Source organism: Streptomyces sp. NPDC059875 (assembly GCF_042731085.1).
Classification (GTDB): domain Bacteria; phylum Actinomycetota; class Actinomycetes; order Streptomycetales; family Streptomycetaceae; genus Streptomyces.
In genome coordinates this window covers 1-91,395 of record NZ_JBHWJZ010000006.1, presented here as the reverse complement: position 1 = coordinate 91,395, position 91,395 = coordinate 1, and the positions used below count along the sequence as shown (strand labels likewise).

At 70.0% G+C, this 91,395-nt stretch carries 84 protein-coding genes and 3 tRNA genes; 51 read left to right on the top strand and 36 right to left on the bottom strand.

The window, feature by feature from the left end; all coding sequences use genetic code 11:
• Window positions 1-127: 127 nt before the first annotated feature.
• From rplI to rpsF, 4 genes are all read right to left on the bottom strand, one after another.
• Window positions 128-574: a 50S ribosomal protein L9 gene (rplI, locus tag ACFV9D_RS09495; protein WP_315894947.1), complete on the bottom strand. Its 447-nt coding sequence runs from the start codon at window positions 572-574 to the stop codon at window positions 128-130.
• Window positions 575-592: 18 nt separating this feature from the next.
• Window positions 593-829 carry a 30S ribosomal protein S18 gene (gene rpsR / locus ACFV9D_RS09490; RefSeq protein WP_005315025.1) on the bottom strand — a complete coding sequence of 79 codons (237 nt, stop codon included), beginning with the start codon at window positions 827-829 and terminating at the stop codon, window positions 593-595.
• A gap of 58 nt (window positions 830-887) precedes the next feature.
• The gene (locus ACFV9D_RS09485) at window positions 888-1,478 is read right to left on the bottom strand and encodes a single-stranded DNA-binding protein (protein WP_385143418.1); all 591 of its coding nucleotides are present in this window, start codon (window positions 1,476-1,478) and stop codon (window positions 888-890) included.
• 74 nt (window positions 1,479-1,552) lie between these two features.
• Window positions 1,553-1,843 carry a 30S ribosomal protein S6 gene (gene rpsF / locus ACFV9D_RS09480; RefSeq protein WP_004950685.1) on the bottom strand — a complete coding sequence of 97 codons (291 nt, stop codon included), beginning with the start codon at window positions 1,841-1,843 and terminating at the stop codon, window positions 1,553-1,555.
• Between the two features lie 285 nt (window positions 1,844-2,128).
• On the opposite strand from rpsF, the gene ACFV9D_RS09475 reads away from it, so the two are divergent.
• The 3 genes from ACFV9D_RS09475 (at window position 2,129) to ACFV9D_RS09465 (ending at window position 4,793) form a co-directional block, all read left to right on the top strand.
• Window positions 2,129-2,428, top strand: coding sequence for a hypothetical protein (locus tag ACFV9D_RS09475; protein WP_385143415.1), 300 nt, complete (start codon window positions 2,129-2,131; stop codon window positions 2,426-2,428).
• Between the two features lie 129 nt (window positions 2,429-2,557).
• A complete protein-coding gene (locus ACFV9D_RS09470) occupies window positions 2,558-3,676 on the top strand; it encodes a lipid II:glycine glycyltransferase FemX (RefSeq protein WP_385143412.1) in 1,119 nt (372 codons plus the stop codon).
• 85 nt (window positions 3,677-3,761) lie between these two features.
• Complete coding sequence (locus tag ACFV9D_RS09465; protein ID WP_385143409.1) at window positions 3,762-4,793, top strand: alanine racemase; 1,032 nt, start codon at window positions 3,762-3,764, stop codon at window positions 4,791-4,793.
• An 18-nt stretch (window positions 4,794-4,811) separates the two neighbouring features.
• Here the strand turns inward: ACFV9D_RS09465 and ACFV9D_RS09460 are convergent, their stop codons facing one another.
• The gene (locus ACFV9D_RS09460; RefSeq protein ID WP_385143407.1) at window positions 4,812-6,305 is read right to left on the bottom strand and encodes a glycosyltransferase family 87 protein; all 1,494 of its coding nucleotides are present in this window, start codon (window positions 6,303-6,305) and stop codon (window positions 4,812-4,814) included.
• Window positions 6,306-6,430: 125 nt separating this feature from the next.
• Window positions 6,431-9,145 (bottom strand): transglycosylase domain-containing protein, encoded by a 2,715-nt coding sequence (locus ACFV9D_RS09455; protein WP_385143403.1) that lies wholly within the window; start codon window positions 9,143-9,145, stop codon window positions 6,431-6,433.
• A 368-nt stretch (window positions 9,146-9,513) separates the two neighbouring features.
• On the opposite strand from ACFV9D_RS09455, the gene ACFV9D_RS09450 reads away from it, so the two are divergent.
• The 3 genes from ACFV9D_RS09450 to ACFV9D_RS09440 all read left to right on the top strand — a co-directional run bounded on the left by ACFV9D_RS09450 (window position 9,514) and on the right by ACFV9D_RS09440 (window position 12,672).
• The gene (locus ACFV9D_RS09450) at window positions 9,514-10,203 is read left to right on the top strand and encodes a helix-turn-helix transcriptional regulator (RefSeq protein ID WP_385143401.1); all 690 of its coding nucleotides are present in this window, start codon (window positions 9,514-9,516) and stop codon (window positions 10,201-10,203) included.
• Between the two features lie 49 nt (window positions 10,204-10,252).
• The gene (locus ACFV9D_RS09445; RefSeq protein ID WP_385143398.1) at window positions 10,253-11,335 is read left to right on the top strand and encodes an inositol-3-phosphate synthase; all 1,083 of its coding nucleotides are present in this window, start codon (window positions 10,253-10,255) and stop codon (window positions 11,333-11,335) included.
• Window positions 11,336-11,412: 77 nt separating this feature from the next.
• Window positions 11,413-12,672, top strand: coding sequence for an MFS transporter (locus ACFV9D_RS09440; protein ID WP_385143395.1), 1,260 nt, complete (start codon window positions 11,413-11,415; stop codon window positions 12,670-12,672).
• 74 nt (window positions 12,673-12,746) lie between these two features.
• Here ACFV9D_RS09440 and ACFV9D_RS09435 read toward each other — a convergent pair whose 3' ends face one another.
• Complete coding sequence (locus ACFV9D_RS09435) at window positions 12,747-14,189, bottom strand: CCA tRNA nucleotidyltransferase (RefSeq protein WP_385143392.1); 1,443 nt, start codon at window positions 14,187-14,189, stop codon at window positions 12,747-12,749.
• Between the two features lie 180 nt (window positions 14,190-14,369).
• Here ACFV9D_RS09435 and ACFV9D_RS09430 point away from each other — a divergent pair, with 180 nt between their 5' ends.
• The 7 genes from ACFV9D_RS09430 to trxA all read left to right on the top strand — a co-directional run bounded on the left by ACFV9D_RS09430 (window position 14,370) and on the right by trxA (window position 23,870).
• Window positions 14,370-16,661, top strand: a complete 2,292-nt coding sequence (locus ACFV9D_RS09430) for a DUF6049 family protein (RefSeq protein WP_385143389.1) — start codon at window positions 14,370-14,372, stop codon at window positions 16,659-16,661.
• A gap of 45 nt (window positions 16,662-16,706) precedes the next feature.
• On the top strand, window positions 16,707-18,914 hold the full coding sequence (gene murJ / locus ACFV9D_RS09425; RefSeq protein WP_385143386.1) for a murein biosynthesis integral membrane protein MurJ: 2,208 nt from the start codon (window positions 16,707-16,709) through the stop codon (window positions 18,912-18,914).
• 118 nt (window positions 18,915-19,032) lie between these two features.
• Window positions 19,033-20,742: a protein kinase family protein gene (locus ACFV9D_RS09420; RefSeq protein WP_385143383.1), complete on the top strand. Its 1,710-nt coding sequence runs from the start codon at window positions 19,033-19,035 to the stop codon at window positions 20,740-20,742.
• Window positions 20,743-20,767: 25 nt separating this feature from the next.
• Window positions 20,768-21,472: an RNA polymerase sigma factor SigM gene (sigM, locus tag ACFV9D_RS09415; RefSeq protein ID WP_385143380.1), complete on the top strand. Its 705-nt coding sequence runs from the start codon at window positions 20,768-20,770 to the stop codon at window positions 21,470-21,472.
• On the top strand, window positions 21,469-22,383 hold the full coding sequence (locus ACFV9D_RS09410; RefSeq protein ID WP_385143376.1) for a zf-HC2 domain-containing protein: 915 nt from the start codon (window positions 21,469-21,471) through the stop codon (window positions 22,381-22,383). The genes sigM and ACFV9D_RS09410 overlap by 4 nt, the downstream gene beginning before the upstream one ends.
• A gap of 125 nt (window positions 22,384-22,508) precedes the next feature.
• Window positions 22,509-23,483 (top strand): thioredoxin-disulfide reductase, encoded by a 975-nt coding sequence (trxB, locus tag ACFV9D_RS09405; RefSeq protein WP_385143373.1) that lies wholly within the window; start codon window positions 22,509-22,511, stop codon window positions 23,481-23,483.
• 51 nt (window positions 23,484-23,534) lie between these two features.
• Window positions 23,535-23,870, top strand: coding sequence for a thioredoxin (trxA, locus tag ACFV9D_RS09400; RefSeq protein ID WP_385143370.1), 336 nt, complete (start codon window positions 23,535-23,537; stop codon window positions 23,868-23,870).
• A 64-nt stretch (window positions 23,871-23,934) separates the two neighbouring features.
• On the opposite strand, the gene ACFV9D_RS09395 is transcribed toward trxA, so the two are convergent.
• The 9 genes from ACFV9D_RS09395 to rpmH all read right to left on the bottom strand — a co-directional run bounded on the left by ACFV9D_RS09395 (window position 23,935) and on the right by rpmH (window position 30,725).
• The gene (locus ACFV9D_RS09395) at window positions 23,935-24,552 is read right to left on the bottom strand and encodes a GNAT family N-acetyltransferase (protein ID WP_385143367.1); all 618 of its coding nucleotides are present in this window, start codon (window positions 24,550-24,552) and stop codon (window positions 23,935-23,937) included.
• 166 nt (window positions 24,553-24,718) lie between these two features.
• Window positions 24,719-25,834 carry a ParB/RepB/Spo0J family partition protein gene (locus ACFV9D_RS09390; RefSeq protein ID WP_385143364.1) on the bottom strand — a complete coding sequence of 372 codons (1,116 nt, stop codon included), beginning with the start codon at window positions 25,832-25,834 and terminating at the stop codon, window positions 24,719-24,721.
• Window positions 25,831-26,907 carry a ParA family protein gene (locus tag ACFV9D_RS09385; protein WP_385143850.1) on the bottom strand — a complete coding sequence of 359 codons (1,077 nt, stop codon included), beginning with the start codon at window positions 26,905-26,907 and terminating at the stop codon, window positions 25,831-25,833. Before ACFV9D_RS09385 ends, ACFV9D_RS09390 begins: the two co-directional genes overlap by 4 nt.
• Window positions 26,908-27,196: 289 nt before the next feature.
• Window positions 27,197-27,913 carry a 16S rRNA (guanine(527)-N(7))-methyltransferase RsmG gene (gene rsmG / locus ACFV9D_RS09380; RefSeq protein ID WP_385143361.1) on the bottom strand — a complete coding sequence of 239 codons (717 nt, stop codon included), beginning with the start codon at window positions 27,911-27,913 and terminating at the stop codon, window positions 27,197-27,199.
• 115 nt (window positions 27,914-28,028) lie between these two features.
• Window positions 28,029-28,541 (bottom strand): protein jag, encoded by a 513-nt coding sequence (locus ACFV9D_RS09375; RefSeq protein ID WP_376439044.1) that lies wholly within the window; start codon window positions 28,539-28,541, stop codon window positions 28,029-28,031.
• Between the two features lie 13 nt (window positions 28,542-28,554).
• On the bottom strand, window positions 28,555-29,868 hold the full coding sequence (yidC, locus tag ACFV9D_RS09370) for a membrane protein insertase YidC (RefSeq protein ID WP_385143358.1): 1,314 nt from the start codon (window positions 29,866-29,868) through the stop codon (window positions 28,555-28,557).
• A 3-nt stretch (window positions 29,869-29,871) separates the two neighbouring features.
• Complete coding sequence (yidD, locus tag ACFV9D_RS09365) at window positions 29,872-30,198, bottom strand: membrane protein insertion efficiency factor YidD (protein WP_137994568.1); 327 nt, start codon at window positions 30,196-30,198, stop codon at window positions 29,872-29,874.
• The gene (rnpA, locus tag ACFV9D_RS09360; protein WP_376439037.1) at window positions 30,195-30,566 is read right to left on the bottom strand and encodes a ribonuclease P protein component; all 372 of its coding nucleotides are present in this window, start codon (window positions 30,564-30,566) and stop codon (window positions 30,195-30,197) included. The genes yidD and rnpA overlap by 4 nt, the downstream gene beginning before the upstream one ends.
• Window positions 30,567-30,587: 21 nt before the next feature.
• Window positions 30,588-30,725 (bottom strand): 50S ribosomal protein L34, encoded by a 138-nt coding sequence (gene rpmH, locus ACFV9D_RS09355; protein ID WP_060891143.1) that lies wholly within the window; start codon window positions 30,723-30,725, stop codon window positions 30,588-30,590.
• Between the two features lie 384 nt (window positions 30,726-31,109).
• On the opposite strand from rpmH, the gene dnaA reads away from it, so the two are divergent.
• The 12 genes from dnaA to ACFV9D_RS09295 all read left to right on the top strand — a co-directional run bounded on the left by dnaA (window position 31,110) and on the right by ACFV9D_RS09295 (window position 47,342).
• A complete protein-coding gene (gene dnaA, locus ACFV9D_RS09350) occupies window positions 31,110-32,879 on the top strand; it encodes a chromosomal replication initiator protein DnaA (RefSeq protein WP_385143353.1) in 1,770 nt (589 codons plus the stop codon).
• A gap of 896 nt (window positions 32,880-33,775) precedes the next feature.
• Entirely contained in the window at window positions 33,776-34,906 is a 1,131-nt protein-coding gene (gene dnaN, locus ACFV9D_RS09345) for a DNA polymerase III subunit beta (RefSeq protein WP_015034855.1), read from the top strand.
• Window positions 34,907-35,014: 108 nt separating this feature from the next.
• Window positions 35,015-35,893 carry a phosphogluconate dehydrogenase (NAD(+)-dependent, decarboxylating) gene (gnd, locus tag ACFV9D_RS09340; RefSeq protein WP_385143350.1) on the top strand — a complete coding sequence of 293 codons (879 nt, stop codon included), beginning with the start codon at window positions 35,015-35,017 and terminating at the stop codon, window positions 35,891-35,893.
• A 56-nt stretch (window positions 35,894-35,949) separates the two neighbouring features.
• Complete coding sequence (gene recF / locus ACFV9D_RS09335; protein WP_385143347.1) at window positions 35,950-37,071, top strand: DNA replication/repair protein RecF; 1,122 nt, start codon at window positions 35,950-35,952, stop codon at window positions 37,069-37,071.
• A gap of 13 nt (window positions 37,072-37,084) precedes the next feature.
• Complete coding sequence (locus ACFV9D_RS09330; protein ID WP_385143344.1) at window positions 37,085-37,639, top strand: DUF721 domain-containing protein; 555 nt, start codon at window positions 37,085-37,087, stop codon at window positions 37,637-37,639.
• A gap of 351 nt (window positions 37,640-37,990) precedes the next feature.
• On the top strand, window positions 37,991-40,039 hold the full coding sequence (gyrB, locus tag ACFV9D_RS09325; RefSeq protein WP_385143341.1) for a DNA topoisomerase (ATP-hydrolyzing) subunit B: 2,049 nt from the start codon (window positions 37,991-37,993) through the stop codon (window positions 40,037-40,039).
• Window positions 40,040-40,080: 41 nt separating this feature from the next.
• Window positions 40,081-42,687, top strand: a complete 2,607-nt coding sequence (gyrA, locus tag ACFV9D_RS09320; protein WP_385143338.1) for a DNA gyrase subunit A — start codon at window positions 40,081-40,083, stop codon at window positions 42,685-42,687.
• Window positions 42,688-42,792: 105 nt separating this feature from the next.
• Window positions 42,793-43,374 (top strand): DUF3566 domain-containing protein, encoded by a 582-nt coding sequence (locus ACFV9D_RS09315; protein WP_385143335.1) that lies wholly within the window; start codon window positions 42,793-42,795, stop codon window positions 43,372-43,374.
• Between the two features lie 121 nt (window positions 43,375-43,495).
• Window positions 43,496-43,569 (top strand) — tRNA-Ile (locus ACFV9D_RS09310).
• A gap of 147 nt (window positions 43,570-43,716) precedes the next feature.
• Window positions 43,717-43,851, top strand: a complete 135-nt coding sequence (locus ACFV9D_RS09305) for a DLW-39 family protein (protein ID WP_003958712.1) — start codon at window positions 43,717-43,719, stop codon at window positions 43,849-43,851.
• 204 nt (window positions 43,852-44,055) lie between these two features.
• Entirely contained in the window at window positions 44,056-45,957 is a 1,902-nt protein-coding gene (locus ACFV9D_RS09300; RefSeq protein ID WP_385143332.1) for a VWA domain-containing protein, read from the top strand.
• A gap of 8 nt (window positions 45,958-45,965) precedes the next feature.
• Window positions 45,966-47,342 (top strand): hypothetical protein, encoded by a 1,377-nt coding sequence (locus ACFV9D_RS09295; protein ID WP_385143848.1) that lies wholly within the window; start codon window positions 45,966-45,968, stop codon window positions 47,340-47,342.
• Between the two features lie 43 nt (window positions 47,343-47,385).
• On the opposite strand, the gene ACFV9D_RS09290 is transcribed toward ACFV9D_RS09295, so the two are convergent.
• Complete coding sequence (locus tag ACFV9D_RS09290) at window positions 47,386-48,690, bottom strand: protein kinase (protein WP_385143329.1); 1,305 nt, start codon at window positions 48,688-48,690, stop codon at window positions 47,386-47,388.
• Between the two features lie 58 nt (window positions 48,691-48,748).
• On the bottom strand, window positions 48,749-49,297 hold the full coding sequence (locus ACFV9D_RS09285) for a helix-turn-helix domain-containing protein (protein WP_385143326.1): 549 nt from the start codon (window positions 49,295-49,297) through the stop codon (window positions 48,749-48,751).
• A 129-nt stretch (window positions 49,298-49,426) separates the two neighbouring features.
• On the opposite strand from ACFV9D_RS09285, the gene ACFV9D_RS09280 reads away from it, so the two are divergent.
• The 3 genes from ACFV9D_RS09280 (at window position 49,427) to ACFV9D_RS09270 (ending at window position 51,415) form a co-directional block, all read left to right on the top strand.
• A tRNA-Ala gene (locus tag ACFV9D_RS09280) sits at window positions 49,427-49,499 on the top strand.
• Window positions 49,500-49,641: 142 nt separating this feature from the next.
• Window positions 49,642-50,901, top strand: coding sequence for an MFS transporter (locus tag ACFV9D_RS09275; protein WP_385143323.1), 1,260 nt, complete (start codon window positions 49,642-49,644; stop codon window positions 50,899-50,901).
• 145 nt (window positions 50,902-51,046) lie between these two features.
• Window positions 51,047-51,415 carry a DUF6344 domain-containing protein gene (locus ACFV9D_RS09270; RefSeq protein WP_385143320.1) on the top strand — a complete coding sequence of 123 codons (369 nt, stop codon included), beginning with the start codon at window positions 51,047-51,049 and terminating at the stop codon, window positions 51,413-51,415.
• 72 nt (window positions 51,416-51,487) lie between these two features.
• On the opposite strand, the gene ACFV9D_RS09265 is transcribed toward ACFV9D_RS09270, so the two are convergent.
• Window positions 51,488-52,258 (bottom strand): DUF5324 family protein, encoded by a 771-nt coding sequence (locus tag ACFV9D_RS09265; RefSeq protein ID WP_385143846.1) that lies wholly within the window; start codon window positions 52,256-52,258, stop codon window positions 51,488-51,490.
• Between the two features lie 168 nt (window positions 52,259-52,426).
• Here ACFV9D_RS09265 and ACFV9D_RS09260 point away from each other — a divergent pair, with 168 nt between their 5' ends.
• Window positions 52,427-52,954 (top strand): peptidylprolyl isomerase, encoded by a 528-nt coding sequence (locus ACFV9D_RS09260; protein ID WP_385143317.1) that lies wholly within the window; start codon window positions 52,427-52,429, stop codon window positions 52,952-52,954.
• A gap of 120 nt (window positions 52,955-53,074) precedes the next feature.
• A complete protein-coding gene (locus ACFV9D_RS09255; RefSeq protein ID WP_385143314.1) occupies window positions 53,075-53,941 on the top strand; it encodes a rhomboid family intramembrane serine protease in 867 nt (288 codons plus the stop codon).
• A 283-nt stretch (window positions 53,942-54,224) separates the two neighbouring features.
• Here the strand turns inward: ACFV9D_RS09255 and crgA are convergent, their stop codons facing one another.
• Window positions 54,225-54,479 carry a cell division protein CrgA gene (gene crgA, locus ACFV9D_RS09250; RefSeq protein WP_329118500.1) on the bottom strand — a complete coding sequence of 85 codons (255 nt, stop codon included), beginning with the start codon at window positions 54,477-54,479 and terminating at the stop codon, window positions 54,225-54,227.
• A gap of 150 nt (window positions 54,480-54,629) precedes the next feature.
• Between crgA and ACFV9D_RS09245 the strand changes: the two genes are divergently transcribed.
• From ACFV9D_RS09245 to ACFV9D_RS09220, 6 genes are all read left to right on the top strand, one after another.
• On the top strand, window positions 54,630-55,397 hold the full coding sequence (locus tag ACFV9D_RS09245; protein ID WP_385143311.1) for a DUF881 domain-containing protein: 768 nt from the start codon (window positions 54,630-54,632) through the stop codon (window positions 55,395-55,397).
• Window positions 55,398-55,429: 32 nt separating this feature from the next.
• Window positions 55,430-56,128 (top strand): class E sortase, encoded by a 699-nt coding sequence (locus ACFV9D_RS09240; protein WP_385143308.1) that lies wholly within the window; start codon window positions 55,430-55,432, stop codon window positions 56,126-56,128.
• A gap of 64 nt (window positions 56,129-56,192) precedes the next feature.
• Window positions 56,193-56,354, top strand: a complete 162-nt coding sequence (locus ACFV9D_RS09235) for a hypothetical protein (RefSeq protein WP_385143305.1) — start codon at window positions 56,193-56,195, stop codon at window positions 56,352-56,354.
• Window positions 56,351-56,989 carry an aminodeoxychorismate/anthranilate synthase component II gene (locus ACFV9D_RS09230; RefSeq protein WP_385143302.1) on the top strand — a complete coding sequence of 213 codons (639 nt, stop codon included), beginning with the start codon at window positions 56,351-56,353 and terminating at the stop codon, window positions 56,987-56,989. Before ACFV9D_RS09235 ends, ACFV9D_RS09230 begins: the two co-directional genes overlap by 4 nt.
• Window positions 56,986-58,095 carry a class E sortase gene (locus tag ACFV9D_RS09225; protein ID WP_385143300.1) on the top strand — a complete coding sequence of 370 codons (1,110 nt, stop codon included), beginning with the start codon at window positions 56,986-56,988 and terminating at the stop codon, window positions 58,093-58,095. Before ACFV9D_RS09230 ends, ACFV9D_RS09225 begins: the two co-directional genes overlap by 4 nt.
• Before the next feature lie 43 nt (window positions 58,096-58,138).
• Window positions 58,139-58,816 carry a class E sortase gene (locus ACFV9D_RS09220; RefSeq protein ID WP_385143297.1) on the top strand — a complete coding sequence of 226 codons (678 nt, stop codon included), beginning with the start codon at window positions 58,139-58,141 and terminating at the stop codon, window positions 58,814-58,816.
• 110 nt (window positions 58,817-58,926) lie between these two features.
• Here ACFV9D_RS09220 and ACFV9D_RS09215 read toward each other — a convergent pair whose 3' ends face one another.
• The 7 genes from ACFV9D_RS09215 to ACFV9D_RS09185 form a co-directional block, all read right to left on the bottom strand.
• The gene (locus ACFV9D_RS09215; protein WP_385143294.1) at window positions 58,927-59,061 is read right to left on the bottom strand and encodes a hypothetical protein; all 135 of its coding nucleotides are present in this window, start codon (window positions 59,059-59,061) and stop codon (window positions 58,927-58,929) included.
• Window positions 59,062-59,163: 102 nt separating this feature from the next.
• The gene (gene pknB / locus ACFV9D_RS09210) at window positions 59,164-61,152 is read right to left on the bottom strand and encodes a Stk1 family PASTA domain-containing Ser/Thr kinase (protein ID WP_385143291.1); all 1,989 of its coding nucleotides are present in this window, start codon (window positions 61,150-61,152) and stop codon (window positions 59,164-59,166) included.
• Between the two features lie 153 nt (window positions 61,153-61,305).
• Window positions 61,306-62,772, bottom strand: coding sequence for a peptidoglycan D,D-transpeptidase FtsI family protein (locus tag ACFV9D_RS09205; RefSeq protein ID WP_385143288.1), 1,467 nt, complete (start codon window positions 62,770-62,772; stop codon window positions 61,306-61,308).
• Window positions 62,769-64,199 (bottom strand): FtsW/RodA/SpoVE family cell cycle protein, encoded by a 1,431-nt coding sequence (locus tag ACFV9D_RS09200; RefSeq protein WP_385143285.1) that lies wholly within the window; start codon window positions 64,197-64,199, stop codon window positions 62,769-62,771. The genes ACFV9D_RS09205 and ACFV9D_RS09200 overlap by 4 nt, the downstream gene beginning before the upstream one ends.
• Window positions 64,200-64,225: 26 nt before the next feature.
• On the bottom strand, window positions 64,226-65,716 hold the full coding sequence (locus ACFV9D_RS09195; protein WP_385143282.1) for a Stp1/IreP family PP2C-type Ser/Thr phosphatase: 1,491 nt from the start codon (window positions 65,714-65,716) through the stop codon (window positions 64,226-64,228).
• 168 nt (window positions 65,717-65,884) lie between these two features.
• Window positions 65,885-66,409, bottom strand: a complete 525-nt coding sequence (locus ACFV9D_RS09190) for an FHA domain-containing protein (RefSeq protein ID WP_361849502.1) — start codon at window positions 66,407-66,409, stop codon at window positions 65,885-65,887.
• A 10-nt stretch (window positions 66,410-66,419) separates the two neighbouring features.
• Entirely contained in the window at window positions 66,420-67,298 is an 879-nt protein-coding gene (locus ACFV9D_RS09185) for an FhaA domain-containing protein (RefSeq protein WP_385143279.1), read from the bottom strand.
• A 498-nt stretch (window positions 67,299-67,796) separates the two neighbouring features.
• Here ACFV9D_RS09185 and ACFV9D_RS09180 point away from each other — a divergent pair.
• The 3 genes from ACFV9D_RS09180 to ACFV9D_RS09170 all read left to right on the top strand — a co-directional run bounded on the left by ACFV9D_RS09180 (window position 67,797) and on the right by ACFV9D_RS09170 (window position 70,499).
• Window positions 67,797-67,883, top strand: a tRNA-Leu gene (locus tag ACFV9D_RS09180).
• Between the two features lie 237 nt (window positions 67,884-68,120).
• Window positions 68,121-69,800, top strand: coding sequence for a histidine kinase (locus tag ACFV9D_RS09175; protein ID WP_385143844.1), 1,680 nt, complete (start codon window positions 68,121-68,123; stop codon window positions 69,798-69,800).
• A gap of 39 nt (window positions 69,801-69,839) precedes the next feature.
• Window positions 69,840-70,499, top strand: a complete 660-nt coding sequence (locus ACFV9D_RS09170) for a response regulator (RefSeq protein WP_385143276.1) — start codon at window positions 69,840-69,842, stop codon at window positions 70,497-70,499.
• Here the strand turns inward: ACFV9D_RS09170 and ACFV9D_RS09165 are convergent.
• Complete coding sequence (locus tag ACFV9D_RS09165; RefSeq protein ID WP_385143273.1) at window positions 70,496-71,017, bottom strand: MarR family winged helix-turn-helix transcriptional regulator; 522 nt, start codon at window positions 71,015-71,017, stop codon at window positions 70,496-70,498. The genes ACFV9D_RS09170 and ACFV9D_RS09165 overlap by 4 nt on opposite strands.
• Before the next feature lie 120 nt (window positions 71,018-71,137).
• Here ACFV9D_RS09165 and ACFV9D_RS09160 point away from each other — a divergent pair, with 120 nt between their 5' ends.
• From ACFV9D_RS09160 to ACFV9D_RS09145, 4 genes are all read left to right on the top strand, one after another.
• Entirely contained in the window at window positions 71,138-72,196 is a 1,059-nt protein-coding gene (locus tag ACFV9D_RS09160) for a hypothetical protein (protein ID WP_385143270.1), read from the top strand.
• A gap of 112 nt (window positions 72,197-72,308) precedes the next feature.
• On the top strand, window positions 72,309-73,757 hold the full coding sequence (locus ACFV9D_RS09155) for a DUF2252 domain-containing protein (protein WP_385143268.1): 1,449 nt from the start codon (window positions 72,309-72,311) through the stop codon (window positions 73,755-73,757).
• Between the two features lie 124 nt (window positions 73,758-73,881).
• Window positions 73,882-74,712 carry a hypothetical protein gene (locus tag ACFV9D_RS09150; protein ID WP_385143842.1) on the top strand — a complete coding sequence of 277 codons (831 nt, stop codon included), beginning with the start codon at window positions 73,882-73,884 and terminating at the stop codon, window positions 74,710-74,712.
• A gap of 44 nt (window positions 74,713-74,756) precedes the next feature.
• Window positions 74,757-75,101: a rhodanese-like domain-containing protein gene (locus ACFV9D_RS09145; protein ID WP_385143266.1), complete on the top strand. Its 345-nt coding sequence runs from the start codon at window positions 74,757-74,759 to the stop codon at window positions 75,099-75,101.
• 7 nt (window positions 75,102-75,108) lie between these two features.
• On the opposite strand, the gene ACFV9D_RS09140 is transcribed toward ACFV9D_RS09145, so the two are convergent.
• The 6 genes from ACFV9D_RS09140 to paaA all read right to left on the bottom strand — a co-directional run bounded on the left by ACFV9D_RS09140 (window position 75,109) and on the right by paaA (window position 79,945).
• Window positions 75,109-76,242, bottom strand: a complete 1,134-nt coding sequence (locus ACFV9D_RS09140) for an acyl-CoA dehydrogenase family protein (protein ID WP_385143263.1) — start codon at window positions 76,240-76,242, stop codon at window positions 75,109-75,111.
• Between the two features lie 82 nt (window positions 76,243-76,324).
• Window positions 76,325-77,410 carry a 2Fe-2S iron-sulfur cluster-binding protein gene (locus ACFV9D_RS09135; protein WP_385143261.1) on the bottom strand — a complete coding sequence of 362 codons (1,086 nt, stop codon included), beginning with the start codon at window positions 77,408-77,410 and terminating at the stop codon, window positions 76,325-76,327.
• Entirely contained in the window at window positions 77,411-77,899 is a 489-nt protein-coding gene (gene paaD / locus ACFV9D_RS09130) for a 1,2-phenylacetyl-CoA epoxidase subunit PaaD (RefSeq protein WP_385143840.1), read from the bottom strand.
• 8 nt (window positions 77,900-77,907) lie between these two features.
• Window positions 77,908-78,633 (bottom strand): 1,2-phenylacetyl-CoA epoxidase subunit PaaC, encoded by a 726-nt coding sequence (gene paaC / locus ACFV9D_RS09125; protein WP_385143258.1) that lies wholly within the window; start codon window positions 78,631-78,633, stop codon window positions 77,908-77,910.
• Window positions 78,630-78,917 carry a 1,2-phenylacetyl-CoA epoxidase subunit PaaB gene (gene paaB / locus ACFV9D_RS09120; protein ID WP_331918405.1) on the bottom strand — a complete coding sequence of 96 codons (288 nt, stop codon included), beginning with the start codon at window positions 78,915-78,917 and terminating at the stop codon, window positions 78,630-78,632. The genes paaC and paaB overlap by 4 nt, the downstream gene beginning before the upstream one ends.
• Window positions 78,914-79,945: a 1,2-phenylacetyl-CoA epoxidase subunit PaaA gene (gene paaA / locus ACFV9D_RS09115; protein ID WP_385143254.1), complete on the bottom strand. Its 1,032-nt coding sequence runs from the start codon at window positions 79,943-79,945 to the stop codon at window positions 78,914-78,916. The genes paaB and paaA overlap by 4 nt, the downstream gene beginning before the upstream one ends.
• 112 nt (window positions 79,946-80,057) lie before the next feature.
• Here paaA and ACFV9D_RS09110 point away from each other — a divergent pair, with 112 nt between their 5' ends.
• The 3 genes from ACFV9D_RS09110 (at window position 80,058) to ACFV9D_RS09100 (ending at window position 82,878) form a co-directional block, all read left to right on the top strand.
• Window positions 80,058-80,786: a DUF5819 family protein gene (locus tag ACFV9D_RS09110; protein WP_385143251.1), complete on the top strand. Its 729-nt coding sequence runs from the start codon at window positions 80,058-80,060 to the stop codon at window positions 80,784-80,786.
• 185 nt (window positions 80,787-80,971) lie between these two features.
• Window positions 80,972-82,183: an HTTM domain-containing protein gene (locus ACFV9D_RS09105; RefSeq protein ID WP_385143838.1), complete on the top strand. Its 1,212-nt coding sequence runs from the start codon at window positions 80,972-80,974 to the stop codon at window positions 82,181-82,183.
• Window positions 82,180-82,878 carry a TrmH family RNA methyltransferase gene (locus ACFV9D_RS09100; RefSeq protein WP_385143248.1) on the top strand — a complete coding sequence of 233 codons (699 nt, stop codon included), beginning with the start codon at window positions 82,180-82,182 and terminating at the stop codon, window positions 82,876-82,878. The genes ACFV9D_RS09105 and ACFV9D_RS09100 overlap by 4 nt, the downstream gene beginning before the upstream one ends.
• Before the next feature lie 19 nt (window positions 82,879-82,897).
• On the opposite strand, the gene paaN is transcribed toward ACFV9D_RS09100, so the two are convergent.
• Entirely contained in the window at window positions 82,898-84,595 is a 1,698-nt protein-coding gene (gene paaN, locus ACFV9D_RS09095) for a phenylacetic acid degradation protein PaaN (RefSeq protein ID WP_385143245.1), read from the bottom strand.
• Between the two features lie 124 nt (window positions 84,596-84,719).
• Here paaN and ACFV9D_RS09090 point away from each other — a divergent pair, with 124 nt between their 5' ends.
• Entirely contained in the window at window positions 84,720-86,339 is a 1,620-nt protein-coding gene (locus tag ACFV9D_RS09090; RefSeq protein WP_385143242.1) for a 3-hydroxyacyl-CoA dehydrogenase, read from the top strand.
• Window positions 86,336-86,929, top strand: coding sequence for a TetR/AcrR family transcriptional regulator (locus tag ACFV9D_RS09085; protein ID WP_385143239.1), 594 nt, complete (start codon window positions 86,336-86,338; stop codon window positions 86,927-86,929). The genes ACFV9D_RS09090 and ACFV9D_RS09085 overlap by 4 nt, the downstream gene beginning before the upstream one ends.
• A gap of 81 nt (window positions 86,930-87,010) precedes the next feature.
• On the opposite strand, the gene ACFV9D_RS09080 is transcribed toward ACFV9D_RS09085, so the two are convergent.
• Complete coding sequence (locus tag ACFV9D_RS09080) at window positions 87,011-87,556, bottom strand: Lrp/AsnC family transcriptional regulator (protein ID WP_385143236.1); 546 nt, start codon at window positions 87,554-87,556, stop codon at window positions 87,011-87,013.
• A gap of 177 nt (window positions 87,557-87,733) precedes the next feature.
• Here ACFV9D_RS09080 and pdhA point away from each other — a divergent pair, with 177 nt between their 5' ends.
• Genes pdhA through ACFV9D_RS09065 form a run of 3 tightly spaced genes read left to right on the top strand, consistent with a single transcriptional unit; the run spans window position 87,734 to window position 91,340 of the window.
• Entirely contained in the window at window positions 87,734-88,894 is a 1,161-nt protein-coding gene (gene pdhA, locus ACFV9D_RS09075; RefSeq protein ID WP_385143836.1) for a pyruvate dehydrogenase (acetyl-transferring) E1 component subunit alpha, read from the top strand.
• Window positions 88,894-89,919 carry an alpha-ketoacid dehydrogenase subunit beta gene (locus ACFV9D_RS09070; RefSeq protein WP_385143233.1) on the top strand — a complete coding sequence of 342 codons (1,026 nt, stop codon included), beginning with the start codon at window positions 88,894-88,896 and terminating at the stop codon, window positions 89,917-89,919. The genes pdhA and ACFV9D_RS09070 overlap by 1 nt, the downstream gene beginning before the upstream one ends.
• Window positions 89,919-91,340 (top strand): dihydrolipoamide acetyltransferase family protein, encoded by a 1,422-nt coding sequence (locus ACFV9D_RS09065; protein WP_385143230.1) that lies wholly within the window; start codon window positions 89,919-89,921, stop codon window positions 91,338-91,340. Before ACFV9D_RS09070 ends, ACFV9D_RS09065 begins: the two co-directional genes overlap by 1 nt.
• Window positions 91,341-91,395: the final 55 nt, after the last annotated feature.

Sequence of the window (91,395 nt, the reverse complement as noted above, 5' to 3'; positions counted from 1 at the left end):
CTGTGGGGGGGCCCCCCCGCTCGGGCGGGTTGATCTACACGGCCCCCCCCGTTTTTTTTTTTTCCGTGTACCGGGGGGCCGGCCCGCCCCGGGGGGGGGCGCCCCTTCCGTACTGCTGAGAGCAGCGTTACGCGGCGACGACCTCGACGCCGAGCTTCGCGGCAACCTCGGGGTGCAGACGCACGGACACCTGGTGCGAGCCCAGGGTCTTGATCGGCGAACCGAGCTCGACGCGACGCTTGTCGACGTCGGGGCCACCCGCGGACTTGATCGCCGTGGCGATGTCGGCCGGGGTCACGGAGCCGAAGAGGCGGCCGGCGTCGCCGGAGCGAACGGCCAGACGCACCTTCACGCCCTCGAGCTGGGCCTTGATCTCGTTGGCCTGCTCGATGGTCGCGATCTCGTGGATCTTGCGGGCGCGGCGGATCTGCGCCACGTCCTTCTCGCCACCCTTGGTCCAGCGGATCGCGAAACCACGCGGGACCAGGTAGTTGCGAGCGTATCCGTCCTTGACGTCGACGACATCGCCGGCGGCACCGAGGCCAGAGACCTCGTGGGTCAGGATGATCTTCATTTTTCGGTCACCCTTCCCTTATCGCGCGGTGGACGTGTAGGGCAGCAGCGCCATCTCACGGCTGTTCTTGACGGCCGTGGCGACGTCACGCTGGTGCTGCGTGCAGTTGCCGGTCACGCGGCGGGCACGGATCTTGCCGCGGTCGGAAATGAACTTCCGCAGCATGTTCGTGTCCTTGTAGTCCACGTACGCGGTCTTGTCCTTGCAGAACGCGCAGACCTTCTTCTTAGGCTTGCGCACAGGCGGCTTCGCCATGGTGTTTCTCCTGTGTGATCAAGAAGTTTGGGTACGAGCTCTCTTCGAGGGGAGTGCCCTAGAAGGGAGGCTCGTCCGAGTAGCCGCCGCCGCTGCTGGAGTTTCCACCCCAGCCGCCGCTTCCGCCGCCCTGCTGCTGGCCGCCACCGGCCGGCGCGCTGGTCGCCCACGGGTCGTCGGCGGGAGCACCGCCGCCACCCTGCTGGCCACCACCGGAGCTTCCGCCCCAGCTGCCGCCGCCCTGCTGGCCGCCCCCGCCGCCGTAGCCACCCTGGCCACCGCGACCGGTGGTCTTGGTGACCTTGGCCGTGGCGTTCTTGAGGCTGGGGCCGACTTCCTCGACGTCCAGCTCGTAGACCGTGCGCTTGACGCCCTCGCGGTCCTCGTACGACCGCTGCTTCAGCCGGCCCTGCACGACGACGCGCATGCCTCGCTGAAGCGACTCGGCGACGTTCTCCGCCGCCTGACGCCAGACCGAGCAGGTCAGGAACAGGCTCTCGCCGTCCTTCCACTCATTGGTCTGACGGTCGAAGGTGCGGGGGGTGGACGCGATACGGAACTTCGCGACCGCCGCACCGGACGGGGTGAAGCGCAGCTCGGGGTCGTCGACAAGATTGCCGACGACCGTGATGACGGTCTCGCCTGCCATTGGATGAACCTCTCGGCGGGATTGCTTCTGGCTGCTTACTGCTACTCGAACCCGATGACCTCTGAGCTAGATGCTCAGTGGGTCTCGGGACGGAGGACCTTGGTCCGGAGGACCGACTCGTTCAGGTTCATCTGTCGGTCGAGCTCCTTGACGACCGCAGGCTCGGCCTGCAGGTCGATGACCGAGTAGATGCCCTCGGGCTTCTTCTTGATCTCGTAGGCGAGACGACGACGGCCCCAGGTGTCGACCTTCTCGACCTTTCCGTTGCCCTCACGGACGACAGAAAGGAAGTTCTCGATCAGCGGGGAGACAGCGCGCTCCTCGAGATCGGGGTCGAGGATGACCATCACCTCGTAGTGACGCATGTGGAACCCACCTCCTTTGGACTCAGCGGCCACGGTCGTTCCGTGGCAGGAGGGTCGTGATGCGTAAGCAACGGTATCGGCCGCCACTGACAAACCCCCTCGGCGAGCGAGGAGACCGTCGGGGTCCTGGGTGGACCTGGGCAGACACCGGTGCAGACCGTACAGACTACCTGCACACCGGCTTCCGGTTGAAATCCGGTGGTGGGGGGACGCAATCTGTACACATCGGATGTCGGCGGCGCTAGGATGCGCCGCCTTCCCGGCAGGCACGCCAGGAGGTGCCCCATGGCTCAGGCAATGCGACCCGACCCCGGACATTCCCTTCTCGCCACCGACGGCAAGCCCCACCCGCTCCAGGACACCCTGATGGGGGTGACGCTCTTCCTGGGCGTCCTCTCCTTCATCACCGCGCAGTTCCACGACCTGCACGTGCTGGCTTCCTGGGCCGGGCTGATCGGCATCGTGACCGGCGCATTCGGACAGTTCGTCTCCGTGACCACCAGGGAACGCTTCGTCCTGATCGTCGGACTCGGCGCCTCGGCGGTGGGCTTCTATCTCGGCATGTTCTACGGGGGCCTCGCCTGAGACATCCCGGGTCGGCCGCCGGCCGTGGGCCACACGGCCCATGAGGGCGCTCCCCGGTCGCAGTAGGCTTCGGCGCGTGAGCCGGAGCCCCTGTACCGATGGGGACACACCTGCCGAGGAGCGCCCCGCATGAGCCTGACCCTGAGGACCATCAGCCGTGAGCAGCATCTGGCATTCATCCAGAGCCAGCCCGCGGCGAGCCACTGCCAGGTCCCGGCGTGGGCTGATGTGAAGACCGAGTGGCGCTCGGAGAACCTGGGTTGGTTCGACAAGTCCGGCGAGCTCGTCGGCGCGGGCCTCGTGCTCTACCGCCAGCTGCCGAAGATCAAGCGCTACCTGGCCTATCTCCCCGAGGGCCCGGTCATCAACTGGTACGCCCCCAACCTCGACGACTGGCTGCAGCCGATGCTCGCGCATCTCAAGCAGCAGGGCGCCTTCTCCGTGAAGATGGGCCCCCCGGTCGTCATCCGGCGCTGGGACTCCGCCGCCATCAAGTCCGGAATCCAGGACCCGGACGTGAAGCGCCTGAAGGACGTCGAGGCCACGCACATCGAGCCGCGTGCCTTCGAAGTCGCCGACCGGCTGCGGAAGATGGGCTGGCAGCAGGGCGAGGACGGCGGCGCCGGCTTCGGCGACGTCCAGCCCCGCTACGTCTTCCAGGTGCCCCTCGGGAACCGCTCCCTCGACGACGTCCTCAAGGGCTTCAACCAGCTCTGGCGCCGCAACATCAAGAAGGCCGACAAGGCCGGCGTCGAGGTCGTCCAGGGCGGCTACGAGGACCTCGCCGAGTGGCAGCGGCTGTACGAGATCACGGCCGTCCGCGACCACTTCCGCCCGCGTCCGCTCTCGTACTTCCAGCGCATGTGGACCGTCCTGAACAACGAGGACCCCAACCGGATGCGGCTGTACTTCGCGCGCCACAACGGGGTGAACCTGTCCGCGGCCACCATGCTCGTGGTCGGCGGCCACGTCTGGTACTCCTACGGAGCCTCGGACAACATCGGCCGCGAGGTCCGGCCCTCGAACGCGATGCAGTGGCGGATGCTGCGTGACGCCTACGCGATGGGCGCGACCGTCTACGACCTGCGCGGCATTTCGGACTCGCTGGACGAGACCGACCACCTCTTCGGCCTCATCCAGTTCAAGGTGGGCACGGGCGGCGAGGCGGTGGAGTACGTCGGCGAATGGGACTTCCCGCTCAACAAGCTCCTGCACAAGGCGCTCGACATCTACATGTCGCGCCGCTGACGGTTGCGTAGTCTCGTACGTAATCTCGTAGGTCTCGTACATACCTTTGATACACCGCAGCCATCAGAAAGGTTCCGGGCCGGCCATGGCGCTCTCCCTCTACGTCGACACCGCTCGCTGGCGGGCGCACCAGAAGACCGTGATCGACCAGTTCCCCGGACTGATCCCCGTCTGCAAGGGCAACGGCTACGGCTTCGGCCATGAGCGGCTCGCCGACGAGGCGGCCCGCTTCGGCTCGGACATGCTCGCCGTCGGCACCACGTACGAGGCCGCGAAGATCAAGGACTGGTTCGGCGGCGACCTGCTCGTCCTCACCCCCTTCCGGCGGGGCGAGGAGCCGGTGCCGCTGCCCGACCGGGTGATCCGCTCCGTGTCGTCCGTGGACGGCGTGCACGCCCTCGTCGGCGCGCGCGTCGTCATCGAGTGCATGAGCTCGATGAAGCGCCACGGCATCCTCGAGGAGGACCTCGGCCGGCTGCACGCCGCCATCGAGGACGTACGGCTCGAGGGCTTCGCCCTCCACCTGCCCCTGGACCGCACGGACGGCACCGACGCGGTCGAGGAGGTCATCGCCTGGATGGACCGGCTGCGGGCCGCCCGGCTGCCGCTGCACACCATGTTCGTGAGCCATCTGCGGGCCGAGGAGCAGGCCCGGCTCCAGCAGCAGTTCCCGCAGACCCGGTTCCGCGCCCGGATCGGCACCCGGCTCTGGCTGGGCGACCACGAGGCGACCGAGTACCGCGGCGCCGTCCTGGACGTCACCCGGGTCGCCAAGGGCGACCGCTTCGGCTACCGCCAGCAGAAGGCCGCCTCGGACGGCTGGCTGGTGGTCGTCGCCGGTGGAACGTCGCACGGAGTGGGCCTGGAGGCCCCCAAGGCGATGCACGGCGTGATGCCGCGTGCGAAGGGCGTGGCCCGCGCCGGTCTGGCGACCGTCAACCGGAACCTCTCGCCGTTCGTCTGGGCCGGCAAGCAGCGCTGGTTCGCCGAGCCGCCGCACATGCAGGTGTCGATCCTGTTCGTCCCCTCCGACGCCCAGGAGCCGAAGGTCGGCGACGAACTGGTGGCCCACCTGCGGCACACCACCACGCAGTTCGACCGCCTCGTCGAGCGCTGAGCCACCCGGGGTCCCGCGCTACTCCCGCGGGACTCCCCACTCCACTCGCGGCCCCTCGACGGCCATGGCGGCGTGCCGGGCCGGGTGCGCGGCCCTGCCCCGTACGAAGACGTCCTCCGCGCCGTCCAGGACGCCCCCTGAGGGGTCGTCCGAGCCGTCCTGACGCACCACGTCCCGCTCGGGCGCCAGGATGTCCCGCACGACCACGGCGCACAGGTAGAGCGTGCCGAGCAGGTGCAGGACGATCGCGAAGTGGTAGCCGTCCGTCGGCAGGCCCTGCTTGTTGCCGCTCATGGTGAAGGCCAGGTACATCCAGATGCCCAGGAAGTACATGACCTCGCAGGCCTGCCAGATCAGGAAGTCGCGCCACCGCGGCCGGGCCAGCGCGGCCAGCGGGACGAGCCACAGGACGTACTGCGGCGAGTACACCTTGTTGGTCAGCACGAACGCGGCCACGATCAGGAACGCGAGCTGGACGAAGCGGGGCCGGCGGGGTGCGGTGAGCGTCAGGACGCCGAGACCCACGCAGGCGAGCAGCATCAGCAGTATCGCGAAGGTGTTCGCCGTACCCGGCGCGATCGGCTCTCCGCTGCGCTGGCTGATCAGCAGCCAGATCGATCCGAAGTCGATGTTCCGCTCGGTGCTGAAGGTGTAGAACTGCTTCCACCCCTCGGGCGCGAGCAGCATGATCGGCAGATTCACCGCGAGCCAGGCGCCCGCCGCACCGAGCAGCGCCGCCCCGTACTCCCGCCACCGCCAGGCCCGCCAGCACAGCAGCAGCAGCGGTCCGAGGAGCAGGACCGGGTAGAACTTGGCGGCGGTCGCGAGGCCGATGAGGATGCCGGCCGCGAGCGGACGTCCGCGTGACCACATCAGCACGGCGGCGGAGGTCAGCGCGACGGCCAGCAGATCCCAGTTGACGGTGGCGGTGAGCGCGAACGCGGGGGCCAGGGCGACGAGCAGCCCGTCCCAGGGCCGACGGCGGTGGGTGCGCGCCACACAGACGGCCATGACGGCGGCGCAGACCATCAGCATGGCCGCGTTGACCATCCAGTAGATCTGCTCACGGTGCATCAAATCGCTGCCACCGGGCGTCAGCCAGGCCGCGACCTGCATGAACAGACCGGTCAGGACCGGGTACTCCAGGAACTCTATGTCGCCGCTCAGGCGGTCGAAGTACGGCACCAGGCCCTCGGCGAACCCGCGCCCGGCGAAGAGGTGCGGGATGTCGGAGTAGCAGGCGTGGGTGTACTGGGACGTGGTGCCCCGGAACCAGGCCCAGTCGTAGCACGGGATCTTCTGCACCATCCCGAGGGCAAACATCCCGATGGCCACCAGTGCGATCACCCGCACGGGGGTGAGGGGGCCGGTGCCGAGCAGCGCCCGGCGGCCGATCGGCCCGCCGATCAGTTCGCTGCCCGCCGCTGCGACCTCGTCGCGGCGGGTGGGGCACACCACCGGCGGGTCCTGCGGCCGGTCCTGAGGCGGACTCGTCTTGTGGAGGCTCGGCATGGGGGACATCCTGCCGTACGTCCCCCCGAGAAACGGTGAGGGCCGCCGCCCCCGGCGACGTACCTGGGGTACGTGTCGGGGACGGCGGCCCTCAGGGCCGTGCCGGGCGGGGCCCGGCGGGCGGATCAGCCGCCGCCCAGCCAGCCTGTTCCACCGTTGGGCTTGCCGGTTCCAGCGGTGTCGGTGCTCGTCGGCGTGGGTGTCGTCGGCGTCGAGGTCGCACCGCCGTCCGAGGCGCCGCCGTTGTCGTTGCCCGAGTTGGCGCCACCGTCCTGCCCGCCGTTCGTGCAGCCCCAGTCCCACACGCCACAGCTCTCGCCCGGGTCCGGCGACTTGCTGGGCTTCGAGGAAGGCGTCGACGAGGGCGTGGACGACGGCGTGGACGACGGGGTCTGCGAAGGCGTCGGCGTCGGGCTGGAGGCGCCTCCGCCGTAGACGATCTCCGCGTCGAGGTCCTCCGGCTCCGGGAAGGACTCGACCTTCATGTCCTCGAGCGCGTCGGTCATGTAGTCCTTCCAGATCTGCGAGGGGAAGGACGAACCGTGGATCTTGGGCTGGTTGCCCGTGCCGAACATGGACTCGAACTTGCGCTTGGTGTTGCTCGCGTCGTCGTCGAAGCGGTACATGTCGATCGCGGTCGACAGGTTCGGGGTGTATCCGACGAACCAGGCGGAGTTGTTGCCGTCGGTGGTACCCGTCTTGCCGGCGACGTCACGACCCGGGATGGCGGCCTTCCGGCCGGTGCCCTTCGGGTTCTCGACGACATCGCGCAGGACGTCGGTGACATTGCTGGCGATGGCCGTCGAGAAGGCGCGCTTGGGCGTCGCCTTGTGCTCGTAGACCGTCCCCTTCTTCGACTCGATCTTCTTCACGGAGTACGGCTCGATCTGCTCGCCGTTGTTCGCGAAGGTCGCGTACGCGCCTGCCATCCGGATCGCGCTGGGGTCGGAGATGCCGAGGGAGAACGACGGCACGTTGGCCTTCACCAGGGAGCTCTCCCGCAGACCTGCCTTCACCGCCGTCTCGCGGACCTGGTCGATCCCGACGTCCATGCCGAGCTGCACGTAGGGCGAGTTGGCGGAGCGGATCATCGCCTCGCGGAGGCTCATGGGGCCGTAGTCCGCGTCGTCGTCGTTGACCTGCAGCCACTCCTTGCCGTTCTCGTCGTGCCAGACCGTGCCGTCGTAGTTCTTGACCTTCAGCTTGTTCTTGCCGGAGTAGCGGCTCTTGTTCGGGTCGACGATCTTGCGCGTGGTCTCGTCCTGGACGGGCGGCTCGGACTTGTCCCGTACGCCGTACTCCATGGCCGCGGCCAGGACGAACGGCTTGAAGGTCGATCCGACCTGCGCACCCGTCTGGTCGGCGTTGTTGGTGAAGTGCTTGGTGGCGTCGGTGCCGCCGTAGATGGCGACGATCTCACCGGTCTTGGGGTCGACCGAGGCGCCGCCGAACTGGACGTGGGTGTCCGTCTTCGGCCGCTCCTTCGGGTCGATGTGCTTGGCGTAGACCTTCTTGATCGAGTCCTCGAGCGCCTTGACCTTCTTCTTGTCGAAGGTCGTGTAGATCCGGTAGCCGCCGAGGGCGAGATCCTTCTCGGTGATCTCCGAGTTGTTGACGAGGTTGGCCTTGGCCGTGCTGACCAGATAGCCGATCTGGCCGGTCAGCTGGGCGTTCTTCTTCAGGGGCTGCACCTTGGGGAACGTCGGGTACTTCGCCCGCTCCGCGGGGTCGAGGTGACCGTCGTTGACCATCTCGCCGAGGATCCAGTTCCACCGCTCGGTGGCACGGTCCGTGTTCGCCTCCGCCGTCGCCTTCGGGTCGATGTCGGTGGAGCCCGCGGGGTCGTAGTAGGTCGCGCCCTTGAGCAGGGAGGCGAGGAAGGCGGACTCGCTGACGTTGAGCTTGTCGGCGTCCTTGTTGAAGTACGTCCGGGCCGCGGCCTGGATGCCGTAGGCACCGCGACCGTAGTACGCGGTGTTCAGATAGCCCGCCATGATGTCGGGCTTCTCCATCTCGGCGCCGACCTTTATGGAGATGAAGAGCTCCTGGACCTTTCGCGTCAGGGTCTGCGACTGGTCGTTGAGCATGTTGTTCTTCACGAACTGCTGGGTGATGGTCGAGCCGCCCTGGGTCTGCCCGCCCTTGGCCATGTTCCAGACGGCACGGCCGATACCCATCGGGTCGATGCCCGAGTCTTCCTTGAACGTCTTGTTCTCGGCCGAGATCACCGCGTCCTGCATGTGCTTCGGAATCTTCTCGATCCCGATGATCTGGCGGTTGACCTCACCACCGGTCGCGGCCATCTGCGAGCCGTCGGCCCAGTAGTAGACGTTGTTCTGCGCCGTGGCGGCATCGGCCGGCTCGGGGATCACCACCTGCGAGTACGCGATCGTCGCCGCACCCATCACACCGCCGAAGAACACCAGGCAGAGCCCGGTGACGAGCTTCCACGAGGGCATCCAGCGGCGCCAGCCGTACTTGCCGTACCGCGGGTAGTCGATCACCCTCTTCTTGCCCGGCGGACGGTCACCACCGCGGCCGCGGCCCGGACCGCCCTGGCCGCCGCCTCCACCGCCGCGCCGGCCACCGCCGTGGCCGCCGGCGCCGCCGCCTCCGTCAGGGGTGCGCCGACGGCTGCCGCCGCGCTGTGCCGCGCGACGGGCCTCGGCCCGCCCTCCGTAGGTTCGTTCCTCTCCGTACCCGGACGAAGGGGATCCCGTACCGACATCCCGCGCCTGGGCCGACCTACGGCCCATGGGCTGCTGGGCAGCGCGTCGGGCCGCCGCGCGGCCGCCACTCGGCGGCTGCGACTGCGGCAATTTGCGACGGTGCTCGCTCATCGAACGACTACTCCTCGGGCAGGCGCATGCGCCTGGAAGCGGCAGTTGAGTTCCGGTCCCCCCGAAATGCGGACGGCCGAGTCTCATCGAAGACTCCTCCGTACCGCAGCCGGTCACCCGCATCACTGACGCCTTGCGGCGTCGCTCGGTTCCCGGTGCTCTGCATGCCGCACAGACTACGCACGGTCAAAACCTGCCTAGGGCCGAAGTTCACCCCAAATCAGGCAAGTCAATTGCTGTGAATTGACGATGTGACGCCGGTCACTACAGCCCCACTTGTCGCTGGAGACCGGCCGTTCTATCGTCATGATGTATCGAGTCGATACATCAGTGCGGCATAAGGGACCCGAAGGCGGAGGAGGCGGCGGATGAGCAGACGCTCGGGAATCCTCGAGTTCGCCGTTCTCGGCTTGCTCCGCGAAGCCCCGATGCACGGGTACGAGCTGCGGAAGCGGCTCAATACCTCGCTGGGCATCTTCCGGGCCTTCAGCTACGGGACCCTCTATCCCTGCCTCAAGACGCTGGTCGCCAACGGCTGGTTGATCGAAGAGCCGGGAAGTGCCCCCGAGGACGCGCTCGCCGCTTCACTCGCAGGGCGCCGCGCCAAGATCGTCTACCGGTTGACGGCCGAAGGTAAGGAGCACTTCGAAGAGCTCCTCTCCCACACCGGTCCGGACACCTGGGAGGACGAACACTTCGCCGCCCGCTTCGCCTTCTTCGGTCAGACCGAGCGCGAGGTGCGGATGCGGGTACTGGAAGGCCGCCGCAGTCGGCTGGAGGAGCGCCTGGAGAAGATGCGCGCCTCTCTGGCCCGCACGCGCGAGCGCCTCGACGACTACACGCTTGAGCTGCAGCGCCACGGCATGGAGTCCGTGGAGCGTGAAGTGCGCTGGCTGAACGAGCTCATCGAGAGCGAGCGGGCGGGGCGGGATCAGCGATCCGGCTCCGACGCCCCCGAGGGCACCGCTCAGCACGACAACGATTCTGGAGAAACGGGCGGCCTGCCCCGGCACGGGGGCAGTACCCGGCCGGATCCGTCCGACGACACCGCCAAGTGAAACCCTGCACCCCGCAGGGCTTCCACGATCACACAGGGAGCAACCGGAAATGGGTTCGGTTCGCGTAGCCATCGTCGGCGTGGGCAACTGCGCCGCCTCGCTGGTGCAGGGCGTCGAGTACTACAAGGACGCCGACCCGGCGACCAAGGTGCCCGGCCTGATGCACGTCCAGTTCGGCGACTACCACGTCGGTGACGTCGAGTTCGTCGCCGCCTTCGACGTCGATGCGAAGAAGGTCGGCCTCGACCTCTCCGACGCCATCGGCGCCAGCGAGAACAACACCATCAAGATCTGCGACGTCCCGAACGCGGGCGTCACGGTCCAGCGCGGCCACACCCTCGACGGCCTCGGCAAGTACTACCGCATGACCATCGAGGAGTCCGCCGAGGCTCCCGTGGACGTCGTCCAGGTCCTCAAGGACCAGCAGGTCGACGTGCTGGTCTGCTACCTGCCCGTGGGCTCCGAGGAGGCTGCGAAGTTCTACGCGCAGTGCGCCATCGACGCCAAGGTCGCGTTCGTCAACGCTCTCCCGGTCTTCATCGCCGGCACCAAGGAGTGGGCGGACAAGTTCACCGAGGCCGGTGTCCCGATCGTCGGTGACGACATCAAGTCCCAGGTCGGCGCCACCATCACGCACCGCGTGATGGCGAAGCTGTTCGAGGACCGCGGTGTCCGTCTTGAGCGCACCATGCAGCTCAACGTCGGCGGCAACATGGACTTCAAGAACATGCTCGAGCGCGACCGCCTCGAGTCGAAGAAGATCTCGAAGACGCAGGCCGTCACCTCGCAGATCCCCGACCGCGAGCTGGGCGAGAAGAACGTCCACATCGGTCCGTCGGACTACGTGGCCTGGCTGGACGACCGCAAGTGGGCGTACGTCCGCCTGGAGGGTCGCGCCTTCGGTGACGTTCCGCTGAACCTGGAGTACAAGCTCGAGGTCTGGGACTCCCCGAACTCGGCCGGTGTCATCATCGACGCCCTGCGCGCCGCGAAGATCGCCAAGGACCGGGGCATCGGTGGCCCGATCCTCTCCGCGTCCTCGTACTTCATGAAGTCCCCGCCGGTGCAGTACTTCGACGACGAGGCCTTCGCCAACGTCGAGAAGTTCATCAAGGGCGAGGTCGAGCGCTAAGACGCTGATCGAGTTCATCGATCGAGGGTCCCCGGTCTGACGCCCGGGGGCCCTCTTCGTATGTGAGTCTTGCTGCCATGTCCGTCGTACGTGATCTGCGCGTACTCCTGCGCCTGACGAACTTCCGCCGCCTCCTCGCCGTCCGTCTGCTCTCGCAGTGCGCCGACGGCGTCTACCAGGTGGCGCTGGCCACGTACGTCGTCTTCTCCCCCGAGAAGCAGACCTCCCCTGCCGCCATCGCCTCCGCCATGGCCGTCCTCCTGCTCCCGTACTCCCTCGTCGGCCCCTTCGCCGGCGTCCTCCTGGACCGCTGGCAACGACGCCAGGTCTTCCTCTACGGGAATCTCCTGCGGACACTCCTGGCCTGCGGCACAGCGGTGCTGATGCTGATCTCCGTACCCGACTGGCTCTTCTACGCCTCGGCCCTCTCGGTGACCGCCGTCAACCGCTTCGTCCTCGCGGGCCTCTCCGCCGCACTGCCCCGGGTCGTGGACGCCGAGCGACTCGTCGTCGCCAACTCCCTCTCGCCGACCGCCGGCACGGTGGCCGCGACGGCGGGCGGCGGTCTGGCCTTCGGGGTGCGACTGATCTCCGAGGAGTCCGACGCCGCGGTCGTGGTGCTGGGCGCGCTCCTCTATCTCTGCTCCGCCCTCGCCTCCCTACGGATGCCCCGAGAGCTCCTCGGCCCCGACCCGGACGAGATCCAGCCCCGGCTGCGCGCCGCGCTGACCTCGACGGCCCGCGGCCTCATGGGCGGACTGCGCCATCTGGCCGAGCGGCGGCCCGTGGTCCGCGCACTGGCCGCGGTGAGCCTGATGCGCTTCTGCTACGGCGCCCTGACGGTGACCGTGCTGATGCTCTGCCGCTACGCCTGGAGTTCCACGGAGTCGGAGGGGCTCGCCCTGCTGGGGCTGGCCGTCGCCATCTCCGGAGCGGGCTTCTTCGCGGCCGCCGTTCTCTCCCCCTGGGCGATCGGGCGGTTCGGCGCCTTTGGCTGGATGGCCGTGTGTGCGGGGGCGGCCGCTGCTCTGGAGCTCGCGCTGGGACTGCCCTTCGCGCAGACCCCTCTGCTGATCGCGGCCTTCGTGCTGGGGCTGACCACCCAGGGGGCCAAGATCGCGACGGACACGGTGGTGCAGACGTCGGTGGACGACGCCTACCGCGGACGAGTCTTCGCGCTCTACGACGTCCTCTTCAACGTCGCCTTCGTCGGCGCCGCCGCGGTCGCTGCGCTGATGCTCCCGCCGGACGGCCGGTCCGCCCCGCTCATCGTGCTGGTCGCCGTTCTCTACGCCTCGACCGCGCTGATGCTGGTGCGAGGACGGAAGAAGGGGTGATGTTTCACGTGAAACATCACCCCTCCCGATCTCCGTTCCGTCGATGTTTCACGTGAAACATCGACGGATCCGGCTCAGCTCTGAGTCGCCCACCACTCCTTGAGTGCCGCGACAGCCGCCTCGTGCTCCATCGGCCCGTTCTCCAGGCGCAGCTCCAGCAGGAACTTGTACGCCTGCCCGACGGCCGGCCCGGGTCGGATGCCCAGGATCTCCTGGATCTGGTTGCCGTCCAGGTCGGGCCGGATCGCGTCCAGCTCCTCCTGCTCCTGGAGCTGCGCGATCCGCTCCTCCAGGCCGTCATAGGCGCGCGAGAGCGCCCCGGCCTTGCGCTTGTTCCGCGTCGTGCAATCCGATCGAGTCAGCTTGTGCAGCCGCGAGAGCAGCGGGCCGGCGTCGCGCACATAGCGGCGCACGGCCGAGTCGGTCCACTCGCCGGTCCCGTAGCCGTGGAAGCGGAGGTGCAGCTCCACGAGGCGCGAGACATCCTTGATCATCTCGTTGGAGTACTTCAGCGCCGTCATCCGCTTCTTGGTCATCTTCGCGCCGACCACCTCGTGGTGGTGGAACGAGACCCGGCCGTCCTTCTCGAAGCGGCGGGTACGCGGCTTGCCGATGTCGTGCAGCAGGGCCGCGAGCCGCAGTACGAGATCCGGCCCGTCCTCCTCCAGGTCGATCGCCTGGTCCAGGACGGTCAGGGAGTGCTCGTAGACGTCCTTGTGACGGTGATGCTCGTCGCTTTCGAGCCGAAGGGCAGGCAACTCGGGCAGAACATGATCAGCGAGGCCGGTGTCGACCAGCAGGCCGAGGCCCTTCCGCGGGTGGGCGGAGAGCACCAGCTTGTTGAACTCGTCCCGCACCCGCTCGGCGGAGACGATCTCGAGGCGGCCGGCCATGTCGGTCATCGCCGCGACGACCTCGGGGGCCACCTGGAAATCGAGCTGGGCGGCGAAGCGCGCGGCACGCATCATGCGCAGCGGGTCGTCGGAGAAGGACTCTTCCGGCGTGCCGGGGGTCCGCAGCACGCGGGCGGCGAGGTCGTCGAGACCGCCGTGCGGGTCGATGAACTCCTTCTCCGGGAGGGCCACGGCCATGGCGTTGACCGTGAAGTCACGCCGGACGAGGTCCTCCTCGATGGAGTCGCCGTAGGACACCTCGGGCTTCCGCGAGGTCCGGTCGTACGCCTCGGAGCGGTACGTCGTCACCTCGATCTGGTAGCCGCTCTTCTGGCAGCCGACCGTGCCGAAGGCGATCCCGACCTCCCAGACGGCGTCCGCCCACGGGCGGACGATCTTCAGTACGTCCTCGGGGCGGGCGTCGGTGGTGAAATCGAGGTCGTTGCCGAGCCTGCCGAGCAACGCGTCCCGTACCGAGCCTCCGACCAGCGCGAGGCTGAACCCTGCATCCTGGAAACGGACGGCGAGGTCGTCGGCGACAGGGGACACGCGCAGTAGTTCGCTGACCGCGCGGCGTTGCACCTGGCTCAGTGCAGTCGGGGTGTCTTCGTTGGCGTTCGGCACAACAGAAAAGGGTACGTGCCCCGGCCCGCGGCAGCGTCCTCGTTTTCCCGCAGGCCGGACCTCTCCCCACATCAGCTGGAGCAGTCCCCGGCACTTGGCCACAGCGTGCCTCGTTACCATGCGTGGACACAGCAACGGGGAACCACCGACACCACTGATACGACGAGGACGGGCGAACGCGTGGCCGAGGCGGCAGACATCCAGGGGACCCTTCCCTCACCTGCCCGTCGTTGGCTGCGGCGCACGGCATCCCTGATCGCCGGGGCGCCTCTGCTGGCCGGACTCCTGCACGGTGCCACGGCACCGACGGCGGCAGCCGCAGCGGCCGAAACCGGCGCCGGCTCCCGAACCGTCGATGTGTCTCTCGACACGCTCGCCCCGAGCGCACCGGTCGAGGGCGACACGCTTACCGTCTCCGGGACGGTGACCAACCAGAGCAAGCAGACGGTCACCGATGCCACGGTGGACGTCAGGGTCGGCCCCCGGATGACCAGCCGCAGCGAGATCGACGCCGTCTCGAGCCGCACCGGCTTCCGCCCGGGCAGCGATCCCGCGCCCTTGGGCGGCAGCTACAAGGTCACGATCCCCCGGCTGGCAGCTGGACTCAGCACGGAGTTCAAGCTCTCCGTACCGGTGGACAAGCTGGGGCTCGAGGACGAGGGCGTCTACCAGCTGGGCGTCTCGCTCTCGGGGCAGACGCCGGCCCAGGCAGGGGAGCAGGTCCTCGGGATCGAGCGGACCTTCCTTCCGTACCAGCCCGAGGCCGCGGAGAAGAAGACCCAGCTCACCTACCTCTGGCCGCTGATCTCCTCGGCCCATGTGTCGGCGGAGACCGGCACGGACGACCAGCAGACTCCGGTCTTCGAGAACGACGAGCTGGCCGCCGAGCTCGCTCCGGGCGGACGCCTGGACCACATGGTCACGCTGGGCAAGGAACTCCCCGTCACCTGGGTGATCGACCCGGACCTGCTGGCCACCGTCGACGCCATGACGAAGAACTACCGGGTCAAGAACGGCACGGACACCGTGCCCGGCAGGAACCAGGCCGTCGCCGAGCGATGGCTGGATGCCCTGCAGAAGGCGGTCGTGGGGCGGAACGTCGTCGCCCTGCCGTTCGCCGACCCCGACATCGCCTCCCTCGCCCACCGGGGCAAGGACGTCCCCGGCTCCGTGAGCCACCTCCAGCCCGCGACGGAGCTGGCCGGGACGACCGTGGAGACCATCCTCCACGTGAAGCCGTCCACCGACTTCTCCTGGCCCGTCGACGGAGCCGTCGACCCCTCGATCATGGATGTCGCGACCTCGGCCGGTGCCCGCAAGGTGATCGCCCGATCGGACAGCTTCCAGGACGACCTCCCGTACACCCCGACGGCGGCGCGGCCCATCGGCGGCGGCACCACCGCCGTCGTCAGCGACGCCTATCTGTCGACGGCGTTCGAGGGCGACATGCTCCCCGCCGGGAACTCCACGCGCGCCGTCCAGGAGTTCCTGGCCCAGTCGCTCGCGGTGACGCTGGAACAGCCCGACCAGCAGCGCAGCATCGTGGTCGCTCCGCAGCGGATGCCGACCACAGCCCAGGCACAGACCATGGCGAGCGCACTGCGCGGCCTGTCGGCCAAGCGCTGGACGGAGCCGCTGGACCTCATCGCGGCCTCCACGGCGAAGCCGGACCCCGACGCGGCCACCACGGTGCCCGGTTCCTCCCGCTACCCGCAGGAGCTGCGCAAGCAGGAACTGCCGGTGCAGGCCTTCCGCGACATGCAGGCCACCCGTGGTCAGCTGGACGACTTCAAGGTCATCCTGACCCAGCCGGACCGGGTGGTGACCCCGTTCGGCAACGCGATCAGCCGCGAGATGTCCACGTCCTGGCGCGGACAGGCGCCCGCGGCGTCGCTCTACCGGATCACGGTGCAGCAGTATCTGAAGAGCCTCTCCAAAGGGGTTCAACTGATCGAGAAGTCCGATCTCACGCTCTCCGGACGCAGCGCCACCATCCCGGTGACCGTCCAGAACAAGCTGCTGCAGGGCGTGGACCACCTGGAACTGCGGCTTACCTCCGGCAACAAGACCCGTCTGAAGCTCAACGGCGGCGAGGTCGCCGAACTGCCGGTCAGGATCGACGGCGGGCACAGCCAGTCGGTCAAGTTCACCGCTTCGGCCAACGCCAACGGCCCGGTGCCGATGACGGCTCAGCTGTTCACCGAGGACGGCACGCCGTACGGACAGCCGATGACCTTCACGGTGAGGGTCTCCGAGATCACTTCGACCGTGATGCTCGTCATCGCCGGTGGTGTCCTGCTCCTTGTCCTCGCCGGCGCGCGGATGTACACCCAGCGCAAGCGCGCGGCGGCCAGGAACGCCGAAGCGGAAGCCGCGGACGGCGACGATCCCGAGCAGCCGAGTGACCCGACACCGGACACCGGTCCCGAAAGCAGCGACCCGTCGGGCCCGGGTGAGAAAGTGGACCGTTGAGCGATGTCGTGGCCGGTCGGCCGGGGACGATGAGGTGGGGTAACCATGAACGCGCCGTACGACGGTGACCGCGGCCAGGGCGCGGGCGGCACCGAGCCGTCCGGTGGAACGCCCGCGGCGCCCCCGGGACCCGGCCAGACGCCGGTCCCTTCGCCGCAGCAGCCCGCCCCTGACCCGTACGCCCAGAACCAGTACGCCCAGGACCCCTACGTCCAGGACGCGTACACCCACGATCCCTACCGTGCGCAGGATCTGTCGGCACAGGACCCGGTGACCGAGGCGCTCTACGACCGCGCCGCCCACCCTCCGCCCCCACCGGGCACCTACCAGGAGCCTCAGCCGCTCTACCAGCAGCCGGCCGCGCCTCAGCACGCCCCCGACCCACGGGTCTGGGCACAGACCCCGGCGCCCGAGCCGGACGGCCCCTCGCGTCATCTGCCCTACGGCGACGACGCCCGCACGGTCCAGTTCACCGGCGTGGACGACCTGGTGACCCGAGCCGGCGACGAGAAGCCCGAGCCGGACGCCTTCGCGCACCTCTACCGGGACCAGCAGACCCCCGGTCAGGTGCCCTCGCCCGCTCCGGAGCCGAATCCGATGCCCGCCCCCGCCCCGAAGAAGTCCGGTCGCGCCTCCGGGCTGCTGAAGTCGAGCGCGGTGATGGCGGCCGGCACGCTGGTCTCCCGTCTCACCGGCTTCGTCCGCAGCCTGGTGATCACCGGAGCCCTGGGCGCCGCGCTGCTCGGTGACACCTTCACCGTCGCCTACACCCTGCCGACGATGATCTACATCCTGACGGTCGGTGGCGGTCTCAACTCGGTCTTCGTGCCGCAGCTGGTCCGCTCGATGAAGAACGACGAGGACGGCGGCGAGGCCTACGCCAACCGGCTGCTGACGCTGGTCATGGTGGCGCTCGGCGCGATCGTGGTCGTCGCCGTCTTCGCGGCTCCGCTGCTGATCCGGCTGATGTCGAACACCATCGCCGACGACGCGGCGGCCAACAGCGTCGCCGTCACCTTCGCCCGCTACTGCCTGCCCACGATCTTCTTCATGGGTGTGCATGTGGTGATGGGTCAGATCCTCAACGCCCGCGGCAAGTTCGGCGCGATGATGTGGACCCCGGTCCTCAACAACATCGTCATGATCGTCACGTTCGGCCTGTTCATCTGGGTGTACGGCACGTCCGGCGAGTCCCACATGGGTGTCCAGACCATCCCGGACGACGGCATCCGTCTGCTGGGCATCGGCACCCTGCTGGGCCTCGTCGTGCAGGCGCTGGCGATGATTCCCTACCTCCGCGAGACGGGCTTCCGCTTCCGCCCGCGCTTCGACTGGAAGGGCCACGGCCTCGGCAAGACGGTCAAACTGGCCAAGTGGACCGTGCTGTTCGTCCTGGCCAACCAGGCGGGCGTGCTGGTCGTGACCCAGCTCGCCACCGCGGCCGGTGAGGAGTCCGGCAGGGACGGCGCCGGCTTCCTCGCGTACTCCAACGCCCAGCTGATCTGGGGTATGCCGCAGGCCATCATCACCGTCTCGGTCATGGCGGCCCTGCTGCCCCGCATCTCCCGCGCCGCCCACGACAACGACCCCGGCGCCGTCCGCGACGACATCTCGCATGGTCTGCGGAACTCCGCCGTCGCGATCGTCCCGGTCTCCTTCGCCTTCCTCGCCCTCGGCGTCCCGATGAGCACCCTGCTCTACGCCTCCAGCGGCATCCAGGCGGCCCAGGGCATGGGCTTCATCCTGATGGCCTTCGGCCTCGGCCTGATCCCGTACTCGGTCCAGTACGTCGTCCTGCGCGGCTTCTACGCGTACGAGGACACCCGGACGCCGTTCTACAACACGGTCATCGTCGCCGCCGTCAACGCGGCTGCCTCGGCGGCCTGTTACTTCGTGCTCCCCGCCCGGTGGGCAGTCGTCGGCATGGCCGCCGCGTACGGTCTGGCCTACGCGGTCGGTGTCGGCGTCGCCTGGCGTCGCCTGCGCAACCGGCTCGGCGGCGACCTGGACGGCGCCCACGTCATGCGGACCTACGCCCGCCTCTGCCTGGCCTCACTGCCCGCCGCGATCGTGGCCGGCGCCGTGGGCTTCGGGCTGCTGAAGGTCGTCGGCGACGGCGCTCTCGGCTCGTTGGTGGCCCTGCTCGTCGGCGGAGCGGTGCTGCTCGGAGTCTTCTTCGTGGCGGCGAAGCGGATGCGGATCGAGGAGCTGAACTCCATGGTCGGTATGGTCCGTGGGCGCCTGGGACGATAGCCAGGCAGGCCCTGCGCAACCATCGTCGGCCGCCGCGTGTCGTGCATAGCGGCCGACTGTGGGCACAATTGGCTTGGCTGTTGGATGTGGCGCAACGGATGGGGAGGCAGGAACGACGGTGGCGGAACGTAGCACGGCTGCCGTCGACGTGGCCGACAACAGCGGTGACGACCCGCTGACCGCCAAGGCGGAGAAGGCCGCGACCGACGGGGTGGCGGAAGCGCAGGACACGGCGGAGAAGTCCGCCGCGGTCACCGAGGACAAGGCCGGTAACCGGCAGAACGGCGAACAGCCCTCCATCGAGACACCCGAACTGCACAGCGGGCACAAGTTGGCCAGGCGATACCGCCTGGAGGAGTGCGTCACTCGTCTGGACGGTTTCAGCAGTTGGCGTGCCGTCGACGAGAAACTTCGGCGTGCGGTCGGAGTCCATCTGCTGCCGGCCGACCACCCTCGGGCCCGTTCGGTCCTCGCCGCGGCCCGTTCCGCAGCGCTGCTCGGAGACCCCCGGTTCGTCCAGGTCCTCGACGCCGTCGAGGAGAACGACCTCGTGTACGTGGTGCACGAGTGGCTTCCCGACTCCACCGAGCTGACGACGCTGCTCGCCGCGGGTCCACTGGAGCCGCACGACGCCTATCAGCTCGTCAGCCAGGTCTCCCAGGCGATGGCCGCCGCACACCGTGAAGGCCTCGCCCACCTGCGCCTCACCCCGAGCGCCGTGCTGCGCAGCTCCACCGGCCAGTACCGGATCCGCGGCCTCGCCGTGAACGCCGCGCTGCGCGGTATCAGCGCCGAGCGCCCCCAGCGCACCGACACCGAGGCGATCGGCGCCCTGCTGTACGCGGCGCTGACCCAGCGCTGGCCGTACGACAGCGATGCCTACGGGCTCTCGGGCCTCCCCAAGGGTGTGGGCCTGCTCGCCCCCGACCAGGTACGGGCCGGAGTCCACCGCGGCCTGTCCGAGATCGCCATGCGCGCCCTGGCCAACGACGGAGCCACCGCCTCCCGCCAGGAGCCGCCCTGCACCACCCCGGACGAGCTCGCCAAGGCCGTGGCGGCGATGCCCCGCATCCGCCCGCCGGAGCCCGAGTTCCCCACCCCACCCGAATACCAGCGCACCACCTACCAGCAGGGCACCTACGGCCGCCCTCAGCAGCGTCCGGGCGTCACGACCACCCAGCCCGTGATCGCACCCCCGGCACCGCTGGAGAGCCGTACCGGAAGGGCCCTGAAGTGGGCCGTGTCCGCGCTCCTCATCGCCGCGCTCGGTCTGGGCAGCTGGCAGATCGCCGACCGGCTGCTCGACCAGAAGAGCACCACCGAGACCCCGCAGACGACTCAGCCGGAGAACACCGAGGACGAGAAGGCGCCCGAGACGGGCAAGCCGGTCGCGATCGTCGGCGCGCACGACTTCGACCCGCTCGGCGACGGCTCGGAGTCCCCGTCCCTGATAGGGAATGCCTACGACGGCAACCCCGCCACGGCCTGGCAGACGGCCAGGTACGAGGGCTACTCGAACTTCGGCAGGCTGAAGGACGGCGTGGGCATCCTGCTGGACCTCGGCACGGTTCAGCAGGTCTCCAAGGTCGACGTCACCTTCGAGGGCACCACTGCGGTGCAGCTGCGGACGGCACCGGAGAACGCCTCGTCCCAGCCCACGACACCCAACGACTTCACCACCGTGACCTCGCGGTCCGGAACCCAGGTGGCGCTGGCCGCCACCAAGCCCGTGAAGACCCGCTACGTTCTCGTCTGGCTCACCGACCTGCCAAGCAGCGGTGACGGCGGTTACCGCGGCAAGATCTCGGACATCAAGATCACCAGCTGACGGCCGAAGGGGAGGGGGCTCACCGTTGGACGATGCGATATACGGCGACATCGGCGACCAGGAACTCCTGGCTCGCCACGTCGCCGGCGATCCCGACGCCTTCGGTGAGCTCGTGCGGCGCCACCGCGATCGGCTGTGGGCCGTGGCCCTGCGGACGCTGGGGGACCGCGAGGAGGCCGCTGACGCCGTCCAGGACGCCCTCGTCTCGGCGTTCCGGGCCGCGCATACCTTCCGCGGCCAGTCGGCCGTCACGACCTGGCTCCACCGCATCACCGTGAACGCCTGCCTCGACCGCGCCCGCAAGACCGCCTCCCGCAAGACCTCACCCATGGACGACCCGGCGCGCTTCGAGCAGCTCCTCGAACCCGCCGAGTCCGCCGAGGCCCCCGCCGAACGCCAGGACCTCCACCGTGAGCTGCTGGCAGCCCTCGCCAAGCTCCCCGCAGACCAGCGGGCCGCCCTCGTGCTGGTCGACATGCAGGGCTACCCGGTCGCAGAGGCCGCACGCATCCTGGATGTCCCCACCGGAACGGTGAAGAGCCGCTGCGCACGCGGGCGGGCCCGGCTCCTGCCGATGCTCATCCATCTGCGCGCCGATACAGGGGGTAACGAAGCCTCCGACGGGGGAAGGAACCGGACGCCGGGGGCATCCGTCCCACCGGTGTCGGGGCCAACGGATAACGGATCGAATGGTCCGGCTGCTGTGAAGGGCGGAGGTGGGCGCGCGTGACTTCCACGACCGGCAGGGCCGACACAACACAGCACCCGGACGTCTCGGAGATCTCCGACCTCACCGAGGGGCTGCTCTCTCCGTCCCGCACCGCGGCCGTCCGACGACACCTCGACGGCTGCTCCCTGTGCGCGGATGTGCGGACCTCTCTGGAGGAGATCCGGGGGCTGCTCGGCACGCTCCCCGGTCCGCCGCGGATGCCCGCCGAGATCGCCGGCCGCATCGATGCCGCCCTGGCCGCCGAAGCGCTCCTGGACGCCACCACACGGGACGTCGACGCGCATGTTTCACGTGAAACAGCGAGCGCCCACTCCGATACGCACCCCAGCCCGAAGCCCGCCGCCGCAGAGCGACCTGCCGGCCGCCCTCGCGCCGCCACGGGTCCGGGCCGCCCCAAGACCCGGCGCCGCCGGATCGCTGCGCTCGGCGCGGTCTTCGGTGCCGCAGCGCTCGGCATGAGCCTGTTCTTCGTCCAGGGAGGCGTGCAGACGCTCAGTGGCGAGTCGGGCGACAAGAAGACCGACAGTGCCGCCAGCGGAATCGCCGCGGGCCAGTTCGACGGTCAGCCTCTCGATGCCCGGGTCCAGGAGCTCCTGCATCAGGGAGACAGCCTCACGGCTCCCAAGGAGAGCCACCCGGAGTCGTTGACCGCCGAGAGCGGCGGTGACACACCGAAGCGAGGCATGGCCGAGTCGCTGCCCAGTTGCGTCAAGGCCGGTACGGGCCGGACCGACACGGTCATCGCCTTCCAGAGGGGCAACTACCAGGGCACCCCGGCCTATCTCGTTGTCCTGCCCCAGGGCACCGACGGCACACGCGTGCAGGCCTTTGTGCTGGACGCCTCCTGCGCCGAAGGCGGCGGACAGACCAAGGCCGAGGTTCTGATGACGCAGGCGTATCCCCGCTCCTGACCTCGATGCCGTGCCGCGCGGCGGTCTCGGGAATGCTCGCCCCTTAGGATCCGTTGGGTGGGGTGAGAGTCACCGACCGACCGCCCCGTAGGCAGTGGCAGTCTGCAGAGACGAGGAAGAAACCCGTGAGCGACGTCCGTAACGTGATCATCATCGGCTCCGGGCCCGCGGGTTACACCGCTGCGCTCTACACGGCGCGTGCGTCGCTGAAGCCGCTGGTCTTCGAGGGAGCAGTCACCGCTGGTGGCGCCCTGATGAACACGACCGACGTGGAGAACTTCCCCGGCTTCCGTGACGGCATCATGGGCCCGGACCTGATGGACAACATGCGCGCCCAGGCGGAGCGCTTCGGCGCCGAGCTGGTTCCCGACGATGTCGTCGCCGTGGACCTGACCGGAGAGATCAAGACCGTCACCGACACCGCCGGCACCGTGCACCGCGCGAAGGCCGTCATCGTCACGACCGGCTCCCAGCACCGCAAGCTCGGCCTGCCCAAGGAGGACGAGCTCTCCGGCCGCGGTGTCTCCTGGTGCGCCACCTGCGACGGGTTCTTCTTCAAGGACCAGGACATCGCCGTCGTCGGCGGCGGCGACACCGCGATGGAGGAGGCCACCTTCCTTTCGCGCTTCGCCAAGTCCGTCACGATCGTCCACCGCCGGGACTCCCTGCGCGCCTCCAAGGCGATGCAGGAGCGCGCCTTCGCCGACCCGAAGATCAAGTTCGCCTGGGACAGCGAGGTCGCCGAGATCCACGGGGACCAGAAGCTCTCCGGTCTGACCCTGCGCAACACCAAGACGGGCGAGACCAGCGAGCTGCCGGTGACCGGTCTCTTCATCGCCGTGGGCCACGACCCGCGCACCGAGCTCTTCAAGGGCCAGCTGGAGCTGGACGCGGAGGGCTACCTCAAGGTCGACGCCCCGTCGACGCGGACGAACCTCTCCGGTGTCTTCGGCGCCGGTGACGTCGTCGACCACACCTACCGCCAGGCGATCACCGCCGCCGGCACCGGCTGCTCCTCCGCTCTCGACGCCGAGCGCTTCCTGGCCGCCCTTGCCGACAGCGAGAAGGTCTCCGAGCCGGCGACGACCCCCGCGGTCTGACCCGCACCCGGCTTTCCCCACCCCACACCCCGCGAAGTTAAGGAGGTCGCCGTGGCCGGCGCCCTGAAGAACGTGACCGATGCCTCCTTCGAGGACGACGTCCTCAAGAGCGACAAGCCCGTCCTGGTGGACTTCTGGGCCGCGTGGTGCGGACCGTGCCGCCAGATCGCCCCGTCGCTGGAGGCCATCGCCGCCGAGCACGGCGAGATCGAGGTCGTGAAGCTCAACATCGACGAGAACCCGGCCACGGCCGCCAAGTACGGCGTCATGTCCATCCCGACGCTGAACGTCTACCAGAACGGCGAGGTCGTGAAGACCATCGTCGGCGCCAAGCCGAAGGCCGCGATCCTCCGCGACCTCGAGGGCTTCGTCGAGGCCACTGCCTGACGCCTCTGTTTCACGTGAAACACCCACGGCCCGCCTCCGCATGGAGGCGGGCCGTCGTCGTTCGTCAGAGCGGCCGCAGCGCCGGCTCCTTCTGGACGGCGCCCAGAAGCCGGTCCAGCGCCAGCTCGACGTCTTCCTTCCACGACAGCGTAGTCCGGAGCTCCAGCCTCAGCCGTGGATGCGTGGGGTGCGGCCGGACGGTCTTGAAGCCCACAGCCGTGAGATGCTCCGCCGGCAGCACACAGGCAGGCTCCTTCCACCGGGCATCACCGAACGCCTCGATCGCCTTGAAGCCGCGCCGCAACAGGTCTTTGGCGACGGTCTGCACCATCACGCGGCCGAGCCCCTGCCCCTGATACCCGGGCATGATCCAGGCCGTCATCAGCTGCACCGCGTCCGCGGAGACCGGGCTCGTGGGGAAGGCCATCGAGCGCGGCACATACGCCGGGGGCGCGTAGAGAACGAAGCCGACGGGGACCTCGTCCACATAGACCACCCGGCCGCAGGACCCCCACTCCAGCAGCACCGCGGAGATCCACGCCTCCTTCTCCAACTCCGGCCGGCCGGCCTTCACCGCGGCCTCCCCGCTCACGGGGTCGAGCTCCCAGAAGACGCAGGAGCGACACCGCTTGGGGAGGTCCGGAAGGTTGTCCAGAGTGAGCGGTACGAGCCGACGCCCCACGGCTGTTCCTCGCTTCCCAACGGCCATCGCAGTACGGATACGCCCTCACAGAATCGTATCGATGGGGCGTTCAGGGCGATACCGCGCGCAGGCAAAGGGCGGGCCGTCTTCCGGCCTTCACCGGAACACGGCCCGCCCTTGGGGGACATGGAGACGTCCAGAGAACTCAGCTCTCGGCGTCGTCCTCGCTCTGCTCGGAGTTCCCCTGGTCCATGACCCGCCCCTCACCGGGAGCGAGGGTCGAGAGAATCCGGTCCAGATCGTCTATCGAGGCGAACTCGACGACGATCTTTCCCTTGCTCTTCCCAAGATCGACCTTCACGCGCGTCTCGAAGCGATCGGACAGCCGGGAAGCCAGATCGGTCAGCGCCGGGGAGACACGCGCCCCCGCCCTCGGACCCTTCGGCTTCGTCGTGGCCGTGGGCTCCGAGCCCATCAGCTGCACGATCTCCTCGACGGCACGCACCGAGAGACCCTCGGCCACGATCCGGTACGCCAGCTTGTCCTGCGTCTCCGGGTCCTCCACGGAGAGCAGGGCGCGGGCATGACCGGCCGAGAGAACACCGGCCGCGACCCGTCGCTGGACCGGCGGCGACAGGCGCAGCAGACGCAGCGTGTTGGAGACCTGCGGGCGCGAGCGCCCGATGCGGTCGGCCAGCTGGTCATGGGTGCAGTTGAAGTCCTTGAGCAGCTGGTCGTAGGCGGCCGCCTCTTCCAGCGGGTTCAGCTGCGCCCGGTGCAGGTTCTCCAGGAGGGCATCCAGGAGAAGCTTCTCGTCCTCCGTGGCACGAACGATCGCGGGGATCAGCTCCAGGCCGGCCTCACGGCACGCCCTCCAGCGACGCTCACCCATGATGAGTTCGTAGCGCTCGGCACCCAGCTGCCGTACGACGACCGGCTGCAGCAGACCGACCTCCTTGATGGAGGTGACCAGCTCCGCCAGAGCGTCCTCGTCGAAGACCTCACGCGGCTGCTTCGGGTTGGGCGTGATGAAGCCCAGCGGCAGCTCGGCGAAGTGCACCCCGGCGGGGGACTCCGGCTCCACCACCGGCTCGGCCTCGAGCACGGGACTCATCGGCGTCATCGCATCCGGGGACTGCGGGCTCTGCGGCAGCGTCGCCACCTTCGCGGCGGCCACACCGCGCTCCGAAGACAGGGCCGGAACGGCTCCCGGGGAAGCGGAGCCCGCCCCCACACCGACAGCCGGCGCCTGCCGCTCCTGGGGAGCAGCGGGGATCAGCGCACCGAGCCCACGCCCCAACCCCCTACGTCGCTCACTCACTGGATCCCCTCCGACATGCTGCTCTGGCTGTTCTGGTGGCCCACATGGGCGTGCTGCGGGTCGTAGTGGATCCCGACGCCCCGCAGCGCGATCTCACGGGCCGCCTCGAGATACGACAGCGAACCACTGGAGCCCGGGTCGTAGGTGAGGACGGTCTGTCCATAGCTCGGCGCCTCCGAGATACGCACGGACCTCGGGATGCTGGTCCGCAGCACCTCCTCGCCGAAGTGGGTGCGCACCTCGTCGGCGACCTGCGAGGCGAGCCTCGTCCGGCCGTCGTACATGGTGAGCAGGATCGTCGAGACATGAAGCGTGGGGTTGAGATGCCCACGCACCAGGTCGACGTTCCGCAGGAGCTGACCCAGGCCCTCCAGTGCGTAGTACTCGCACTGGATCGGGATCAGCACCTCGGCCCCCGCCACCAGGGCGTTGACCGTCAGCAGTCCGAGCGAGGGCGGGCAGTCGATCAGGATGTAATCCAGCGGCTGCTCGTATGCCTGGATCGCTCGCTGCAGTCGACTCTCCCGCGCCACCAGCGACACCAGCTCGATCTCCGCACCGGCGAGATCGATGGTGGCCGGGGCGCAGAAGAGACCTTCGACGTCCTGGACGGGCTGCACCACGTCGGAGAGCGGCTTGCTCTCCACCAGGACGTCATAGATCGAGGGAACTTCGGCGTGGTGGTCGATGCCCAGTGCCGTCGAGGCATTGCCCTGCGGGTCGAGGTCGATGACCAGGACCCGGGCCCCGTGCAGCGCCAGGGAGGCGGCAAGGTTGACCGTCGTGGTCGTCTTGCCCACGCCGCCCTTCTGATTGGCGACCACCATCACGCGTGTCTGGGCAGGCCGGGGAAGACCCTCGCCGGCACGCCCCAGCGCCTCTACTGCCAGTTGGGCAGCACGACCAATGGGGGTGTCGTCCATCGGGGGCGGTGTTTCACGTGAAACATCCTCCCCCGCCGATTCGGTTCGGGGACCGGGGACCGGATCGGTCATCGGTCCCGCGATGTTGGCGTCGGACCGCAAGGATTCACTCTCCTCGGCTTCAGGCTCGCGATGAACAGAGCCTGCCATGCTTTCGGGGTCGTGAACCAGCGAGGCCCGTGGTTCTGTGGATGAATCCACCTCTGTGGACAATCCCGTCCCCCTCGCGAGGGGCTTCGCGAGGGGTTTGCGGTCCCGGGGCGTGGCAGCCGCGCGGCCGCGGCTGATGATCCCCTGCAGCAGTGAGCGACGTTTCACGTGAAACACGATGCACTCGCCGCGCACCCAGGACCCCTCGACACTCCGAAATACGTACGTATGGCAGCTTGTAAGGATCAGTTGCGCGGCGTTGACGGCTCAGTCGCGCCACGTTGACGGCTCAGCGGCGACGCCGCGTCCTGCTCGTACGGGCGGCCTTGGCTCGCTTGGCGGCGAATCTCACACCACCCGGGCTCTCGCCGACCTCCACCCGTACGACGGTCGACAAGGGATCCACGATGCCCTCGCCGACCTGAAGCACGGAGGCCGCCACCACACCGAGCTTGGAGAGCGCGGCACGAGCGCCGTCGATCTCCTCCTCCGCCGTGTCGCCCTTGAGCGCCAGCATCTCTCCGTACGGACGCAGCAGCGGGACACCCCAGCCGGCCAGCCGGTCCAGCGGCGCCACGGCACGGGCGGTCACCACGTGCACGGGCGGAAGCTTGCCGAGCATCTCCTCGGCGCGACCGCGCACCACGGTGACATGGTCCAGGCCCAGCAGCTCCACGACCTCCTGAAGGAAGTTCGTCCGACGGAGCAGCGGCTCCAGGAGCGTGATCTTCAGGTCCGGCCGCACGAGGGCCAGCGGGATGCCGGGCAGCCCGGCGCCCGAGCCGACGTCGCACACGGTGACGCCCTCGGGCACCACCTCGGAGAGCACCGCGCAGTTCAGCAGGTGCCTCTCCCACAGCCGGGGAACCTCACGCGGGCCGATCAGCCCACGCTTCACGCCCGCGTCCGCGAGGAGCTCCGCGTACCGGACGGCCTCCGGGAAGTACTCACCGAATACCGTCCGCGCCTGTTCGGGCGCAGGGGGGAGCTCCGCTGCCTCCGTCACGGGAACCGTCCTTCCGCACCGCACACATAGGTGCGAGCGCACTGTGGTGGCTGACTATCAGGCTGACAAGATCGGCCCCGCCTGCGAGCAGACGGGGCCGACACTGCGAGAGGGGTCAGGCAGGGAGAACGACGACGAAGCGCTGCGGCTCCTCGCCCTCGGACTCACTGCGCAGACCGGCCGCGGCGACCGCGTCGTGCACGACCTTGCGCTCGAACGGCGTCATCGGGTCCAGCTTGACCGGCTCACCGGTCGACTTCACCTCGGACGCGGCCTTGGCACCGATCTCGGCGAGTTCCGCACGCTTCTTGGCGCGGAACCCGGCGATGTCGAGCATCAGCCGGCTGCGGTCACCGGTCTCCCGGTGCACGGCCAGGCGGGTCAGCTCCTGGAGCGCCTCCAGCACCTCGCCGTCGCGACCCACGAGCTTCTGCAGGTCGCGGCTGCTCGAGTCGCTGACGATCGAGACCGCGGCCCGGTCCGCCTCGACGTCCATGTCGATGTCACCGTCGAGGTCGGCGATGTCGAGCAGACCCTCGAGGTAATCAGCCGCGATCTCACCCTCCTGCTCCAGGCGGGTCAGGGTGTCGCCACCCTCGGCGGCGGCGGAGATGGTGCCTTCCGTCACGGATGGACTCCTTCTACTTCTTGGACGACGGGTGCTTCGGGCGCTGCTGGCCCTTGCGCTGACCGGACTTGGCCTGACGGGAACCCCCGGAGTTGGCCCGGCTCGGCCGCGCGGGCTTGTCACCCTGCGCCGAGTCCTTGCCCTCGTCCTTGGCCTCGTCCTGCGGCTTCTTCTCCAGCGAGGTGGTGGGCTCCTCGCCGGACGCGTCGGAATCCTCGGCGTCCTCGGCGCTCTTCGCCGTGGAGTGCTGGGCCGCGGCCTGACGCTTCGCCTTGGTCTGGCGCTTGGGCTGCTGACGCTTGGCCGCGGCACCGCCCTCGACCTCGGCGGCGACGGTGTCGCTCTTGATCACGGTGCCGTCGGCCTGGGGCGCGAAGCCGGCCTTGGCCAGGCCCGAGAAGAAGCGACGCTCGTTCTCGTTGCGGTCGGCGCCCTTGGCGACGATGGCCTTGACGATGTTCTTCCGACGACGGCCACGGACCTCACCGTGCGACCCGACGCTCTTCAGCAGGCGCTGGAGGTAGGCGTCCTGGGCCTTGCTGCCCGGGGTGGGGTTCTGGCTGATCACGTACATCTGCTGGCCCATGGTCCACACGTTCGTGGTCAGCCAGTAGACGAGCACACCGACGGGGAAGTTGATGCCCATGACGGCGAAGATCACCGGGAAGATGTACATGAGCATCTTCTGCTGCTGCATGTACGGCGTCTTCACCGAGAGGTCGACGTTCTTCATCATCAGCTGGCGCTGCGTGTAGAACTGCGAGGCCGACATCATGATGATCATGACCGCGGTGACGATGCGGACCGAGGTCAGCGAGGCGTCGAGAGCGGCGACCTCGGCGGCGCTGTCGGTGAAGGTGGCGGCGAGCGGGGCACCGAAGATGTGTGCCTGACGGGCGCTGGCGAGCAGCGGGCCGTCGATGACACCGATCTCCTTGCCCTCGGCGATGTGGGAGAGCACCGAGTACAGGGCGAAGAAGAACGGCGACTGCGCCAGGATGGGAAGGCACGAGGAGAGCGGGTTGGTGCCCGTCTCCTTGTACAGCTTCATCATCTCTTCGGACTGACGCTGCTTGTCGCTCTTGTAGCGCTCCTGGATCGCCTTCATCTTCGGCTGGAGCGCCTGCATGTTCCGCGTCGACTTGATCTGCTTCACGAAGAGCGGGATCAGACAGATACGGATCAGCACCACGAGGGACACGATCGACAGGCCCCAGGCCCAGCCCGTGTCAGGGCCGAAGATCGCCCCGTACAGCTTGTGGAACTGGACGATCACCCATGAGACAGGTGTGGTGATGAAGCTGAAAAAATTGGCAATCGTGTCCACTAATCAGGCTCCTTGAGCATTGGGCGAGGTCTCTGCGGCCGGGCTCGTCTCGGCGGTGGACCCGCCCTTGTCGCCACGCAGCGCGTTCCGCAGCAGTTCGTGCCAGCGAGGACGCTTGCGCGGAGGCACGTGGTCCACGCCGCCGGGCGACCACGGATTGCACCGCAGGATGCGCCAGGCGGTCAGGGCAGTGCCCTTGATCGCGCCATGCCGGTCGATGGCCGTGAATCCATAGTGGGAACACGACGGGTAGTACCGGCAGACGGGCCCGAGAAGCGGGCTGATCGTCCACTGGTACAGCTTGATGAGAGCCAGCAGCGGGTACTTCATCGCGTGCCCCCTCCCAGGAGCCGCTGAAGAGCGGTGTCCAGGTCTCGGGCCAGCTGTGCGTGATCGGCGTCGCCGGCTCCGGGCAATGCCCGTACGACCACCAGGCTACCGGGGGGCAGCTCGGACAGCCGTTCGCGGACGAGATGGCGCAGGCGTCGCTTCACCTGGTTGCGTACGACGGCGCCGCCCACGGCCTTGCTCACGACGAAACCCGCACGTGCCGGGGAAGCGCTCTCCCCAGGCGCGTGCGGGTTCGTTGCACCGCTGTTCAGGTGGACGACGAGGAGCGGGCGACCGGCCCGGCGCCCTCGGCGTACCGCGGTTGCGAAGTCCTCGCGCCGCCTCAGCCGATTCTCGGTAGGCAGCACGTCATGACCTGTTTAAGCGGATCAGGCGGACAGGCTCGAGCGACCCTTGGAACGGCGGTTCGCCAGGATGGCGCGACCGGCACGCGTACGCATCCGCAGGCGGAAGCCGTGGGTCTTGGCGCGACGACGGTTGTTCGGCTGGAAGGTGCGCTTGCTCACTCGGGGGCTCCAGAAATGATTCGTAGATGGCGGGACATCGCCTGGCTGTCACCGTGCGCCCACGAGTAGCTCGCAATACGCCCGAGTGCACCGCTTCACGATCACAGACCGTGATCTTTGCCCATCGGAGGCAGGCGGCAGCAGCCATCGACAACTCGACCTGGTTACGGTACGCGCGGCTACGCCATCCGGTCAAACCGACCGATCACCGGGGTCCATTGTGCACAGGCTGTGGACAACGACTTGAACGAGGTCAGCCGCCGCGACTACCGTGGCTGGACTCCTGAATCTTTTTCCGTTCTGTCCTCACCTGTCCGGACGGACATCGACCCCCCACCGTCCCGAGAACCACACATTCGTGGGACCTGCGAGAAAGCGTGCCCTGTGGCTGACGTACCTGCCGATCTTGCCGCAGTGTGGCCACGCGTGCTCGAGCAGCTCCTCGGAGAAGGCCAGCAGGGCATCGAGCCCAAGGACAAGCAGTGGATCGAGCGCTGCCAGCCTCTCGCGCTGGTGGCCGACACCGCACTGCTCGCCGTCCCCAACGAATGGGGCAAGCGGGTCCTCGAGGGACGCCTGGCACCGCTGATCAGCGAGACCCTGAGCCGCGAGTGCGGCCGCCCGATCCGGATCGCGATCACCGTCGACGACTCGGTCGGCGAACCGACCCCCCTCGCACCTCCGGTCCAGCAGCAGCCGCCGCGCTACGACGAGCGGCCGCCGGCGGAGCCCTACGACAAGTACGACGGCTACGGCCACCGGCCCATGCCCGACGACGGTCTCCCCACCGCGCGCCCCGCCTACCCGGACTACCAGCAGCAGCGCCCCGACCCGGGCTCCTGGCCGCGCACCCAGGAGGACCTCTCCTGGCAGCAGCCGCGGCTCGGTTCGTTCCAGGAGCGCGACCCGTACACGGGCCCGCGACCGCAGCAGCCCCAGCAGCCGCGCTACGACGAGCGGCCGCCCGCCTACGACCAGCCGCAGCGGCCGGAACGGGCCGAGCTGCCAGACACGCCGCGGCCCGGCACCGGCCCGGGTCCCCGCCCGGGCGGCCCCGTACCGGGTCACGGGGGCGGCGCCGGCTCCGGGCAGGGTTCCGCGTCCGGTGCCCCCGGCGAGCAGCACGCACGGCTGAACCCCAAATACCTCTTCGACACCTTCGTCATCGGTTCCTCGAACCGGTTCGCGCACGCCGCCGCGGTCGCCGTGGCCGAAGCGCCGGCCAAGGCGTACAACCCGCTCTTCATCTACGGGGAGTCGGGCCTCGGCAAGACCCACCTGCTGCACGCGATCGGGCACTACGCGCGGAGCCTCTACCCGGGCACGCGTGTGCGGTACGTGAGCTCGGAGGAGTTCACCAACGAGTTCATCAACTCGATCCGCGACGGCAAGGGCGACACCTTCCGCAAGCGCTACCGCGACGTGGACATCCTGCTGGTCGACGACATCCAGTTCCTCGCGAGCAAGGAGTCGACGCAGGAGGAGTTCTTCCACACCTTCAACACGCTCCACAACGCGAACAAGCAGATCGTGCTCTCCTCGGACCGGCCGCCCAAGCAGCTGATGACCCTGGAGGACCGGCTGCGCAACCGCTTCGAGTGGGGCCTGACCACCGACGTACAGCCGCCGGAGCTGGAGACGCGCATCGCGATCCTCCGCAAGAAGGCGGTGCAGGAGCAGCTCAACGCGCCGCCGGAGGTACTGGAGTTCATCGCCTCCCGCATCTCGCGGAACATCCGTGAGCTGGAGGGCGCGCTGATCCGCGTCACCGCCTTCGCGAGCCTCAACCGACAGCCGGTGGACCTGGGGCTGACCGAGATCGTCCTCAAGGACCTCATCCCGGGCGGCGAGGACTCGGCGCCGGAGATCACGGCCGGCGCGATCATGGCGGCCACCGCCGACTACTTCGGGCTCACGGTGGAGGACCTCTGCGGGTCCTCGCGCAGCCGGGTCCTGGTGACGGCCCGCCAGATCGCCATGTACCTGTGCAGGGAGCTCACGGACCTGTCGCTGCCGAAGATCGGCGCGCAGTTCGGCGGACGCGACCACACGACGGTGATGCACGCGGACCGGAAGATCCGTGCGCTGATGGCCGAGCGGCGCTCGATCTACAACCAGGTCACCGAGCTGACCAACCGCATCAAGAACGGCTGAGGGGGAGCGGCCGAGCGCCGCACCCACACCCTCCGAAGGGCGCCCCGGGACACCTCCTGGGGCGCCCTTCTCCGTTTCCCGGGCGCCTGTGAGGGGCCTGCGAGGGGCCTGCCGGGCGTCTGTGGGCTGCCTGCCGGGCGCCTCCGCGAGGCCTCCCACACGCCTGTGCGCGGTCGCGCTGTTCGAATACGAGGCGCGGGTAGTCGGTTCTCCACAGATTGGGGGATGATCTTCCGTCCACAGGGTGGGGACTGCCAAGTTATCCGGATCGCATCCACAGGCTCGGCAGCTGAGGGGGCATCACACCAGGTCAGGCGGGTGTGGATTTGTTGGCAACCTTGATCCACAGGTTGTGGACGAATCTCTCGTCCACAGGGGGGTTCCTCCGTTGTCCACCGCCAACCCACAGGGGGCCGTCAGTTGCCCACAGCTTCTCCACACCGCTGTCCACTGTTCGGCAACGAAACGCCCGGGCTCACCGCGTCGAGTGAAAGCGGTCACACCAAGGGAGACGATTGGGCTGTGGGGAACGTGGGTAAAGCTGGGGACATCGCTGGGGAGAAGTCCCAGTGGCCTGTGTACCGGGTGTGCAGAACTTTCGGGTGTCCACAGAACGCCTCAGTTGTCCACCGGGTCCACCCACAGGGGCAGTGGACAAAAAACCGGTGTTGACCTGCGCAGATGGCGTTATCCACGGTTTCCACAGGCCCTACTACTACTCCCACATAGAGTTAGCCCGGAATTCGCTTCGAAGTGGGACCTGTGCACAACTCGGTGCCGGAGCCTCGGCGACCTCTCGTCGCGACTTGACCCCGAGCCGCACCGAGTGTCGGCGGCGTACGTCAGACTGGTTCCCGCAGTCGACGAAGAGCCAGCAACAGCAGGAGGCGGTTCCGGTGAAGATCCGGGTGGAGCGCGATGTACTCGCGGAGGCGGTGGCCTGGGTGGCCCGCAGCCTCCCGGCCCGTCCGCCGGCGCCCGTACTCGCGGGCCTTCTGCTGAAGGCCGAGGACGGCGCGCTGAGCTTCTCGAGCTTCGACTACGAGGTCTCGGCGCGGGTCTCCGTCGAGGCGGAGGTCGAGGAGGACGGCACCGTCCTGGTCTCCGGCCGCCTGCTCGCCGACATCTGCCGCGCCCTGCCGAACCGCCCGGTGGAGATCTCCACAGACGGTGTACGGGCGACCGTGGTCTGCGGCTCCTCCCGCTTCACCCTCCACACCCTGCCTGTGGAGGAGTACCCGGCGCTGCCGGAGATGCCCACCGCGACCGGCACCGTGCCCGGTGAGGTCTTCGCCTCCGCCGCCGCCCAGGTGGCCATCGCCGCCGGCCGCGACGACACGCTGCCCGTCCTCACCGGTGTGCGGATCGAGATCGAGGGCGACACGGTCACCCTGGCCTCCACCGACCGCTACCGCTTCGCGGTCCGCGAGTTCCTGTGGAAGCCGGAGTCCCCGGACGCCTCCGCCGTCGCTCTGGTGCCCGCCAAGACCCTTCTGGACACCGCCAAGGCGCTGACCAGCGGTGACACGGTCACTCTTGCGCTGTCGGGCTCCGGCAAGGGCGAGGGCCTGATCGGTTTCGAGGGCGCGGGCCGCCGCACCACCACGCGGCTGCTCGAGGGCGACCTGCCGAAGTACCGGACGCTCTTCCCCACGGAGTTCAACTCGGTCGCGGTGATCGAGACCGCCCCGTTCGTCGAGGCCGTCAAGCGTGTGGCCCTGGTGGCCGAGCGCAACACCCCGGTCCGGCTCAGCTTCGAGCAGGGCGTGCTGATCCTGGAGGCCGGCTCCAGCGACGACGCACAGGCTGTGGAGCGTGTGGACGCTCAGCTGGAGGGCGACGACATCTCGATCGCCTTCAACCCGACCTTCCTGCTGGACGGCCTGAGCGCGATCGATTCCCCGGTCGCCCAGCTCTCGTTCACGACGTCCACCAAGCCCGCGCTGCTGAGCGGCAAGCCGGCCCTGGACGCCGAGGCGGACGAGGCGTACAAGTACCTGATCATGCCGGTGCGGCTCTCCGGATGACCCTTCGGGACGGCCGTCGACTGAGCGGCTGACCCCACAGGTGTGCACCCGGGTCCGGGCGTAGGCTCGGACCCGGGTAAACCGCACACGACGCTTAAGGAATCTCTGATGGAGCTCGGTCTCGTCGGTCTCGGCAAGATGGGCGGCAACATGCGTGAGCGCATCCGCCGCGCAGGCCACACCGTCATCGGATACGACCGCAACCCGGACCTCGCCGATGTCCACAGCCTGGAAGAGCTTGTGGGCAAGCTCAAGGGTCCGCGCGTCGTGTGGGTGATGGTCCCGGCCGGTGCCGCGACCCAGTCCACGATCGACGAGCTGGCGAATCTGCTCTCCCCCGGTGACATCGTCGTGGACGGCGGAAACTCCCGCTGGACCGACGACGAGAAGCACGCCGAGGAGCTCGCCGCCAAGGGCATCGGCTTCGTCGACTGCGGCGTCTCCGGCGGCGTCTGGGGCCTGGAGAACGGCTACGCGCTGATGTACGGCGGCGACGCCGAACACGTGGCGCGGGTTCAGCCGATCTTCGACGCGCTCAAGCCCGAGGGCGAGTTCGGCTCGGTCCACGCGGGCAAGGTCGGTGCGGGCCACTTCGCGAAGATGGTCCACAACGGCATCGAGTACGCGATGATGCAGGCGTACGCCGAGGGCTGGGAGCTCCTGGAGAAGGTCGACTCCGTCACCGACGTGCGCGAGGTCTTCCGCTCCTGGCAGGAGGGCACGGTCATCCGTTCCTGGCTGCTGGACCTGGCGGTCAACGCGCTGGACGAGGACGAGCACCTGGAGCAGCTCCGCGGCTACGCGCAGGACTCCGGCGAGGGCCGCTGGACCGTGGAGGCCGCGATCGACAACGCGGTGCCGCTGCCCGCGATCACCGCGTCGTTGTTCGCGCGGTTCGCCTCCCGCCAGGACGACTCCCCGCAGATGAAGATGATCGCCGCGCTGCGCAACCAGTTCGGTGGCCACGCGGTCGAGTCCAAGAAGTAATCCACAGGCTGTGCACCCCTCGGTGCACAGCAGCCGGGGGAAGGTCGGCGCACACCATGCATGTCACGCATCTGTCGCTGGCCGACTTCCGCTCCTACGCCCGGGTCGAGGTCCCGCTCGATCCGGGCGTCACCGCTTTCGTGGGGGCGAACGGCCAGGGCAAGACCAATCTGGTCGAGGCCGTCGGCTATCTCGCCACGCTCGGCAGCCACCGTGTCGCCTCGGACGCCCCGCTCGTACGGATGGGGGCGGACCGGGCGATCATTCGCGCCGCGGTCACCCAGGGCGAGCGCTCCCAGCTGATCGAGCTGGAGCTCAACCCGGGGCGGGCCAATCGCGCCCGTATCAACAGGTCCTCGCAGGTCAGGCCCCGTGACGTCCTGGGGATCGTACGGACGGTGCTGTTCGCTCCGGAGGATCTGGCGCTGGTCAAGGGCGATCCCGGAGAGCGCCGGCGCTTCCTCGACGAGCTGATCACGGCGCGCGCGCCGCGTATGGCGGGCGTGCGCTCCGACTACGAGCGGGTGCTGAAGCAGCGCAACACCCTGCTGAAGTCCGCGGCCATGGCGCGGCGCCACGGCGGTCGTGGCATGGACCTGTCGACGCTGGATGTGTGGGACCAGCATCTGGCGAGGGCGGGCGCCGAGCTGCTGGCCCAGCGGCTGGATCTGATCGCCGTACTGCAGCCGCTGGCGGACAAGGCGTACGAGCAGCTGGCACCGGGTGGCGGACCGATTCTGCTGGAGTACCGGCCGTCCGCGCCGGGCCCCGGACACACGCGTGAGGAGCTGTACGAGCAGCTGATCGCCGCGCTCGCGGAGGTGCGCAAGCAGGAGATCGAGCGGGGCGTGACGCTGGTCGGGCCGCACCGGGACGAGCTGCTGCTCAAGCTCGGCGATCTGCCGGCGAAGGGGTACGCGAGTCACGGGGAGTCCTGGTCGTACGCGCTGGCGCTGCGGCTGGCCTCGTACGACCTGTTGCGGGCGGAGGGGAACGAGCCCGTCCTGGTCCTCGACGACGTCTTCGCCGAGCTGGACGCGCGGCGTCGGGAGCGGCTGGCGGAGCTGGTGGCCCCGGGCGAGCAGGTGCTGGTGACGGCGGCGGTGGACGACGACGTGCCGGCGGTGCTGGCGGGGGTTCGGTACGGGGTCGCGGGGGGCTCGGTGGACAGGCTGTGAGGGTCGTGAGGTCGTGAGCGAGAACGAGAATCCCCAGGGCTCCCCGGCCCCCAAGGCACCCGAGCCGTCGGGTGTGGATCTCGCGCGGGTCGCGCTGCGCGCCGCCAAGGAGCAGGCGAAGGCGCGGGGCGCGGCGGCTCAGCAGAAGAAGCAGGCCCGGCGGGGCGGTGGGCTGCGCTCGGGTGCGCACGCCGACGGGCGTGACCCGGTCGGGCTCGGCGCCGCGATCAACCGGCTGATCACCGAGCGCGGCTGGGAGACGCCGGCGGCGGTCGGCGGGGTCATGGGGCGCTGGCCGCAGATCGTGGGCGAGGACCTGGCGAACCATTGCGTACCGCTGAAGTACGACGAGGCGCCGGAGGAGCGGGTGCTCACCGTGCAGTGCGACTCGACGGCGTGGGCGACGCAGCTGAGGTTGTTGGCGCCGAGGTTGGTGGCGCGGCTGAACGAGGACCTGGGGCACGGGACGGTGCGGGTGATCAAGGTCTTGGGGCCGGGCGGTCCGCGCAAGGGGTACGGGCCGTTGCGGGCGCCCGGGTCCGTGGGGCCTGGGGACACGTACGGCTGACGTTGGCCGTGGGTGCGGGGCGCCTGTGGTGCAGGCCCAAGCAAAGGGCACCGGCCTCGGGTTTTGTGCCCACCCGTTCCACCCTGCGGAACGATTGCCCACAAAACCGTGCGCATGACCGCCCACAGCGGGGTGTCACCGCCCGAAGCGCTGGGTGGCCGTCAGAGCCCTTTGGAGCCCCTCCCCGGATATGGGGAGTCGTCTCGCTCCCGCTCAGGGCGGCACATGCGGACTCAGGTACCGGCAAACCCCCATTCGTGTCGGCGCTACCGGTAGACTGGTAGACAATCCCGCCACCCTGCGGAACATGTCGAACGACGCAGCCGCTCCCGTATGCCCGGAGAACGGCCTGTGCTGTGCCAGAAAGGGCGCTTCGTGGCCGATTCCGGCAACCCCAACGAGAACACTCCGTCCGCCAACGCTGCGTCGTACGACGCCAGCGCTATCACCGTCCTCGAGGGTCTGGACGCGGTCCGCAAGCGGCCCGGCATGTACATCGGCTCGACCGGTGAGCGTGGACTCCACCACCTCGTGCAGGAGGTCGTCGACAACTCCGTCGACGAGGCCCTCGCGGGTCACGCGGACACGATCGACGTCACGATCCTGGCCGACGGCGGCGTCAAGGTCGTCGACAACGGCCGTGGCATCCCGGTGGACCTCCACCCCGTCGAGAAGAAGCCGGCCGTCGAGGTCGTGCTCACCGTCCTGCACGCGGGCGGCAAGTTCGGCGGCGGCGGCTACGCCGTGTCCGGCGGTCTGCACGGTGTGGGTGTCTCCGTCGTCAACGCGCTGTCCACCCGGCTCTCCGTCGACATCAAGCGCGACGGCCACCGCTGGACGCAGGACTACAAGCTCGGTGTGCCCACCGCGCCCCTCGCCAAGCACGAGGAGGTCGAGGACTCCGGCACCACCGTGACGTTCTGGGCCGACCCGGACGTCTTCGAGACCACCGAGTACTCCTTCGAGACGCTTGCGCGTCGCTTCCAGGAGATGGCCTTCCTCAACAAGGGCCTCACCCTGACGCTGACGGACGAGCGCGAGTCGGCCAAGGCGACGATGAACGCCGACGACCCCGACGCCGAGGCGGCGGAGGAGCAGCCGGCGCGCACGGTGAAGTACCACTACGAGGGCGGCATCGTCGACTTCGTGAAGTACCTCAACTCGCGCAAGGGCGAGCTGATCCACCCGACCGTCATCGACGTCGAGGCCGAGGACAAGGAGCGGATGCTCTCGGTCGAGATCGCGATGCAGTGGAACTCGCAGTACAGCGAGGGTGTGTACTCCTTCGCGAACACGATCCACACGCATGAGGGCGGTACGCACGAAGAGGGCTTCCGCGCCGCGCTGACGGGCCTGGTGAACCGGTACGCGCGCGACAAGAAGCTCCTGCGCGAGAAGGACGACAACCTCACCGGTGAGGACATCCGCGAGGGCCTGACGGCGATCATCTCCATCAAGCTGGGTGAGCCGCAGTTCGAGGGCCAGACGAAGACGAAGCTGGGCAACACGGAGGCCAAGACCTTCGTCCAGAAGATCGTCCACGAGCACCTCAACGACTGGTTCGACCGCAACCCCGTCGAGGCCTCGGACATCATCCGCAAGTCGATCCAGGCGGCCACCGCGCGCGTGGCGGCCCGCAAGGCGCGCGACCTGACCCGCCGCAAGGGCCTGCTGGAGTCGGCGTCCCTGCCCGGCAAGCTGAGCGACTGCCAGTCGAACGACCCCACCAAGTGCGAGATCTTCATCGTCGAGGGTGACTCCGCCGGTGGTTCGGCCAAGTCCGGTCGTAACCCGATGTACCAGGCCATCCTGCCGATCCGCGGCAAGATCCTGAACGTCGAGAAGGCGCGGATCGACAAGATCCTGCAGAACACCGAGGTCCAGGCGCTGATCTCGGCCTTCGGCACCGGAGTCCACGAGGACTTCGACATCGAGAAGCTCCGCTATCACAAGATCATTCTGATGGCGGACGCCGACGTCGACGGCCAGCACATCAACACCCTGCTGCTGACCTTCCTCTTCCGCTTCATGCGTCCGCTGGTCGAGGCCGGTCACGTCTACCTCTCCCGCCCGCCGCTCTACAAGATCAAGTGGGGCCGGGACGACTTCGAGTACGCGTACTCGGACCGTGAGCGCGACGCGCTCGTCGAGCTGGGCAAGCAGAACGGCAAGCGGATCCGCGAGGACTCGATCCAGCGCTTCAAGGGTCTGGGCGAGATGAACGCCGAGGAGCTGCGCGTCACCACGATGGACCAGGACCACCGTGTCCTCGGTCAGGTGACCCTGGACGACGCGGCGCAGGCGGACGACCTGTTCTCGGTGCTGATGGGTGAGGACGTCGAGGCACGGCGCTCCTTCATCCAGCGCAACGCCAAGGACGTTCGCTTCCTCGACATCTGAGTCGGTCTCAGCTGACCGTACGAAAGGACTGACGACCAGCAATGGCCGACGAGAACACCCCTGTGACGACCGAAGAAGAAGAGCCGGTGCTGCGGATCGAGCCCGTCGGGCTCGAGACCGAGATGCAGCGCTCGTACCTCGACTACGCGATGTCCGTCATCGTGTCGCGTGCGCTGCCCGACGTGCGGGACGGCCTCAAGCCCGTCCACCGGCGCGTGCTGTACGCGATGTACGACGGCGGCTACCGGCCCGAGAAGGGCTTCTACAAGTGCGCCCGCGTCGTCGGTGACGTCATGGGTACGTACCACCCGCACGGCGACTCGTCGATCTACGACGCGCTCGTCCGCCTCGCCCAGCCGTGGTCGATGCGGCTGCCGCTGGTGGACTCCAACGGCAACTTCGGTTCTCCGGGCAACGACCCGGCCGCCGCCATGCGGTACACCGAGTGCAAGATGATGCCGCTGGCCATGGAGATGCTCCGGGACATCGACGAGGAGACCGTCGACTTCCAGGACAACTACGACGGCCGGAACCAGGAGCCGACGGTCCTGCCGGCGCGCTTCCCGAACCTGCTGGTCAACGGCTCGGCCGGTATCGCGGTCGGTATGGCGACCAACATCCCGCCGCACAACCTGCGCGAGGTCGCGGCCGGTGCCCAGTGGGCGCTGGAGCACCCGGAGGCCACGCACGAGGAGCTGCTCGACGCGCTCATCGAGCGGATCAAGGGCCCTGACTTCCCGACCGGCGCGCTGGTCGTGGGCCGCAAGGGCATCGAGGAGGCGTACCGCACCGGTCGTGGCTCCATCACGATGCGCGCGGTCGTCGAGGTCGAGGAGATCCAGAACCGCCAGTGCCTGGTGGTCACGGAGCTTCCGTACCAGACCAACCCGGACAACCTCGCGCAGAAGATCGCCGACCTGGTGAAGGACGGCAAGATCGGCGGCATCGCCGACGTCCGCGACGAGACCTCGTCCCGTACCGGCCAGCGGCTCGTCATCGTGCTCAAGCGCGATGCCGTCGCCAAGGTCGTGCTCAACAACCTGTACAAGCACACCGACCTGCAGACGAACTTCGGCGCGAACATGCTGGCGCTCGTCGACGGTGTGCCGCGCACGCTCTCCCTGGACGCGTTCATCCGTCACTGGGTGACGCACCAGATCGAGGTCATCGTGCGCCGGACCCGCTTCCGGCTGCGCAAGGCCGAGGAGCGCGCCCACATCCTGCGCGGTCTGCTCAAGGCGCTCGACGCGATCGACGAGGTCATCGCGCTCATCCGGCGCAGCGACACGGTCGAGGTCGCGCGCGAGGGCCTGATGGGCCTGCTGCAGATCGACGAGATCCAGGCCAACGCCATCCTCGAGATGCAGCTGCGCCGGCTCGCCGCCCTGGAGCGCCAGAAGATCGTCGCCGAGCACGACGAGCTCCAGGCGAAGATCAACGAGTACAACGCGATCCTCGCGTCCGAGGAGCGTCAGCGCCGGATCGTCAGCGAGGAGCTGGCGCTGCTCGTCGAGAAGTTCGGCGACGACCGCCGCTCCAAGCTGGTGCCCTTCGACGGTGACATGTCCATCGAGGACCTGATCGCCGAGGAGGACATCGTCGTCACCATCACGCGTGGCGGCTATGTGAAGCGGACGAAGACCGAGGACTACCGCTCGCAGAAGCGCGGCGGCAAGGGCGTGCGCGGCACGAAGCTGAAGCAGGACGACATCGTCGACCACTTCTTCGTGTCCACGACCCACCACTGGCTGCTCTTCTTCACCAACAAGGGCCGGGTCTACCGGGCCAAGGCGTACGAGCTTCCGGACGCCGGCCGGGACGCGCGCGGCCAGCACGTCGCCAACCTGCTGGCCTTCCAGCCGGACGAGCAGATCGCCGAGATCCTGGCGATCCGCGACTACGAGGCGGCGCCGTACCTGGTGCTGGCCACGAAGGCCGGTCTGGTGAAGAAGACCGCGCTGAAGGACTACGACTCCCCGCGTTCCGGTGGTGTCATCGCGATCAACCTCCGGGAGACCGAGGACGGTAGCGACGACGAGCTGATCGGCGCCGAGCTGGTGTCGGCGGAGGACGATCTGCTGCTCATCAGCAAGAAGGCGCAGTCGATCCGGTTCACCGCTACGGACGACGCGCTGCGTCCGATGGGACGTGCGACGTCCGGAGTCAAGGGGATGAGTTTCCGCGAGGGCGACGAGCTGCTCTCGATGAATGTCGTCCGGCCGGGTACGTTCGTCTTCACCGCCACCGACGGTGGGTACGCGAAGCGGACCAACGTCGACGAGTACCGCGTCCAGGGTCGCGGTGGCCTCGGTATCAAGGCCGCCAAGATCGTGGAGGACCGTGGTTCGCTCGTGGGCGCGCTGGTGGTCGAGGAGACGGACGAGATCCTCGCCATCACGCTGTCCGGCGGTGTGATTCGTACGCGAGTCAACGAAGTCAGGGAGACCGGCCGTGACACCATGGGCGTCCAGCTGATCAACCTGGGCAAGCGGGATGCCGTCGTCGGCATCGCGCGGAACGCCGAGGCGGGCAGCGAGGCCGAAGAGGTCGTCGAGGCCGATGCCGAGATCGGCGATGGCGTCGAGGCCGCGACCGCGGTCGAGGCAGCCGAGGGCACCGAGCCCTCGGCCGGGGAGCACGAGGAGTAGAGCGTGAGTGGAGCCACGGGCGCCGGATCGGCGGCTGCCGGAGCTTCTGCTGGTGCTGGAGCGAACGGTGCCCGTGGTTCCGCCACGGACTCCCAGGGGGTTGCGGTGACGGACACCCGAGGGCAGGGGCCCTCGTACGAGACGTACAACGGGCCGCTGCCCGGCGAGCGCGCGGGAGCGCAGCAGCCGAGCGGGCCGTACCACCCGCCGCAGGCGTACGGCGCTCAGGCGCCGGCCGCCGGAGTGGTGGGCGGTGCGGGCGGTCAGAACACGGGCGCCGTGCGTCGGCCGCGTACCGGGGCGCGCACCACGCCCCGTACGCGCAAGGCGCGGCTGCGGGTGGCCAAGGCCGATCCGTGGTCGGTGATGAAGGTGAGCTTCCTGCTCTCCATCGCGCTGGGCGTCTGCACGGTCGTGGCCGCGTCGGTGCTGTGGATGGTCATGGACGCCATGGGCGTCTTCTCGACCGTCGGCGGCACGATCAGCGAGGCGACGGGCTCGAACGAGTCCAACGGCTTCGATCTGCAGTCGTTCCTCTCGCTGCCGCGGGTGCTCATGTTCACCTCGGTGATCGCCGTGATCGACGTGGTCCTGATGACCGCGCTGGCGACCCTGGGGGCGTTCATCTACAACCTGTCCGCCGGTTTCGTGGGCGGCGTGGAGCTGACGCTGGCGGAGGACGAGTGACCTGCGTGGGGGCCTGAAGCCGTGCTCATCAGGGGCTCCGTCCCGGGCGATTTTGGGACTGGCCCCCACGTGCGCTAATCTTCAGGAGTCAGCGCGCGGGACACACACCGCAGAGCGCGGCGGGGCTATAGCTCAGTTGGTTAGAGCGCATCCCTGATAAGGATGAGGCCACAGGTTCAAATCCTGTTAGCCCCACAGTGCAGATCGGCCCGGACGGTTCACCGTCCGGGCCGATTGCTTTGTGCGAGGGCCGGGTGCTCGGGTAGGTCACCGATCGGTATCGGTCGGTGTGTAGAGTGGGCGTCAGAAGTCTCCTACGTCAACGAAAGACGAGGTCGCGCGGTGAAGAAGCTTCTCCTGGTCGCACTGGCCGCCATCGGCGGGCTCCTCGTGTACCGCCAGATCCAGGCGGATCGCGCCGAGCAGGATCTGTGGACGGAGGCGACCGACTCCGTGCCCGCAGGTTCGGGTGTCTGAGACGCAGCACGTTCGAGCGTGAAGCCCCGGCCGCTACCGAGCGGTCGGGGCTTCGCGCTGTTCCAGACCCTGTTGCCGGCGCTGTTCACGGCACTGCTCCGAGCCCTGTTTCAGGACCGTGACGCAGGCCCTCTTGAGTTCACCCCCGCAAATCATTAAGTTGCGAGAGCAAAGTTGAGTGATCGCGGTCAAGGGGGAAGTGACATGAGAGTGCGACGAACAGCGGCCGGATGGGCGGCGGGGGCGTTGCTCGCCCTGCTGCTCGCGCCGGTACCGGGGGCGGCCGCGGCCGAGCGCGAAGGAGCCGGCACCGGAAGCCTGGTGATGGTGCTCGACTCGTCCGGCTCCATGGGCGACGACGACGGCTCGGGACGTACGAGGATGGCGGCGGCCCGCGCGGCCGTCGGGACCGTCGTCGACGGCCTGCCTGACGGGCATCCCACCGGACTGCGGGTCTACGGCGCCGACCGGCCCAAGGGATGCACGGACACCCGGCTCGTCCGGCCGGTCGAGCCGCTGGACCGGGCCGGCCTCAAGGCCGCCGTCGCGGCGCTGAAGCCCACCGGGGACACTCCCATCGGGCTGTCCCTCCAGAAGGCCGCCCAGGACCTTCCCGAGCCCTCCGGCGGAACGATCGGGACGCGCACGATCCTGCTGATCTCCGACGGCGAGGACAACTGCGGCAGCCCCAAGCCCTGCGAGGTCGCCGCACAGCTCGCCAAGGACGGCATCGGCCTGCGGATCGACACCGTCGGCTTCCAGGTGAAGGGCGCGGCGCGCAAGGATCTGGAGTGCATCGCCGAGGCGGGCAACGGCCGTTACTACGACGCGCCCGACGCCGACGCGCTCGCCCGGCAGCTCCAGCGGGCCTCGCGGCTGTCGGCGGACGGCTACCGCCTCCAGGGCAAGCAGATCGCGGGCACCCCGACGAGCGACCGGGCGCCCGGGCTCGTACCGGGGCAGTACCTGGACACCATCGGGCCCGGTGAGAAGCGGTACTACGCGGCCGACCTGGACGACGTCTCCACGGTGAACCTCTCGGCGACGGCCGTGCCGCAGCCCGGAGCGGCCGTGGACACCGTCGACAAGCTGAGCACCAGCCTCGTCTACGCGCACGCCGGCGGCGAGGGCAATTGCGCGACCAACAGCGAGATCTTCCACCAGGACGAGGGCGCCGTGCCGCTCACCTCCGCCGTCGCCCGCATCCCGACCGAGAAGCGGTACTCGACCTGCGACAAGGCGGGCCGCTACTGGTTCGTCGTCGAGCGCACCAGCAAGCCCGCGTCGGACGCGGCCCGCTGGCCGCTGGAGCTGGTCCTCGGTGTCGAGACACCGCTGCGCGCCGGGATCACCCCCGCGCAGTCCCGGCCCGAGTACGGAGCCGGCGGCAAGGAGGCCGTCCTGCCCACCGGCGATCCGAAGGACGTCCGCGGCGGGACCGGCTTCAACGACGCGCGGGAGCTCGGGCGGGGCGTGTGGCGCGACCGCCTCCTGCCCTCCCAGACCCTCTGGTACAAGGTGCCGGTCGGCTGGGGACAGCAGCTGCGCTACGGCGTCGAGTTCGCCAACGAGCCGACCGTCGACGGCTCTTCGTCGGTGACGTCGTACGGCGGCACGCAGGTCTACACCCCCGCACGCCACCCCGTCGGCGGCGGAACGGGCGAGTTCGGCTCCACGACCACGTACAACGGGCGTCCCACCGCGCTGAGCATGGGCACCGTGCCCGTCGCCTGGACCAACCGGTACGAGAGCCACCCCAACGTCGTCCCGGTGCACACCACCGGCGGCTTCTACATCGCGGTCACGCTCGGCGCCGAGGCCGCCGAGATCGCCCGGAATCCGCAGATCGCGGTGGTCCTGCGGATCGACGTCCTCGGCGAGGAGCTCACCGGGCCCGAGCACGGTGCGGCGCCGGTGGCGGGAAAGACCGACAAGCGGGGCGAATCGTCCGCGCACGCAGACAGCGGAGGGACGGGCGGGGCAGGATGGACCGTCACCGCGGCCGCCGGGGCGGGCGGCGGAGCCGTCGTACTGATCGCGGCGGCGGTGTTCGTTGTGAAGCGGGTACGGGGCGGGACGGCTACGGACACGAGGAGAGGCGCGTGAAGAGGCGCGTGAAGAGGCAGCGCGGGCGGATGCGGGCGGCCGGGTCCCCGGTCGCGACGGTGGGTGCGGCGGTGGCTGCGGCGGCGGTGTTCACGGCCGTGGCGCTGCCGGGCGTGGCGTGGGCGGCCGGCGAGAGCCCGTACGCCTTCGACGGCGCGGCCACCCAGATCAAGGGCGCCGCATCCAGCCTGGACGCCCAGCAGTTGAAGGCCGGGCAGAGCTACCGGGACTCCATCAAGAAGGACGGCAAGCTCTACTACCGGGTCGATCTCGACGCGAAGTCGAACGCGTACGTGTCGGTGGTGGCCGTTCCGAAGGCCGGCGGCAAGGCGGAGTACGGCGACGGCATCAAGGTCAGCCTGCAGGACGGTTCCGCCACGCAGTGCGGCTACCAGGACGCGGCGTTCGAGTCCGCCGGCTTCACCCGGCCCATCACCGCGTACGCCCACCGCACGATCGAGGCCGACAGCTCCACCTGCCAGCAGGCGGGCGCCTACTACGTCCTCGTCGAGAGGACTTCGAAGGCCGTCTCCACGCCCGACGACTGGGAACTGGAGATCCGCTACCTCTCCGAGCCGGGCGTGAAGAAGACCGGCCCGACCGAACTGCCCGAGAACTGGCCCTCCTCCTCGCCCCCGCCGCCCGCCGGCGGCCCGCAGAAGCGGCAGGGCGGCGCGGGCTTCCACGACGCCACCTCGCTGAAGCAGGGCGAGTGGCGCGCCGACATCAAGCCCGGGCAGACGCTGTTCTACCGGGTGCCCGTCGACTGGGGGCAGCAGCTGTTCGCCACCGCGGAGCTCGGCAGCAGCCCGACCGGCGCCACCGAGTACGTCCCCAACGCGCTGGTGCTCTCGCTCGACAACCCGGCCCGCGGCCATGTCGACCAGGACACCATCACCTACGACGGCAAGCCGGCGACGCTCGCGCTCGATCCGCACCGGCCGGTCGCCTTCGAGAACCGTTACTCCTCCAACAGCTACACGAACGCCATGCGGTTCGCGGGCTGGTACTACCTGTCGGCCACGCTCAGCCCGGAGGTCGCCAAGGAGTACGGGGACAAGCCGATGCCGCTGACGCTGCGGGTGAATGTCACCGATACGGCGAAGGCGGGCCCCGCGTACGACGGGGACGCAGGGATCTTCAAGGTCACCGACGACGACCGGGACGCGGCGGCCAGCGGCGCGAGCGGGCCGCAGGCGCAGAAGAGCGACAGCATGGCCCTGGTCGCGGCGGCCGGGATCGGCGCCGGAACCGTACTGATCGTCGGGCTCGGCCTGTGGACGCTCGCGGGACGGCGACGGGCGGCGCGTGAGGCGCCGCAGGGTCTGCCGCAGGGCGGGCCCCAGGGTGGTCCGCCGCAGTTCGGGCCGCCGACGGGCCGGTAGGCGCGGGCGGTGGGCGCAGGGCGGTCGGCGGGGCGGCCGCCCGTCAGGTCTGGGTGAGCGCCCAGATGCCGACCGCGAAGCAGATCAGAGCGACGACCAGGACCGGGACCGCCACCTTCGGGGGCGGTCCCGGTCGCTTTGCCGGGGCCGACGCCGAAGTGGCCGGGGCGGTGGCCGGTGACGCCTGGGTGGGAACCTGCGCGGCGTGAGCGGTGTATTGACGAGTAGAGGCTTGTTGGTACGACACCGCGGCCGTCGGGGCCTGGGCGAAGTCCGGCGCGGCGGCGGGATGGGGGGAGGCCGTATGCGCGGAGGAGGCGGGGACCGGGGGCTGCGTGGGGGCGGCGACCGGCTGAGGGGGCGGGGACAGGTGGAAGCTGCCCGTCTCGGAGGGGCTCGGCACCGGCTGCTGTGGCTGTGCCTGCGTGTGTGGTGGCGGTTGTACGGGTGCGGGGGCGGGGGCCTGCGTCTCGGGGCCGTTCGGGCCGAAGCCGGCGGGCAGCGGGCCGATCTGGTCGAAGACCTCGACCGGCTCCTCGTCCGGGCGGGCCTCTGGCAGCATCTCGACGGCCGAGGCCAGCGCCTTGCGCACACCCGTCGCCGTCTTGAAACGGGCCTGCGGGTCCGGCTGGAGCAGGCCCGCGAGGACCTGCCACAGCGGCTCCGGAATGCCTTCCGGGGCTCCCGGGGTCCCGTGCGCCATGAAGTACTCGATCAGGGCGCGGGAGTCGGGCTTCTGACCCTGGAGCAGATAGAGCGCGACCAGGCCGACCGCGAAGAGGTCGGCCGGGAAGTCCGGCTCCGCGCCCATCATCTGCTCGGGCGCGAAGTAACCGGGCGTCCCCACCACGTAGTTGGTCTCGGTCAGGCGAGGCTCGCCCTTGCGCATCGAGATGCCGAAATCGGACAGCCGCAGATGCGGCCGCCCGGTTCCGGTGACGTCGAGCAGGATGTTCGCCGGCTTGATGTCGCGGTGCACGACCCCCTCCGCGTGCACCGCGTCCAGACCGGAGAGCAGCTGATCCAGCAGGGTGCACACGAAGCGCGGCGGCAACGCGCCGTAGTCGCCGATGACGTGCGCCAGAGACCCGCCGGCCACCAGATCCATGGTGAACAGCACCTTGTCGTCGTCCGCGGCCCAACTGGCCGGGGCGAGGACATGGGGATGGTCGATCCGGAGCGCCTGCTCCCTCACGAAGCGGAGCAGCGTGTGGGCGTCGCTCTGCTGGAGCACCTTGGCCGCCACATAGCGGCGGCGCCGGTGGTCCCAGGCACGCCACACCGCGCCGACGCCACCGCGTCCGATCGGGTCGATCAGCTCGTACCGACCAGCGAAGACCTCACCCATTGCGCTGCGCCCGCTCCCCGTCGTCCCTGGTCCGTTCTGCCGGACCGGCTGCTCTGTGTCAGTTCTGGTGCGACTCGTAGTGCGCGACCGCGTCCGCGGTGCGCCCCGCGCCGTACACCCGGAGGAACTCTGCCAGTTCCGGGTGGGCCGGGGCGAGGGAGTCCGCCGCATCGATGATGTCGCCCGCGGCCGCGACCGAGCGCAGCAGCGACTGGATCTCGCGGACCACGCGACGTACGGTCGGCGCGCCCGAGCTGGTCGTGGTCTGGCTGGTGCCGGTCAGCACGGAGCCGCCCTGCGACTTCTTGATCTCGTCCATGCGGTCGGTGGCCTCGGCCGCGCTGACGCTGCCGTCGGCGACCTGCCCGGCGAGCTCCTGCAGGGCCTGGACGCGCTGGACGACGGCCGGGTTGCCGATCTTGGCCCGCTGGCCGCTCATCAGTTGGGAGAGCATGGGTGCCGAGAGGCCGAGCACGGCCGCCAGCCTGGCCTGATTGAGCCCGAGATCGTCGATCAGCCGACGGAAGAGCGCCCCCAGCGGCTCTCCGTACCAACTGCGCTGAAGCTCCCTGGCTCTTGCCGTGGCTTCCTGCTGCGCTGCGTCCATTACTTCTCCCCATCCCTGGGGTTCGCCACTGCGAACCTCGATCAGCATCTTACGGAGCGTGGTCGCCGACCGGGAGTCCCAATCCTTTTGCGGGAAAGAGGGGGTGACCCGGTACTCTGTTCTCGTTCCGGGGCCTTAGCTCAGTTGGTAGAGCGCTGTCTTTGCATGGCAGATGTCAGGGGTTCGACTCCCCTAGGCTCCACCGGAAACGCCCCTCTGACCTGCGGAAACGTAGCTCGGAGGGGCTTTTTTCGGTTCTGTGGCGGATCGCTCCCAAGTGGCCCACGTTCCCGTGCCGGCAATGGACCTGTCTGCCTGGGCCACGGCTTCCTACCGTCGTGTGCATGCCGAACCCTTCCTCCACCGCCCCCAAGGCCTCCCGGGCTCCCCGGGCGCTCCTCCTCGCCCAGCTGAGCAACTCGATCGGCGACGGCGCCTTCTACGTCTCCTCGGCGCTCTACTTCACCCGGATCGTCGGCCTGTCCGCCGCGCAGATCGGCATCGGTCTCACCCTCGCCTGGGCCGTCGGCTCGGTCGCGGGCGTCTGGCTCGGCCACCTCGCCGACCGGCGCGGGCCGCGCGGGACCGCCGTCCTGCTGGCGCTCGCCACCGCGGCGGCCGTCGCGTCGTTCCTCTTCATCCGCTCCTTCGAGGCGTTCATGATCGCGGCCGCGGTGTACGCCACCGCCCAGAGCGGACTCGCCGCCGCCCGCCAGGCGCTGCTGGCCGGTCTGGTCGAGCCCTCGGCCCGTACGGAGGTCCTGGCCAGGCTGCAGTCCACCCTCAACGCCGGCCTCGCCGTCGGCGCCGGGATCGGCGGACTCGCCCTGCACGCCGGCACCCGCACCGCCTATCTGTCCGTCTTCGCGCTGGACGCGGCCGGCTTCCTGCTCTGCGCCCTGGTGCTGCGCGGCCTGCCGCCCGTGCCCGCCGCCCCCGCGGCGAAGGGCGGCGAACCCCGCCTCGCGGTGCTCCGCGACCGCCCGTACGCGCTGCTCACCTTCCTCAACGCGGTGCTGCTCCTGCGGCTCCCGCTGCTCAGCCTCGCCCTGCCGCTGTGGATCGTGGAGCGGACCTCGGCGCCCGGCTGGGTCGTCTCGGCGCTGTTCGTCCTCAACACCGCGGCCGTGATGGTCTTCCAGGTACGGACGGCCAGGTCGGTGACCGGACTTCCGCAGGCCACGCGCGCGGTGGGCCGGTCCGGCGTCGTCATGCTCGCCTCCTGCGCCGTGTTCGCGGTGACGGCCGCCGGCCTCGGTCCGTGGACGACCGTCGCGGTGCTCGCCCTCGGCGCGGCGCTCCAGGTCGCCGCGGAGATGCGCCACTCCGCCGGGTCCTGGCAGATCGGCTTCGCCCTCGCGCCTGCCGGCCGGATCGGGCAGTACCAGGGCTTCTACGGCACTGGTGTCCCCGTCGCGCGGACCCTCGGTCCGCTGCTGGTCACCACGCTCCTGGTGACCTGGGGCGTGCCCGGCTGGCTGGTCCTCGGCGCGATCTTCCTGGTGGCCGCGGCGGCGACGAAACCCGCCGTCCGGTGGGCCGAGAGGGCACGCGCGCAGGCGCCCGTCACCGGCGGCGCCACGGAGCTCGTCGGCGTCCACTGAGCCGGACGGGTGGTGTTCATCGGAAGAACTGCGCGGTGGCGGCGTCGCTCCGAGGAATCCGGGCGCCCGTCCACATCATGAGGAAGGTACGAAAAGCGCGCAATTCGAAATGATCCATCCGAGAACGTCACGAAAGCGAGGGGCCATGGCCACCGCCAAGGTCAAGCAGTTCTGGACCGCCTTCATCTCCGTACTCTTCGCCCTGCTCGCCTCCGTCGGCCTGGCGTCCACCGCCACCGCCGCGCAGGCTCCCGCCGTCCAGCAGCCGGAGGAGCCGGCCTCCGCCGCCACCGCCGGTGCGCGCACCCCGGCCGCCGCCGTACCGGCCCAGCGAAGGGCACATCAGTGGCCCGCGCGCGACCGCTCCCTGCCGCCCACGATCAAGCAGCGCATCGGCGCCGAGGCGCACAACTCCTCGCCCTCCGTCCGCCACCTGCCCGCCGACGCCCCGGTCGAGACCGCTCTCGCGGACCAGACGGAGCTGTCGGGCCGCGCGCTCGCCGCGACGGCGTAGGGCGCAGGGAGTCGACGCGCTCCCCGCGCCCCACGACCCAGCGCGCCACACGCGCACGGAGGCAGCCCGCGGTCAGCGACGATCGTCGCGCTCCGCATCGGTATCCGACTCGACATCGGATCCGGCTTCGGCTTCGGCCTCCTTGGCCTCCACCTCGGGATCGAGGGCCCCACTGGCGTCGACGGACGACAGCGGAGACGTACGGGACGACGGTTCCGACGCCCCCTCATCGACCTCGGTAGGAGCAGGCGGTTCGACCAGCCAGTCCGGGTTGGCCTGCTTGTCCCACCACTTCCACAGGCAGAAGGCACCGGCGGCCACCACACCGAGGACCAGGAATCCCTTGGCGAGGTGCCCGACCCTGGCCCGACGCTCGTGCTTCCGAACGATCTTCTGGATTTCCTTCGGTGTCACCTGACCGCGCAGCGCGGCCCAGGCGGCCACCGAACGCGACCCGGCCTCATCGAGGACGGGACCGGTCGCGGCGACCGCGTGCTCGACACGCGGAACGGTGTAATCGGCCGCCTGACGGGCGGCCTTGCGGGTGACGATCGCGGCACGTTGCGCGGCCTCGTCCACCCGCGGCGGTACATGCGGTGCGACATGGCATTCGTACTGCACACGAGCTTGCTTACGGGCCTGATGAGCGGCCTTCGAGACTTTCGGCGCGAGCCGGACGCGTGCCTCGTGCGCATAGTGCGCGGCGTGGTCCTTGGCTGTGCCGGCATACTGCACGGCTTGGTCCTTGGCCGTGCCGGCATAAGGCGCCACCACTTCCGCGGCGTGCAGCACGCTGTCCTTGGCCGAATCGGTCGCGGCGCGCACGCTGTCCATCCGGGTCACGGGATCCTCCTCCTCGGTGGCGGTGTCGGTTTTTCGCCTTTCCACCCATTTCGAAATCATGCCTGTCCGATCGCGGTCCGGCATGCGGGGCGGGCATCCGGGGCATCCCCCTGTCTCTTCCGTGCGAGGATGCGATCCGCGTCAGTGGAGACTTACGGAAGGCGGACCGTGGCCGAGCAGCTCTACGCCACTCTCAAGACCAGCCTGGGCGACATCGAGATTCGGCTGCTGCCGAACCACGCCCCCAAGACGGTCAGAAACTTCACCGAACTCGCGCGGGGCGAGCGCGAGTGGACGCACCCGGCCACCGGCACCCTCGCCGCGGACCGCCTGTACGACGGCACCGTCTTCCACCGGGTCATCGAGGGCTTCATGATCCAGGGCGGCGACCCGCTGGGGAACGGCACGGGCGGACCGGGGTACGAGTTCGCCGACGAGTTCCACCCGGAGCTCTTCTTCGACCGCCCCTATCTCCTTGCGATGGCCAACGCCGGGCCGGGCACCAACGGCTCGCAGTTCTTCATCACGGTCGGCGCCACGACCTGGCTGAACCGCAAGCACACGATCTTCGGCGAGGTCGTCGGAGCGGCGAGCAAGAAGGTCGTCGACGCGATCGCCGCGACGCCGGTCAACGCGAACACCAAGCGCCCCCTCGACGACGTGGTCCTGGAGTCCGTGGTCATCGAGACCCGCTGACCCTCGACCGGTCAGCCGGCCCATCGGCCGGTTCCGCAAGGGAACCTTTCCGCCCCGCCCGTCCGTATGCAGGAGGGCGGGGCACTGCCTCGCCGCCCCATCTCCCCGGGAGGGACCTTCATGGAGCCGCAGTCCGGCCTGCCGCGCTGTTACCGCCACCCGGACGTCGAGACAGGCATCCGCTGCACCCGCTGCGACAAGCCGATCTGCCCGCAGTGCATGGTCTCCGCCTCCGTCGGCTTCCAGTGCCCGGACTGCGTACGCAACGGCTCCGGCACGGGCCACGCCCCCGACGCCAACCAGCCCCGTACGCTCGCCGGCGGCCGAGTGGCGAGCGACGGCCGTTTCGTCACCAAGATCCTCATCGCGATCAACCTCGCCCTCTTCATCGCCGTCCAGGTGGCCGGCGACCGGCTCGTGGACGAGCTGTCGCTGATCGGCTACGCCTTCAGCCCGCCGCTCGGCGAGGTGGTGGGCGTCGCGGACGGCGAGTGGTACCGGCTGCTCACCTCCACCGTGCTCCACCAGGAGATCCCGCACTTCGTCTTCAACATGCTGGGACTGTGGGTCATCGGCGGAATCGTCGAACCGGAACTCGGGCGGATCCGCTACGCCACGCTCTGTCTGCTCTCCGGACTCTCCGGCTCCGCGCTCGCCTTTCTGCTCTCCGCGCCGAACCAGCCCTCACTGGGCGCCTCGGGCGTCGTCTTCGGCCTGATCGGCGCCTGGGCGGTGCTCACCCGCCGCCAGAGGTACGACATGCGGCCGGTGGTCCTCTTCGTGGCCCTGTCGCTGCTGCTGACCTTCACCCGCCCCGGTATCTCCTGGGAGGCGCACATCGGCGGCCTCGTCGGCGGCGCTCTGGTGACCTACGGTCTGCTGCACGCGCCCCGGGCCCGGCGGAACGTGATCCAGTACACGGCCTGTGGACTGGTGCTCCTGATCGACCTCGGAATGATCCTCGCCCGCTCCGCCGCGCTCACCTGAGCGACGGGGGCTGTGGACGAGCTTCCAGGAAAGCTTTCCCCAGAGTTATCCACAGCGCGTGGCGGGTCGTGCGCACCTCGTGGAGAACAACTGCGCCCCCCACCCCTGAGCTGGGCTTTTCCAGTAGGGGTGAGGGGCGGGGTGCTTTTCCGGCGGGGGTACCGCAGTCACACCGGCGTCAACGGCCCTGGAGTTATCCACAGATCTTCGTAAGTTATCCAGTGCTGTGCACAACGCTGTGGATAAGTTCAGGGCAAGGCTTGACGGGCAGGCCGTGAAGCAGCTACTTCCACTGCGTGGAGACGCCGAACCCGGCCGCGATGAAGCCGAAGCCCACCACGATGTTCCAGTTGTTGATGGACTTCACCGGCAGCGTGCCGTCGGTGACGTAGAAGACGACGATCCACACCAGCCCGATCGCGAACAGCGCCAGCATCACGGGAGCCACCCAGCTGCGGTTGGTCAGCTTGATGTTGGTGGCCTGCTTGGCGGGCGGGGGCGTGAAGTCGGCCTTCTTGCGGATACGTGACTTCGGCACGAGGGACTCTCCTGTCGATGCGCTGCGTGACCGCGCAGGGAACTGTGGCTGGCGCCGGGGCGGACGGCTGGGTGACGTAGGAGGACCACTGCGTCCCCCGGGCGTCCGTTAGCGTAGTGGTTCCACGGCACCGAAGGGGATCAGGGTACGTTGAGCAATTCCGCCGACTCTTCCCCCGGGCCGGGCCGACCCGCCAGGTGGCGCCCCGTCCGGGTGCTGACCGCTGCCGTTTTCGCCCTCGCCGGACTGATCTTCGTGACCAGTTTCAACACGGCCAAGGGCACCAACATCCGGACGGACGCCTCCCTGCTGAGGCTCTCCGACCTCATCGAGGAGCGCAGCCACAAGAACGCGGGCCTGGACGAGTCGACCGCCGCCCTGCGCGGACAGGTCGACTCCCTCGCCGCCCGCGACGACGGTTCCACGAGCGCCGAGGACAAGAAGCTGCGCGCCCTGGAGACGGCCGCCGGGACCACCGAGACGTCGGGGGCGGGCCTGACCGTCACCCTCAACGACGCCCCGCCGAACGCCCAGGCCGCCCCCGGCTACCCCGAGCCGCAGGCCAACGACCTCGTCATCCACCAGCAGGACCTCCAGGCCGTCGTGAACGCCCTGTGGAAGGGCGGGGCCCAGGGCATCAAGGTCATGGACCAGCGGCTCATCTCCACCAGCGCCGTGCGCTGCGTGGGCAACACCCTGATCCTCCAGGGCCGCGTCTACTCACCCCCGTACAAGATCACCGCTGTGGGCGACCGGGAGAAGCTGAACAAGGCGCTCGCCGACTCGCCGGCCGTCCAGAACTACCAGCTGTACGTGAAGGCCTACGGGCTCGGCTGGAAAGTGGACGAGCACAAGACGGTGACTCTTCCCGGCTACTCCGGCACAGTGGATCTCCACTACGCGAAGCCTGTGAGCTGACTGCTGAGCTGACTGCGGGGAGGGCCCGGCCGGTGGCGGTGCGACTGATCGTCCGGACGTTCAGCGAGCTGTGCATCACCGTCGGGACCCTGATCGTCCTCTTCGTCGTGTACGTGATGTTCTGGACCGGCGTCCAGGCCGAGAGCGCCACGGCCGGCCAGATCGACACGCTGGAGCAGGAGTGGGTCGACCAGCCGGTCCCGGTACCCGACGCGACCGCGGCCCCGGCGCCCCCGAAGGCGTACACGCCCGGCCGGGGCGTCGCCGTCATGTACATCCCCCGCCTCGGCAAGAACTGGGAGTGGCCCGTCCTGGAAGGCACCTCCCCGTCGCTCTTGAAGAAGGGCCTCGGCCACTACCCGGCCACCGCCCGCCTCGGCGAGACCGGCAACTTCTCCGTGGCGGGCCACCGGCGCACGTACGGAGATCCGTTCAAGGACTTCCCCCGGCTGCGCCCGGGTGACGCGGTCGTCCTGACCGACGGCACGACCTGGTTCACGTACCGCATCGACCGCAAGCCGTACCGGACCGTCCCCACCGACATCGGCGTGATCGACCCCGTGCCCCGGCCCCTGAAGAAGGGCGCCGCCGGCTTGGACGGGCCCGGCCGCTACCTCACCCTCACCACCTGCGAGCCGGAGTGGGGCAGCAGCCACCGGCTGATCGCCTGGGCGCACCTGGACGCCACCCAGCCTGTGACGCAGGGCAAGCCACCGGCTTTGGTCGGCTGACCCATCGCGGGGCCGATGCCCCGTACTCTGGTGCCCGTAACGAACGGAAGGGGCAGCGGACGTCATGTACGGCTGGATCTGGCGGCATCTGCCGGGCAACGCATGGGTCAGGGCGATCATCTCGCTCGTCCTCGTCCTCGGGATCGTCTACGCCCTCTTCCAGTACGTGTTCCCCTGGGCGGAGCCGCTGCTTCCGTTCAACGATGTGACGGTGGACGGCCAGTGAGCGCGCGGATTCTCGTCGTCGACAACTACGACAGCTTCGTCTTCAACCTCGTTCAGTACCTGTACCAGCTCGGCGCCGAGTGCGAGGTGCTGCGCAACGACGAGGTGGAACTGAGCCACGCGCAGGACGGTTTCGACGGTGTCCTGCTCTCGCCCGGGCCCGGCGCGCCCGAACAGGCTGGTGTCTGCATCGACATGGTGCGCCACTGCGCCGCGACCGGCGTGCCCGTCTTCGGTGTCTGCCTGGGGATGCAGTCGATGGCGGTGGCGTACGGCGGTGTCGTCGACCGCGCCCCCGAGCTGCTGCACGGCAAGACCTCGCTCGTCACGCACGAGGGCAAGGGCGTCTTCGCGGGCCTGCCGTCGCCGTTCACCGCGACGCGGTACCACTCGCTGGCCGCCGAGCCCGCGACGGTCCCGGCCGAGCTGGAGGTCACGGCGCGGACGGACGACGGCATCATCATGGGGCTGCGCCACCGTGATCTGCCCGTCGAGGGCGTGCAGTTCCACCCCGAGTCGGTGCTCACCGAGCACGGCCACCTGATGCTCGCCAACTGGCTGGAGCAGTGCGGCGACAAGGGGGCGGTGGGCCGGTCGGCGGGGCTCGCGCCGGTGGTGGGCAAGGCCGTCGCGTGACGACGGGGTCGCCGTGGTTCCGGGCGACGAACGTGCCGGAACCGGTGCCGGAGCCTGAGGCGGTACAGGTACCGGCGCCGCGGTACGAGTACGAGCAGACGGCGTACGAGCCGAGTGGGTACGAGCCGACCGGGTACGAGGCGGCTGGGGCGTACGAGCCGGGGGCGGGGTACGAGCCGATACCCGAACCCGAGCCGTCTTTCGAGGTCCCCGTCGAGCCGTACGAGGAGCCGTACGACGAGACGATGGCCCTGCGGACCCTGGAGGCCTCTCCCGCGGCCTCTCCCGCGCCCGTACCCGGCCCTGGAAGGGCCGAGCGCCGCCGGGCCGCCAAGGGGAGGGGCAAGGGGCGCAGAGGCGCGCCCGAGCCGGCCACAGAGGCCCCTGCCGCCCCGCTCTCGCGCGTCGAGGCGCGCCGTGCTGCCCGGGCCCGCAAGGAGAGCGTGGGCGTCGTCGCGAGCCGTGTGGTGGGCGAGCTGTTCATCACCTTCGGCGTGGTGATGCTGCTGTTCGTCACGTACCAGCTGTGGTGGACGAACATACGGGCCGGCCAGCAGACGGACCGGGCCAAGGAGCAGATCGAGGACGCCTGGGCCCAGGGCCGCGCGCCGGGCGCCTTCGAGCCGGGTCAGGGCTTCGCGATCATGTACATCCCCAAGCTGGACGTCGTCGTCCCGGTCGCCGAGGGCATCGACAAGCCCAAGGTCCTGGACCGGGGCATGGTGGGCCACTACGCGGAGGGCACCCTGAAGACCGCGATGCCCTCCGACAAGCAGGGCAACTTCGCCGTGGCCGGGCACCGCAACACGCACGGCGAGCCCTTCCGCTACATCAACCAGCTGGAGCCCGGCGATCCGATCGTCGTCGAGACCCAGGACGCGTACTACACCTACGAGATGGCGAGCATCCTGCCCCAGACCGCGCCGTCGAACGTGTCGGTGATCGACCCGGTGCCGAAGCAGTCGGGCTTCAAGGGACCGGGGCGGTACATCACGCTGACGACGTGCACGCCCGAATTCACCAGTACGTACCGCATGATCGTGTGGGGCAAGATGGTCGAGGAACGCCCGCGTAGCAAGGGAAAGCCGGACGCGCTCGTAGGCTGAGACCCTCGACCTCACGACCCACACCTCAGGACGGGACGACGCAGTGGCACGTGCGCGCAACTGGATCGCGGGAGTCATCAGTGTCTTCGGTGAACTCCTCATCACCGCGGGCCTGGTGCTCGGTCTTTTCGTCGTCTACTCGCTGTGGTGGACCAACGTCCTCGCCGACCGGGCCGCCGGCCGCGACGGCGACCAGGTCCGCGACCAGTGGGCGGCGCAGGGCCCGGGCGCCCTGGACACCAAGGGCGGCATCGGCTTCCTGCACGTCCCGGGGATGGGCGGCGACGAGATACTCGTCAAGAAGGGCACCGACACCAAGACGCTGAACAACGGTGTCGCGGGCTACTACCTCGACCCGATCAAGTCGGCCCTCCCGCAGGACAAGCAGGGCAACTTCACGCTGGCGGCGCACCGGGACGGGCACGGGGCGAAGTTCCACAACATCCACAAGTTGAAGAACGGCGATTCGATCGTCTTCGAGTCGAAGGACACGTGGTTCGTCTACAAGGTCTACAAGACCCTGCCGGAGACGACGAAGTACAACGTGGACGTCCTCCAGCCGGTCCCGAAGGAGTCGGGAAAGACGAAGCCGGGCCGCTACATCACGCTGACGACGTGCACGCCGATGTACACGTCGGACCACCGCTACATCGTGTGGGGCGAGCTGGAGCGCACGGAGAAGGTGGACGCGGCGAGGACGCCACCGGCGGAGCTGCGGTAGGGGTGACTGAGGTCCCGTAAGGACCTCAGTCAGAGGTTCTAAACTGGCCGAGGCCCGAAGCCGCAACTTCTCCTTGCGACTTCGGGCCCCTGTCGTGCGGCTCTGCTCGGCTACAGAAGGACCGGAAGCGCCACTCCTGCGCTCCACCTCTCCAGGGCCGCGCGGTCCACCACGCCCACGCCGTGCTCCTCGGCGATGGCCCGGGCGTCCGGCGTGAAGGCGGTCGTGGCGATTCCCCACCCCACCCTCACGACCGGATATCGAGCGCTTGTGCCACAGGTCCGCTCCTGCAAAGAGCCCCGGCATCCTCACGGATGCCGGGGCTCTTTGCAGGTGCGTCGATGCGGCTAGTCGAACAAGCCGTTGCCGTCGCCGCCGTTGTTGCCGCCGTTGCCGCCCACCGTGAAGACGGTGATCGTCTGGCCGGTGGTGACCGGGCTGCCCTCCGGCGGGTTCGTGCCCATGACCGTCGCGTCGCCCTTGTCCGAGCCCTGCTGCTGCACGCTCAGGCCCAGGGCCTCGAGCTGCTGCTTCACTTCCTCGAACTTCTTGCCCGTGAGGCCCAGCGGGATCGTCGTCTGGGTCTGCTGCGGGCCCTTGGAGACCTTCAGCGTGATCTGGACGTCCTTGGGCTGGTCGCTGTTGCCGGTCGGGTTCATGCCCACGACCGTGTTGAGCGGCTGCTCGGAGTCCACGTCCTGGCGGGCGACGTTCTCGAAGCCGAGGAGCTTGAGGTCCTGGACCGCCTGGTCGTAGCTGCGGCCGGTGACGTCCGGGAGCTGGGACTTCTCCTTCTTCGCGACCGTGATCGTCACCGGGGAGTTCTGCTCCGCCGAGGTGCCGCCCTTCGGGCTCTGCTCCAGAACCGTGCCCGGGTCCTCTTCGGACTCCTCCTGCTTGACCACGACCGTGAAGCCCTTGTCCTTGAGGAGCTTCTCCGCGCTCTCCTGGGACTTCTCGACGACGTCCGGGACCTCGATCTGCGGCGCGCCCTCGGAGACGACCACCGAGATCGTCTCGCCGACGTCCATCTTGGCCACGCCGTCGAACGCGGGCGTCTGCTTGCAGATCTTGCCCTTGGGCTGCTCGCAGCGCTCGGAACCGGACTGCACGACCTTCACCTGGGCGTTCTTCGCCAGGCCCTCGGCCTCCGGCAGCGTGTGGCCCACCAGCTGCGGCACGGGCACCTGGTCCGTGCCCTCCTTGCCGTCGAAGATCGACTGGCCGATCAGGATCGCGCCCACCAGCACCAGAATGCCCGCGAGCACCAGCAGGATCGTCGAGGTGTTCGACTTCTTCTGGCGGCGGCGGTCCGGGCGGTCGTCGTAGCCGTAGCCGTCGTCCGGGTTCATCGGCGGGAGCATCGAGGTCTGGCCGGCCGGGTCGGCCTGGCGCAGGGCCGTCGTCGGCTGGTCGTCCGGCGGGTAGCCGCCGTAACCGTTGCCGTAGCCACCGCCGTATCCCGCCGCGCCCATCGCCGCGGCCGCAGCGACCGGCTGTCCGTCGAGGCAGGCCTCGATGTCGGCGCGCATCTCGTCCGCGGACTGGTAGCGGTAGTCGGGGTCCTTGACCAGCGCCTTCAGGACGATGGCGTCCATCGACGGGGTGATCTCGGGGTCGAAGTTGCTCGGCGGCTGCGGCTCCTCGCGGACGTGCTGGTACGCGACCGCGACCGGGGAGTCGCCCACGAACGGCGGGCGGACGGTCAGCAGCTCGTACAGCAGGCATCCGGTGGAGTACAGGTCGGAGCGGGCGTCGACCTGCTCGCCCTTGGCCTGCTCCGGGGAGAGGTACTGCGCCGTGCCGATGACGGCCGCGGTCTGCGTCATGGTCATGCCCGCGTCGCCCATGGCGCGCGCGATGCCGAAGTCCATGACCTTGACCTGACCGGTCCGCGTCAACATGACGTTCGCCGGCTTGATGTCACGGTGCACGATGCCGGCGCGGTGCGAGTACTCCAGCGCCTGGAGGATGCCGACCGTCATCTCGAGCGTGCGCTCGGGCAGCAGCTTGCGCCCGGAGTGCAGCAGCTCACGCAGGGTCGAGCCGTCGACGTACTCCATCACGATGTACGGGATGGAGACCCCGTCGACGTAGTCCTCGCCGGTGTCGTAGACCGCGACGATCGCCGGGTGGTTGAGCGAGGCGGCCGACTGGGCCTCACGGCGGAACCGGGCCTGGAAGGACGGGTCGCGGGCGAGGTCGGCCCGCAGCGTCTTCACGGCGACGGTGCGGCCGAGCCGGGTGTCGTGGGCGAGGTAGACCTCCGCCATGCCACCACGGCCGAGCACCGAGCCCAGCTCGTACCGGCCGCCGAGGCGACGCGGCTCTTCCATAACTGATCCAGCCCTCTCCGTCTGTCCCGACCGCACCCGTGTGTGGTCCGGCGGTGTGCTGTTCGCGCATACGCTACCGGCCACGGGAAGGCGATCCGCCCGCGACCGGCACCTGATACCTGACCGGTACCTGGCCGGTGCCCGGCCGCAAGGTCAGCTCCTGCTCTTCAGTACCGCCTTCATGACGGCCTTGGCGATCGGGGCGGCGAGACCGCCACCACTGATGTCCTCACGGTCCGTGCCCTCGGAGTCCTCGACGATCACGGCGACCGCGACCGGCGCGCCCTGGTCGGTCTTGGCGTAGGAGATGAACCAGGCGTAAGGGCGCTTGGCGTTCTTCTCGCCGTGCTGGGCCGTACCCGTCTTGCCGCCGACCTTCACGCCGTCCATGTTCAGGTCGGCCTTGGTGCCGGTGCCCTTGGTGACGACGTTCTCCATCATCTGCTGGAGCTTCTGTGCGGTCTCCTGCGAGACCGGGCGGCTCATCTCCTCGGGCTCGTTCTTCTTGATCACGTCGAGGTTCGGAGCGACCAGCGAGTCGATCATGTACGGCTTCATCAGCTTGCCGTCGTTGGCGATCGCCGCGGTGACCATGGCCATCTGCAGCGGCGTGGTCGCGGTGTTGAACTGGCCGATGGAGGAGAGCGCGTTTCCGCCGCGGTCCGCCTTCTTGTCGTAGACGGAGGCGGCCGAGCGGACCGGGGTGAACTGCTCGGCGTTGAAGCCGAACTTCTCGGCCATCTCGACCATCTTGTCGCGGCCGACGTCGTCGCCGAGCTTGGCGAAGACGGAGTTGCAGGAGACCTCGAGGGCCGTGTTCAGGCTGGCGTTCTCGCACCCGGAGGCGTGGTTGACCATGTTCCGGTTGGAGAGCGGGATCTTGTACGGCTCCGGCGTCACCGTCGGTGCGTCGATGTCGGTGACCTCGCCGTTCTCCAGCGCCGCGGCGGCCGTGACGACCTTGAAGACGGAGCCGGGCGGGTAGATCTCGCGCAGCGCGCGGTTCTGCTTGGGCTTCTTCGGGTCCTTCTCCAGCGCGATCCAGGCCTTCTCGTCCTTGGCGGAGTAGCCGGCGAAGGACGAGGGGTCGTACGACGGGGTGGAGGCGAGCGCGAGGATCTTGCCGGTGTTCGGCTCGATGGCGACGACCGCGCCGGTCTTGTCGCCGAGGCCGTCGAAGGCGGCCTTCTGGGCGGCGCCGCTGAGCGTCGTGACGACGTCGCCGCCCTTCTTCTCCTCGCCCGTGAACATCGCCAGCGTGCGGTCGAAGAAGAGCCGGTCGTCGTTGCCGGTGAGGATGCCGTCCTCGATCTTCTCGATCTGGTTGGCGTCGTACGCCTGCGAGGCGTAGCCGGTCACCGGGGCCCACATCGGGCCGTCGGTGTAGGTCCGCTTGAACCGGTAGTACGGGTCCTTGGAGTCCACGGAGCCGGTGATGCGCTTGCCGTCCACGATGATGTTGCCGCGGACGTTGGCGTACCGCTCGATCGTGACGCGCCGGTTCTTCGGGTGGGCGTTCAGTTCGTCGGCGCGGACGTACTGGATCCAGTTGTCGCGGAGCAGCAGGGCGAGGACCAGCAGGCCGCAGAAGATCGCGACCCGGCGCAGGGGCTTGTTCACGGACGGACCACCTGGGTCATCTCGGCGTCGGGGGACGGGGCGGGGGCGGGCGCCGGGCGGCGCGCGGTGTCGCTGATCCGGATCAGGATGCCGATCAGGGCCCAGTTGGCGATCACGGAGGAACCGCCGTACGCGAGGAACGGCATCGTCATACCGGTCAGCGGGATGAGCCCCATCACACCGCCGGCGACGACGAAGACCTGGAGCGCGAAGGCGCCGGACAGGCCCATCGCGAGCAGCTTGCCGAACGGGTCGCGGGCGGCGAGGGCCGTGCGGACGCCGCGCTCGATGATCAGGCCGTACAGGAGCAGGAAGACCATGACGCCGGCCAGGCCGAGCTCCTCGCCGACGGTGGCGAAGATGAAGTCGGAGTTGGCGGCGAAGCCGATCAGGTCGGAGTTGCCCTGGCCGAGGCCGGTGCCGAGGATGCCGCCGGAGCCGAAGGACATCAGCACCTGGGTCATCTGGTCGCAGGCGGCGGCCATGTTGGAGCCCTCGGGAGCCGTCTTCAGGCACTCGAACGGGTCGAGCCAGGCGGCCACACGGGACTTGACGTGGCCGGCCGTGGAGCCGACGACGACCGCGCCGGCGGTGGACATCAGCAGACCCATGACGACCCAGCTGGTCCGCTCCGTCGCCACGTACAGCATGATCACGAACATGCCGAAGAACAGCAGCGACGTACCGAGGTCGTTCTCGAAGACCAGGATGAGGAGGCTGACGGCCCAGATGGTGAGGATCGGGCCGAGGTCACGGCCGCGCGGCAGGTAGAGGCCCATGAAGCGGCGGCTGGCCAGCGCCAGCGCGTCCCGTTTCACCATCAGATAGCCGGAGAAGAAGACCGCCAGGATGATCTTGGCGAACTCGCCGGGCTGGATGGAGAAACCGGCGACGCTGATCCAGATCTTGGCGCCGAAGACATCGGCGCCGAGGCCCGGCACCAGCGGCAGCAGCAGCAGGACGAGGGCCGCCACCATCGAGATGTACGTGTAGCGCTGGAGGACCCGGTGGTCCTTCAGGAGCAGCAGGACGCCCACGAACATCGCGACGGCGATCGCCGAGTACAGCATCTGACTCGGGGCGTCCGGGGTGAACGTCTTGTACCGGTTGATGATGCGCGGCGACTGGTCCAGGCGCCAGATCAGCACCAGTCCCATGCCGTTCAGCAGGGTCGCCAGCGGCAGCAGCAGCGGGTCCGCGTACGGCGCGAACTTACGCACCACGAGGTGGGCGACGCCCGCGAGCAGGCCGAGGCCGAGCCCGTACCCGAGCATGCCCGCGGGCACCTTGCCGTCGATCGCCAGGCCGACGTTGAGGTAGGCGAACACCGGGATGACGACGGCGAACGCCAGCAGCGCCAGCTCGGTGTTGCGGCGGCTCGGCGCCTCGATGGCGCCGATGGTGGTCGTGTTGGTGACAACGCTCATGGTGGTGAAAGGCCCCCTACGGGTGCTTACTGCTTGCCGCAGTTCGAGGCCAGCTTCTGCTCGTCCTCCGTGAGGGTGGGGCCCGGGGAGGGAGCGGCTGTGGTGGGCTTGGAATCGGGGGTGGCGGAACCGTCGGCGGGCGGCTTGCTCGCCTGGTCGGCGGCCTTGTCGGCGGCCTCGCGGCGCTGCTCGGCCTTCTTGCAGGCCGAGGCCTGCGCGGAGAGCTCCGCGATCTTCGTCTGCGCCTTGCCGAGGCTGCCGCCGGTGATCGTGTCCTCGACCTGCTTCCGCTGGTACGGCGGGAGGTACTTGAGTTCGATCTCGGGGTGGTCCTTCTCCACGTCGGAGAGCGAGATCCAGGCCAGGTCCTGGCTGATGCCCCGGTACAGCGCGACGTGCTCGTCCTTGGAGCCGACGTAGTACTGCGTCTGCGTCCAGCGGTAGCCGCCGTACGCGCCGCCGCCGAGCACGGCGAGCGCCAGGAGCAGGAAGAAGCTCCGCTTCAGCCACTTTCGGCCGGTACGCGGATTGGCGTACTTGTCGAAGTCCTCGTCCGTGTAGGAGCCGAAGGAACCCTGCGGCGGCATCCCGCCGTAGCCGTGGTCGTCGCCGCTGCCGGGCGGACCGAAGCCGCCCGCGGGGGGCTGCTGGTGCGGCGCGGTGCGGCCGAGCCCGGAGGCCCGGCCGGCCGGGGTCTGCATCGCCCCGCCGTCGGCGGGCTGCACCTGGTTCTCGGCGACCGCGCCGACGATCACCGGGGTGTCGCTCAGCTGTCCGGCGAGGGTGTCGCCGCCGTCGACGTCGAGGACGTCGGCGACGATCACCGTGATGTTGTCGGGGCCGCCGCCGCGCAGCGCGAGCTGGATCAGCTCCTGCACGGTCTCCTGCGGGCCCTGGTAGCTGGCGAGGGTGTCCTCCATCGTCTGGTGCGAGACGACTCCGGACAGCCCGTCGGAGCAGATCAGATAGCGGTCGCCGGCCCGGACCTCACGGATCGACAGGTCGGGCTCGACATGGTCACCGCTGCCCAGCGCGCGCATCAGGAGCGAGCGCTGCGGGTGGGTCGTGGCCTCTTCCTCGGTGATCCGGCCCTCGTCGACGAGGCGCTGCACCCAGGTGTGGTCCTGCGTGATCTGCGTGAGCACGCCGTCGCGCAGCAGGTACGCCCGCGAGTCGCCGACGTGCACCAGGCCGAGGCGCTGGCCCGTCCACAGCAGGGCGGTGAGCGTGGTGCCCATGCCCTCCAGCTGGGGGTCCTCCTCGACCATCATCCGCAGCTGGTCGTTGGCGCGCTGCACCGCGGCACCGAGCGAGGTGAGGATGTCCGAACTGGGGACGTCGTCGTCGAGCGTGACCAGCGTGGAGATCACCTCGGAGGAGGCGACCTCACCGGCGGCCTGGCCGCCCATGCCGTCGGCGATCGCGAGCAGCCGGGGACCGGCGTAGCCGGAGTCCTCGTTGCCCTCGCGAATCATGCCCTTGTGCGACCCGGCGGCGAAGCGCAGTGACAGGCTCATGCGCACCTGCCCTGTCGACGCCGCCTCGGGGTACAGCCGGTCTCGAGCCACACTGCCCACCCTCCGGTCGGGAGCCCGTGCCGGGACGCGGCCGGGACTTGGCGGTCCGCCGCGCGGCCCGCCGTGGGGACCGCCTCGGCCCGCTCGCTCCGCTCGCTCATTGTCGTACTACTTCCGCAGCTCGATGACGGTCTTGCCGATGCGGATCGGCGCGCCCAGCGGAATCGGTGTGGCGGTGGTGAGGCGGGTCCGGTCGAGATACGTGCCGTTGGTGGACCCGAGATCCTCGACGATCCACTGGCCGTCCCGGTCCGGGTAGATCCTGGCATGGCGGCTGGAGGCGTAGTCGTCGTCCAGCACGATCGTCGAGTCGTGGGCCCGGCCCAGCGTGATGGTCTGCCCCTGCAGGGCGACCGTCGTGCCGGTGAGGGTGCCCTCGGAGACGACCAGCTTGGTCGGGGCGCCGCGGCGCTGCCGCCCACCGCCCGCGTTCTGCTGCCCGCGCTGCTGCGGCGGCGCGGCGGCCGCCTGGCGTGCGTTCTGCTGCGGACGGGCGTCCTGGCGGCGCGAACCGCGCTGCGTGACACGCGTGCCGAACAGGTCGCTGCGGATGACCTGGACGGCCACGATGACGAACAGCCACAGAACGGCCAGGAAACCCAACCGCATGACCGTCAGGGTCAGCTCTGACATTGCCCCCGCTTCACCCTTCGGCTTGCCGGTAAACGATGGTGGTACTACCCACGACGATCCGCGAGCCGTCGCGGAGCGTAGCGCGGGTGGTGTGCTGCCCGTCCACCACGATGCCGTTGGTGGATCCGAGATCCTGGATCGTCGAGGGCGTTCCGGTCCGGATCTCGCAGTGCCGGCGGGAGACGCCGGGATCGTCGATCCTCACGTCCGCGTCGGTGCTGCGGCCAAGGACCAGGGTCGGGCGGGAGATCTGATGGCGGGTGCCGTTGATCTCGATCCACCGGCGCACCTGGGCGCCGGAGGCGGGCATGGGGCCGGGGCCACCGGCGGTGGGACGGCCGGCGGCGGGCGCCTGGCCCGGCCGCTGCACACCGGCCGCGCCCGGCGGCGGGGCCGCGGGCATCGGCGGGGCACCGGCCGGGGGGTAGCCGTAGCCGCCGGGTGCGCGGCCCTGCGGGGGGCCGGCGGCCGGGGCCTGCTGCGGTGAGGCGTGCGGCGACGCGTGCTGTGACGAACTCGACGCGAGGGTGCGGCTGCGCACCCGGTACAGACCGGTGTCGAGGTCGTCGGCCTTCTCCAGGTGGACCTTGATGGGGCCCATGAAGGTGTAGCGCTGCTGCTTGGCGTAGTCCCTGACCAGGCCGGCGAGCTCGTCGCCGAGCTGGCCCGAGTACGGGCTGAGGCGCTCGTAGTCCGGCGTGCTCAGCTCCACGATGAAGTCGTTGGGGACGACGGTCCGCTCGCGGTTCCAGATCGTTGCGTTGTTGTCGCATTCGCGCTGGAGAGCGCCCGCGATCTCGACGGGCTGGACCTCGGACTTGAAGACCTTGGCGAAGGTGCCGTTGACCAGGCCTTCGAGCCGCTGTTCGAAACGCTTCAGGACTCCCATGGGGCACCTCCTCCGTCGTTGTCGTCCTGGTACTGCTTACTGATCGTATCCACGCGTCGGGAAATCGGCTGGTTCCCCTTCTCTGCCCTGTGGACGAGTGTCACCTCTCACAGACCTTCCCCACGGATCGTAGAGGGGGCCCCTGGACAGTGTCCCGCACCCGGGGAGCGAGCAGGAGGAGTGGGGCAGGGCGACGGGGGTGGTCCGTCCCGTTCCTCCCGTTACCCGTCGGCTCCTCGTTCACGCCGAGTCTCCCTTCTTTGTCTGTGCGTCCTTGTCCGTGCGTCCCCGGGTCGCTGTGTGCCGGGCACGCTGTGGCCCCGGCCGGAGGTTCGTCCGGGGGTTCGTCCGGCTGTTCGCCTTGCTCTCCGTCTGACCCTGTTCCTTCGGGGAGGGGGCCAAACAAACGGATGTGAATCCACGGTCTGCGACGTGCTAATCTTCAGATGTCGCCAGGCGCTCGCACCGAAAGGTGAGGGAGCCCGGAGCACACCCAATGCGCGGGTGGCGGAATAGGCAGACGCGCTGGATTCAGGTTCCAGTGCCCGCAAGGGCGTGGGGGTTCAACTCCCCCCTCGCGCACCAGACGGAAGCCCCGTAGGTCATCGACCTACGGGGCTTCCGCGTTGTGCGGCGTGGCCGGCGGGTGGCCGGGGCTCGGGGGTTGAGGCTCGGGTTCGGGGTGAGACGTTCGTCGCGGTGGGGGGAGACGAAAGAGAGCCGCGGGCGGGGCGGGGCGCTGCCTAGGGTGCGAGCGTGGACGCGACTTCGAAGATCAGGGCCGGGATCGGCGCCGCATGGAAATGGTTCGCGACGCCCGGCATGTGGTCGCGGCGCAGGACCGCCGGCGAGGTGGTGCTGGCCGTCGTCATGGCACTGCTGGCCGCCGGCACCGAGGAACTCCTCGGCGGCGCCGGCTGGGAGCTCGCCGGCGTGGGCCTGGCCTCCGCGGTGCTGTCGTTGCTGCGCCGCCGGATTCCCTCGACCGTGCTCATCGTCACCGGCGGGCTCGCCCCGCTCGTCCCCGGCTTCCTGGTCCTGCTGATCCTCGTCGGCTGGTCGGCCGGCCGGTACATCGCGGGCGCCGGGCGGGCGCTGATCGCGTTCACCGTCGCGTACGTACTGAACATCATCGCGAGCGTGCTGGACATCTGGGACCTGCAGCGGTCCCTGACCATCGTGTTCACGTCGACGCTGTACTACCTGGCGACGACGCTGGCACCCGGCCTCGCCAACCGGTACTGGACCCAGCGCAGGACCCTGCTGCACGCGCTGCAGGAGCGCAACGCCCAACTGCTGCGGGAACGCGTGATGGTGGCGGGGCAGGCGCGGCTGCGCGAACGGCAGCGGATCGCCCAGGACATGCACGACAGCCTCGGGCACCAGCTGGCGCTGATCTCGGTGCACACCGGAGCCCTGGAGGTGGACCGGGAGCTGACCGACCGGCAGCGCGAGGTGGTCGGGGTCCTGCGCAACGCGTCGGTGACCGCCATGCACGAGCTGCGCGAGGTCGTCGGCATCCTGCGCGACGGCGTCGAGGCACCGGCCGAGGCGGCGCCCGCCGTGCCGGCGCGGGCCGGCGACGAATCGGGACGGGCGGCGCGGGGGACCGCCGGTATCGAAGGACTCGTCGAGGTGGCACGGGCCGCGGGGAACCGGGTGGAGCTGCGGCGGCGCGGGGAGTACCAGCCCCTGCCGCCGGCCGCCGACCACGCCGCGTACAGGATCGTCCAGGAGGCCCTCACCAACGCCTACAAGTACGCGCCGGGTGCGCCGATCGACGTCGAGGTGCGGTACGAACCGGACTCCTTCGTCGTCGAGATCGTCAACGAGTCGGTCGCGACCCCTCCGCAGGACGTGGTGAGCGGCGGGCAGGGGCTGACCGGGCTGTACGAGCGGGCCCGGCTCGTCGGCGGCATGGTCCACGCCGGCCCGGCCGACGGCGGCGGGTTCCGGGTCGCCGGCGTGCTCCCCTACGGGGTGGTCGAAGCAGCGCCTTTGGTCGATGAGGCCGACGACTTCCGCCAGCAGTCGACGAGGCCCCTGGTGCACGACCTTGGTCCGGTCACGGTCGGGCCCGCCGACTGGACGTTCACGGAACGGGAGCTGGCGATGGCGATGCGCGGGGGCAGGAGCAAGGGCGGCGGAGTCGCGCTGGGATGCGGGATCGCCTTCGCGGCCGTGGTGCTGCTGCTGGTGGCGGGGGGCTTCGCCATCTACTTCATGGTGGGGGCGTTGGAGAAGGGCATGATCGACCCGGGCGAGTACCGCGCGGTCAAGGTGGGCATGGCCGAGCAGGAGGTCCGCGACAAGCTGCCCACCGGCGACACCATCGCCACCGCCGGGCTGCACGGCAAGGGGCCCGAGGAGCCCGAGGGATCGAAGTGCCTCGTGCTGATGTCCTCGGAGGTGGCGGAAAGCGCGGAGGCCGAGCCGGTTTTCCGGTTCTGCTTCAAGGACGGCAAGCTGATCGAGAAGAAGTCGTACGAGGTCAAGCGCTAGCGCTGACCCGCCTGAACCGGTAGCCGTTGGGGAGTAGCTGTGGCAGGGCAGCGCATCAGGGTCGTGGTCGCCGATGACGAGCCGCTGATCAGGGCCGGGATCCGGATGATCCTCACCTCGGACCAGGACATCGAGGTGGTGGCGGAGGCCGCGAACGGGCGGGAGGCGGTCGAGCAGGCGCGGGCGCACGCCGCCGACGTCGTGCTCCTCGACATCCAGATGCCGGTGCTCGACGGGCTCTCCGCACTGCCCGAGCTGCGCCGGGCGGCGCCCGCGACGAAGGTGATCGTGCTCACGACCTTCGGCGAGCGGGAGAACGTCCTGCGGGCCCTGGAACACGGGGGCGCCGGGTTCCTGCTCAAGGACACGGCGCCGGCCGAGCTGATCCGGGCGGTACGGGCCGCGGCGGCGGGAGACGCCTATCTCTCACCCGCCGCCACCCGGCATGTGGTGGAGCAGCTGGCCTCGGGGCGGGAGGTGGCGCGCGCCGAGCAGGCCAGGGGGCGGGTGGCGGCGCTCAGCGAGAGGGAGCGCGAGGTGCTCGCGCTGCTCGGTGAGGGGCTGTCCAACGCGGACGCGGGGCGGCGGCTGCACATGAGCGAGGCCACGGTGAAGACGTACGTCAGCCGGATCCTGGCCAAGCTGGGATGCGAGAACCGGGTGCAGGCGGCGCTGCTGGCGCGCGACGCCGGGCTCTAGCGGCCCTCAGGGGGCGTGTGAGGGGTGTCGGGGCTGTCGGGGAGGCCGGCCGCGCCGGCTGCGTTGTAGCGGAGCAGGTACGCGGCGAACCGGGCCAGGTCCTCGGCCGACCAGTCCTTCAGGCGCTCCTGGTAGGCGGCGAGACGGCTCGCCTGGGTGGAGGCGAGGACGCGGGTGCCCGCCCCGGTCGGGTGCAGCACCTGGACGCGGTGGTCGTCGGGGTCCGGCCGGCGCTCGACCAGGCCGAGTTTTTCCAGGCCGGCCACCTGGCGGCTGACCGTCGACTTGTCCAGCAGATAGTGGGCGGCGAGGTCGGTGGCGCGGCAGCCGTGCTGGTCGTCGATGTGCGCGAGCAGCGTGTACGAGACGAGCGGGAGCTCGGGATGGAGCCGGGCGGCCGCGGCGCGGGCCCGGCGGGCGAAGGCCGTCAGCTCCCGCTGGATGGTGTCGACCGATGTCTCGCGCGGGGCGTCGGTCGGGGTTTCGGCCGGGGCGGGGTTGGTCGGGGCTTCGGTCATGGTGCGCTCCTTGGGGTCCCCGGGATCCCCGGTGTGCTCGGTGTGCTTACTCGGTCCGATTTCAGTTGTATAGTACAACGGTTGTTTAGTTGTAAAAGCCAACCATGGAGGTGCTTGCCCGTGTCCGCGGGAACGACATCGGCATCGACGGGTGCGCTGCGGCACGTCCTCGGGCATCTGCTCACCCCGTTGCTCATGTGCGTCGGCATGGGACTCGCCTACCTCGGCGCCTTCCACGCCCCCCAACCCCACGACCTGCGCGTCGACGTCGTCGGCTCCGGTCCCACCGCCCAGGTCCTCGCCCAGACCCTGAACGACAAGGGCGCCGGCGCACTCGACGTCCGTACCGTCGCCGACCGGGAGACCGCCGTCTCCGCACTGCGCGAACAGTCCACCTACGGCGCCTACGTCCCGGGCGCCCGCCCCGAACTGCTCGTCGCCTCCGCCTCGTCGGACACCAGCGCCATGGCCGTCGAGAAGGTCTTCACCAAGGTCGCGGCCGAGCAGGACGCACCCCTGAAGGTCACCGACGTCGCCCCCGTCTCCGACGGCGACCCCACCGGACAGGGCATCTTCTTCCTGCTCGTCGCCCTCAGCATCGGCTCGTACGCCTCCGTCGCCGTGATCGGCGGCGCGGGCGCCGTCCTGCCCCTGCGGATCCGCGCCCTGCTCGCCGCCGGAATGTCACTCGTCGTCAGCCTCATCGGCACGGTCTTCGCCGGCCCGATGTTCCACCTCGTCGACCAGGGGATCGGCGGAGTCTGGGCGATGTCGTGGCTGTACTCGGCCGGCATCCTGCTGATCGGAGTCGGGCTCCACACCTTCCTCCGCCGCTGGACCACCCTCGGCGTGATGGTCCTGTTCGTCATGCTCAACTTCACCAGCTCCGGCGGCATCTACCGCCCCGAACTACAGCCCGGCTTCTTCGCGGCCCTGCACGCCTTCTGGAACGGTGCCGGCTTCGTCGAGGGCGTCCGCGACCATGTCTACTTCGACGGCAACGGGCTCGGCGGACAGCTCCTCGTCCTCGCGCTGTGGTTCCTCGCCGGGATCGTCGTGACGGCCTGCGCCGGGGTGGCCGAGGCACGCCGCCGCCCCGCCGCGACGAGGACCGGCGTCGAGACAGCCGCGGCGGAGGAGGAGATGGAGGAGGAGATGGCGGAGGCCGTCGCGGTGTGACGTTTGTCCACAGGCCGTTGTCCACAGGGGAAGACGGGCCGCCGAGCCCGGCGGTACCGTCATGGCCAGTTGATGTTGGACAGCGTCACACGAAGTCGGGGGAGGACGTCCCATGGGCGAGATCCGGGCAGTGGTACCGGAACAGCGAGGTACGGACAGCGGACGCGTTCCGCACGTGCCCGGGTTCGCGCAGCGGGCAGCCGCAGGGGCGACGGACACCCCCAAGGAACAGGGCAAGGCCCTGCGCGAGCGCGTCCCGCGCTCCAAGCACAGCACGCTGACGCCCACCACCGACCGGCCCGACGCCGTCCGGGCGGTCGAGGAGTCGAGCCGGGACCGCGTACCGGAACTCGCACCGATACGCGTCGGAAGGATGGCGGCCAGCCCCTTCGCGTTCCTGCGCGGCTCCGCCGGACTCATGGCCCACGACCTCGTCGGCTCCCCCGTCACCGGCGTCGCCGCCCAGATATGCGGCGACGCGCACGCGGCCAACTTCGGCCTCTACGGCGACGCCCGCGGCCGTCTCGTCATCGACCTCAACGACTTCGACGAGACCGTCGTCGGGCCATGGGAGTGGGACCTCAAGCGGCTCGCCACCTCCCTCGTGCTCGCCGGACGGGAAGTCGGAGCGAGCGAGGACACCTGCCGGGCCGCCGCCTTCGACACCGTCGGCGCGTACCGCCGCACGATGCGCCTGCTGGCCAGGCTCCCCGCCCTCGATGCCTGGAACGCCATCGCCGACGAAGAACTCGTCTCGCACACCGACGCCCGCGACCTGCTCGGCACCCTCGAACGGGTCTCGGAGAAGGCCAGGAACAACACCAGCGCGCGGTTCGCCGCCAAGTCGACCGAGTCCGTGACCGACGCCGAGGGCGGCGGTCGGCGCTTCGTGGACGCGCCGCCGGTGCTGCGCCGCGTACCGGACCAGGAAGCGGCGGCGGTCGCCGCCTCCCTGGGCGACTATCTGGCCACCGTGTCCGAGGACCGGCTGCCGCTGCTCGCCCGGTACGCCGTCCACGACGTCGCCTTCCGCGTCGTCGGGACCGGCAGCGTCGGCACCCGCTCGTACGTCGTGCTGCTCCTCGACCACCGCGGCGAGCCACTGGTCCTCCAGGTGAAGGAGGCACGGCCCTCGGCCCTGCTCCCCCACCTTCCGGCCGTCGGCTTCACCGTGCCGTCCCCGGGACACGAGGGACGGCGTGTGGTCCTGGGACAGAAGCGGATTCAGGTCGTCAGCGACATCCTGCTCGGCTGGACCACGGTCCAGGGGCGCCCCTTCCAGGTGCGCCAGTTCCGCAACCGCAAGGGCAGCGTCGACCCCGCCGCCCTCACCCCGGACCAGGTCGACGACTACGGCCGCATGACCGGCGCCCTGCTGGCCCGCGCGCACGCCCACAGCGCCGACCCGCGCCTGATAGCCGGCTACTGCGGCAAGAACGAGGAGCTCGACGAGGCGATCGCGACCTTCGCCGTCGCCTATGCGGACCGCACCACGGCGGACCACGGCGACCTGGTCGCAGCGGTGAACAGCGGCCGCATAGCGGCCGAGCTCGGAGTGTGACGGCCGACGCCTGCCCGACGCGGGGCGGCGCCGGCCACGGGGGGACGGGGGCGGGGCGGGGGAGGGAGGGGGGAGGGGCCCCCGGGGATCGTAGGCTGGTGGGGTGACGGACCGGAGCGAGGACGTGGGCGTGGACCAGGACGTGGACCCGGGCGCGGGCGCGGGTGGTGAGGCCGGTGCGGAGCGGCCCGAGGCGCGGCTGGAGAAGGCCGTGCGCGTGGCCGAGCAGGCGCTGATCGAGTTCGAGATCGCGGTGGAGACGTTCCGGGTCGAGGTGGACAACTTCTCCCGGCTGCACCACCAGAAGCTCGGCCCGATGTACGCCCGGCTCGACGAGCTGGACGCGCAGATCGCCGAGGCGCGGGCGGCCAGGACCGGGGATCCGGAGGATCTTCGGCGGGCGCAGGAGGCGCGGGCGGTCGTGATGCCGATGCCCGGCGTCGAGGAGCTCTTCCACGACTGGATCGACTCCGACGGGCTGTCCCCCGAGGCCGCCGCGATGCTGACCGAGCAGCCGGTGCAGCCGCCCAAGCGGGTCCGGCCCGGCGAGGACGCCCGGAAGCTGTACCGCGAGCTGGCCCGCCAGGCGCACCCGGATCTCGCGCGGGACGAGGACGAGCGCAAGCGGCGCGACGCGTTCATCGCGCGGGTGAACGCCGCGTACGCGCGCGGTGACGTCGCGCTCCTGCGGGAGCTGTCCGCGGAGTGGGCCGCGGGTCCGGTGCCCGAGGAGGAGCTGCTGAGCGAGAGCGAGGAGCTGTACGCGCGTCTCGAGTGGCTGTCGCAGCGCAAGGAGCTGCTGACCGTGGTGGCGCGGGAGCTGGAGGAGAGTGCGATCGGCGCGATGCTGCGGATGGCGCCCGACGACCCGGACCAGCTGCTGGTGGAGATCGCCGAGCAGCTGCTCGCGCAGGTCTCCGAGCGCGAGGCGGAGCTGGCCGCGCTGGTGCAGTAGGTTTTTCGAAAGACCGCGGTTGCCGATGAGAGAAGGCCTGTCCCATGAATTTCGCCCCGCTGCCCTCGGTGGAAGCGGCCTCCGTGCCGGCCGATGCCCTGGTGCTGGATGTCCGGGAGGACGACGAGTGGGCGGCGGGTCATGTCGTGGACGCGCTGCATGTGCCGATGAGCGACTTCGTGGCGCGTTTCGGTGAGGTGACCGAGGCGGTGGCCGAGGGGCGTCGCGCGTATGTGATGTGCCGGGTCGGTGGCCGTTCGGCGCAGGTCACGCAGTATCTGGTGCAGCAGGGGATCGACGCGGTGAACGTCGACGGCGGGATGCTCGCCTGGGATGGTGCCGGGCGGCCGGTCGTGGCGAACGACGGCAGCCCGGGCTTCGTGCTGTAGTTCGGCGTCAGCCGAGGGGGTGGGCGGCCAGCAGGTCGCCGAGGGCTTCCTCGTGGGCGGCGGCGGGGCCGAGGGCGAGTTCGAGCTGTTTGGCCCAGGCGTGGTAGCGGTGCAGGGGATAGTCGGTGTCGGCGCCGAAGCCGCCGTGGAGGTGCTGGGCGGTCTGTACGACGCGGCGGACGCCTTCCGATGCCCAGATCTTGGCGACGGCGATGTCCGCGGCGGCGGGTAGTGGTCCGCCGGCTCCGCTGCTGATGCGCCAGGCGGCCTGCCAGAGGGTGACTTCCATGGCGCGCAGGTCGATGTAGCGGTCGGCGGCCTGGACGGCGACGGCCTGGAAGGTGGCCACGGGGTGGCCGAACTGTTCCCGTTTGCCGGTGTACTGGCTCGTCATGGCGAGGACGTTCTCGCCGAGGCCGAGGGCGAGGGCGCAGGTTCCGGTGGCGAGGACGCCGCGCAGCCATTCCCAGGCGCCGTCGGCGTCGATGACGTCCGTGCTGTCGAGGCGTACGGAGTCGAGGTGGAGTTCGGCGAGGAGTTCGCCGCTCGTGGAGTACTGCTCGGCCAGGGTGAGGCCGTGGTGGGTGCGGGGGAGCAGGGCGAGGACGGTGCCGCCGTCGGCGGTGTGGGCGGGGACGGCGATGCGGTCGGCGCCGTGGGCCCAGGGGACGGCGCTCTGGAGGCCGTCGAGGATCCAGTCGGTGCCGTCGCGGTGGGCGGTGACGGCGAGTTCGGCGGGGTCGTGGCCGGTGCGCCCGTTGGAGGCGGCGGTGAGGACGAGTTGGCCGCCGCCGACGCGGGGGAGGAGTTCGGCTGCTGTGGCGTCGGTGGCGTAGCGCTGGATGGTCATGGCGACCGCGCTGGTCTCCAGGAGCGGCACGCGGGCGAGGACGCGGGCGGATTCGCGCAGGACGAGACAGAGGGCGATGGTGTCGAGGCCGGCGCCGCCGTGTTCGGGGGCGAGGACGAGGCTGAGCAGGTCGGCCGTGGCGAGGCGGGACCAGAGGGGTCGGTCGAAGTCGTCGGCGACGGCGTGGGGGGTGAGCGCGGGGCTCGGTACGCCGTCGGGTGTGACGCCGGAGAAGACCGCTTTGGCCGCCTCGACGGCGGCCTGCTGCTCCTCGGTGAAGGTGAAGTCCACGGCCGTTCCCTCCCGTTGCCCATCTGACGGATCGTCAAGATAGAACAGGTTCTAGGCGAAGGGAATGGCCGCGGGCCGACCGTCAGCGGTCGAAGTCGAGCTCCACTTCCGCGGTGGCCGGGTGGGACTGGCAGGCCAGGACGTATCCGGCCTCGGTCTCTTCCGGCTCCAGGGCGAAGTTGCGGTCCATCCGCACCTCACCGTCGACCAGGAAGGCGCGGCAGGTGCCGCACACGCCGCCCTTGCAGGCGTAGGGGGCGTCGGCCCGTGCGCGGAGGACGGTTTCGAGGAGTGTTTCGCCTTCCTGTACCGGCCAGTTGCCGGAGCGGCCGTGCAGGGTCGCGGTCAGGGTGGCGTGGACGGGTGCGCCGACGGCGGGTGCCGGGGCGGGTGCCGAGCCGTCGTCGACGTGGAAGATCTCCTGGTGGATCCGGGTGCGTTCGACGCCGAGTCCGCGCAGGGCGCGTTCGGCGCTCTGCACGAGGCCGAACGGGCCGCACAGGAACCAGCCGTCGATGTCGGTGACCGGTAGGAGAGCGGGGAGCAGGCCGGTGAGCCGTTCCTGGTCGAGGCGTCCGGACGGGAGGCCCGCCTGCTGCTCCTCTCGGGAGAGCACGGTGACGAGCTGGAAGCGGTCGGGGTAGCGGTCCTTGAGGTCGGCGACGTCGTCGAGGAACATCGTCGAGGACGCGGTGCGGTCGCTCCGTACGAGGCAGAACCGGGCGTCCGCTTCCTGTGCGAGGAGGCTCGCCGCCATCGACAGGACCGGTGTGATGCCGCTGCCGCCGACGACGGCGGCGAAGTGTCCGGGGCGGGGGGCGAGGGTGAAGCGGCCCATCGGCTCCATGACCTCGACGGTGTCGCCGACGGCCAGTTCCTTGAGGGCGTACGTGGAGAACTCGCCGCCGTCGACGAGTCGGATGCCGACGCGCAGGACGGGCTCCCCCGTGGGGGCGGCGGGGGCGCAGATCGAGTAGGTGCGACGGATCTCCTCGCGGTCCTGTGCGGTGCGGCGCAGGGCGAGGTGCTGGCCGGGGGTGTGGCGGTAGGCCTCGCGCAGCTCGGGCGGGACCGCGAAGGTGACGGCCACCGAGTCGTCCGTGAGCTGCTCGACCTCGCTCACCCGGAGCGGATGGAACCCGGCCCGTCCGGCGCCTGAGGACAGCATCTACAACTCCTTGAAGTGGTCGAACGGTTCGCGGCAGGCCGTGCAGCGGCGCAGCGCCTTGCACGCGGTGGAGGAGAACCGGCTGAGCAGTTCGGTATCGGTGGAGCCGCAGTGCGGGCAGCGGATCGCCAGGGTGAGGGCGACGGGGCCGCCGGCGGGGCCTTGGGGGCGGGGCGGGGCGATGCCGAACTCGGCGAGCTTGCGCCGTCCTTCGTCGCTGATGTCGTCCGTCGACCAGGCGGGGGCGAGGACGGTGACGACGGAGACCTCGGGTACGCCGTGCTCGTGGAGGGCGTGCTCGATGTCGGCGGACATGGCCTCGATGGCGGGGCAGCCGGTGTACGTGGGGGTCAGTTCGACCTCGACGCGGCCCGGGCCGAGGACCTGGACGCCGCGCAGGACGCCGAGTTCCTGGAGGGTGAGGACGGGCAGCTCCGGGTCGGGGACGGCGCCGGCGATCCGGCTCAGCTCCCGCTCCAGGTCCGTCATCGTCGTCGTCACCACGTCGCCCCCGGGTGGCTGCGGTGCAGGTGCTGCATCTCGGCGAGCATCCGTCCGAAGGATTCGGTGTGCAGACCCTGTCGGCCGGCTCCGGCGGCCCAGGCGCCGGTGCGGGGCCCGCTGGGGACCGTGAGCGTGGCCTGCTCCAGGACGGTGGTGACGGAGTCGAGCCAGGCGCTCTGCAGGGCTTCGTGGTCCACGTCGAGGCCGTCGACGGGCTGGAACAGCTCGCCGGTGTAGCGCCAGAGCGCGTCGCAGGCTCGCTGCATCCGCTCGTGGCTCTCGGGGGTGCCGTCGCCGAGGCGCAGGGTCCAGTGCTCGGCGTGGTCCTGGTGGTAGGCGACTTCCTTGACGGCCTTGGCCGCGAGTCCGGTCAGCGGCCCGTCGCCCGTGGCCAGCTGCCCGTACAGGAGCCGCTGGTAGGTGGAGAAGTAGAGCTGGCGGGCGATGGTGTGGGCGAAGTCGCCGTTGGGCTGCTCGACGAGCTGGGTGTTGCGGAAGGCCCGCTCTTCGCGGAGGTAGGCGAGCTCGTCCTCGTCGCCGACGAGGGAGAGCAGGACGCGTGCCTGGCCGAGGAGGTCGAGCGCGATGTTGGCGAGGGCGACGTCCTCTTCGAGGACGGGGGCGTTGCCGGCCCACTCCCCCAGCCGGTGGGAGAGGACGAGTGCGTCGTCTCCGAGGGCGAGGGCGGCGGCCGCGGTCGCGGTGGTCTGCGCGGTCACAGGTGCTTCACTCCCTCGGGGATCTCGTAGAACGTCGGGTGGCGGTAGGGCTTGTCGGCCGACGGTTCGAAGAAGGGGTCCTTCTCGTCGGGAGAGGAGGCGGTGATCGCGGCGGAGGGGACCACCCAGATCGAGACGCCTTCGTTGCGGCGGGTGTACAGGTCGCGGGCGTTGCGCAGGGCCATCTCGGCGTCCGGCGCGTGGAGGCTGCCCGCGTGGGTGTGGGACAGTCCGCGGCGCGAGCGCACGAACACCTCCCACAGGGGCCATCCGTCGGTGCTCATGCGCGTGCCTCCCCGTGCTTCTGCTGCTGTGCGTGCTTGTCGGCGTATGCCGCGGCGGCTTCCCTGACCCAGGCGCCGTCCTCGTGGGCCTGGCGGCGCTTGCTGAGTCGCTGCTCGTTGCAGGGCCCGTTGCCCTTGAGGACGTTCTTGAACTCGTCCCAGTCGATGGGCCCGAAGTCGTAGTGCCCGCGCTCCTCGTTCCACCGCAGGTCCGGGTCCGGGAGGGTGAGTCCGAGGGCCTCGGCCTGGGGGACGGCGATGTCGACGAACCGCTGGCGCAGCTCGTCGTTGGAGTGGCGCTTGATCTTCCAGGCCATGGACTGGGCGGAGTGCGCGGACTCGTCGTCCGGGGGGCCGAACATCATCAGGGAGGGCCACCACCACCGGTTCACCGCGTCCTGGGCCATGGCGTGCTGGGCCTCGGTGCCGCGGGAGAGGGCGAGCAGGGCTTCGTAGCCCTGGCGCTGGTGGAAGGACTCCTCCTTGCAGATGCGGACCATCGCGCGGGCGTACGGGCCGTAGGAGCAGCGGCAGAGCGGGACCTGGTTGGTGATGGCGGCGCCGTCCACGAGCCAGCCGATCGCGCCGACGTCTGCCCAGGTCAGCGTGGGGTAGTTGAAGATCGAGGAGTACTTCTGGCGGCCGGAGTGGAGCTTGTCGAGGAGCTCGTCGCGCCCGGTGCCGAGGGTCTCCGCCGCGCTGTACAGGTACAGCCCGTGGCCGGCCTCGTCCTGGACCTTGGCCATGAGGATCGCCTTGCGGCGCAGCGAGGGCGCGCGGGTGATCCAGTTGGCCTCGGGCTGCATGCCGATGATCTCGGAGTGGGCATGCTGCGCGATCTGGCGGACGAGGGACGCCCGGTAGGCGTCGGGCATCCAGTCGCGTGGCTCGATGCGCTCGTCGGCGGCGACGGCGGCGTCGAACACCGCCTCGTAGGCGGCCTGGGTCGCCGCCGTGTCCGCGTCCTGCACGGACCGTGTGTCCCGTGCCTCCGCGGTCACTGCTGTCGCTGACGTCCCTGTGGTCATCGGACCCCCTACCGACCGATCGTTCGGTTGAATGACTTCAATGGTCGGTCGACGGCCCGTATGGTGTCAACCCTGTGGATAACCGGGGTGGACCGATCGGGATCGGGGCGGGATGGACTCGTACGACGACGCGGGCGCGCGCGAGGGGCGCCACGCCACCGGATCGGCGTCCCCGGCGGGCGCCGGGATCGCCTCGCTCTCGCTTCCGTACCAGGTCGTCGCGGCCGTCGCACTGGCCGTCGTCGGGGTCTTCGCCTGCGTCCACCTCGCGATGGTGTTTCTGCACGTCGCGCCGTCGAACACGCTGACCAAGCAGCACGGAGCGGCCGTCGACGACTGGGTCTATCCCGAGTTCGAGCAGAACTGGAAGCTCTTCGCGCCCAACCCGCTCCAGCAGAACGTCGGCGTCCAGGTCCGCGCGCAGGTCGCCGGCGACGACGGCTCTCGGCGCACCACCGGCTGGATCGATCTGACCGCGCAGGACGCCGAGGCCATTCGTGGCAACCTCCTCCCCAGCCATGTGGAGCAGAACCAGCTCCGCCGCGCGTGGGACTTCTACGTGAACACCCACAGCGAGGATCATCGGCCCGACGGCCTGCGCGGCCGGCTCTCCGAGAGCTATGTCCGCCGGATCGTCATGCTTCGCCTCGACGAGCAGCGCCTCGGCGGCACGGTGGAGCGGATTCAGCTCCGCTCGACCGCCCGTCCCATCGCGGCCCCGTCGTGGAGCACCGAGAAGACCGACACAGACCCCGTCCGCCGGCAGTTCCCGTGGTGGACAGTGACCGCCGCCGATCTGCCCGGCGAGGCCCAGGACGACCGTACGGAGGCGGGCCGGTGAACCAGCCATCCGCGAACCAGCCGCCCGCGAACCAGCCGCTCGTGAACCAGCTGCCGGCGCAGCAGGGCCCCGCGCAGCAGGCCCCGGCGTCGCAGGCCCCCGCGCAGCAGGCCCCCGCCAAGGCCGGCCCCGGCGACCACGTGGTCCCCATCGCCCCCGGCAGCCACGCGGCGCCCTGCCGTGGCGTGCCGCGTGAGCCCTTCGACCGGCGGCTCGCGCGGGCCGTCCAGCGGGTGACGGCCTGCGCCCTCGGCCCGTACCAGAGCGCGGTCATCCGCATCGGCTTCTCGCTCACCTGGCTGCTCTTCCTCCTCCGCGAGCTGCCCCACCGCCATCAGCTCTACGGCCCCGACAGCCCCTGGTCCTGGGAGATGGGCCGGCAGCTGATCTCCGACAACAGCGCCTTCACCGCGCTGATGTGGTCGGACAGCGCGCTCTGGTTCGAGATCGTCTACGTGCTCGCCGTGCTCTCCGCCGCCCTGCTCCTGCTGGGCTGGCGCACCCGCGCCATGTCGGTGGTCTTCATGGTCGGCGTGCTGTCCCTGCAGAATCGCTCCGTCTTCGTGGGCGACGGCGGCGACAACGTCATCCATCTCGCCGCGATCTATCTCGTGCTGACCCGCTGCGGCCAGGTCTGGTCCCTGGACGCCCGCCGGGCCGCACGGGAGGCCCGGCGGGCGTCCGAAGGTCTGGCGCCCCGCCGCGACGTCATCGGACCGCTGCTGTGGGTCGTGCTCGGCGGCTTCCTGCTCGCCGGCACGTACTTCCTCGGTGTCACCGGCTCGGCGTGGCTGCTGGTGCTGATGTGGGTGCTGTGGCTGGCGCAGGCGCTGTGGTGGGTGGTGTGCCGCTACGCCCCGGGCGAGCCGCGCACGCTCCTCGACGTCCTCGCCAACCTCGCCCACAACGCGACACTCGTCGTGATCATGGCCGAGGTCTGTCTGATCTACGCCACGGCCGGCTGGTACAAGATCCAGGGTTCGCGCTGGCAGGACGGCACCGCGCTGTACTACCCGCTCAAGCTGGACTACTTCTCACCGTGGCCCGCCCTGTCGGATCTGCTCGGCTCCAGCAGCGTGATGGTGATGCTGCTGACCTACGGCACCGTGCTGATCCAGGTCGCCTTCCCCTTCACCCTGTTCAACCGCAAGGTCAAGAACGTCCTGCTGGTGGCGATGATGCTGGAGCACGCGGGGATCGCCCTGCTCCTCGGACTGCCCCTGTTCTCGCTCGCGATGATCTCCGCGGACGCCGTGTTCCTGCCGACGGCGTTCCTGGTCTGGCTGGGCACGCGCGTGGGGCGCGGCAGGGACCGGCTGCTGTCCCGGCCGCGTGCCGAGCTGCCCGACCAGCGCCGTGCGGGCCAGGAACCCGCCCCCCGTACCCTCGTGGGGTGAGCACCGCAGAACAGGCCGAGCCGATCCAGTACGACGACGGGTACGCCCCCGAGGTCGGCGTCGGGCCGCATCCGCTGCCCTGGCCGGACGGCGAGCGCTACGACCCCGAGCTGCTCGCCGGCGGGGACCGGCGCAACGTCGTCGACCGGTACCGGTACTGGACGCGGGAGGCGATCGTCGCCGACCTGGACACCCGCCGTCACGGCTTCCATGTCGCGGTGGAGAACTGGGGCCACGACTTCAACATCGGGTCGGTGGTGCGGACCGCCAACGCCTTCCTGGCGCAGGAGATCCACATCGTGGGTCGGCGGCGCTGGAACCGGCGCGGGGCGATGGTCACGGACCGCTACCAGCATGTGCGCCACCACCCGGACACCGAGTCCCTGACCGCGTGGGCCGCGGCCGAGGGCCTGCCGATCATCGGTATCGACAATCTGCCGGGCGCGGTGCCGCTGGAGCGGACCGTGCTGCCGCGGCGCTGTGTGCTGCTGTTCGGCCAGGAGGGGCCGGGCCTCACCGAGGAGGCCCGCACGCACGCGGAGATGGTCTGCTCGATCGCCCAGTTCGGCTCGACCCGGTCGATCAACGCGGGGGCCGCGGCCGCGATCGCGATGCACGCGTGGGTGCAGCGATACGCCGAGATCGACGGCCCGGGCGGGATCGACGGCCCGGGCGGGGTCGCGGAGGCCCCGTAGGGCCTCCGCGAGCCGTGGTTCACGCCTGGCGGCGGACCTCCACCACCCGGAAGCGGTTGGAGACGAACGCCCCGTCGCACAGCGCAGCGTTCGCGGCCGGGTTGCCGCCGGAGCCGTGGAAGTCGGAGAACGCCGCCGTCTGGTTGACGTAGACGCCGCCCGTCAGGTTCAGCGACAGCTGGGCCGACTCCTCCAGGCAGACCTCCTCGATCGCGCGCTCGGTGTCGGGCGAGGTGGTGTACGCCCCGACCGTCATCGCACCCTTCTCGCGGACCGTGCGCCGCAGCAGCTCGAGGGCGTCGGCGGTCGAGTCGACGGAGACGGCGAACGAGACCGGGCCGAAGCACTCGGAGAAGTACGCGGCCTCGGTGTCGGGCTTGGAACCGTCCAGCTTGACGATGACCGGCGTACGGACGACAGCGTCCGGGAAGTCCGGGTTCGCCACCTCGCGGGAGGGCAGCGCCACCTCGCCCAGGCCGGCCGCGGCCTCCAGACGTGCCTTCACGTCGGGGTTGACCAGCGCGCCGAGCAGGGCGTTCGCCCGGGCGTCGTCGCCCAGCAGCCCGCCGACCGCCGCGGCGAGATCGGCGACGACCTCGTCGTACGACTTGGTGCCCGCGTCGGTGCTGATGCCGTCGCGGGGGATCAGCAGGTTCTGCGGGGTCGTGCACATCTGGCCGCTGTAGAGGGACAGGGAGAAGGCCAGGTTGGACAGCATCCCCTTGTAGTCGTCGGTGGAGTCGACGACGACCGTGTTGACGCCGGCCTTCTCGGTGTAGACCTGGGCCTGGCGGGCGTTGGCCTCCAGCCAGTCGCCGAAGGCGGTGGAGCCCGTGTAGTCGATGATCCGGATCTCGGGGCGGACGGCCAGGGTCTTGGCGATGCCCTCGCCGGGTCGCTCGACGGCCAGGGCGACCAGGTTCGGGTCGAAGCCCGCCTCGGCGAGCACCTCGCGGGCGACGCGGACCGTGAGCGCCAGCGGGAGGACGGCCCGGGGGTGCGGCTTGACCAGGACGGCGTTGCCGGTGGCCAGGGAGGCGAACAGACCGGGGTAGCCGTTCCAGGTCGGGAAGGTGTTGCAGCCGATCACCAGCGCGATGCCGCGGGCGACCGGGGTGAACTGCTTGGTCAGCTCCAGCGGGTCGCGCTTGCCCTGCGGCTTGGACCAGGGGGCGGTGCCGCCGGGGGTGCGGGTCTGCTCCGCGTACGCGTACGCCACCGCCTCCAGGCCGCGGTCCTGCGCGTGGGGGCCGCCTGCCTGGAACGCCATCATGAAGGCCTGGCCGCTGGTGTGCATCACGGCATGAGCGAACTCATGGGTGCGGGCGGAGATCCGGGCGAGGATCTCCAGGCAGACCAGGGCGCGGGCCTCGGGACCGGCTTCGCGCCAGGCGCCCATGCCGGCGCGCATCGCGGGCAGCAGGACGTCGATGTCGGCGTGGGGGTACTCCACGCCGAGCGCCGGGCCGTACGGCGAGGTCTCGCCACCGGTCCAGCCGTCGGTACCGGGCTGGTCCAGCTCGAAGCGGGTGTCGAGCAGCGCCTTGTACGCGTCGAGACCGGCGGCGGCGTCCAGCGAGCCGTTCTCGCCGTAGGCCTTCGGGTGCTCGGGGTGGGGCGACCAGTAGGCACGGGTGCGGATGGTGTCGAGTGCCTGGTCGAGTGTGGACCGGTGCCTTTCGGCCAGGGCGTCGGTGGTCAGCTGAGCGGCGGCCATTGCAGGACCAACTCCTCGTCGAGCTGGGCAGTAAGGGACGGACAGAGTTAGAGTAACCGAACGATCGGTCGGGACAAGGGGGTCTGTCGAAGCTGTGGACAACCCATCGGGGAGGATCAGTCGTATGACCGCCAATGTGAGCGACTCCGTGCCGGGCGCCGGGTCGGATTCCGCGCCGGAGCACGGCGCCGTCGTCATCGACCGGAGCCGGACCGTCGCCGTCGTCGGCACGGGGACCATGGGCCAGGGAATCGCGCAGGTCGCGCTGGTCGCGGGCCATCCCGTACGCCTCTACGACAGCGCCCCCGGCCGGGCCGAGGAGGCCGTGACCGCCCTCGCCGCCCGCCTGGACCGCCTCGTCGAGAAGGGGCGGATGGACCGGGCCGAGCGCGACGGCGCCGTGGCCCGGCTGCACGCCGCGGCCGACCTGGCCGACCTGGCCGACGCCGCGCTCGTCGTCGAGGCGATCGTCGAGCACCTGCCGGTCAAGCAGCAGCTCTTCGCCGAGCTGGAGAAGATCGTCGGGGACGACACCCTCCTCGCCACCAACACCTCCTCCCTCTCCGTCACCGCGATCGCCGGGGGGCTGCGGCTGCCCGGCCGGTTCGTCGGGCTGCACTTCTTCAACCCGGCCCCGCTGCTCCCGCTCGTCGAGGTCGTCAGCGGCTTCGCCACCGACGCATCCGCCGCCACGCGCGCGTACGAGACGGCGAAGAGCTGGGGCAAGACGCCGGTGCGCTGCGCCGACACCCCCGGCTTCATTGTCAACCGGATAGCCCGGCCCTTCTACGCGGAGGCGCTGCGGGCGTACGAGGAGGGCGCGGCCGACCCGGCCACCATCGACGCCGCCCTGCGCGAGTGCGGCGGCTTCCGTATGGGGCCCTTCGAGCTGACCGACCTCATCGGCCAGGACGTGAACGAGGCCGTCACCCGGTCCGTGTGGGACTCCTTCTTCCAGGACCCCAAGTTCACCCCTTCCCTCGCCCAGCGGCGCCTGGTCGAGTCGGCGCGGCTCGGCCGCAAGTCGGGGCACGGCTGGTTCCCGTACGGGGAGGGCGCGGCGGCCCCCGAGCCGCACACCGCGCCGCCCGCCCGGCCGCCGGCCAGGGTGACGGTCCAGGGGGATCTGTACCAGGCGCGCGGTCTGGTGGCGCGGATCGAGGAATCCGCCGTGGGGGTCGACCTCGGGGACGACGCCGTGCCCGGCTACCCGGGCTGGATCGAGCTGCCGAGCGGCACCCGGCTGTTCCTCGCCGACGGGACCTCCGCCGACGACGCCGAGATGCCGGTCATCCACTTCGACCTGGCGCTGGACTTCTCCACCTGCGAGCGGATCGTGCTCGCACCCGCCGCGACCGTGGACGACCGCTCCCTTCAGGAGGCGATCGGCCTCTTCCAGGCGGCCGGCGCGAACGTCAGTGTCATCCGCGACGTCCCCGGCATGATCGTCGCCCGTACGGTCGCGATGCTCGCCGACTTCGCCTTCGACGCCGCCGCGCGCGCGGTGGCGGAGGCCGACGACATCGACACCGCGATGCGGCTCGGCGTGAACTACCCGCGCGGGCCGCTCGCCTGGGGCGAGGAGCTGGGGGCCGGCTGGGTCCTCGAGACGCTCTCGAACCTCCACGAGGAGTACCCGACGGGCCGCTACGCCCCCTCGCAGGCGCTGCGCCGCCGGGTCGCCGCCGAGCGGGCCGAGGCCGAAGCGGAGCAGGCCGCGGCCGGTGCGGAGGCGACGGCATGACCACCGCGAAGCGCGACACGTACACCCCGGAGACGCTGCTCTCCGTCGCCGTACGGGTCTTCAACGAGCGCGGCTACGACGGCACGTCCATGGAGCACCTCTCCAAGGCCGCCGGCATCTCCAAGTCCTCGATCTACCACCACGTCGCGGGCAAGGAGGAGCTGCTGCGGCGGGCCGTCAGCCGGGCCATCGACGGGCTCTTCGCGATCCTGGACGAGCCGGGCGCGGGGCGCGGGCGTGCCATCGAGCGGGTCGAGTACGTGACCCGGCGCACCGTCGAGGTGCTGATGGCGGAGCTTCCGTACGTGACGCTGCTGCTGCGGGTCCGGGGCAACACCGACACCGAGCGGTGGGCGATGGAGCGGCGCCGGGAGTTCGACCAGAAGGTGGCCGAGCTGCTGAAGGCGGCCGTGGCCGACGGGGACCTGCGGGCCGATGTGGACATCAAGCTGGCCACCCGGCTGCTCTTCGGCATGATCAACTCGCTGGTGGAGTGGTACCGGCCGCACCCGGGCGCCGACGCGGTGCGCGAGCAGCTCGCCGACACCGTCGTGCACCTCGCGTTCGACGGGCTGCGTACGGCCCGCTGAGGCCCGAGGGCTTCAGGCGGTACACAGGGCGCCTCAGGTGGCCCTCTCAGGCCGCCCGCGGGCCCGTCTGCCCGCTCGGTGTCAGTGGTCCGGGTCGAGGTCCGTCTCCTCGAAGACCAGCAGCGTGCGGGTGGAGAGCACTTCGGGGATCGACTGGAGCTTGGTGAGCACGAGCTCCCGCAGGGTTCGGTTGTCGGGGGTGTGGACCAGCAGCAGGACGTCGAAGTCCCCGCTGACCAGCGCGATGTGCGCGGCCCCCGGCAGCGCCTGGAGCTGCTCCCGCACCGTCCGCCAGGAGTTCTGGACGATCTTGAGCGTGATGTAGGCGGAGGCGCCGTGGCCCGCGCGCTCGTGGTTGACCCGGGCGCTGAAGCCGCGGATCACCCCGTCGTCGATGAGCCGGTTGATCCGCGCGTACGCGTTGGCCCGTGACACGTGCACGCGCTCGGCGACGGAGCGTATCGAGGCGCGACCGTCCGTCTGGAGGATGCGCAGGATGTCGCGGTCGATGGCGTCCAGCGGGCGCGCCGGAGGGCCCTGGGGCCCCTGGGGCGCCCCGCCGGGCGCCGCGCCCGGGCTCGGGGCGAGCGCCCGCTCCCAGTCCTCGGCCATTTGTTCATCCGCCATGTCCCCCCGCCTCTCTCCCATGGACGACATGCTCCTATCCCAGGCTGTGGAGAACCGATTGTCCACAGGCTGAGGGTGCCTGTAGCCAAAATGCCTCCACGACCGAACAATCGGTAGGTGAGGCGCACCACATTCGCGCCACCCGCCTTTGGGTCTTATGCCCGCTCCCACGAGGAGGTGGACTCGTTGCAACAGCGCAGTTCGACAGTCCAAGAGCCGCCCGGTGTCGCCCCTGCCTACCGGCCCACCCCGCCCCCGGCGTGGAAGCCGCGCACCGACCCCGCGCCGCTGCTGCCCGACGCCGAGCCGTTCCGTGTCCTCGGCACGGACGCGGTGGCCGACGCCGACCCCGAGCTGCTGCGGCGGCTCTACGCGGAGCTGGTGCGCGGCCGCCGGTACAACGCGCAGGCGACGGCCCTCACCAAGCAGGGCCGACTGGCGGTCTATCCGTCGACGACCGGCCAGGAGGCCTGCGAGGTCGCGGCCGCGCTGGCCCTGGAGGACCGGGACTGGCTGTTCCCCTCGTACCGCGACACGCTCGCGGCGGTCGCCCGCGGCCTCGACCCGGTCCAGGCGCTGACGCTGCTGCGCGGCGACTGGCACACCGGGTACGACCCGCGTGAGCACCGCATAGCGCCGCTGTCCACGCCGCTCGCCACCCAGCTCCCGCACGCGGTGGGCCTGGCCCACGCCGCCCGGCTCAAGGGCGACGACGTGGTCGCGCTCGCCATGGTCGGCGACGGCGGCACCAGCGAGGGCGACTTCCACGAGGCGCTGAACTTCGCGGCCGTCTGGCAGGCCCCCGTGGTCTTCCTGGTGCAGAACAACGGCTTCGCGATCTCCGTGCCGCTCGCCAAGCAGACCGCGGCCCCCTCGCTCGCCCACAAGGCCGTCGGATACGGCATGCCGGGCCGGCTCGTCGACGGCAACGACGCGGTCGCCGTCCACCAGGTGCTGACCGAGGCCGTGGCACGCGCGCGTCGGGGCGGCGGACCGACGCTGATCGAAGCGGTCACGTACCGCATCGAGGCCCACACCAACGCCGACGACGCCACCCGCTACCGCGGCGACAGCGAGGTCGAGGCGTGGAAGGCGCATGACCCGATCCTGCTCCTGGAGCGGGAACTGACGGAGCGCGGGATGCTCGACGAGGACGGCAAGCGGGCGGCGGCCGAGGCCGCCGAGACGATGGCGGCTGCGCTGCGCGAGCAGATGAACGCCGAGCCGGTCCTCGACCCGATGGACCTGTTCGCGCACGTCTACGCCGAGCAGACCACACAGCTGCGCGAGCAGGCGGCGCAGCTGCGGGCCGAGCTCGACGCCGAGAGCGAGGCGTGATGACGACCCAGGTGGCGGCCAAGCCGGCCAAGCCCGCCAAGCCGGCCACGATGGCGCAGGCGCTGCAGCGGGCCATGCGCGACGCGATGGCCGAGGACCCGACCGTCCACGTCATGGGCGAGGACGTCGGCACGCTCGGCGGTGTCTTCCGGGTCACGGACGGCCTCGCCAAGGAGTTCGGCGAGGACCGCTGTACGGACACCCCGCTGGCCGAGGCCGGCATCCTGGGCACGGCCGTCGGCATGGCGATGTACGGGCTGCGGCCGGTCGTGGAGATGCAGTTCGACGCCTTCGCCTACCCGGCGTTCGAGCAGCTGATCAGCCATGTGTCGCGGATGCGGAACCGCACGCGCGGCGCGATGCCGATGCCGCTGGTGATCCGGGTGCCGTACGGCGGCGGGATCGGCGGGGTCGAGCACCACAGCGACTCCTCCGAGGCGTACTACATGGCGACCCCGGGCCTCCATGTCGTCGCCCCGGCCACGGTCGAGGACGCGTACGGGCTGCTGCGGGCGGCGATCGCCTCCGACGACCCGGTCGTCTTCCTGGAGCCCAAGCGGCTGTACTGGTCGAAGTCCGACTGGTCGCCCGAGGCGCCGACGGCGGTGGAGCCGATCGGCAAGGCCGTGGTGCGGCGGAGCGGCAGCAGCGCGACGCTGATCACGTACGGGCCGTCCGTACCCGTCTGCCTGGAGGCGGCCGAGGCCGCGCGGGCCGAGGGCTGGGATCTGGAAGTCGTCGATCTGCGCTCGCTGGTGCCGTTCGACGACGAGACGGTCTGCGCGTCGGTGCGGCGCACCGGGCGGGCGATCGTGGTCCACGAGTCGGCCGGGTTCGGCGGACCGGGCGGGGAGATCGCGGCGCGGGTGACCGAGCGCTGCTTCCACCACCTGGAGGCGCCGGTGCTGCGGGTCGCCGGGTTCGACATCCCGTACCCGCCGCCGATGCTGGAGCGGCACCATCTGCCGGGCGTGGACCGGGTGCTGGACGCGGTGGCGCGGCTGCAGTGGGAGGCGGGGAGCTGATGGCCCAGGTGCTCGAGTTCAAGCTGCCGGACCTCGGCGAGGGGCTGACCGAGGCGGAGATCGTGCGCTGGCTGGTGAACGTCGGTGACGTCGTCGCCATCGACCAGCCGGTCGTCGAGGTCGAGACCGCCAAGGCGATGGTGGAGGTGCCGTGCCCCTACGGCGGGGTGGTGACCGCCCGCTTCGGCGAGGAGGGCACCGAACTGCCGGTCGGCGCACCGCTGCTGACGGTCGCGGTGGGGGGAGCGGATCCGTCCGCGGCAGTCCCCGCCGCCTCCGCCGCTGCCGCGGACGCCGCGTCGGCCGAGTCGTCGGAGTACTCCGGCAATGTGCTCGTCGGGTACGGGACGGCCGGTCCGGCGGCCCGGCGCCGCCGGGTGCGCCACGACAACCCTGCCGCTGCGGCGGGCCGCACGCCGGCCTCGGCGGCGCCGGTGAAGGCCGCGGCCACCCCGGCCCCGGTGGTGGCAGTGCCCGTGAAGCCGGCGGTCCCTGAGGGCCCCGTGCCGGTGATATCGCCGCTCGTGCGGAAGCTGGCCCGGGACAAGGGGCTCGATCTGCGCGAGGTACGCGGGTCCGGTCCGGACGGGCTGATTCTGCGCGCCGACGTGGAGTCGGCTCTGGCTGCCGCCGAGACGGCTGCCGCGCGACCGGCTCCGGCTGCCGCGCCGGCGCCCGCGGCTGTCGCCGCCGTCGGTGAGCGAAGCGAGATGGGGGTCCCCCGGGCCGAAGGCCGGGAGAGGATTCCGCTGCGCGGGGTCCGTGGCGCCGTGGCCGACAAGCTCTCCCGCAGCCGTACGGAGATCCCGGACGCGACCTGCTGGGTCGACGCCGACGCGACCGAACTCATGGCGGCGCGGGCCGCGATGAACGCGGCCGGTGGGCCCAAGATCTCGCTGCTCGCGCTGCTGGCCCGGATCTGCACCCATGCCCTCGCCCGGTTCCCGGAGCTCAACTCCACCGTGGACATGGCGGCCCGGGAGATCGTCCGGCTGCCGTCGGTGCACCTCGGGTTCGCGGCCCAGACCCCGCGCGGACTGGTCGTCCCGGTGGTCCGGGACGCGGACACGCGGACGGCGGAGTCGTTGACGGAGGAGTTCGCGCGGCTGACCGAGTCCGCCCGGCAGGGGACGCTGACACCGGCGGACCTGACCGGCGGGACGTTCACGCTGAACAACTACGGGGTGTTCGGGGTCGACGGCTCGACGCCGATCATCAACCACCCGGAGGCGGCGATGCTCGGGGTGGGCCGGATCATCCCCAAGCCGTGGGTCCACCAGGGAGAGCTGGCCGTCCGTCAGGTCGTCCAGCTGTCGCTGACCTTCGACCACCGGGTCTGCGACGGAGGCACGGCGGGCGGCTTCCTGCGCTACGTCGCGGACTGCGTCGAGAACCCCTCGGTCCTGCTCCGCACGCTCTGACACCCCCACGGGGCCGCGGCCGCCGACCCGGCCTGACTCGGCCGGGGCGGGGGCT

Excerpts from the sequence above, each read along its gene's own strand:
- ACFV9D_RS09445 (WP_385143398.1), top strand. The coding sequence starts at position 10,253 with ATGGGTTCGGTTCGCGTAGCCATCGTCGGCGTGGGCAACTGCGCCGCC.
- ACFV9D_RS09475 (WP_385143415.1), top strand. The coding sequence starts at position 2,129 with ATGGCTCAGGCAATGCGACCCGACCCCGGACATTCCCTTCTCGCCACC.
- ACFV9D_RS09175 (WP_385143844.1), top strand. The coding sequence starts at position 68,121 with ATGTGGTCGCGGCGCAGGACCGCCGGCGAGGTGGTGCTGGCCGTCGTC.
- ACFV9D_RS09190 (WP_361849502.1), bottom strand. The coding sequence starts at position 66,409 with ATGTCAGAGCTGACCCTGACGGTCATGCGGTTGGGTTTCCTGGCCGTT.
- yidD (WP_137994568.1), bottom strand. The coding sequence starts at position 30,198 with ATGAAGTACCCGCTGCTGGCTCTCATCAAGCTGTACCAGTGGACGATC.
- gnd (WP_385143350.1), top strand. The coding sequence starts at position 35,015 with ATGGAGCTCGGTCTCGTCGGTCTCGGCAAGATGGGCGGCAACATGCGT.
- ACFV9D_RS09070 (WP_385143233.1), top strand. The coding sequence starts at position 88,894 with ATGACGACCCAGGTGGCGGCCAAGCCGGCCAAGCCCGCCAAGCCGGCC.
- ACFV9D_RS09470 (WP_385143412.1), top strand. The coding sequence starts at position 2,558 with ATGAGCCTGACCCTGAGGACCATCAGCCGTGAGCAGCATCTGGCATTC.
- ACFV9D_RS09275 (WP_385143323.1), top strand. The coding sequence starts at position 49,642 with ATGCCGAACCCTTCCTCCACCGCCCCCAAGGCCTCCCGGGCTCCCCGG.
- ACFV9D_RS09195 (WP_385143282.1), bottom strand. The coding sequence starts at position 65,716 with ATGAGCCTGTCACTGCGCTTCGCCGCCGGGTCGCACAAGGGCATGATT.
- ACFV9D_RS09300 (WP_385143332.1), top strand. The coding sequence starts at position 44,056 with ATGAGAGTGCGACGAACAGCGGCCGGATGGGCGGCGGGGGCGTTGCTC.
- paaA (WP_385143254.1), bottom strand. The coding sequence starts at position 79,945 with ATGACCACAGGGACGTCAGCGACAGCAGTGACCGCGGAGGCACGGGAC.
- ACFV9D_RS09145 (WP_385143266.1), top strand. The coding sequence starts at position 74,757 with ATGAATTTCGCCCCGCTGCCCTCGGTGGAAGCGGCCTCCGTGCCGGCC.
- ACFV9D_RS09270 (WP_385143320.1), top strand. The coding sequence starts at position 51,047 with ATGGCCACCGCCAAGGTCAAGCAGTTCTGGACCGCCTTCATCTCCGTA.
- pknB (WP_385143291.1), bottom strand. The coding sequence starts at position 61,152 with ATGGAAGAGCCGCGTCGCCTCGGCGGCCGGTACGAGCTGGGCTCGGTG.
- rpsR (WP_005315025.1), bottom strand. The coding sequence starts at position 829 with ATGGCGAAGCCGCCTGTGCGCAAGCCTAAGAAGAAGGTCTGCGCGTTC.
- ACFV9D_RS09200 (WP_385143285.1), bottom strand. The coding sequence starts at position 64,199 with ATGAGCGTTGTCACCAACACGACCACCATCGGCGCCATCGAGGCGCCG.
- ACFV9D_RS09455 (WP_385143403.1), bottom strand. The coding sequence starts at position 9,145 with ATGAGCGAGCACCGTCGCAAATTGCCGCAGTCGCAGCCGCCGAGTGGC.
- paaN (WP_385143245.1), bottom strand. The coding sequence starts at position 84,595 with ATGGCCGCCGCTCAGCTGACCACCGACGCCCTGGCCGAAAGGCACCGG.
- ACFV9D_RS09065 (WP_385143230.1), top strand. The coding sequence starts at position 89,919 with ATGGCCCAGGTGCTCGAGTTCAAGCTGCCGGACCTCGGCGAGGGGCTG.
- murJ (WP_385143386.1), top strand. The coding sequence starts at position 16,707 with ATGAACGCGCCGTACGACGGTGACCGCGGCCAGGGCGCGGGCGGCACC.
- ACFV9D_RS09155 (WP_385143268.1), top strand. The coding sequence starts at position 72,309 with ATGGGCGAGATCCGGGCAGTGGTACCGGAACAGCGAGGTACGGACAGC.
- paaD (WP_385143840.1), bottom strand. The coding sequence starts at position 77,899 with ATGACGGACCTGGAGCGGGAGCTGAGCCGGATCGCCGGCGCCGTCCCC.
- recF (WP_385143347.1), top strand. The coding sequence starts at position 35,950 with ATGCATGTCACGCATCTGTCGCTGGCCGACTTCCGCTCCTACGCCCGG.
- ACFV9D_RS09440 (WP_385143395.1), top strand. The coding sequence starts at position 11,413 with ATGTCCGTCGTACGTGATCTGCGCGTACTCCTGCGCCTGACGAACTTC.
- ACFV9D_RS09255 (WP_385143314.1), top strand. The coding sequence starts at position 53,075 with ATGGAGCCGCAGTCCGGCCTGCCGCGCTGTTACCGCCACCCGGACGTC.
- ACFV9D_RS09085 (WP_385143239.1), top strand. The coding sequence starts at position 86,336 with ATGACCACCGCGAAGCGCGACACGTACACCCCGGAGACGCTGCTCTCC.
- ACFV9D_RS09185 (WP_385143279.1), bottom strand. The coding sequence starts at position 67,298 with ATGGGAGTCCTGAAGCGTTTCGAACAGCGGCTCGAAGGCCTGGTCAAC.
- gyrA (WP_385143338.1), top strand. The coding sequence starts at position 40,081 with ATGGCCGACGAGAACACCCCTGTGACGACCGAAGAAGAAGAGCCGGTG.
- ACFV9D_RS09090 (WP_385143242.1), top strand. The coding sequence starts at position 84,720 with ATGACCGCCAATGTGAGCGACTCCGTGCCGGGCGCCGGGTCGGATTCC.
- ACFV9D_RS09135 (WP_385143261.1), bottom strand. The coding sequence starts at position 77,410 with ATGCTGTCCTCAGGCGCCGGACGGGCCGGGTTCCATCCGCTCCGGGTG.
- ACFV9D_RS09485 (WP_385143418.1), bottom strand. The coding sequence starts at position 1,478 with ATGGCAGGCGAGACCGTCATCACGGTCGTCGGCAATCTTGTCGACGAC.
- ACFV9D_RS09465 (WP_385143409.1), top strand. The coding sequence starts at position 3,762 with ATGGCGCTCTCCCTCTACGTCGACACCGCTCGCTGGCGGGCGCACCAG.
- ACFV9D_RS09165 (WP_385143273.1), bottom strand. The coding sequence starts at position 71,017 with ATGACCGAAGCCCCGACCAACCCCGCCCCGGCCGAAACCCCGACCGAC.
- ACFV9D_RS09290 (WP_385143329.1), bottom strand. The coding sequence starts at position 48,690 with ATGGGTGAGGTCTTCGCTGGTCGGTACGAGCTGATCGACCCGATCGGA.
- ACFV9D_RS09110 (WP_385143251.1), top strand. The coding sequence starts at position 80,058 with ATGGACTCGTACGACGACGCGGGCGCGCGCGAGGGGCGCCACGCCACC.
- rplI (WP_315894947.1), bottom strand. The coding sequence starts at position 574 with ATGAAGATCATCCTGACCCACGAGGTCTCTGGCCTCGGTGCCGCCGGC.
- ACFV9D_RS09080 (WP_385143236.1), bottom strand. The coding sequence starts at position 87,556 with ATGGCGGATGAACAAATGGCCGAGGACTGGGAGCGGGCGCTCGCCCCG.
- ACFV9D_RS09450 (WP_385143401.1), top strand. The coding sequence starts at position 9,514 with ATGAGCAGACGCTCGGGAATCCTCGAGTTCGCCGTTCTCGGCTTGCTC.
- ACFV9D_RS09285 (WP_385143326.1), bottom strand. The coding sequence starts at position 49,297 with ATGGACGCAGCGCAGCAGGAAGCCACGGCAAGAGCCAGGGAGCTTCAG.
- rpsF (WP_004950685.1), bottom strand. The coding sequence starts at position 1,843 with ATGCGTCACTACGAGGTGATGGTCATCCTCGACCCCGATCTCGAGGAG.
- ACFV9D_RS09235 (WP_385143305.1), top strand. The coding sequence starts at position 56,193 with ATGTACGGCTGGATCTGGCGGCATCTGCCGGGCAACGCATGGGTCAGG.
- paaB (WP_331918405.1), bottom strand. The coding sequence starts at position 78,917 with ATGAGCACCGACGGATGGCCCCTGTGGGAGGTGTTCGTGCGCTCGCGC.
- ACFV9D_RS09385 (WP_385143850.1), bottom strand. The coding sequence starts at position 26,907 with ATGGCAGGCTCTGTTCATCGCGAGCCTGAAGCCGAGGAGAGTGAATCC.
- ACFV9D_RS09460 (WP_385143407.1), bottom strand. The coding sequence starts at position 6,305 with ATGCCGAGCCTCCACAAGACGAGTCCGCCTCAGGACCGGCCGCAGGAC.